Origin of the sequence: Halorubrum salipaludis (assembly GCF_002286985.1) — an archaeon.
Taxonomy (GTDB): domain Archaea; phylum Halobacteriota; class Halobacteria; order Halobacteriales; family Haloferacaceae; genus Halorubrum; species Halorubrum salipaludis.
Window position 1 is genome coordinate 337,058 of the sequence record NZ_NSKC01000002.1, and the last position, 110,665, is coordinate 447,722.

112 protein-coding genes and 1 pseudogene (2 of these 113 cut by a window edge) are annotated in these 110,665 nt (G+C 69.7%); 64 read left to right on the forward strand and 49 right to left on the reverse strand.

What is annotated here, in order from left to right; genetic code table 11:
* The 7 genes and pseudogenes from trkA to CK500_RS04375 all read left to right on the forward strand — a co-directional run.
* Positions 1-547: the final stretch of a Trk system potassium transporter TrkA gene (gene trkA / locus CK500_RS04345; protein WP_095636023.1), read on the forward strand. Its footprint begins 791 nt before the window's first position; only the last 547 of its 1,338 coding nucleotides appear in the window; its start codon lies off the left edge, out of view; its stop codon occupies positions 545-547.
* Between the two features lie 7 nt (positions 548-554).
* Positions 555-2,057, forward strand: coding sequence for a TrkH family potassium uptake protein (locus tag CK500_RS04350; protein ID WP_095636024.1), 1,503 nt, complete (start codon positions 555-557; stop codon positions 2,055-2,057).
* A 73-nt stretch (positions 2,058-2,130) separates the two neighbouring features.
* Entirely contained in the window at positions 2,131-3,699 is a 1,569-nt protein-coding gene (locus CK500_RS04355) for a TrkH family potassium uptake protein (RefSeq protein ID WP_095636025.1), read from the forward strand.
* A gap of 118 nt (positions 3,700-3,817) precedes the next feature.
* The gene (locus CK500_RS04360) at positions 3,818-4,258 is read left to right on the forward strand and encodes a universal stress protein (protein ID WP_095636026.1); all 441 of its coding nucleotides are present in this window, start codon (positions 3,818-3,820) and stop codon (positions 4,256-4,258) included.
* A gap of 19 nt (positions 4,259-4,277) precedes the next feature.
* Positions 4,278-5,159 (forward strand): annotated as a pseudogene (locus CK500_RS04365) (universal stress protein); the annotation flags it as partial.
* 72 nt (positions 5,160-5,231) lie between these two features.
* Positions 5,232-5,915, forward strand: a complete 684-nt coding sequence (locus tag CK500_RS04370) for a potassium channel family protein (protein WP_095636028.1) — start codon at positions 5,232-5,234, stop codon at positions 5,913-5,915.
* 1 nt (position 5,916) lies between these two features.
* Positions 5,917-7,611, forward strand: a complete 1,695-nt coding sequence (locus CK500_RS04375; protein ID WP_095636029.1) for a potassium transporter TrkG — start codon at positions 5,917-5,919, stop codon at positions 7,609-7,611.
* A 60-nt stretch (positions 7,612-7,671) separates the two neighbouring features.
* Here the strand turns inward: CK500_RS04375 and CK500_RS04380 are convergent, their stop codons facing one another.
* On the reverse strand, positions 7,672-8,028 hold the full coding sequence (locus tag CK500_RS04380) for a hypothetical protein (RefSeq protein WP_095636030.1): 357 nt from the start codon (positions 8,026-8,028) through the stop codon (positions 7,672-7,674).
* Between the two features lie 175 nt (positions 8,029-8,203).
* On the opposite strand from CK500_RS04380, the gene CK500_RS04385 reads away from it, so the two are divergent.
* Positions 8,204-9,904, forward strand: coding sequence for an acyl-CoA mutase large subunit family protein (locus CK500_RS04385; RefSeq protein WP_095636031.1), 1,701 nt, complete (start codon positions 8,204-8,206; stop codon positions 9,902-9,904).
* A 141-nt stretch (positions 9,905-10,045) separates the two neighbouring features.
* On the opposite strand, the gene CK500_RS04390 is transcribed toward CK500_RS04385, so the two are convergent.
* Complete coding sequence (locus CK500_RS04390) at positions 10,046-10,282, reverse strand: hypothetical protein (protein ID WP_095636032.1); 237 nt, start codon at positions 10,280-10,282, stop codon at positions 10,046-10,048.
* Positions 10,283-10,395: 113 nt separating this feature from the next.
* On the opposite strand from CK500_RS04390, the gene CK500_RS04395 reads away from it, so the two are divergent.
* The 3 genes from CK500_RS04395 (at position 10,396) to CK500_RS04405 (ending at position 12,934) form a co-directional block, all read left to right on the forward strand.
* Entirely contained in the window at positions 10,396-11,199 is an 804-nt protein-coding gene (locus tag CK500_RS04395) for a 4-phosphopantoate--beta-alanine ligase (RefSeq protein WP_095636033.1), read from the forward strand.
* 57 nt (positions 11,200-11,256) lie between these two features.
* Complete coding sequence (locus CK500_RS04400; RefSeq protein ID WP_095636034.1) at positions 11,257-11,706, forward strand: Lrp/AsnC family transcriptional regulator; 450 nt, start codon at positions 11,257-11,259, stop codon at positions 11,704-11,706.
* Positions 11,707-11,779: 73 nt separating this feature from the next.
* Entirely contained in the window at positions 11,780-12,934 is a 1,155-nt protein-coding gene (locus CK500_RS04405; protein ID WP_095636035.1) for a DUF63 family protein, read from the forward strand.
* Between the two features lie 37 nt (positions 12,935-12,971).
* Here the strand turns inward: CK500_RS04405 and CK500_RS04410 are convergent, their stop codons facing one another.
* Both CK500_RS04410 and CK500_RS04415 read right to left on the reverse strand, forming a co-directional pair.
* Positions 12,972-13,250: a DUF7111 family protein gene (locus tag CK500_RS04410; RefSeq protein ID WP_095636036.1), complete on the reverse strand. Its 279-nt coding sequence runs from the start codon at positions 13,248-13,250 to the stop codon at positions 12,972-12,974.
* Positions 13,251-13,328: 78 nt separating this feature from the next.
* Positions 13,329-13,871, reverse strand: coding sequence for a carboxymuconolactone decarboxylase family protein (locus tag CK500_RS04415; protein ID WP_095636037.1), 543 nt, complete (start codon positions 13,869-13,871; stop codon positions 13,329-13,331).
* A 136-nt stretch (positions 13,872-14,007) separates the two neighbouring features.
* Between CK500_RS04415 and CK500_RS04420 the strand changes: the two genes are divergently transcribed.
* A complete protein-coding gene (locus CK500_RS04420) occupies positions 14,008-14,937 on the forward strand; it encodes a 1,4-dihydroxy-2-naphthoate polyprenyltransferase (RefSeq protein WP_095636038.1) in 930 nt (309 codons plus the stop codon).
* A gap of 3 nt (positions 14,938-14,940) precedes the next feature.
* On the forward strand, positions 14,941-16,023 hold the full coding sequence (locus CK500_RS04425; RefSeq protein ID WP_095636039.1) for a mandelate racemase/muconate lactonizing enzyme family protein: 1,083 nt from the start codon (positions 14,941-14,943) through the stop codon (positions 16,021-16,023).
* 33 nt (positions 16,024-16,056) lie between these two features.
* On the opposite strand, the gene CK500_RS04430 is transcribed toward CK500_RS04425, so the two are convergent.
* Positions 16,057-16,467, reverse strand: a complete 411-nt coding sequence (locus tag CK500_RS04430) for a halocyanin domain-containing protein (RefSeq protein WP_095636040.1) — start codon at positions 16,465-16,467, stop codon at positions 16,057-16,059.
* Between the two features lie 171 nt (positions 16,468-16,638).
* Between CK500_RS04430 and CK500_RS04435 the strand changes: the two genes are divergently transcribed.
* Positions 16,639-17,094, forward strand: coding sequence for a DUF5799 family protein (locus CK500_RS04435; protein WP_095636041.1), 456 nt, complete (start codon positions 16,639-16,641; stop codon positions 17,092-17,094).
* A gap of 49 nt (positions 17,095-17,143) precedes the next feature.
* Here CK500_RS04435 and CK500_RS17315 read toward each other — a convergent pair whose 3' ends face one another.
* Together CK500_RS17315 and CK500_RS04440 are read right to left on the reverse strand one after the other, a co-directional pair.
* On the reverse strand, positions 17,144-17,293 hold the full coding sequence (locus CK500_RS17315) for a DUF7557 family protein (RefSeq protein WP_198951492.1): 150 nt from the start codon (positions 17,291-17,293) through the stop codon (positions 17,144-17,146).
* Positions 17,294-17,364: 71 nt separating this feature from the next.
* Positions 17,365-19,470 (reverse strand): hypothetical protein, encoded by a 2,106-nt coding sequence (locus tag CK500_RS04440; RefSeq protein WP_095636042.1) that lies wholly within the window; start codon positions 19,468-19,470, stop codon positions 17,365-17,367.
* 145 nt (positions 19,471-19,615) lie between these two features.
* Between CK500_RS04440 and CK500_RS04445 the strand changes: the two genes are divergently transcribed.
* A complete protein-coding gene (locus CK500_RS04445; protein ID WP_095636043.1) occupies positions 19,616-20,635 on the forward strand; it encodes a phosphotransferase family protein in 1,020 nt (339 codons plus the stop codon).
* A 15-nt stretch (positions 20,636-20,650) separates the two neighbouring features.
* Here the strand turns inward: CK500_RS04445 and CK500_RS04450 are convergent, their stop codons facing one another.
* Positions 20,651-21,448: an aldo/keto reductase gene (locus tag CK500_RS04450; RefSeq protein ID WP_095636044.1), complete on the reverse strand. Its 798-nt coding sequence runs from the start codon at positions 21,446-21,448 to the stop codon at positions 20,651-20,653.
* A 151-nt stretch (positions 21,449-21,599) separates the two neighbouring features.
* Here CK500_RS04450 and CK500_RS04455 point away from each other — a divergent pair, with 151 nt between their 5' ends.
* The 7 genes from CK500_RS04455 (at position 21,600) to CK500_RS04485 (ending at position 29,030) form a co-directional block, all read left to right on the forward strand.
* Positions 21,600-22,418 (forward strand): helix-turn-helix domain-containing protein, encoded by an 819-nt coding sequence (locus tag CK500_RS04455; protein ID WP_095636045.1) that lies wholly within the window; start codon positions 21,600-21,602, stop codon positions 22,416-22,418.
* A gap of 90 nt (positions 22,419-22,508) precedes the next feature.
* The gene (locus CK500_RS04460; RefSeq protein ID WP_095636046.1) at positions 22,509-22,886 is read left to right on the forward strand and encodes a BlaI/MecI/CopY family transcriptional regulator; all 378 of its coding nucleotides are present in this window, start codon (positions 22,509-22,511) and stop codon (positions 22,884-22,886) included.
* A complete protein-coding gene (gene nosZ / locus CK500_RS04465) occupies positions 22,883-24,973 on the forward strand; it encodes a TAT-dependent nitrous-oxide reductase (protein ID WP_095636047.1) in 2,091 nt (696 codons plus the stop codon). Before CK500_RS04460 ends, nosZ begins: the two co-directional genes overlap by 4 nt.
* A 44-nt stretch (positions 24,974-25,017) precedes the next feature.
* Positions 25,018-25,797 (forward strand): hypothetical protein, encoded by a 780-nt coding sequence (locus tag CK500_RS04470; RefSeq protein ID WP_095636048.1) that lies wholly within the window; start codon positions 25,018-25,020, stop codon positions 25,795-25,797.
* Positions 25,797-27,287 (forward strand): nitrous oxide reductase family maturation protein NosD, encoded by a 1,491-nt coding sequence (nosD, locus tag CK500_RS04475; RefSeq protein ID WP_095636049.1) that lies wholly within the window; start codon positions 25,797-25,799, stop codon positions 27,285-27,287. The genes CK500_RS04470 and nosD overlap by 1 nt, the downstream gene beginning before the upstream one ends.
* Positions 27,288-27,289: 2 nt before the next feature.
* Complete coding sequence (locus CK500_RS04480) at positions 27,290-28,027, forward strand: ABC transporter ATP-binding protein (RefSeq protein WP_095636050.1); 738 nt, start codon at positions 27,290-27,292, stop codon at positions 28,025-28,027.
* Positions 28,020-29,030 carry an ABC transporter permease gene (locus tag CK500_RS04485; RefSeq protein ID WP_095636051.1) on the forward strand — a complete coding sequence of 337 codons (1,011 nt, stop codon included), beginning with the start codon at positions 28,020-28,022 and terminating at the stop codon, positions 29,028-29,030. The genes CK500_RS04480 and CK500_RS04485 overlap by 8 nt, the downstream gene beginning before the upstream one ends.
* A 106-nt stretch (positions 29,031-29,136) precedes the next feature.
* Here the strand turns inward: CK500_RS04485 and CK500_RS04490 are convergent, their stop codons facing one another.
* Together CK500_RS04490 and CK500_RS04495 are read right to left on the reverse strand one after the other, a co-directional pair.
* Positions 29,137-29,316, reverse strand: a complete 180-nt coding sequence (locus tag CK500_RS04490; RefSeq protein ID WP_095636052.1) for a hypothetical protein — start codon at positions 29,314-29,316, stop codon at positions 29,137-29,139.
* Between the two features lie 151 nt (positions 29,317-29,467).
* Positions 29,468-30,898, reverse strand: coding sequence for a heme-copper oxidase family protein (locus tag CK500_RS04495; protein ID WP_095636053.1), 1,431 nt, complete (start codon positions 30,896-30,898; stop codon positions 29,468-29,470).
* A gap of 144 nt (positions 30,899-31,042) precedes the next feature.
* Here CK500_RS04495 and CK500_RS04500 point away from each other — a divergent pair, with 144 nt between their 5' ends.
* The 7 genes from CK500_RS04500 to CK500_RS04530 all read left to right on the forward strand — a co-directional run bounded on the left by CK500_RS04500 (position 31,043) and on the right by CK500_RS04530 (position 35,104).
* On the forward strand, positions 31,043-31,354 hold the full coding sequence (locus tag CK500_RS04500; RefSeq protein WP_095636054.1) for a DUF2249 domain-containing protein: 312 nt from the start codon (positions 31,043-31,045) through the stop codon (positions 31,352-31,354).
* Entirely contained in the window at positions 31,351-31,890 is a 540-nt protein-coding gene (locus CK500_RS04505; RefSeq protein WP_095636055.1) for a hypothetical protein, read from the forward strand. Before CK500_RS04500 ends, CK500_RS04505 begins: the two co-directional genes overlap by 4 nt.
* A 98-nt stretch (positions 31,891-31,988) precedes the next feature.
* Positions 31,989-32,210: a DUF2249 domain-containing protein gene (locus CK500_RS04510; RefSeq protein ID WP_095636056.1), complete on the forward strand. Its 222-nt coding sequence runs from the start codon at positions 31,989-31,991 to the stop codon at positions 32,208-32,210.
* A 156-nt stretch (positions 32,211-32,366) separates the two neighbouring features.
* Positions 32,367-32,897, forward strand: coding sequence for a halocyanin domain-containing protein (locus CK500_RS04515; RefSeq protein ID WP_095636057.1), 531 nt, complete (start codon positions 32,367-32,369; stop codon positions 32,895-32,897).
* A gap of 83 nt (positions 32,898-32,980) precedes the next feature.
* Positions 32,981-33,715 (forward strand): helix-turn-helix domain-containing protein, encoded by a 735-nt coding sequence (locus CK500_RS04520; protein ID WP_095636058.1) that lies wholly within the window; start codon positions 32,981-32,983, stop codon positions 33,713-33,715.
* The gene (locus CK500_RS04525) at positions 33,712-34,023 is read left to right on the forward strand and encodes a CGCGG family putative rSAM-modified RiPP protein (protein WP_095636059.1); all 312 of its coding nucleotides are present in this window, start codon (positions 33,712-33,714) and stop codon (positions 34,021-34,023) included. Before CK500_RS04520 ends, CK500_RS04525 begins: the two co-directional genes overlap by 4 nt.
* Positions 34,024-34,141: 118 nt before the next feature.
* A complete protein-coding gene (locus CK500_RS04530) occupies positions 34,142-35,104 on the forward strand; it encodes a transcriptional regulator TbsP domain-containing protein (RefSeq protein WP_095636060.1) in 963 nt (320 codons plus the stop codon).
* A gap of 23 nt (positions 35,105-35,127) precedes the next feature.
* Here the strand turns inward: CK500_RS04530 and CK500_RS04535 are convergent, their stop codons facing one another.
* Entirely contained in the window at positions 35,128-36,648 is a 1,521-nt protein-coding gene (locus CK500_RS04535) for an aldehyde dehydrogenase family protein (RefSeq protein WP_095636061.1), read from the reverse strand.
* Between the two features lie 89 nt (positions 36,649-36,737).
* Between CK500_RS04535 and CK500_RS04540 the strand changes: the two genes are divergently transcribed.
* Positions 36,738-37,475 carry a helix-turn-helix domain-containing protein gene (locus CK500_RS04540; RefSeq protein ID WP_095636062.1) on the forward strand — a complete coding sequence of 246 codons (738 nt, stop codon included), beginning with the start codon at positions 36,738-36,740 and terminating at the stop codon, positions 37,473-37,475.
* A 115-nt stretch (positions 37,476-37,590) separates the two neighbouring features.
* Here the strand turns inward: CK500_RS04540 and CK500_RS04545 are convergent, their stop codons facing one another.
* The 3 genes from CK500_RS04545 to CK500_RS17320 form a co-directional block, all read right to left on the reverse strand.
* Entirely contained in the window at positions 37,591-37,995 is a 405-nt protein-coding gene (locus CK500_RS04545) for a helix-turn-helix domain-containing protein (protein ID WP_095636063.1), read from the reverse strand.
* Between the two features lie 228 nt (positions 37,996-38,223).
* Positions 38,224-39,282, reverse strand: coding sequence for a sulfite exporter TauE/SafE family protein (locus CK500_RS04550; protein WP_095636064.1), 1,059 nt, complete (start codon positions 39,280-39,282; stop codon positions 38,224-38,226).
* On the reverse strand, positions 39,272-39,436 hold the full coding sequence (locus CK500_RS17320; protein ID WP_198951493.1) for a DUF7512 family protein: 165 nt from the start codon (positions 39,434-39,436) through the stop codon (positions 39,272-39,274). Before CK500_RS17320 ends, CK500_RS04550 begins: the two co-directional genes overlap by 11 nt.
* A gap of 260 nt (positions 39,437-39,696) precedes the next feature.
* On the opposite strand from CK500_RS17320, the gene CK500_RS04555 reads away from it, so the two are divergent.
* Positions 39,697-40,542: a universal stress protein gene (locus tag CK500_RS04555; RefSeq protein ID WP_095636065.1), complete on the forward strand. Its 846-nt coding sequence runs from the start codon at positions 39,697-39,699 to the stop codon at positions 40,540-40,542.
* 4 nt (positions 40,543-40,546) lie between these two features.
* On the opposite strand, the gene CK500_RS04560 is transcribed toward CK500_RS04555, so the two are convergent.
* Genes CK500_RS04560 through CK500_RS04580 form a run of 5 tightly spaced genes read right to left on the reverse strand, consistent with a single transcriptional unit; the run spans position 40,547 to position 45,276 of the window.
* On the reverse strand, positions 40,547-41,836 hold the full coding sequence (locus CK500_RS04560) for an MFS transporter (RefSeq protein WP_095636066.1): 1,290 nt from the start codon (positions 41,834-41,836) through the stop codon (positions 40,547-40,549).
* A gap of 31 nt (positions 41,837-41,867) precedes the next feature.
* Complete coding sequence (locus tag CK500_RS04565; RefSeq protein ID WP_095636067.1) at positions 41,868-43,043, reverse strand: inorganic phosphate transporter; 1,176 nt, start codon at positions 43,041-43,043, stop codon at positions 41,868-41,870.
* Positions 43,044-43,058: 15 nt separating this feature from the next.
* Entirely contained in the window at positions 43,059-43,517 is a 459-nt protein-coding gene (locus CK500_RS04570; protein WP_095636068.1) for a YeeE/YedE family protein, read from the reverse strand.
* On the reverse strand, positions 43,517-44,074 hold the full coding sequence (locus CK500_RS04575) for a YeeE/YedE family protein (protein WP_095636069.1): 558 nt from the start codon (positions 44,072-44,074) through the stop codon (positions 43,517-43,519). The genes CK500_RS04570 and CK500_RS04575 overlap by 1 nt, the downstream gene beginning before the upstream one ends.
* 8 nt (positions 44,075-44,082) lie before the next feature.
* Entirely contained in the window at positions 44,083-45,276 is a 1,194-nt protein-coding gene (locus CK500_RS04580) for an MBL fold metallo-hydrolase (protein ID WP_095636070.1), read from the reverse strand.
* Positions 45,277-45,525: 249 nt separating this feature from the next.
* Here CK500_RS04580 and CK500_RS04585 point away from each other — a divergent pair, with 249 nt between their 5' ends.
* The gene (locus CK500_RS04585; RefSeq protein ID WP_095636071.1) at positions 45,526-45,771 is read left to right on the forward strand and encodes a sulfurtransferase TusA family protein; all 246 of its coding nucleotides are present in this window, start codon (positions 45,526-45,528) and stop codon (positions 45,769-45,771) included.
* Between the two features lie 2 nt (positions 45,772-45,773).
* Complete coding sequence (locus CK500_RS04590; protein WP_095636072.1) at positions 45,774-46,346, forward strand: DsrE/DsrF/DrsH-like family protein; 573 nt, start codon at positions 45,774-45,776, stop codon at positions 46,344-46,346.
* Between the two features lie 83 nt (positions 46,347-46,429).
* Here CK500_RS04590 and CK500_RS04595 read toward each other — a convergent pair whose 3' ends face one another.
* From CK500_RS04595 to trxA, 5 genes are all read right to left on the reverse strand, one after another.
* A complete protein-coding gene (locus CK500_RS04595) occupies positions 46,430-47,059 on the reverse strand; it encodes a DUF1641 domain-containing protein (RefSeq protein ID WP_095636073.1) in 630 nt (209 codons plus the stop codon).
* A gap of 2 nt (positions 47,060-47,061) precedes the next feature.
* Positions 47,062-48,207: an NAD(P)/FAD-dependent oxidoreductase gene (locus CK500_RS04600; RefSeq protein ID WP_095636074.1), complete on the reverse strand. Its 1,146-nt coding sequence runs from the start codon at positions 48,205-48,207 to the stop codon at positions 47,062-47,064.
* Positions 48,204-48,440 (reverse strand): sulfurtransferase TusA family protein, encoded by a 237-nt coding sequence (locus CK500_RS04605; RefSeq protein ID WP_095636075.1) that lies wholly within the window; start codon positions 48,438-48,440, stop codon positions 48,204-48,206. The genes CK500_RS04600 and CK500_RS04605 overlap by 4 nt, the downstream gene beginning before the upstream one ends.
* A gap of 255 nt (positions 48,441-48,695) precedes the next feature.
* Entirely contained in the window at positions 48,696-49,946 is a 1,251-nt protein-coding gene (locus CK500_RS04610; RefSeq protein WP_095636076.1) for a M20 family metallopeptidase, read from the reverse strand.
* Positions 49,947-50,073: 127 nt separating this feature from the next.
* Positions 50,074-50,487 carry a thioredoxin gene (gene trxA, locus CK500_RS04615; protein ID WP_095636077.1) on the reverse strand — a complete coding sequence of 138 codons (414 nt, stop codon included), beginning with the start codon at positions 50,485-50,487 and terminating at the stop codon, positions 50,074-50,076.
* A gap of 159 nt (positions 50,488-50,646) precedes the next feature.
* On the opposite strand from trxA, the gene CK500_RS04620 reads away from it, so the two are divergent.
* Positions 50,647-51,132: a DUF302 domain-containing protein gene (locus CK500_RS04620; protein ID WP_095636078.1), complete on the forward strand. Its 486-nt coding sequence runs from the start codon at positions 50,647-50,649 to the stop codon at positions 51,130-51,132.
* Positions 51,133-51,340: 208 nt separating this feature from the next.
* On the opposite strand, the gene CK500_RS04625 is transcribed toward CK500_RS04620, so the two are convergent.
* Positions 51,341-52,204 (reverse strand): proline dehydrogenase family protein, encoded by an 864-nt coding sequence (locus CK500_RS04625; RefSeq protein WP_095636079.1) that lies wholly within the window; start codon positions 52,202-52,204, stop codon positions 51,341-51,343.
* Positions 52,205-52,398: 194 nt separating this feature from the next.
* On the opposite strand from CK500_RS04625, the gene CK500_RS04630 reads away from it, so the two are divergent.
* From CK500_RS04630 to CK500_RS04655, 6 genes are read left to right on the forward strand one after another with little or no spacing between them, the layout of a single operon-like run.
* Positions 52,399-53,715 (forward strand): ABC transporter substrate-binding protein, encoded by a 1,317-nt coding sequence (locus tag CK500_RS04630; protein ID WP_095636080.1) that lies wholly within the window; start codon positions 52,399-52,401, stop codon positions 53,713-53,715.
* Positions 53,716-53,724: 9 nt separating this feature from the next.
* Entirely contained in the window at positions 53,725-54,684 is a 960-nt protein-coding gene (locus CK500_RS04635; RefSeq protein WP_095636081.1) for a branched-chain amino acid ABC transporter permease, read from the forward strand.
* A complete protein-coding gene (locus CK500_RS04640) occupies positions 54,681-55,859 on the forward strand; it encodes a branched-chain amino acid ABC transporter permease (RefSeq protein ID WP_095636082.1) in 1,179 nt (392 codons plus the stop codon). Before CK500_RS04635 ends, CK500_RS04640 begins: the two co-directional genes overlap by 4 nt.
* A complete protein-coding gene (locus tag CK500_RS04645) occupies positions 55,852-56,640 on the forward strand; it encodes an ABC transporter ATP-binding protein (RefSeq protein WP_095636083.1) in 789 nt (262 codons plus the stop codon). The genes CK500_RS04640 and CK500_RS04645 overlap by 8 nt, the downstream gene beginning before the upstream one ends.
* On the forward strand, positions 56,637-57,395 hold the full coding sequence (locus CK500_RS04650) for an ABC transporter ATP-binding protein (protein WP_095636084.1): 759 nt from the start codon (positions 56,637-56,639) through the stop codon (positions 57,393-57,395). The genes CK500_RS04645 and CK500_RS04650 overlap by 4 nt, the downstream gene beginning before the upstream one ends.
* 53 nt (positions 57,396-57,448) lie before the next feature.
* Positions 57,449-58,390, forward strand: a complete 942-nt coding sequence (locus CK500_RS04655; RefSeq protein WP_095636085.1) for a DMT family transporter — start codon at positions 57,449-57,451, stop codon at positions 58,388-58,390.
* Positions 58,391-58,448: 58 nt separating this feature from the next.
* On the opposite strand, the gene CK500_RS04660 is transcribed toward CK500_RS04655, so the two are convergent.
* Positions 58,449-59,246: an RIO1 family regulatory kinase/ATPase domain-containing protein gene (locus CK500_RS04660; protein WP_095636086.1), complete on the reverse strand. Its 798-nt coding sequence runs from the start codon at positions 59,244-59,246 to the stop codon at positions 58,449-58,451.
* 137 nt (positions 59,247-59,383) lie between these two features.
* On the opposite strand from CK500_RS04660, the gene CK500_RS04665 reads away from it, so the two are divergent.
* Complete coding sequence (locus tag CK500_RS04665; RefSeq protein ID WP_095636087.1) at positions 59,384-60,529, forward strand: acyl-CoA dehydrogenase family protein; 1,146 nt, start codon at positions 59,384-59,386, stop codon at positions 60,527-60,529.
* Between the two features lie 610 nt (positions 60,530-61,139).
* Here the strand turns inward: CK500_RS04665 and CK500_RS04670 are convergent.
* The 4 genes from CK500_RS04670 to glpA all read right to left on the reverse strand — a co-directional run bounded on the left by CK500_RS04670 (position 61,140) and on the right by glpA (position 67,108).
* Positions 61,140-62,237: an ICP22 family protein gene (locus CK500_RS04670; RefSeq protein ID WP_095636088.1), complete on the reverse strand. Its 1,098-nt coding sequence runs from the start codon at positions 62,235-62,237 to the stop codon at positions 61,140-61,142.
* A gap of 103 nt (positions 62,238-62,340) precedes the next feature.
* Positions 62,341-63,891 carry an anaerobic glycerol-3-phosphate dehydrogenase subunit C gene (locus CK500_RS04675; protein WP_095636089.1) on the reverse strand — a complete coding sequence of 517 codons (1,551 nt, stop codon included), beginning with the start codon at positions 63,889-63,891 and terminating at the stop codon, positions 62,341-62,343.
* A complete protein-coding gene (gene glpB / locus CK500_RS04680; RefSeq protein ID WP_095636090.1) occupies positions 63,888-65,267 on the reverse strand; it encodes a glycerol-3-phosphate dehydrogenase subunit GlpB in 1,380 nt (459 codons plus the stop codon). Before glpB ends, CK500_RS04675 begins: the two co-directional genes overlap by 4 nt.
* A complete protein-coding gene (gene glpA / locus CK500_RS04685) occupies positions 65,267-67,108 on the reverse strand; it encodes an anaerobic glycerol-3-phosphate dehydrogenase subunit GlpA (protein WP_095636091.1) in 1,842 nt (613 codons plus the stop codon). The genes glpB and glpA overlap by 1 nt, the downstream gene beginning before the upstream one ends.
* Positions 67,109-67,551: 443 nt before the next feature.
* Here glpA and glpK point away from each other — a divergent pair, with 443 nt between their 5' ends.
* From glpK to CK500_RS04710, 5 genes are all read left to right on the forward strand, one after another.
* Positions 67,552-69,090 (forward strand): glycerol kinase GlpK, encoded by a 1,539-nt coding sequence (gene glpK, locus CK500_RS04690; protein ID WP_095636092.1) that lies wholly within the window; start codon positions 67,552-67,554, stop codon positions 69,088-69,090.
* Entirely contained in the window at positions 69,091-70,227 is a 1,137-nt protein-coding gene (locus CK500_RS04695) for a hypothetical protein (protein WP_095636093.1), read from the forward strand.
* A 231-nt stretch (positions 70,228-70,458) separates the two neighbouring features.
* Entirely contained in the window at positions 70,459-71,631 is a 1,173-nt protein-coding gene (locus tag CK500_RS04700; protein ID WP_095636094.1) for a Cdc6/Cdc18 family protein, read from the forward strand.
* Between the two features lie 88 nt (positions 71,632-71,719).
* A complete protein-coding gene (locus tag CK500_RS04705; RefSeq protein WP_095636095.1) occupies positions 71,720-72,403 on the forward strand; it encodes an HAD hydrolase family protein in 684 nt (227 codons plus the stop codon).
* Positions 72,404-73,295: 892 nt separating this feature from the next.
* On the forward strand, positions 73,296-76,178 hold the full coding sequence (locus tag CK500_RS04710; RefSeq protein WP_095636096.1) for an ATP-dependent helicase: 2,883 nt from the start codon (positions 73,296-73,298) through the stop codon (positions 76,176-76,178).
* A 25-nt stretch (positions 76,179-76,203) separates the two neighbouring features.
* On the opposite strand, the gene CK500_RS04715 is transcribed toward CK500_RS04710, so the two are convergent.
* Together CK500_RS04715 and CK500_RS04720 are read right to left on the reverse strand one after the other, a co-directional pair.
* The gene (locus CK500_RS04715) at positions 76,204-76,401 is read right to left on the reverse strand and encodes a hypothetical protein (RefSeq protein WP_095636097.1); all 198 of its coding nucleotides are present in this window, start codon (positions 76,399-76,401) and stop codon (positions 76,204-76,206) included.
* A 70-nt stretch (positions 76,402-76,471) separates the two neighbouring features.
* Positions 76,472-77,455, reverse strand: coding sequence for a formyltetrahydrofolate deformylase (locus CK500_RS04720; RefSeq protein WP_095636098.1), 984 nt, complete (start codon positions 77,453-77,455; stop codon positions 76,472-76,474).
* A gap of 180 nt (positions 77,456-77,635) precedes the next feature.
* Here CK500_RS04720 and purS point away from each other — a divergent pair, with 180 nt between their 5' ends.
* Both purS and purQ read left to right on the forward strand, forming a co-directional pair.
* Entirely contained in the window at positions 77,636-77,887 is a 252-nt protein-coding gene (gene purS / locus CK500_RS04725; RefSeq protein ID WP_095636099.1) for a phosphoribosylformylglycinamidine synthase subunit PurS, read from the forward strand.
* On the forward strand, positions 77,884-78,561 hold the full coding sequence (purQ, locus tag CK500_RS04730) for a phosphoribosylformylglycinamidine synthase I (RefSeq protein WP_095636100.1): 678 nt from the start codon (positions 77,884-77,886) through the stop codon (positions 78,559-78,561). The genes purS and purQ overlap by 4 nt, the downstream gene beginning before the upstream one ends.
* A gap of 12 nt (positions 78,562-78,573) precedes the next feature.
* Here purQ and CK500_RS04735 read toward each other — a convergent pair whose 3' ends face one another.
* Positions 78,574-78,927, reverse strand: a complete 354-nt coding sequence (locus CK500_RS04735; RefSeq protein WP_233138744.1) for an SHOCT domain-containing protein — start codon at positions 78,925-78,927, stop codon at positions 78,574-78,576.
* 236 nt (positions 78,928-79,163) lie between these two features.
* Between CK500_RS04735 and CK500_RS04740 the strand changes: the two genes are divergently transcribed.
* Positions 79,164-80,255, forward strand: a complete 1,092-nt coding sequence (locus tag CK500_RS04740) for a type I restriction enzyme HsdR N-terminal domain-containing protein (protein ID WP_095636101.1) — start codon at positions 79,164-79,166, stop codon at positions 80,253-80,255.
* Positions 80,256-80,341: 86 nt separating this feature from the next.
* Positions 80,342-82,129 carry a dihydroxy-acid dehydratase gene (gene ilvD, locus CK500_RS04745; protein ID WP_095636102.1) on the forward strand — a complete coding sequence of 596 codons (1,788 nt, stop codon included), beginning with the start codon at positions 80,342-80,344 and terminating at the stop codon, positions 82,127-82,129.
* 67 nt (positions 82,130-82,196) lie between these two features.
* On the opposite strand, the gene CK500_RS04750 is transcribed toward ilvD, so the two are convergent.
* Together CK500_RS04750 and CK500_RS04755 are read right to left on the reverse strand one after the other, a co-directional pair.
* A complete protein-coding gene (locus CK500_RS04750; RefSeq protein ID WP_095636103.1) occupies positions 82,197-82,451 on the reverse strand; it encodes a hypothetical protein in 255 nt (84 codons plus the stop codon).
* A 163-nt stretch (positions 82,452-82,614) separates the two neighbouring features.
* The gene (locus tag CK500_RS04755) at positions 82,615-83,034 is read right to left on the reverse strand and encodes a universal stress protein (RefSeq protein ID WP_095636104.1); all 420 of its coding nucleotides are present in this window, start codon (positions 83,032-83,034) and stop codon (positions 82,615-82,617) included.
* A gap of 103 nt (positions 83,035-83,137) precedes the next feature.
* On the opposite strand from CK500_RS04755, the gene CK500_RS04760 reads away from it, so the two are divergent.
* Positions 83,138-83,626 carry an NYN domain-containing protein gene (locus tag CK500_RS04760; RefSeq protein WP_095636105.1) on the forward strand — a complete coding sequence of 163 codons (489 nt, stop codon included), beginning with the start codon at positions 83,138-83,140 and terminating at the stop codon, positions 83,624-83,626.
* A 1-nt stretch (position 83,627) separates the two neighbouring features.
* Here the strand turns inward: CK500_RS04760 and CK500_RS04765 are convergent, their stop codons facing one another.
* Positions 83,628-84,299 carry a S26 family signal peptidase gene (locus CK500_RS04765; protein ID WP_095636106.1) on the reverse strand — a complete coding sequence of 224 codons (672 nt, stop codon included), beginning with the start codon at positions 84,297-84,299 and terminating at the stop codon, positions 83,628-83,630.
* A 125-nt stretch (positions 84,300-84,424) separates the two neighbouring features.
* Between CK500_RS04765 and gcvT the strand changes: the two genes are divergently transcribed.
* Entirely contained in the window at positions 84,425-85,606 is a 1,182-nt protein-coding gene (gene gcvT, locus CK500_RS04770) for a glycine cleavage system aminomethyltransferase GcvT (protein WP_095636107.1), read from the forward strand.
* Between the two features lie 458 nt (positions 85,607-86,064).
* On the opposite strand, the gene CK500_RS04775 is transcribed toward gcvT, so the two are convergent.
* Positions 86,065-86,688: a hypothetical protein gene (locus tag CK500_RS04775; RefSeq protein WP_095636108.1), complete on the reverse strand. Its 624-nt coding sequence runs from the start codon at positions 86,686-86,688 to the stop codon at positions 86,065-86,067.
* A gap of 153 nt (positions 86,689-86,841) precedes the next feature.
* Here CK500_RS04775 and fdhF point away from each other — a divergent pair, with 153 nt between their 5' ends.
* Positions 86,842-89,007, forward strand: a complete 2,166-nt coding sequence (gene fdhF, locus CK500_RS04780; RefSeq protein ID WP_095636245.1) for a formate dehydrogenase subunit alpha — start codon at positions 86,842-86,844, stop codon at positions 89,005-89,007.
* 80 nt (positions 89,008-89,087) lie between these two features.
* The gene (locus tag CK500_RS04785; protein ID WP_095636109.1) at positions 89,088-90,812 is read left to right on the forward strand and encodes a formate--tetrahydrofolate ligase; all 1,725 of its coding nucleotides are present in this window, start codon (positions 89,088-89,090) and stop codon (positions 90,810-90,812) included.
* 29 nt (positions 90,813-90,841) lie between these two features.
* Here the strand turns inward: CK500_RS04785 and moaC are convergent, their stop codons facing one another.
* Positions 90,842-91,345: a cyclic pyranopterin monophosphate synthase MoaC gene (gene moaC, locus CK500_RS04790; RefSeq protein ID WP_095636110.1), complete on the reverse strand. Its 504-nt coding sequence runs from the start codon at positions 91,343-91,345 to the stop codon at positions 90,842-90,844.
* A complete protein-coding gene (locus tag CK500_RS04795; RefSeq protein WP_095636111.1) occupies positions 91,338-92,786 on the reverse strand; it encodes an NAD(P)H-hydrate dehydratase in 1,449 nt (482 codons plus the stop codon). The genes moaC and CK500_RS04795 overlap by 8 nt, the downstream gene beginning before the upstream one ends.
* 391 nt (positions 92,787-93,177) lie before the next feature.
* On the opposite strand from CK500_RS04795, the gene CK500_RS04800 reads away from it, so the two are divergent.
* Both CK500_RS04800 and CK500_RS04805 read left to right on the forward strand, forming a co-directional pair.
* Complete coding sequence (locus tag CK500_RS04800) at positions 93,178-94,209, forward strand: glycosyltransferase (protein WP_095636246.1); 1,032 nt, start codon at positions 93,178-93,180, stop codon at positions 94,207-94,209.
* Complete coding sequence (locus tag CK500_RS04805; RefSeq protein ID WP_095636112.1) at positions 94,210-95,865, forward strand: DUF2070 family protein; 1,656 nt, start codon at positions 94,210-94,212, stop codon at positions 95,863-95,865.
* Positions 95,866-95,919: 54 nt separating this feature from the next.
* On the opposite strand, the gene CK500_RS04810 is transcribed toward CK500_RS04805, so the two are convergent.
* The 5 genes from CK500_RS04810 to CK500_RS04830 all read right to left on the reverse strand — a co-directional run bounded on the left by CK500_RS04810 (position 95,920) and on the right by CK500_RS04830 (position 100,447).
* Positions 95,920-96,276, reverse strand: coding sequence for a DsrE family protein (locus CK500_RS04810; protein WP_095636113.1), 357 nt, complete (start codon positions 96,274-96,276; stop codon positions 95,920-95,922).
* Positions 96,277-96,504: 228 nt separating this feature from the next.
* Positions 96,505-96,888: a SaoD/DsrE family protein gene (locus CK500_RS04815; RefSeq protein ID WP_095636114.1), complete on the reverse strand. Its 384-nt coding sequence runs from the start codon at positions 96,886-96,888 to the stop codon at positions 96,505-96,507.
* Positions 96,889-96,975: 87 nt separating this feature from the next.
* Positions 96,976-98,016 (reverse strand): YncE family protein, encoded by a 1,041-nt coding sequence (locus CK500_RS04820; RefSeq protein WP_095636115.1) that lies wholly within the window; start codon positions 98,014-98,016, stop codon positions 96,976-96,978.
* The gene (locus CK500_RS04825) at positions 98,013-99,122 is read right to left on the reverse strand and encodes a sulfurtransferase (protein WP_233138756.1); all 1,110 of its coding nucleotides are present in this window, start codon (positions 99,120-99,122) and stop codon (positions 98,013-98,015) included. The genes CK500_RS04820 and CK500_RS04825 overlap by 4 nt, the downstream gene beginning before the upstream one ends.
* Positions 99,092-100,447: a twin-arginine translocation signal domain-containing protein gene (locus CK500_RS04830; RefSeq protein ID WP_095636117.1), complete on the reverse strand. Its 1,356-nt coding sequence runs from the start codon at positions 100,445-100,447 to the stop codon at positions 99,092-99,094. Before CK500_RS04830 ends, CK500_RS04825 begins: the two co-directional genes overlap by 31 nt.
* Before the next feature lie 154 nt (positions 100,448-100,601).
* On the opposite strand from CK500_RS04830, the gene CK500_RS04835 reads away from it, so the two are divergent.
* Complete coding sequence (locus CK500_RS04835; protein ID WP_095636118.1) at positions 100,602-101,810, forward strand: YeeE/YedE family protein; 1,209 nt, start codon at positions 100,602-100,604, stop codon at positions 101,808-101,810.
* Positions 101,811-102,332: 522 nt separating this feature from the next.
* Here the strand turns inward: CK500_RS04835 and CK500_RS04840 are convergent.
* Both CK500_RS04840 and CK500_RS04845 read right to left on the reverse strand, forming a co-directional pair.
* Positions 102,333-102,668 carry a rhodanese-like domain-containing protein gene (locus CK500_RS04840; RefSeq protein ID WP_095636119.1) on the reverse strand — a complete coding sequence of 112 codons (336 nt, stop codon included), beginning with the start codon at positions 102,666-102,668 and terminating at the stop codon, positions 102,333-102,335.
* Between the two features lie 2 nt (positions 102,669-102,670).
* Positions 102,671-102,970 (reverse strand): sulfurtransferase TusA family protein, encoded by a 300-nt coding sequence (locus CK500_RS04845; protein WP_095636120.1) that lies wholly within the window; start codon positions 102,968-102,970, stop codon positions 102,671-102,673.
* 150 nt (positions 102,971-103,120) lie between these two features.
* Between CK500_RS04845 and CK500_RS04850 the strand changes: the two genes are divergently transcribed.
* Complete coding sequence (locus CK500_RS04850; RefSeq protein ID WP_095636121.1) at positions 103,121-104,140, forward strand: pyridoxal-phosphate dependent enzyme; 1,020 nt, start codon at positions 103,121-103,123, stop codon at positions 104,138-104,140.
* A gap of 52 nt (positions 104,141-104,192) precedes the next feature.
* Here CK500_RS04850 and CK500_RS04855 read toward each other — a convergent pair whose 3' ends face one another.
* A complete protein-coding gene (locus CK500_RS04855) occupies positions 104,193-104,456 on the reverse strand; it encodes a MoaD/ThiS family protein (protein ID WP_095636122.1) in 264 nt (87 codons plus the stop codon).
* 242 nt (positions 104,457-104,698) lie between these two features.
* Between CK500_RS04855 and ubaA the strand changes: the two genes are divergently transcribed.
* The 3 genes from ubaA to CK500_RS04870 all read left to right on the forward strand — a co-directional run bounded on the left by ubaA (position 104,699) and on the right by CK500_RS04870 (position 107,898).
* Positions 104,699-105,559: an SAMP-activating enzyme E1 gene (gene ubaA / locus CK500_RS04860; RefSeq protein ID WP_095636123.1), complete on the forward strand. Its 861-nt coding sequence runs from the start codon at positions 104,699-104,701 to the stop codon at positions 105,557-105,559.
* A gap of 75 nt (positions 105,560-105,634) precedes the next feature.
* The gene (locus tag CK500_RS04865; RefSeq protein ID WP_095636124.1) at positions 105,635-107,059 is read left to right on the forward strand and encodes an APC family permease; all 1,425 of its coding nucleotides are present in this window, start codon (positions 105,635-105,637) and stop codon (positions 107,057-107,059) included.
* On the forward strand, positions 107,059-107,898 hold the full coding sequence (locus CK500_RS04870; protein WP_095636125.1) for a universal stress protein: 840 nt from the start codon (positions 107,059-107,061) through the stop codon (positions 107,896-107,898). The genes CK500_RS04865 and CK500_RS04870 overlap by 1 nt, the downstream gene beginning before the upstream one ends.
* A gap of 52 nt (positions 107,899-107,950) precedes the next feature.
* On the opposite strand, the gene CK500_RS04875 is transcribed toward CK500_RS04870, so the two are convergent.
* Entirely contained in the window at positions 107,951-108,379 is a 429-nt protein-coding gene (locus CK500_RS04875; protein WP_095636126.1) for a desampylase, read from the reverse strand.
* A 125-nt stretch (positions 108,380-108,504) separates the two neighbouring features.
* Here CK500_RS04875 and CK500_RS04880 point away from each other — a divergent pair, with 125 nt between their 5' ends.
* Entirely contained in the window at positions 108,505-108,969 is a 465-nt protein-coding gene (locus CK500_RS04880; protein ID WP_095636127.1) for a DUF302 domain-containing protein, read from the forward strand.
* Between the two features lie 17 nt (positions 108,970-108,986).
* Here CK500_RS04880 and CK500_RS04885 read toward each other — a convergent pair whose 3' ends face one another.
* The gene (locus tag CK500_RS04885; protein WP_095636128.1) at positions 108,987-109,451 is read right to left on the reverse strand and encodes an MGMT family protein; all 465 of its coding nucleotides are present in this window, start codon (positions 109,449-109,451) and stop codon (positions 108,987-108,989) included.
* Between the two features lie 150 nt (positions 109,452-109,601).
* Here CK500_RS04885 and trpC point away from each other — a divergent pair, with 150 nt between their 5' ends.
* On the forward strand, positions 109,602-110,444 hold the full coding sequence (trpC, locus tag CK500_RS04890; RefSeq protein ID WP_095636129.1) for an indole-3-glycerol phosphate synthase: 843 nt from the start codon (positions 109,602-109,604) through the stop codon (positions 110,442-110,444).
* Positions 110,441-110,665, forward strand: the 5' end (the start) of a protein-coding gene (gene trpB / locus CK500_RS04895; protein ID WP_095636130.1) for a tryptophan synthase subunit beta. Its footprint extends 1,080 nt past the window's final position; only the first 225 of its 1,305 coding nucleotides appear in the window; its start codon is at positions 110,441-110,443; the stop codon falls past the right edge of the window. The genes trpC and trpB overlap by 4 nt, the downstream gene beginning before the upstream one ends.

Genomic DNA, 110,665 nt, shown 5'->3' on the forward strand with positions numbered 1-110,665 from the left:
GTGGCTCGCGGAGAACCTCCCGAAGACGGTCGTGATGGAACACGACGCGACCGACACCGAGTTCCTCTCCCGCGAACACGTCGACGACGCCGACATCCTCGTCACCGCGCTCCGCTCCGACGAGAAGAATCTGCTCGTCTCGGTGCTCGCAAAGCGGCTCGGCGTCGATCGCGTGATCGCGGTCGTCGACAGCCCGGACTACGTCACCGTCTTCGAGGAGATCGGGATCGACATCGCGATCAACCCGCGCACCGTCACCGCCGAGGAGATCACGCGGTTCACCTACGAGAGCGTCGCCGAGAACATCGCCGTCCTGGAGAACGACCAGGCCGAGGTCCTCGAGCTCGAACTCACCGAGGGCTGCGGGCTCACCGGCCGCCCGATCTCCGAGATCGTCGCCGAGTCTGACGCGCGGTTCGTCATCGGGGCGATCACCCGCAACCACAAGCTGGTCACTCCCCGCGGGGACACCGTGCTTCAGGCCGGCGACCACGTCATCCTGCTCGCGGAGTCGGACGCCATCGGCAAGATCACCTCCATGGCGTGAGCAGTCCGTGACCACTGCGATCCGAGTCGGCTGGCGCGCGAGCGTGGGGCTCACCGGAGACGTCCTCGCGGCGCTCTCCGTCCCTCTGGCCTTTCCGCTGCTCGTCGCCATGTACTACGGCGAGTCGCCGCTGCCGTTCCTCGCGGCGATCGCGGTCTCGCTCGCCCTCGGCGCGGCGTTCCGGTCGGTCCGGGACCCGACGGCGAACCTCGGCCCCCGCGAGGCGTTCCTCGCGGTCGCGATGATCTGGTTCCTCGTCGCCGCGGTCGGCGCGATCCCGTTCGTCGTCGCCGGGGTCGGAACGGTCGCGCACCCCGTCAACGCGATGTTCGAGTCGATGAGCGGGCTGACCACGACCGGGGCGACCGTGCTCGTCGACTTCTCAGTCCACTCCCGATCGGTGTTGATGTGGCGGCAGGTGATCCAGTGGCTCGGCGGGCTCGGAATCTTAATCCTGGCGACCGCGGTGCTCTCCGAGCTCGGGGTCGGCGGCGCACAGCTCATGGAGACGGAGTCACAGACCCAGGACGTCAACAAGCTCACGCCGAAGATCTCGCGGACGGCCCAGCTCATCTGGGGGATCTACGTCGGGCTCACGGCGCTCGCGGTCGTCGTGTACTTCGGGCTCGGGCTCGCCGTCGACCCGCAGATGGACCTGTACAACGCGGTCGCCCACGCGTTCACATCGGTCGCGACGGCCGGCTTCTCGCCGGAGCCGCTCTCCGTCGGCGCGTTCCACCCGCTGATCCAGTGGGCGGTCGTCCCCTTCATGGTGATCGGCTCGACCAGCTTCGTCCTCATCTACTTCGCCATCAACGGCGAGCCGATGCGCCTGTTGAAGAACGAGGAGTTCCACTTCTACCTCGGCGCGATGGGGACGCTCGCGTCGATCGTCGCGCTCGGTCTGTTCCTCGACCCCAACGTCACGTTCGGCGTCGAGGGGACGATCCGGCACGCCGTGTTCAACGTCGCGTCGATCGTGACGACGACCGGGTACGCCAGCACCGACTACGTGCTGTGGGCGCCCGCGGCGAAGCACATGCTGTTCATGGGGATGTTCATCGGCGGGATGGTCGGGTCGACGACCTGTTCGATCAAGTCGCTGCGGTGGCTGGTCGCGCTGAAGTCGTTCCGGCGGAACCTCTTCACCGCGATCCACCCCGAGGCGGTGCGCCCGGTCCGGATCTCGGGGAAACCGGTCGACGAGGCGGCGATCCGCGACATCTACGCGTACCTCCTGTTGAGCATCGTGATATTCTTCCTGCTCGCCGTGGTCATCGTCGTCGACGCCGAGCGCGCCGACCTCCAGGTCACCGAGTTCGAGGCGCTGGGGGCGGCGGCGACCACGTTCCTCAACATCGGCCCGGCCTTCGGCGACGCCGGCCCCTACGGCACCTTCGCGAGCTTCTCGATGAGCACCCGGGCCGTGATGGTCGTCCTGATGTGGATCGGGCGGATCGAGATCATCCCGGTGCTCGTGCTGTTCACGAGGGCGTTCTGGACGTCGTGACGGCGACCGCCTCCGCCACCCCTTCGACAGTTTAATACAGCGAACGGGCGACTCCCATACCGATCGAACAACTATGTCGTGGGGCGTGAACTGGAAGGCGAGCGTGGGGCTTCTCGGGGTCGGGATCAAGTACCTCGCCGTCACGATGCTGGTGCCGCTCGTCGTGGCGCTGGCGTACGGCGAAGACATCTGGGTGTTCCTCGTCTCGATGGCGCTCGTCGCAGCGGTCGGGTTCGCAGTCGAGCGGGTCGATCCGGACCCGGACCTCGGCCCCAGAGAGGCGCTGCTGTTCGTCTCGCTCGCGTGGCTCGCCGCCGCGGTGATCGGCACCGTCCCGTACCTGCTCGCCGGGTACGGAACGGCGTCGACGGTCGGACTGCACACCGGGTCGTTCGGCGCGCTCGCCGGCGGGATCGTCAACGCGCTGTTCGAGTCCATGAGCGGGTTCACCACCACGGGCGCCACGGTCCTTGGCGAGATCAGCACGGACCGTCACTCCCACGCCCTGATGATGTGGCGCCAGCTCACCCAGTGGCTCGGCGGGATGGGGATCATCGTCCTGATGATCGCCATCCTCCCGGAGGTCGCCGTCAACGGCGCACAGCTGATGGAGTCGGAGGCGCCCGGTCCGGAGCTCCAGAAGCTCACGCCCAAGATCGCCGAGACGGCCCGGGCGCTCTGGCTGATCTACTTCGGGTTCACCGTCCTCTACATCGCGATCCTCTACGGGCTCCACCTCGTCGGAATGGCGCCGAACATGGACCTGTTCAACGCCGTCGCGCACGGCTTCACAACCCTTCCGACGGGCGGGTTCTCGCCCGAGGCCGACAGCATTGCCGCGTTCTCCGCGGCGGTTCAGTGGGTTGTGATCCCCTTCATGGTGGTCGCCGGCGTCAACTTCGCGCTGTTCTGGCACGTGTTACGCGGCGAGGCGGAGGTCATGCTTAAGAACGCCGAGTTCCGCGCCTACGCCGGCGCGCTGGCGGTCGTGACGGCCCTCCTTGCGGTGGTCCTGTTCCGCGGTGCGGCGCCCGCGATCGAACTCGGCGGGGCGACGCAGGGCGTCGCCGAGAACTCGCTCCGGCAGGCCGCGTTCCAGATCGGCTCGCTGTTGAACTCGACCGGGTACGCGACCGCCGACTTCGCGCAGTGGGACACGCACGCGCAGGTGATCCTCTTGTTCGCGATGTTCATCGGGGGCTCCGCCGGGTCGACGGGCGGTGGCGTCAAGATCGTCAGGTGGCTCATCGTGGGGAAGGCGATCCGCCGGGAGCTGTTCACCTCGGCGCACCCGGACGTCGTCCAACCGATCCGACTCAGCGGGAGCGTCGTCGACGAAGACGCGATCCGGGGAATCATGGCCTTCACGCTCCTGTACGTCGTGTTGTTCGCGCTGTCGGCGGTGTTCATCTCCCTCGACACGGCCCGGATCGGCGAGCAGCTGACGGTGCTCGAAGCGATCAGCGCCTCGCTGGCGACGATCGGGAACATCGGACCCGGGTTCGGCCGGCTCGGCCCGTTCGGGAACTACGAGTTCTTCTCGAACGCGTCGAAACTGCTGATGATCTTCCTGATGTGGGTCGGGCGGCTGGAGATCGTCCCGGTGCTCGCGGTATTCATCTCGGCGATCGACACTCGGTAACTGCGGTTCCGGAGCCCGATTCGGCGGCCGTGAGTGGCCGAGGACGCTTCTCGAACCCGCCACGCCACTGAACTGGTAGAGCGCATATTCTTAACCGGTCGGGGGGATACTGATCGGTATGACGAGCATCGACGAGACCGACGGTCAGGACCTGCTCGGCCACGTGCTCCTCCCGGTCGCTCACGAGGAGGACGCCCTGGAGACGGCGATGGCGCTCGAACCCTACGGCCCGGAGCGCGTGACCGCGCTCCACGTGGTCGAGAAGGGCGGCGGCGTCCCGGACAAGACGCCCGTCGAGCAGTCCGAGGAGCTGGCGACGGAGTCGTACGCCGCGGTTCGGCGGGTGTTTCCCGACGCCGACGAACACACCGCGTATGCCCGAGACGTGGTCGGCGCGATCCTCGACGCCGCCGAGGAGGTCGACGCCAGCGCGATCGCCTATCGGTCCCGCGGCGGGAACCGGCTCATGCAGTTCCTCTCCGGCGACCTGTCGGCGAAGCTCGTGACGAACGCGACCGTCCCGGTCGTGGCCCTCCCCCGCGCGGAGGCGGACGAATGAGCGACCGGCGACCGGGCGAGTCTCTGCCGCCCGAGCGCTGACGAGGCGGGGAATGACCGAGACCGACGCCGGTCCGACGGTTCTCGTCGCGCTCTCGAACCCGCGGACCGAGGGCGCGCTTATCACGCTCGCCGGCGCGATCGCGCAACAGAAGGGCGGACGCGTGCTCGCGATCCACGTCGTCACCGTCCCCGACCAGACCTCGCTTGAGAGGGCGGCCGAGGATCGGGAGAAACTCGACGCCTCCTCCGAGCAGCTGCTCGCAGCCGCCGCGTCCGACGCGGAGGCGTTCGACGTGCCGATCGAGACGAAGACGATCCTCTCGCACCGCGGGATCGAGGAGGTGTTCGACGCCGCGCGAACGAACGACGCCGACACCGTCGTGATGGGCTACGGCGGGACCCGGTTCGCCGGCGGGCGCGTCGAGGGCTCGCTCGACGAGCTCACCCACGACCTCCCGTGCGACTTCCTCGTCTTGGACGGCCAGCGGCTGGACCTGTCGGACGTGCTCGTGCCGACCGCCGGCGGCCCGTCCTCCGACCTCTCCGCAGAGGTCGCGACGGCCCTCCGGGACACGGCCGGCGTGGACGTGTCGCTGCTGTACGTCGCCGACGCGGGAGAAGCGGAGGCCGGCCGGGAGTTCCTCTCTGGCTGGGCCGAGGGTCACGGGCTGGGCGACGCGACGCTCCGGATCGAGACCGGCGACGTCGAGCGGACGATCGGCCGGCTCGGATCGGAGTACGACCTCGTGATCGTCGGCGCGACCGAACGGGGGCTCCTGTCCCGGATCGTCCGGGGGTCGCTCGCGTTCTCCACGATAGAGCGCCTCGACACGCCGGTGCTGCTCTCGGAGCGGCCGTCCTCGCGGTCGCTCCGCGAACGCCTGTTCGGCGGGCGCTGACGGGGAGGTCGCTCTCCCGCGCCGAGGGACACAGCGGTAGGCTTTCGGTGGTCGATTTTGAATGGCCGACAAATGTATCTGATCGTCGTCGGCGCGGGCGACATCGGCACGCCGCTCGTCGAGCTCGCGACCGCGGGCGGCAACGAGGTCGTCGTCATCGAGCGCGACGAGGAGCGGGCCGAGCGGGCCTCGCGGCAGTACGACTGTCTGGTCATCAACGACGACGCGACCTCGAAGGAGACCCTGCAGGACGCCGGCTCCGACCGCGCCGACGCGCTCATCTCGACGACCGACCAGGACGCGGCGAACATCATGGTCTGTCTGCTCGCACAGGAGCTGTCGATCCCGAACGTCGTCTCGGTCGTCCACAACCCCGAGCACATGAGCGTGTTCGAGCAGATCGGCGTCAACACGATGCAGAACCCCCAGAGCCTGATCGCGGAGTACCTCTACCGGGCGGTGAGCCGGCCGTCGATCGTCGACTTCATGCACATCGGCGAGGAGGCAGAGGTGTTCGAGATCACCGTGGGTCCCGACGCCCCGATCGCGAACATGACCCTGCGCGAGGCGGACGAGGCGGACCTCCTCGGGGGGCAGACCCTGATCGTCGCGATCGAGCGCAACGGGGAAGGCGAGCCGATCACGCCGCGGGGGAACACGCGCATCGAACCGGGCGACCTCCTCACGGTCTACTCCGGTATCGGCGCGGTCCCCGACGTGACGGACGTGTTCGGTCACGCCGAGGACGCCGACTGAGATGTCCGATCGAAACGCCGGTCGGATTCCCTCGGATCTGGCGGTCATCGCGCGCGACGTCGGGTCGCTGCTGCTGATGGAGGCCGGGCTGATGACGATCACGACCCTCGTCGCGCTCGGCTTCCGGGAGTTTCACGCCGCGGCGGCGTTCTTCCTCGCGGGCGGCATTACCGCCGCGGTCGGCGGCGTCGCCACCCGGCGGTTCGCCGACGCGCCGGAGCCGAAGATGAAACACGGGATGGTCATCGCGGCGGGCGGCTGGCTCATGGTCGCCGTGTTCGGGGCGATCCCGCTGTTCCTGACCGCGTGGCTGACCCCGCCGGCCGCGATGGACGCGTTCGTCCCGGCGGCGGCGGACGCGGGGTCGTGGGAGGCGATCGAGGTCGGCGGCACGACGACGCTGTCCAGCCTGGCGTACTTCCGGAACCCCTTGCACGCCGTCTTCGAGAGCATGAGCGGCTGGACGGGGAGCGGCCTGACGATGGCGATTCACGAGCCGTCGCTCCCGCGGGCGGTCCAGTGGTGGCGCTCGTTCATCCAGTGGGTCGGCGGCGTCGGCGTCATCGTGTTGACCGTCTCGATCCTCTCTCGCCCCGGCAGCGGGAGCTACGCGCTGTACCGGAGCGAGGCCCGCGAACAGAAGATCCACCCGAGCGTCGTCTCGACGGTGCGGACGGTCTGGAAGCTCGTCGTGGCGTACACGCTGTTGGCGTTCGGCCTGTTGTTCGCCGCGATCCGCGGCAGCGAGAGCGAGTACGCCGCGTCGCTGTCGGTCGGCGAGACCGCGTGGCAGGCGCTTAACCACGCCATGACGGGGCTGACGACGGGGGGGTTCTCCGTCACGGACAACTCGATCGCGACGTACAACTCGCCGCTGGTCGAGACCGCGCTGCTCCCGATCATGGTCCTCGGCGCGATCGCCTTCCCGATCCACTACGTCGTGCTCCGCGACCGGCGGGTCCGGGAACTGGTGGCCGACCTCCAGACCCGGTGGCTGTTCGCGCTGCTCGCCGTCGGCGTCGCGGTGTTGTCGATCCAGAACGCGGCGTCGGTCCCTGCGACGACCGACGCGTTCTCGACCGAGCCGTTCCTCCCGCTGTCGGCGTCGCTCCTCGACGCGGCCCAGCTCGACGCGGTCCGGGACTCGACGTTCCAGTGGATCAGCGCGCTGACGTGTACCGGGTTCCAGTCGGCACCGATCGGTCGCTGGGTCGCGGGCGGCAAGGTCATGCTCGTGGGGGCGATGGTGGTCGGCGGCGCCGCCGGGTCGACGGTGGGCGGGATCAAGATAATTCGCGCGTATACGGTCGCACGCGGGATCGCGTGGCAGTTCTCTCGCGTGTTCCTCCCGAAGAACGCGGTCGTCACCGCGCGGCTCGGCGACCGCACTCTGGACCGGACGGCGATGGAACGCGAGTTCGGGGAGGCCGCGATCGTCACCCTGCTGTGGATCGTCGCGCTGGGAATCAGTAGCGTCGTCCTCGTCAACCTCGCCGGACCGGGGTTCGGCTACGCCGACGCGCTGTTCGAGGTCGCGAGCGCGCAGGGGAACGTCGGGCTCTCGACCGGGATCACCGGCCCGTCGATGCCGCCGCTGGCCGAGGGAATGTTCGTCCTCAACATGTGGATCGGGCGGTTGGAGATCATCCCGGTGCTCGTGTTCGCCCGAGCGGCGATATACGGGCTGAACCCGTGAACTCACCGTAACGACGGGTCTCGGCCTAAGACCCGGCGGCGGCGCGGCCGGTCGCCGCGCTCAGTCGTCGTCGACGTTCACCCGGCCGATGAACGACCAGTGCGTCTCGCGGGTCGCGTCGGGGAGGGTCTCCTCGGTGACGTGGTAGAGATACGGTCCGTGCGGACAGTCGTCGCAGCCCTCCTCGCAGTGGTGCTGTTTCACGACCTCGGTGTACCCCTCGTGTTCGACGACGCGGAGAACGTCGTCGCTGGGCTCGGGGTCGATCGGGAACTCCGTCGCCTCATGCGACTGGAGCAGTTCCCGGGCGAAGACGATCGCGTTCCGCAGCTCGTCCGGCGACAGATCCTCTAACTCGGCGGCGACGCCGTCGGGGAGCGCCTCCGGCGGATCGCGGCTCCGTGAGGTGTCGGTCATGAGTCCGCGTTCGCTCCGGAGGCAATTAATAACTCCGCGGGCCGCGGAGCGCCGTCGGAGGCGAGGCGGATCGGAACCGATCGATATCGATGAGGCGCGGGGAGTCAACGAGGAATCGGGCGGATCCTCCAAAATATAATGAATATTTATACAGTACCGACGGGTACTCGGAGCCATGTACGACGACGACGACCTCGCCGCGATCCGCGAGGCCAAGGAGTCGTGGGAGGCGGAGACGCTCGACCCGACCCTCGACCGGCACGGCGAGCGGAACGAGCGGTTCGCGACGGTGTCGAACCGCGAGGTCGACCGCTTATATACGCCCGCCGACGTGGCCGACGTCGACTACGAGGAGGATCTGGGGTTCCCGGGCGAGGAGCCGTACACGCGCGGCGTCTACCCGACGATGCACCGCGGGCGGACGTGGACGATGCGGCAGTTCGCGGGGTTCGGCACCGCCGAGGAGACGAACGAGCGGTTCCACTACCTGATCGACGAGGGCCAGACCGGGCTCTCGACCGCCTTCGATATGCCCTCGCTGATGGGGCTCGACTCCGACGACCCGATGTCGCTCGGCGAGGTCGGCAAGGAGGGCGTCGCCGTCGACACCCTCCGGGACATGGAGGTGCTGTTCGACGGCATCGACGTGGGCGAGGTGTCGACCTCGTTCACGATCAACCCGAGCGCGCCCGTGATCTACGCGATGTACGTCGCCATCGCGGACCAGCAGGGCGTCCCGCGCGAGGAGCTCCGGGGGACCCTGCAGAACGACATGCTCAAGGAGTTCATCGCGCAGAAGGAGTGGGTGATCCCGCCGGAGCCCTCCCTCGATCTCGTGACGGACACGATCGAGTTCGCGGTCGACGAGACGCCGAAGTTCAAACCGATCTCGGTGTCGGGCTACCACATCCGCGAGGCCGGCTCGACCGCGGTCCAGGAGCTCGCCTTTACCCTCGCCGACGGGTTCGCGTACGTCGAGGACTGCCTCGACCGGGGGCTCGACGTCGACGCGTTCGCCCCGCAGCTCTCCTTCTTCTTCAACTCGCACAACTCCATCTTCGAGGAGGTGGCGAAGTTCCGCGCCGCCCGCCGGATCTACGCCCGGATCATGGACGAGTGGTACGACGCGGAGGCAGACGCCTCGAAGCGACTGAAGTTCCACACCCAGACCGCGGGCCAGTCGCTGACGGCCCAGCAACCCCTCAACAACGTCGTCCGCGTCACGATCCAGGCGCTTGCGGGCGTGCTCGGCGGCACCCAGAGCCTCCACACTAACTCCTTCGACGAGGCGCTGGCGCTCCCCTCCGAGCAGGCGGTGCGGGTCGCGCTCCGGACCCAGCAGATCATCGCCGAGGAGTCGGGCGCGGCCGACATCGTCGATCCTCTCGGCGGCTCGTTCGCGGTTGAGGCGCTCACCGACGAGGTCGAAGAAGAGGCGGTGGCGTACATCGAGGAGATCCGAGAGATGGGCGACGGCTCGGTCCGCGACGGGGTGCTCCGCGGGATCGAGGAGGGGTACTTCCACCGCGAGATCCAGGAGGCCTCCTACGAGTACCAGGAGCGCGTCGACGACGGCGAGGAGACCGTCGTCGGCGTCAACGCCTACCAGATCGACAAGGAGACGGAGCCCGACCTGCTCCGCGTCGACGAGACCACCCGGGAGCGCCAGCTCGACCGGCTGGAGTCGGTGAAGGCGGAGCGCGACGACGACGCGGTCGAGGCGGCCCTCGACGACCTCCGCGACGCGGTCGACGCCGACGAGAACGTGATGCCGGCGATCGTCGCGGCGGTGAAGGAGTACGCCACGATGGGCGAGATCATGGCGGTGTTCGAAACGGAGTACGGCACCTACCGCGAGCGGATCGGGGTCGCGTGATCCGAAGGACGGGAGCGGAAACCGAGGAAACCGAAGAACCCGGACGAACCGAGGGACCCGGGCGAACCGAGCCAACCGCCGACCGACGCGCCGACCCCGTTTCGGGCGGTCGAACCCGCCGGGCGAGACGAGACGGCCGCCTCAGACGCCGTCGACCGCCCGCGCCGACTCCGCGCACCACGCGTTACCACGGCGACCGGTCGATCGGAGCTCGAGCTCGACGATCGAACCGCTGTCGAGGTCCGAGAGCTCCGCCTCCACGTCCGGGTCGTCGTACTCGACGACGTGCAGCGTCTCGTTTCGGGGATATTCACGGAGCGTGACCGCCCCGTGGTCGTTGCACGGTTTGACGACGGTGTACTTCCCGGTTCGATTCATCACGTCGTGACAATACGTGTCGGTATGATATAATATTTATGTGGGTTGCTAACACGGCTGTCTGCGGCGCGCGCAAGCGGGGATTTTTAACCCGACCGTCGCCAGGTACGGCCATGACGGAGACGGAGATCCCGGAGGACCACCCGCGTTACGCGTCGCTCGTGACGCGCCACCGGATCGAGGCGGGCGTCGAGAAGGGGATCACCTCGAAGCAGGGGCTCATCGCGCAGGGTCGCGGCGAGGCGTTCGACTACCTCCTCGGCGAGCGGACGCTCCCGAGCGCGGACCGCGCCGCGCGCGCGGCCGCCGCCGCCCTCCTGCTCGCCGACCGCCCGGTGCTTTCGGTGAACGGCAACGTCGCGGCGCTCGCCCCCGGGGAGACCGTCGAGCTCGCCGAGGCGGTCGACGCCGACGTCGAGGTGAACCTCTTCAACCACACCGACGAGCGGGTCCGCCGGATCGCCGACCACCTCCGCGAGCACGGCGCCGACGAGGTGAAGGGGTTCGCGGGCGACGGCGAAATCCCCGGGTTGGACCACGCCCGCGGGACCGTCGACGCCGACGGGATCGAGGCGGCCGACGTGGTCGTCGTCCCCTTAGAGGACGGCGACCGCGCCGAGGCGCTCGACGCGATGGGGAAGACGGAGGTCGTGATCGATCTGAACCCCGGCAGCCGGTCGCCGCGCACCGCCGACATCCCGATCATCGACAACCTGATCCGAGCCGTGCCGAACGTCACGGCCCACGCGCGCGACCTCGCCGACGCGTCCGCCGCGGCGCGTCGCGAAGCGATCGACTCGTTCGACGCCGCCGAGGCGCTCGCCGAGGCGGAGGCCGCCATCCGGGAGGGCTCCTTCGAGCTGCCCGACGATTCGGTCCCGGACGACGGGATCCCCGGAGACACGTCTGCTCGCTGACGGATTCCGGGGTGTCGGCGGCGGAAGTGCAAAGTTGGCTGGCAGCGTATAGCGCACATGGAACTCGACGAGACGGACCGCGCGATCCTCCGGATCCTCCAAGAGGACGCCAGAACCCCCTTCTCCGAGGTCGCGCGCCGCATCGACATGTCCAGCGCGACCGTCCACGACCGGGTGAACCGTATGGAGGAGGCCGGCGTCATCGAGGGGTATCACGCGTCGGTCGACCCCAAGGCGGTCGGCTACGGGGTCAGCGCATTCGTCGGCCTCCGGGTCGAGCAGGGGCGCGAGGAGGACGCCTTAGAGCGGCTCCGAGAGATCGACGGCGTCTGCGAGATCCACCTGACCACGGGCGAGTGGGACGTGATCCTCAAGGTCGTCGCGGCGGACACGGACAGCCTCCGCGAGCTGATGTTCGAGAGCGTCGCGGAGATGGAGGGGTTCTCCCGGTCGCAGACGATGATCATCCTCGGCACCGACTACGAGGCCGACGGGCCCCCGGTGTGACCGCCCCGGACCGAGCGCGGCGCGACGGCGCGGGACCGGAACCCTCAATTCGGGGACCCTCCCAACGGAGACCATGAGCACACGGGTCGAAGGGCGGTTCGGACTGTCGCCGGAGCGCGCGTGGGCGGCGGTCGTCGGCGCGGTCACGGCGCTTCTCGCGGTCGGGTCCGTCGTCTTCCCGCGGATCGTGTACGACCGGTTCCTGTGGCGGTACTTCTGGGGGCCGGTCGCGGCCGACGGACAGGGCGCGCAGTGCGCCGTCCGCGACGCGAGCGGGACCGAGCTGCTCGGGAGCTCGTCGGCGTGTTCGGCGGCCCTCGAGGCCGGCGAGGTCGTCGCCGAGCCGGGGTACACCACGGTCTCGACCGTGAGCTACGTCGTGATCCTGCTGGCGATGCTGATCGGCGTGGTCTTCCTCCTCCGCCGGCTGGAGATCGGCACCGAGCTGCGGTTCTTCTACGCGCTGTTCCCGTTCATGCTGCTCGGCGGCGCCCTCCGCACCGTCGAGGACGCGGGGATCGCCGCGATGCGGGCCGGCGTGGAACCGCTGATCCCCTTCCCGGCGAGCGCGCTGCTTATCAGCCCGTTCATCTACTTCACCGTCTTCGGCGTGACGCTCGCCTGCGTCCTCGCGGCGTACGCGCTCGCGGACCGAGGCGTGACCGACGACTACGCCCGTCCCCTGTTCGCGATGGGCGCCGTCGCGCTCGCCGTCGCGTTCGGCTACCTCTCGTACCTCTCGGCGGCGACCGACTACGTGCAGTTCTACCCGATCGTCCTCGCCCTGACGCTGGGTATCGCGACCGCGGCGACCGCGGTCACGTGGAAGCTCGCGACCGCGTCCGTCCCCGAGGTCCGACAGGGGACCGGCGCCGCGGGGATCGTCATCATCTGGGGCCACGCGATCGACGGGGTCGCCAACGTCATCGGGCTCAACTGGATGCCGGCGCTGACGGGGACGGCGAACCTCGTCCCGAAGCACGTCGTCAACGCGCTGATCGTCGACTGGACGGCGCGGCTACTCCCGGGGTCGATCGTCTCGGTCACGGGGGACGCGTGGCCGTTCCTGCTGGTGAAGCTCGCCGCGGCGACGTTCGTCGTCTGGGTGTTCAACGGCGAGATGTTCGACGAGTCGCCGCGCTACACGCTGCTGTTGCTCATCACGGTGCTCGCGGTCGGGCTCGGTCCGGGGACCCGAGACATGCTGCGCGCGACCTTCGGGATCTGACGGGCCGGACGACTCGCGGCTCAGGTCCGCGCGGCTGTCACATCCCCATGTCGGCCGCGGCCTCGGGAACCGGGAGGTCGCCGACGGCGACGCCGAGCAGCTCCGCGGCGTGGTCGAGCGCCATGTCGAAGCCGTAGTACCGCTCTAGCTCGTCGCCGGTCGGTCCCGGGCGGACCTTCAACATCGCGTAGCCGTCGACGTTCTGGGCGACCGTCGCCTCCCGGCCGTCGACCGAAAACGTCAGGCGTCGCTCGCCGTCGGTCTCCTCGTAGCGCGCGTCGATCGCGTTCCCCTCGCCTCCCGCCGTGTCGCTCATACGCACGCTATGCGCCGGCCCCTGTCGAATCTGTCGGTCGGTGGGAGCGCCGTCGACCGGCCGGTCGACTTCGCCTCCCTACCGGGGGTCCCACCCGTGGAACTCGGTCCCCGGCTCCAGTTCGAGGTCGAACGCGTCGATGATCCCGCCGAGCGCCTCGTACCCGCTCGCGGCCGCGGCGATCCCGACGAGCGTCTCGTCGTCGTACCGCGCGGCGGCCTCGTCGTGGACGACCGCGTCGACCTCGCCGCGGACGACCGCGAGCGCGTACTCGACGAGGGCCGTCTCGTCGCCGTCGAGGGGACCGCGGTCGTCGGCCCCGAGCGCGGCGATGACCTCGTCGTCGATTCCGACCCCGCGGGCGATGTTGACGTGCTGGTGCCACTCGTAGCGGTTCGTCGTCTCGCGGGCGACCGCGAGGATCACCAGCTCCCGCTCGCGGTCCGAGAGCCCGCTGTCGGTCCACAGCGAGCCGAGGAACGAGCGCAGCCCCGCGAGCACTGCGGGGTTGTTGCCGATCGACTGGTAGACGTGCAGTGGCTTGCCCTGCAGCGACGACTCCAGTAGCTCCTCGTACTCGTCCGGCACGTCCGACGCCTCGACGTAGGGAACGCGGGCCATGGTCGAGAGTCTCCGCCCGCGGCCATAGGCTTGTGTGACTCGGTAGCGTTCGCCGCGACCGGCCGGGACGGGTCCGCCGCGGCGTGGCGTCGCGCAGATGGCAAGCTTAAGGGACGGCACGTCCCTACCGGCGACAATGAGTACCGACGTGTCGCGACGACGGGCGTGGCTGATCGCGGCGCGCCCGCAGACGCTCCCCGCGGCGGCGGCGCCGGTGATCGTCGGCGTCGGCCTCGCGGTTCGAAACGGGGTGTTCGCCCCGCTTCCGGCGCTCGCGGCGCTCGTCGGCGCGGCGCTGATCCAGGTCGGCACCAACTTCGCGAACGACTACTACGACGCGATCCAAGGCGCGGACACCGACGACCGCGAGGGGTTCACCCGCGTCGTCGCCAGCGGGCTCATCGAGCCGGGAGAGGTGAAGCGAGCGATGTGGCTCACCTTCGCGGCCGCGATCCTCGTTGGGACCTCCCTCGTGTACGTGGGCGGCGTCCCGATCCTCGTGATCGGACTCGCCTCGGTCGCGGCCGGGATCGCGTACACCGGAGGCCCCTACCCGCTCGGCTACCACGGGCTCGGCGACCTGTTCGTCTTCGTCTTCTTCGGCGTGATCGCCGTCACGGGCACTTACTACGTGCAGGCCGCCGCGCTCGCGAGCGGGGCGTTCCCCCTGTGGATTCCGGCGGGGACCGTCACCCTCTCGGCCGTCGTCGCGAGCCTCCCGATCGCGGCGCTGTCGACGAACATCCTCGTCGTCAACAACGTCCGCGACTTAGAGGAGGACGCGCAGACGGGGAAACGCACCCTCGCGGTCCGGTTCGGCTACCGGTTCTCGCGGATCCAGTTCCTCGCGCTACTCGCGCTCGCGTACCTCACCCCCCTCTGGTTTTTCGCCCGGGGGGACGGGCCGGCCGTGCTCCTCCCGCTCGTGACACTCCCGCTCGCGGCCGGCGTGACGCGCACCGTACTGACCGAGACCGCCGGCGACGCCCTCAACCCGGCGCTCGAATCGACCGGGAAGCTGCTCGCGGCGTACGCGGTCGCGTTCGCCGTCGGCCTCGCGGTGTGACCCGTGCGGCTCAGCCCCTTCTCGCTCGGACTGACGAGCCCCCTCGAAACCGCCCGGGGCCCCATCGAGCGGCGCGAGGGGTTCCTCGTCGCCGTCGGCCCCGACTCCGACGCCGGATCGGTCCCCGCCCGCGGCCTCGGCGAGGCCACGCCGCTCCCCGGCTGGACCGAGTCCCGGGCGGCCTGCGAGGCGGCGCTCCGCGGGGTCGGCGGCGGAGGCGACGACCGCGAGCCGATCGCGCCGGACGCGCTCGACCGGCTCGATCCCGTCGACACGCCCGCCGCGCGCCACGGGCTCGCGCTCGCGCTCGCGGACGCGACTGCCCGCGACGCCGGAGACGCGCTCGCCGAACGGCTCGCCCGGGCCGAGGGGCTCCCGGCGCCCGCCGAGACGGTTCCGGTCAACGCGACGATCGGTGACGGCGACCCGGAAGCCGCCGTCGACGCGGCCGAGCGCGCGGTCGAGGGGGGGTTCGACTGCCTGAAGGTGAAGGTGGGCGCGCGCGACCTCGACGACGACATCGAGCGCCTCTGGGCGGTCCGCCGGGCGGTCGGCGGCGGGGTCGCGCTGCGGGCCGACGCCAACGGCGCGTGGGACCGGGAGACTGCCCGGTCGGCGGTCGAGCGACTGGCGTCGCTCGATCTGGCGTACCTCGAACAGCCCCTCCCGGCCGACGACCTCGACGGGGCGGCCGCGCTCCGAGAACGGCAGACCGAGGTGCCGATCGCCCTCGACGAGTCGCTCGCGAGCCGCGGGCTCGACGCGGCCCTCGACGCCGGCGCGGCCGACGCCGTCGTCCTGAAGCCGATGGCGCTGGGGGGCCCGGACCGGGCGCTGGCGGCGGCGCGGCGAGCGCGGGAGGCCGGCGTCGAGCCGGTGATCACCACCACGATCGACGCCGTCGTCGCGCGCACCGCGGCGGTCCACGTCGCCGCCGCGGTCCCCGAGATCGCGCCCTGCGGTCTCGCGACCGGGTCGCTGCTCGACGCCGACCTCGCTCCGGACCCCTGTCCGGTCTCGGCGGGGAGCGTGACGGTGCCTGACGGTCCCGGCCTGGCCGGCGACGCGTTCGGGGACCTGCCGTAGCTCAGGAGCGGCGGGGTACGGGGTCCACCCGGCTCACTCGACGACCTCGATCCGACCCTCCATCCCGCGCGTCTGATGCGGCGTGCAGACGTACTCGAAGACCCCGGACTCGGCGAACGCGTGCTTGAAGACGTGGCCCTCCTCGCCGGTGAGTTCGGACTCGAAGGCGCCGCCCTTGTCGACGACGTTGTGCGCGCCGCCCGCGCCCGTCCACTCCCAGCGGACCGTCGTTCCGGCGTCGACGACGAGGTTCGCGGGCGCGAAGGCGAACCCCGCGTCGGCGCCGACGGCGACGGTCACTCGCTCCTCGCCCGTCCGGTCGATCGGGTCCGGCTCTCCCTCCTCGTCGCCGCCGGGGACGACGGCGTCGGCACAGCCCGCGAGCGCCGCGGCGGCGACGGTCCCCACCCCTGCGAGCGCCTCGCGGCGCGTTCGGTCGATCATACCGGATCGAGGCGGCGGGCGGTATAAATCCCCTCGCGAACGGCGGCGGGGGGAACGGGTACAGAGCCGGACCGGCCGTCGTGCGGGTGGACCGTCGGCGGGCGGACCGTCGTCCAACCGGACCGACGTACGAGGGAAGGTGCTTTTACCGCCACCGCCGAAGGTGGGCGTATGAGCGAATGGACCGACGCGATCGTCGGCGAGCGCATGACCGTCGACAACCAGTTCAACGACCGAGTGTCGGCCTCGCGGTTCTCCAGCCAGGAGTGGGGGCTGATCATGACCGCGACCGAGTTCGAGATCGAGGACGCCGGCGACCCCGAAGAGGCGCGGATCGTCGCCGACACCTCCAACCTTCCCGCGATCATGCCGGAGCTCGAGAACGTCCGGTCACAGGTCGCGGCGATGGGGGGCGCTTCCGGCGGCGACGGCGGGAAGGGGGGATCCGGCGGCGGGCTCGTCGACTCGATCAAGGGCGCGCTCGGCCTCGGCGGCGGAAACGACGGTCCCTCGGACGAGGAGCTCGACGCGGCCGAGCGGCTCGTCCAGGAGTACGCCGACGAGCTGCAGGCGCACTTAGAGGAGGTCGGCAAGTGGGAACAGGTGCGGGTCGCGTATCAGGAGTGAGGCGGGTCTGCGGGGCGACGGGTGCGGCGCTCGACGCCGATCCGACGCCTCACTCGACGTCGCTCCCGCGGAACAGCGTCAGCTCCTCGGCCTCGTAGATGTTGATGAGCTCGCTGACGATCTCGTCGTACTCCTCGTCGTCGAGCCGGAGCGCGTCCAGCCGCTCGACCGTCTCCTCGTCGAGGTGTATCTGGGGCATAGAAGGGGGTTCGTCGGCGGGGGAAATAAAAGCCCGCTGTCGTTTTTAAGTACGACGCGATAACGGCCGTGCTACTCGAACCGATGCTTCTCGACGGTATCGATCGACCTGTCGTCTCGGGAGAGGTATTCGCGAGCCATCCGTTCGATGTCGGCCTCGCTATCGACATCCTCCGGTAACAGGAGGCGGCCGTTGAGCTGGACGATCGAGTCGCCCTGATTGAGGAGTTCGAGAAGGGACGAAGAGTCGAGGACTGCCTCTCCCGTATGCAGTGTTCCGGATAGTTCCTCCTTTGACTGAAACTCGTCAAACAACTGCTTTAGTTCGCCCCCGATCCGTCCCGATAGCGAGAGAACAGATCCGTATGTGATATTGTGTCGGTTGGCCGATCGCGACCACGTTCGATACACCGGCATCGCAGGATGACTATGCGAGGCTATCTCGATGCCCGGATCGCCCACCATCCGCGTTTGAGTCGCGGCACTAACACCCGACAAGGCGACGCTCGGACCTATCGAGACACCGGACGACAACAGCCCGATTAGCGATCGAAATAGCTCCGGATCGAGCGGCGTCTCGGTGAGAACTGACGACAGTCCCCCGTTCTCGACGACGGAGATTCCGAATTCCTGATCCTCGACTCCCTCGAAGACGACGAGCGCTGGTGCTCCACCGAGCCCGTCGAGCGAGACCGTTCCGTCCGCAGCGACGATCCGACCGTCTTCGACCGGCAGGCCGCAGTACGCGATGTCGACCTCCGGATCGGTGAGGTTTGCCAGAAGGGTATTCGCGTCGGGGTTGGCTATCAGCTCCCACGAGCCGATTTTGTCCGGGACCGCCGGATCGGAGAGCGCACGGCGCAGACTCTCTGAACGCTCCGCGGAACCGGTTACGGCGATGACGCGGATTTCACCACGGGCCGTCGTCGTTCTCGTGAGTCGGTTCTCGTAGCCGTCAGGGACCAGCACCGCCGTTCCGGCCGGAGACGGAACCTCGTCCGGTGAGGGAACTGCCTCGGAGGTCGAGCCATCGTCGTTCCGGCTGATCCACGGTGACGTACCGAGCGCGACGGGTGCGTCCACTATCGGATCGCCCGATCCCCGGATACGAACCGGAGCGAGCACGTGCGCGAGATGCGGGAGGAGATCCGCGGCCTCGCGAACCGGTTGGAGCACCGCCTCGGTCGGCCACGCGGGCGCGTACGGAGCGACGGTCTCAGGATCGACTTCGAGGTACTCCATCAACCGCTCGCTCATCGACCTGTCGGCCAGGTTCGGCGGGTAAAACGGGAGCTTCGCCCCCATCAGTTCGTACTCGTATCGGTCGGACTTGACGTACCCGTCCGTCCGCGCCAGCGTGTCGAGGAAGAACCACGTCCGGAGTAGTTCCTCGACGCGCTCTTCGAGCGCGACGCCCTCACTCGGAAGCGACTCGACGTAGCCGGTGTCGAGTCGGATCGCCGGCGAGTCGCCGACGACCACCTCTGCGCCGAGGTAGTACGCGAGCGTAGAGAGCCGGTACACGTCGGCGTACGTGGGGCGCACGACTACCTCAATGCCGGTGTCAGGACCGACGAGCGGGCTCGGAATGTCGAGTTCTTCTCCGAGCCGGATCCGGGGCGGATACCCGCGGAGCGTCGGCCACGAGCGCTCGGGGGTGAACTCCTTGATCGAGGAGCCGAACACCGACACCGCCTCGGCGAGCGCGGCCGGATCGTCGGGGACCGTGATCGTCGCCTCCGGGCGAGTGTGCAGCGATCGCGCACCGACCGTGACGGTGGTCGGGCGATCGAAGGTCAGCTCGCCGAACTCCGACTCGGTTATTCCCGTCGCGGAGATCGCCGCGTCTTGTATCCGCACGACGACCTTCACCGGTCCGTTAACGTCGAAGTAGTACGTTTCCCGGTGGAACTCCATCGAATCGTCGAGCTGGGCGAAGAACTCACCCTCAGCATCCCGAACGGTCACTGTGTTCTGTTCCAGAATGGACATTCCTCCGGCCTCGAAGCTAACCGCGCGATCGACGGGGACGTGAAACAGCTCCGGCAGCGCCGGCCGCGGCTCCGGCTCCCGGTCGAAACGGAGCGGAAACTCCTCGCCCTCCAAGGCGTCGCGGATGCACAGCGTCCGCCCGTCCGTCTCGAACCCGATTCGGCCGTCGATCGCGTCGTCAGTCACGGCCTTCTGATAATCCGACAACAGTTATGAGGTTGTCGGTCATTCCCGAGATTCGCCGATTCTGCCGCCGTACGACCGGATTTCATCGCCTCGTGTTAACAAGCGTGACAGCAACTTTAACATGCGACACACGTGACACGCGGACATGGATCAGCGGGTCGAAACCGCTCTCGGCGAGGCGTTTCCGGACCGCTCCGTCGACCGGACGTTCGGGGTCGGCCCCTCGTGGAACGGCGCCAACGAGACGGTCGGCGTCGCCTTCGCCGACGGGGGGCGCGCGTTCTGTAAGGTCGCCGCCGACGGCGACGGGAGCCGGATCGCCCGCGAGCTGGCCGTGCTCCGGTACCTCGGCGCGGAGCGGTCGGTCGCGGGGCCGGCGGTGCTCGCCGGCGACCCGGACGCGTCGGTGCCGTACCTCGTCACCGCGCCCGTGCCAGGCCGCGAGCTGCTCGGCGTCTGGGAGGACGCGGGGGATGAACGGCGCGAGGCGCTGCTCCGACGCGTCGGCGCGACGCTCGCGGCCCTCCACGCGGAGCGCTTCGACCGCCACGCGGAGATCGTCGGGGGCCGCGTGGGCGAGGACGGCGCGCCGTCTCTCGCCCTCGACCCGGCCCCGTGGCCGGACGTGCTCCGCGCGACGATCGAGCGCACCCGCGAGATCGGCACCTCGGAGCGGCTGGCTGACCACTACGACGCCGCGTTCGACTGCGTCGAGGCGAACCGCGACCGGCTGGAGGGCGCCCCAGCCGCGCTGCTTCACGGGGACGTGGCCAAGCCGAACCTGTTCGTGGCCGACGAGGGCGAGGCGGGGGGCTCCCACGGCCGCGGCGACGACGCCGGCCCCGACGGGATCGTCCCGATCGACTGGGAGCTCGCGCACGTCGGCGACCCCGCCCGCGATCTGGTCCGCGCGGAGGACCAGCTGTTAAACGGGTTCGACAGCAGGGGGCCGGAGCGGTACGCGGACGCCCTCTATCGGGGGTACCGCGACCGCGCCGGCGGGCTTCCGCCGGGGTTCGCGGAGCGGCGTCCGGTGTACGAGGTCGTCCGGATGCTGGGGCGCTCGGGCTTTATCGACCAGTGGACGACGTACCTCGACGAGCCGCTGGAGTCGCTCGTCGATCGGGCCGACGCCGAACTTCGAGCCCGGCTGGACGCGGTCTGATCGGCGACACGTCGGTCACCGGTTCCACGCCGCGTCGTCCGGGTCGATCCGGCGCTCGCCGGGCTCCAGCGCGTCGACCGCGTCGAGGGCGGCGTCGGGAACCTCGGCGTCGACCGCGCGCAGGTTCTCGGTCACGTGGTCGCCGGTCGCCTTCGGGATCGGCGTCACGTCGCGAGCGAGCGCCCACCCGAGCGCGAGGACCGCCGGCGAGAGGCCGTGGCGGTCGGCGATCGCAGTGAGTTCGTCGTCGCCGAACAGGTCGCCGCGGGCCAGCGGGGAGTAGCCGACGAGCCGGTGGTCGAGCTCGGCCGCGAGCTCGCGGAGCGCCGGCTGCCGGAACCGCGGGTGGCACTCGACCTGGTGGGCGGCGATCGGCGCGTCGAGGATCCGGTCGGCCTCGCGCACCAGTTCCGGCGTGAAGTTCGAGACGCCGACGTGGTCGGTGACCCCGGCCTCCCTGAGCGCGTCGAACGCCGGGAGCGTCGTCGACGGGTCGTACGCCCTCGTCGGCCAGTGGACGTACAGCAGGTCGACGCGGTCGAGCCCCAGCCGGTCGAGGCTCTCGCGGGCCGTCTCGCGGACGTCCTCGGGCGCGAGGTTGTCGGGGTGGACCTTCGTGGCCACGGTCACCTCGTCGCGGTCGACGGCGGCCGCGGCGATCCCCTCGCCGACGGCGGTCTCGTTGTCGTACATCTGCGCGGTGTCGACGTGGCGGTACCCCGCTTCGAGGGCGGCGGTCACCGTGTCGCGACACTCCGCGGGGTCGTCGAGCCCGGACGTGCCGAGGCCGAGCGGGAGTTCGAGCGGCGGCATGGCTCCCGGTTCCGGCCCGGACGACAAAAGGGCGTGCCCACCGGAACGGCTCGCGCGGACCGCCGGAATCGGTGTCGGCCTCCGGGAAGCGTTTTCACCGCGCTGGAAACCCCTCGCCGTTATATGGCCCGTTGCGTCCCTACGTGCAGCCATGACCAACGGGATCCACGTCGAGCTCGCCGTCTCCGCCTGTGAGGGCTGTCCCGTGGCCGCGCTCTCCTCGGACACGCCGGTCGAGGAGTTCCGCGTCGACGCCGACGACGCCCGCGTCGAGTTCGTCGCGCCCGATCCGCCCGAGGACCCGCCGAGCGGCCTCGACCTCGTCGAGTTCGCCGGCGAGGCGCACGGCCGCTACGAGATCGCCTGCGAGCGCCCAGCCACCGACGGCGGCGTCGCGATGGACGCCCCGGAGGCCGAGGTGGGTACCGACGCGGACGCGGGGGCCCCCGCCGGTCCGTCGCCGACCCCGGCCGCGGAGCCGTCCGCGTCGGCGACGCCCGAGTCGGCTTCGCCTCCCCCCGCCGACGGAGTCCCCTGCGAGGGCTGCTCGTGCGGCGGGCTCCCGTCGGCGTTCGCGAACTTCCCGGTGTCGCCGCGCCGGACCGAGATGGCGGACGGGGAGCTGCTCGTCTCGTTCGTGCTGACCGGCCACGAGGAGCTGCAGGCGATCGTCGACGAGTGCGAGGCCGCCGGGCTCGGCGTGGAGCTCCGCCGGCTGTGCGTCGACCGGGGGAACCGGAGCGCGGCGGACGACTCCCGCCGCGACGTGGTCCCGGTCGACCTCGCGGGCGTGACGGACCGACAGGCAGAGGTCGCCGCGGTCGCGGCCGAGAAGGGATACTTCGACGGCGACGGCGCCTCCGCCGCGGAGATCGCCGCGGACCTCGACCTCGCGAAGTCCACGGTCTCGGAGCACCTCCGGGCCGTGACTGACACGCTCTTCTCGCAGGCGTTCGGGGACGGTACTTAAACCCCCGAACAGTTCGCCGCCAGCTATCCGGGGAGTTCGACCGTAGTGATCAGTAGCGGGGTCGAACCCATCGGTTCGGCTCCGGAACCCATGACCCAGTGGACACAGCTCGGACCGCGGGAACGCGAGCTCCTCGCCGTCCTGCGGCGCGCGGACGACCCCCTCACGGCGCGCGACCTGCTCGACGCGGTCGCTAGCCGGGGCGACGACGACGTCGCGTACACGACGGTCAAGCGGACCGTCGACCGGCTCGTCGAGAAGGGGTTCGTCGAGCGCGAGTCGGAGCGGTACCGCGGCGGAACGCGGCACCGCTACCGGTTCGACGTCGAGGCCGCCCGCGAGCGGCTGATCCCGGAGTTCGCCGAGGAACTCCGGACGGTGCTCGGCGAGCCGGCGGTCGAGCGGCTCGCTCGAACGGTCCGAACGGAACGCGACGGCGACGAGGCCGACGCCACCACTCAACAATGACTACAGATCCGAACGCGAGCGACGAGCGGTCGACACGGACGGACGAACACGACGAGCGGTCGGCGGACGCGACCCCGGACGACGGGACGGGGACGCCCGCGGACGACGCGGGTCCCGCCGACGACGAGCCGGAGATCGTCGACGGGCGGACGATCGAACACCTGCTGACCGACCACGAGCGCGACATCGCCTCGACCGCGGAGGGAACCGACGCGACCGCGGCGAAGCGACCGACCCTCGACCTCCCGCGCTTGGAGCTCGGGCGGCGCGACTTCATGAAGGCCGGCGCCGCCGTCGGCGCCATGAGCGGCCTCGCCGGCTGTACGAGCATCCTCGCCGACGAGGAGGGCGACGACTCCGGCAGCGCGGCCGCCAGCGGCGAACACAAGGTCGCGCCCGGTGAGCACGACGAGTACTACGGGTTCCTCTCCGGCGGCCACACCGGCGAGATCCGCGTCGTCGGGATCCCGTCGATGCGGGAGCTGATGCGGATCCCCGTCTTCCAGGCGGAGAGCGCGCGCGGCTACGGCCACGACGCGAAGACGAGCCAGATGCTCGAGGAGGAGGGCGACGGCCACGTGTGGGGCGACACCCACCACCCGCGCGTCTCCCAGACCGACAACGACTACGACGGGCGCTGGCTGTTCGTCAACGACAAGGCGAACGGGCGGATGGCCCGCGTCGACTTAGAGTACTTCGAGACGGACGCGATCACGAACGTCCCGAACTGTCAGGGCGTCCACGGCGCGTGTATGCAGCTGCCGGACACCCAGCTCGTCTTCGGCGTCGGCGAGTTCCGCGTGCCGATGCCGAACGACGGGCGCGACGTCGACGACCCCGACGAGTACGGCTCCGTCCTCACCGCCATCGACCCCGAGACGATGGACATCGAGTGGCAGGTCGAGGTCGACGGCAACATGGACAACGGGGACGGCGGCAAGGAGGGCCGCTGGTTCTTCGCGACCGGCTACAACAGCGAGGAGGGCGTCACGGAGTCGGAGATGACGCAGGCGGACCGCGACTACGTGAAGGCGTTCGACATCCCCGCCATCTGGGACGCCGTCGAGAACGGCGAGTACGAGGAGATCAGCGGCGTGCCCGTCGTCGACGGGACGATGGACAGCTCGCTGAACGAGGGCGACCGCCCGATCGTCCGGTACGTGGCGACGCCGAAGAGCCCGCACGGAGTCAGCGTGACGCCCGACGGGAACTACGCGATCGCCTCCGGAAAGCTCGACCCGAGCTGTACGGTGATCGACATCGAGGCCATCGCCGAGGTCGACGACCCGCAGGAGGCGATCGTCGGGCAGCCCCGGATCGGGATGGGGCCGCTCCACACCGCCTATGACGGGCGGGGCCACGCGTACACGACGACGTTCATCGACAGCGAGGTCGTCAAGTGGGACTACGAGGCCGCCGTCGAGGCCGAGGCCGGCTCCGAGGAGCCGGTCGTCGACCGCCACGACGTGCACTACAACCCCGGCCACCTCATCGCCGCGGAGTCGTACACGGCGTCGCCGCAGGGCGACTACCTGATCTCGCTGAACAAGCTCTCGAAGGACCGGTTCCTCCCGGTCGGCCCGATCCACCCGGAGAACGATCAGCTGTTCCACATCGGCGACGACGACGCCGGGTTAGAGCTGATCAAGGACAAGCCGTCGTACCCCGAGCCGCACGACGCCAGCGTGGTCCACAAAGACAAGATCGACCCAGCGAAGACGTGGGACACCGACGACTACGAGATCGACTACGTCGCCGAGGGCGAGGAGTCCTTCGAGCGGATCGACGACAGCACCGTCGAGATCGAGATGTGGGCGCGCCGCAACGAGTTCTCCTTCCCCGAGGTGACGCTGCAGGAGGGCGACGAGGTGACGCTCCGGATCTCCAACGTCGAGACCACGAGCGACGTGATCCACTCGATCGCGATCCCGGAGTACGACATCAACCTCGCGCTGGCGCCGCAGGACACCCGGGAGGTGACGTTCACCGCGGACGAGCCCGGCGTGTTCTGGGCGTACTGCGCGTACTTCTGTAGCGCGCTCCACCTGGAGATGCGCTCGCGGATCCTCGTCGAGCCGGACGAATAGAGCGCGAACCGCCTCACCCCCATTCCACCCCCACCCCACACGACATGACCGCCTCACTCGACCGACTGACGGAGCTCAGACGAGCGCTTCCGGTAACGGCGGCGGCGACCTTCGTCGTCGCCCTGCTGGTGCCCGTCTGGAAGATCGCGTTCGAAGCGCCCCAGTACCCCGACGGGCTGCTCGTCGAGCTGTACGCGTACCCGCGGCTCGGCGGCGACTACGCCGAGGTGCAGGCGCTGAACCACTACGTCGGGTTCTACTACCCGGACCCGGTGTTCGTCGACCCGAACTACGCGGTCCACCCGGACGCGATCGCCGCGCCGGAGTGGATCCTCGGGCCGGTCGTCTTCCTCGCGGTGGCCGCCGCGGGCGTGTTCGTCGCGCTCGCGCCGACCGACCGGAAGCTCCGGCTGGGCCTGCTCGGCCAGCTGATCGGGGCGACCGTGGCGTTCGTGGGGACCTTCGCGATCGTCCAGTACCGGCTGTACCAGGCGGGCCACGCGCTCGGCGAGGACGCGCCGGTCGTCGGCGTCGAGGAGTTCACCCCGCCGCTTTTAGGCGGCTACGAGATCGCCAACATCAGCGGGGTGGCGTGGTTCGGTCCCGGCGGCTACCTCGCCGGGGCCGGCTTCCTGCTGCTGGTCGTCGCGTTCCTGCTCCGCGACTCCCGAGTGACGATCGGCGAGGCCGCCGGCGCGGTCCGCGACCGGCTCTCGGGGAGCCGGGATGAGGACGGCGACGGGGACGCCGAGGAGATCGGGCCGACCGCCGAGGAGGCGGTCGAGACCCGGACCGGCGACGGATCCGACGCGGGGGTGCACTGATGTCCCGGCTCCCGTCGGTCGAGGGGCTCGTCTCGGCGCGCGCGGCCTTCCTGGCCGCTGCCGTCGTGCTCGCGGTCGTCCTCGGCGGCGTCGTCGCGGCGGCCGGCGCGGGGGGCGCCGGGGGCGACGACGTCGGGACCGACGGCGAGCCGGTCGTCGACCCGCCGACGTACGACCCGGACCGACCGACCGAGTCGGGGACGGCGAGGGTCCTGCGCGACGGGAGCGAGATCGGGACCTACGACGACCTGTCCGCCGCCGTCGACGCGGCGGGGCCGGGCGACGCGGTCGAACTGTCGGGCGTCTTCGAGGCCGATCGGGAGGTCGTCGTCGACGAGCCGGGGGTGACGATCCGCGCCGCGTCGACCCACGGCGCCCTGATCGACGGGGGCGGAGCGGGCACGGTGATCGACGTGCGCGCGCCGAACGCGACGGTCGAGGGCGTCTGGATCGACGACACCGGCGAGAACCTCGAATCGCGCGACTCCGCGGTGTACCTCACGGAGAACGCCTCGGGGACGACCCTCTCGGAGCTGTACCTCACCGACGCCGCGTTCGGCGTCTGGGTCAACGGCGCCGATCGGGTGACGATCGCGGACTCGCGGATCGAGGGGACGAAGGCCCCGCGGTTCGCGAACCGCGGCAACGGGATCAACCTTTGGGAGACGACCGGCACCGAGGTCCGCGACACTGAGATCACCGACGTGCGCGACGGGATCTACTACTCGTGGGCCTCGAACGTCGAGGCGACGGGGAACACGATGTGGGACCTGCGGTACGGGGTCCACTACATGTACTCCGACGACAACCGCCTCGCCGACAACGTCGCCTTCGAGAACGACGTGGGGTACGCGCTGATGGTCAGCGAGTCGATCGAGCTGGTCAACAACACCGCGGTCGCGAACCGGGGCGAGAGCGGGCACGGGATCCTGCTCAAGGAGATCGATCACACCGTGGTCCGCGACAACGACCTCGTCGCCAACGACAACGGCGTCTACCTGTACAACGCGCAGGACAACGAGGTGCGCGGGAACCTCCTGTACGCGAACGGCGTGGGGGTCCACCACTCCGCGGGCACCGAGGGGACCGCGGTCGCCGGCAACGGGTTCGTGAACAACGACGAGCAGGTGTTGACGACGACCCGCGAGCTGGTGGCGTGGAACGGCACCGACCGCGGGAACTACTGGTCGGACGCCCGCGTCGCCGACACCGACGGCGACGGGGTGAGCGACGCGCGACACCGCCCCGCCGGCGCGGCCGAGCGGCTGGTCCAGGAGCACCCGGCCGCGGCCGTGTTCGCCGACAGCCCGGCGTTCGACGCGATCCGACTGGTCGAGAGCCGGTTCCCGGCGGTCGAGAGCGCCGGGGTCATCGACCACCGCCCGCTCGCGAGCCCCGCCCACGACGTCGAGCCGTATCGCCCGTACGCGGCGGCCGTCGACACGGCGGCCGAGTACGACGACGAGCCCGGAGACGAGCACCACCAGTAACCATGCGCATCGACATCACCGACGTTCACAGACAGTACGGCGACGTGGCGGCGCTCGACGGGGTCGACCTCACGGTCGAGTCCGGCGACGCGTACGGCCTCGTGGGAACCAACGGCGCCGGCAAGTCCACCCTGTTCGGACTGATCGCGGGCCACGACCGCCCCGACGAGGGAGAGATCAGGGTCGGCGACCGCGACGTGGGAGAGTTGGGGTGGCGCATCCGCGAGGCGATCGGTGTCCTCCCCGAGGACCCCGGCTTCCCCCCGGGCGAGACGGGCCGCGAGACGCTGCGGTTCCACGCCGACGTCCGGGGGATCGGTGCGGACTCCGAGGCCGCCGCCGAGCGGATCGCGGGCGCCGCGGCGACGGTCGGGCTCGCGGACGCGATCGACCGCCCCATCGACGGCTACTCGAAGGGGATGCGGCGCCGGCTGGGGCTCGCGGCCGCGCTGCTCGCGAACCCGTCCGTGCTCCTGCTCGACGAGCCGACCGCCGGGCTCGACCCCAACGGGGTCGCCGCGCTCCGGGACGTGCTCACCCGTGTCCGCGAGGAGACCGGCGTGACGATCCTGATGGCGACCCACGCGCTCCGGGAGGCCGAGCGCGTCTGCGACCGCGTCGGCGTCCTCGACGACGGCCGCTTGGTCGCCGAGGGGACGCCCGACGAGCTGGGCGGAGAGCACGAGGACGGGCTCGAAGGCGCGTTCGTCTCGCTCACCGGAGGTGGTCGCGATGCCTAACGGCGGAACCGATCCGGCCGACCGTGCGGGCGAGGCGCCCGACCCGATCGAGCCGGCCCCGGACGGCGGAGTCGCCCTCGACGGGGCGGCCGCGGCGTCCGGAGCGAGCGGGACGAGCGAGACGGGAGCCTCCGCCGAGGTCACTTCAGACGCCGACGAGACCGCCCACGCGACCGACGCCGACGCGGTCTCGATCGCGCTCCCGCGGCCCGGGATCGTCGCGCGGATCGCGCGGCGCGAGACCCGACTCACGACCCGGCGCGGGTGGACGGTCGGCCTGACCGTCGTCTTCGCGGCGTTCGGGCTCCTGCTGGCGACGTTCAGCGGCTCCGGGGTCGCGCCGACCGGCTACGAGCCGGTGGTCGCGAGCTACGTCGAGCTGGCGACGTTCCTCGTCCCGCTGGCCGCGCTGGCGTTCGGCCACGGCGCGGTCGTCGGGGCGGCCGAGCGGGGACGCCTCGGGGTCGTGCTGACGCTCCCCGTCTCGCGCGCCGAGACCGCGATCGGGGTGTACGTCGGCCGCGCGGCCGTCCTCGGCGCCGCGGTCGTGCTCGGCTTCGGCGTCCCCGGCCTGCTGCTGCTCCGCGAGTTCGGGCTCGCCGGCTGGCCGACGTTCGCGTGGTTCCTGTTCGCGACCCTCGCCCTCGCCGTCGCGCTGCTCGGGATCGGGGTGGCGATCTCCGCGGTCGCGCCCACGTCGACGATGGCGCTCGCGGGCGCGCTCCTCGTGTGGGCGTGGGTCGCCTTGGTCCACGACCTGCTCGCGATGGGCGTGCTCGCCGCGCTCGACGGCGCGGGCGGGTTCGTCGCCGCCGCGGTCGCGGCCAACCCGGTCTCGACCTACCGGCTGCTCGCGCTCGCGCCGACCGAGGCCGGCGGCGCCGGGATCGCGGCCGCGCTCGACGGCGGGCTCTCCGTCGGCGTCCTGCTCGGCGTCCTGCTCGGCTGGGTCGCGCTCGGCGTCGTCGTCGCCGCCGTCGCGATGCGCGCGAAGCGGGTTTAAGAAGGGCCGATCGCGGAGGGCGGGGTCCGCCTTTTCAGTCGTGCCTGTCGTCCGGTGTCGCTGAGTCGCCTGTGCTGAAGACATGTGTCCGATCATCCGGGCGCAGTCACGCTTTCCGAGCGTCACGTACCACGTAGAGACCGATCGTCACCGATAGTGCGAGCAGAAGCGATCCCCGTACCACGTCCATGGTCCAGAAGTTCACGACGGCCAACAGCAGAACGAATCCGGCCAAGAAGCCGAACAGAGAGCGATGTGTGCCCGTCGCTTGGGGATCGCGTTGCATTACGTAGCACGGGACAGGCGGGGTAATGAATCACTAGGTCGATCGCCCACGCTGTCGACGAACAGTTGAACGGTTCGGCGTGCCTGCGCTCGGCGCTTGTTATTTATGTGTTATCGGTTGCTGTCATCAGCGGTTCCGATCACCCCACTCCTCACCGTCCCGAGGCGTCTGACCCCTCCGAGGGATCCGCCGTCGCTCCCGACGCTGACTCCCGCCCTGACTCCGGCCCGGATCGCCGGACCATCTCGACCCCGCCGTGCCGGATCACGGTGCCGACCATGTTGCCGGCGAACAGCAGCGCGCCGCCGACGACGAGCGCGCCGCCGACCGTGTGGACGAGGCCGCTGGTACCGGCGGCGAGGGGCCAGTCGGTTCCGAGCGCCGCGACCGCGGGCGAGAGCGCGGCGGCGAGCACCAGAGCGGTCCCCCCGAGGGTCGCGGCGAAGTCGACCGTCGCGACCCGGGCGTCGTAGAGGTCGTCGATCGCGGGCACGCGCTCCAGTCCGACCCGGTCGGCGTACCGGTCGAGCCAGACGATGAAGGGGACGACGTGGTAGAGGCTCCCGACCACGACGAAGCCGATCAGCGCGCCGAGCAGGACGGGGCCGACCGCGGGGTGCCCGAACCGAACGTCCGGGCCGAGAGGGGCCCGGATCCACGTCGCGAGCGCGGTCGCGCTCCACGCGAGGGCCGCGACGGCGACGACCGCGTACCGCGAGAGCATCGGGGTGGCCGCCCCGGTCGCGTCACGGACCCGGCGGAGGAGAATCGCGCCCGCGACCGCCGCGCCGCCGGCGACGAGGACGCCGCCGACCGCGGCGACGGGCGAGGCCTCGACCAGCCGGCCGGCCCCGAGCGCGAGGACGCCGACCGGGTACGCCGCGGTCTCGACCCGCGTCGCGCGCGTCTCGACCGCGAGCTCGTCCGTCTGCGTGAACATGGGCCCGAGCTGGTAGAGGGCGCCGATCACGGTCGTCACCACGGCGCCGAGGACCGCCAGCGTGACGTGGGCGTCGACGACCGCGGGCCGCGAGAGCCCGGACCCGGCGAGCACGCCCCACCGGTAGTCCGCGGCGAGGGTCCCGCCGAGGACGGCGGCGAGCGCGAGGAAGCCGACCGCTAGCGCGAAGTGCGCCTCGGTGGTGTCGAACGGACGCGCGCGCCACAAGGTTCGGGAGATGTTGTACGCGAACGCGCCGATCCCGAGGACCATGACGCCCGCCATGAGGGCGGCGTCCGCCGGCCGCCCGAGCCAGAGCCCGGCGGCGAGCCCGGTCACCCCGACCGCGACGGCGACGAGCTGGAGCGTCGCCAGCCGCTCGGAGTGGATCTCGACGCCCGACCAGACCGGGACGAACTGCGTCATCGCGCCGAGGATCGTGAGACACACCCAGCCGACGAGCAGCAGGTGCGCGACAGCGATCCCGTCGAGGCCGGGGGCCGTTCCCGCCAGCCCCGCGGCGCGGAGCAGCGCGAGCCCTCCGCCCGCGACGAGGAACGCCAGCGCGACGAGGAAGTGGCGAAGCGGGATCGTGGTCGGCGGGCGCGTCGAGGTCGTGAGGTCGCCGGGAACGCCTCGCATGTGAGCGGGTACGTCCCGCTCGGCCCTGTGGTTGTGTCCGAACGTGTTCGGGGATTGTTGTTCCCCGTCGGGGACGACGGACGACCACTACCCCCGAACACGTTCGGAACAAACTACGCGGGGGTGAGGGCCCGATCGGTACGTATGGAACTGAAAACGACCGCGCTCGAACGGACCGACGCGCCCGCCGACCGACCCGTCGAGACGCTCGACGTCCGGGAGCTCGGGCCGCCGGAGCCGCTCCGGCGGACGCTCGAGCTGCTTGCCGACCTCCCGGACGAGACCGTCCTCGTCCAGCGCAACGACCGCGCGCCGCAGTTCCTCTATCCCAAGCTCGACGACCGCGGCTACGCCCACGAGACCGTCGAGGCCGACGACGCGGTCGTCACGGCGATCTGGGCGGGGGAGGGGGACGGGGTCGGCGGCACAGGAGGGACCGAGGGGGGCGACCGATGAGCTTCCTCGGCGGCTCCGAGCCCCAGTACGATCCGGCCGACGCGTTCGTCCCCGAACACGTCCCTGAGCCCGGCGCCTTCCTCGCGGACCACGACGTGCTCGCCGGGCGCGAGCACGTCGCGCTCCACCGGACGGTCGCGGACGCCTTCGAGGAGTACGGGGTGTACGACGCCACGTTCGGCTACAACCTCGCCCGGCTCAACCGGGACCCGCGGCACACCGACGCCGGCTTCCGGTACGCCGAGGAGGCCGACGATCCGACGACGCTCCGGGCCGAGTTCACGCCGACGACCGCCTTCTGCCCGCAGGCCGAGCCGCTCGCGGTCGGGGCGTTCCGCGCGCTCGACGCGGTCGACACCCACGGGTACGACCTGGTCCGCGTCCGCGTCGACGCCACGCTCGACGGGAGCGACGACGTCAACGAGCGGCTCGCGAAGCTGGAGTCCGGCGAACTCGACCCGAACCCGGCGTCGTCGGTCGGCCCCAAACTCACCGAGCGCGGCGGCTCGGGCTCCGGTTCGTCACCGCCCTTCTGACGCGCCCGCCGTCCGCGTCGCTCCAGCCGAGTTCCCGCCCACCCGGGCGAACATGTTCCCGCTAACGACCATGCGCGGTCCGATCGTACGGTCGGCCGATGACGGAGACAGACACCGTCCTCGACGTGCGCGACCGAGACGACCCGCCGTTCCCGGTCATCAGCGACGCGCTCGACGACCTCGGTCCGAACGAGACCCTACTCCTCGTCAACAGCTTCGAGCCGGAGCCCCTCTACGACGTGCTGGCCGACCGCGGGTTCGACCACGAGACCGAGCGGGTCGACGACGACGAGTGGCGCGTCACGATCGAACGGGAGTAGCGACGAGGAAACGCGAGCGACCGCCGGCTCGGAGCCGGTCGATGTGACCGTGCGCCGTCCCCTTTTATACTCCGGGCCGAACAGTTCGGCCGGTTCCCCTACGATCCGGGAATCCTCGCCGAATGTATTCCCCCTACACTCCTACGTCGAACTGCAATGACCCGACGCACACTCGACCGGCGTACGTTCGTTCAGACGACTGCTGCGGTCGGCGCCACGGTCGCGCTGGCCGGCTGTGGCGGCGGAAGCGGCGGCGACGGTGGCGACGGCTCCGACGGATCGGACGGTTCCGACGGTTCGGACTCTGACGGTTCGGACGGCGGCAGCGGCGGCGAGACCCTCTCCGAGGAGCCGAACTACGACGGGTTCCTCGACGACGTGAGCAACTACGACGGCACCGTCGACATGCGGGACGCGGACGAGGTGACCGTCGAGGTCGGCGCCAACGACGGGCTCACCTTCGGGCCGGCCGCGGTGGCGGTCTCGTCCGGCACGACCGTCGTCTGGGAGTGGACCGGCCAGGGCGGCGACCACAACGTCGCGGCCTCCGACGGCGCGTTCGAGAGCGATACCGTCGGCGAGGAGGGCCACACCTTCGAGCACACCTTCGAGGAGGCCGGCACGTACACCTACGTCTGCACGCCCCACGAAGCGGTCGGCATGAAGGGCGCCGTCTACGTGGAGTAACGCCTCGCACAGCAGCGCCGATCGGATCGAATCCGACTGACCGAACGCCGCCGACGACCCCCGACCCCACCCACTGATCACCCATGCCACAGGCACGCTTGCTTGTCGACCTGCCCGACGGACCGTGGATAGCCGACGTGTCGCGCGATTTCCCGGACGCCGGGTTCCGCGTACTCACCGCGGTGCCGGACGATAGCGCCGGCTTCGCGCTCATCAGACTGACGGCCCGCGACGTCGACGACGTGCTCGCGGCGATGCGCGACCACGACGTGCTCTCGAAGGTGTCGGTGATGGCGCGGGGCGACGGGGTCGCGACCGTCCGGATCGAGACGACCGCGCCGCTACTTCTGGTCGCCGCGAAGCGCTCGGGGCTCCCGATCGAGATGCCGCTCGACATCGAGAACGGGGTGGCCGAGGTCGAGGTCACGGGCGAACACGAGCGCGTCGCGGCGCTCGGCAAGCGGTTCGACGAGATGGGACTGGAGTACGAGGTCGAGCGCGTCCGCCAGCGCGTCGACCCGGTCCGGCTGCTGACGGACCGCCAGCAGGAGCTCCTGCTCGCGGCCGTGGAGCTGGGGTACTACGACGTGCCGCGCCAGTCCACGCTGACCGAGGTCGCCGACCACGTCGGAATCGCGAAGTCGACGTGCAGCGAGACGCTCCAGCGGGTCGAGCGGACAGTGGTGCGGGAGTTCGTCGACGACCTCCCGACCCGACCGCTCGGCGACGACGCGGACGCGGCCGGCGCGGCCAACGAAGGCGCCGACGCCGAGGCCGACGCGGAACCGGCTCCGAGCCGTCCGACGTACCACTCATGAGCGAAACAGACCACCACGACCACGACGAGACCGCCGAACCGATCACCGACGAGGTCCACGACAACTCCTGGTCGGCGAACCTCGAGAAGCCGAAGTACGCGGACGACGCCGAGCTGGCGGTCCGCGACGCGCTGGTCGCCGTCGACCACACGACGGCGGGCAACCACGTCAACCTCGTCACGCACGGCGACTTGGGGCACCCGGAGGAGTTCCTCTACGAGGCGATCGAACGGGAGTACGGATTCGAGCCCGAGTACGTCGAGCAGTGCGGCTGCGGCGGCCACGTCACGCGCGTACAGGTGGCCTGACTCGCGGCCGACGGACCGACTCACGGCCCGCCGCCTGACGGACCGCCGCGGAGAGACGCCTCGGGACCGCCGCCGCTCGCCGCCACGCTTATTCCGACCGCGACAGTGACACCGAGCAGTGACGTCTCCCCCGTCTCCGACCCTTCCGCTTGCCGACGGGGAGATTTCGATCGGCTCGTTCGCGGACCCGGTCGTCGTCGATCCCGATCCGGCGCTCTTGGCGGCGCTCCTCCGGGCCTACCGGGACGCCGCGCCGGCGGCGATCGACCCCGACCTCGACGCGCTGCGGAGCGGAGCGGAGGCCGGGGGGGACCCCCTCGCGCCGGTCACCGATCTCCCGGCGCTCACGGTGTTCGCGAGCGGTCGGGCGGTCGACGCGATCGCCGACCGGTTCCGGCCGGCCACCAGGCTGGCGGCGCTCGTCGAAGCGGGCGTCTGGGACCTGCGGACCCTCGGGGAGCCCCAGCCGAACGCGGTCCTCGCGGGGCGGTCCGACGGCTGCGTGCTCGTCGCGGCAGCGGGCGACGGAGGCGATGGCGGCGCAGACGCGACGCCGGCCGGCCCCGGACCGTGGTGCCGGATCGGCGACGATCCGACGCTCCGCGGCCGCTACGACGCACCCCTCGCGGACGCGGAGGGGGTGAGGATTCGGACGCCGAGCCGTCACCGGCTGTACGGCGCCCTTCGAGACCGGTGCGGGGACGGGGTCGCGGACGAGGCCGTCCGACTGCTCGACGCCGAGCGCGAGGTGGACGCGGCCCGGGGCGATTCGGCTGCCAGCGGCGGGGACGAGTCTGATCCCCTCGACCGCGGCGGGGCGCGGGTCCGGACGTACGCCGCCGGCGCGCGGCGCGGCGCGCTCGACCGCGACCTGCGGCGCGCCTGCGAGGACGCGGGGCTCGGGAGCTCGGCGACGTTCACGCGGATAAAACGCGATCTCGTCGAGGCCGGTCTCCTCGGGACGGAGCCGGTCTCGCAGCCCGTGGGGCGCCCACGGAAGCGGCTCGTCGCGCGCGGCGCGCTGGCGAACGCGTCGTCGCCGGCGGCGGCGCTCGAAGCGCTTCGCGAAAACGGGTTATAAGGGACCGCCGGGAGCGGCGTCGCTCAGTCGTCCTTCGTCTTGATGTCCGCGGAGAGCCCCTGCGCCATCTCGATCTCCTTCGAGTTGTTCAGGGTCCACGCGGTGCGGTCGGTGACCGCTTCGATCGCCTCACGGGCCGAGGGGTAGCCGTTCCCGGACTTCTTGACGCCGCCGAAGGGGAGCTGGACCTCGGCACCGATACAGGGGAGGTTGCCGTACGCCAGCCCGAGCTCGGCGTGGTCGCGGTAGTAGTTGATCTGTCGGTAGTCCTCGGAGACGATCGCGCCGGCGAGCCCGTACTCGGTGTCGTTCTGGATCTCGACCGCGCGCTCGATGTCGCCGTCGTACTCCAAGAGCGCGACGTGCGGCCCGAACACCTCCTCGTGGGTACACCGGAGGTCGGCGTCGGGGTCGGCCTCGTAGACGAACGGGCCGATCCAGTGGCCGTCCTCGTGGCCGTCGGGGATCTCGTCGGCGTCGAGCTCGGTCCGGTCGACGAGGACGTTCACGTCCTCCTCGCGGGCGAGCTGGTTGTACTCGGAGACCTTCTCGAAGTGTTCGCCCTCGATGAGCGGGCCCATGAACGTGTCCTCCTGAAGGGGGTCGCCGACCGCGACGTCCGCCGCGACCTCGACGAACCGCTCTTTGAACTCGTCGTACACGTCGGTGTGGACGATCAGGCGCTCGGAGGAGACGCAGCGCTGGCCGGTCGTCTTAAACGAGGACATCACGGCCGAGTGGACCGCGACGTCGAGGTCCGCCTCCTCGGTGACGACGATCGCGTTCTTGCCGCCCATCTCGCAGGCGACGCGCTTGCCGGGGACGCCGCCGAGCTTGTCCTGGATGTGGTGGCCCACCTCGGCGGAGCCGGTGAAGAGGACGGTCTCGACGTCGTCGTGCTCGACGATCGCGTTGCCGGCGTCGCCGAACCCCTGGACCATGTTGAACACGCCGTCGGGGATCCCGGCGTCGTCGAACATCTCCGCGATGATCTGCGCGCACCACGGGGTCTGCTCGGCGGGCTTGAACACGACGGTGTTGCCCTCGACCAGCGCGATGGCCATGTGCCAGTACGGGATCGCGACGGGGAAGTTCCACGGCGTGATACAGCCGGTGACGCCGCGCGGCTTCCGGCGCATGTACGCGTCCTTCGCGGGGATCTCCGAGGGGACGATGTCGCCCTTCGGGTGGCGGGCGTCGCCCGCGGCCCACTCGACCATGTGGGCGGCCTCGACCACGTCGGCTTTCCCCTCCGAGATCTCCTTGCCGCACTCCTTCGTGACGACTTCGCCGAGCTCGTCGGTCCGCTCGCGCAGCTCGTGGTACACGTCCCAGAGGTACTCCGCGCGCTGGATCCGGGAGAGCTCGCGCCATTCCTCGAACGCCTCGTCGGCGGCGTCGACCGCCGCCTCGACGTCGTCCGGCGTCCCGCGCTCGAACGTTCCGAGCGTCTCGCCGGTCGCAGGGTTCTCGCTCTCGAAGGTCTCCGAGCCCGTGCCCGAGACCCACTCGCCGTCGATGTAGTGCTGATACGGGTCCGACATGGGCGGAGCTTTCCGCCGCCACGCCCAAATATCCCACCCGACCATGGTCGGCAGAGTCTTTGTGATGCGGTGCCAATGACGGGGTAACGATGGCTATCACCGACCCGAGCGGGGGCGAGGAGTGGTCCGGGACCCGACTCACGCTCGACCTGTGGCATCCGAACTGCTGGGCGATCGAGGCGACGGGCCGGACCGACGGCGGCGTCCTCGCCCACGCGATCTACAACTCGCCGCGGACCGACGCGGACGCGCCCAACTCGGTGAACGGGCTGTTCACCGCCTTCGCGGACACGAACGAGGAGGTCGAGGAGCTGCTGGACGCAATCCGGGAATCGGATCGCGCCGGGGAACTCCTCGAATTACAGGAGCGGTTCGGGCGGGCGCGAGACGCCCCCGGCAACGTCGTCCGAGAGTTCTTCCTGGAGTACGACCCCGCGGACATGATGTGTCCGACGCTCTTAGAGCACGGCTTCGTTCACAGCGCGCCGGTCCGGATCGAGGACGGCCGCGAGGAGTGGCAGGTGTGTTTCGTCGGCGAGCGCACCGAGATCCGGGAGTCGCTCGACGCGGTCCAGGAGGAGGCGGGCGCGGAGGTGACCGTGCAGTCGATGTCGTCGTCCGGGCAGCCGGGGCGGTCGCCCCGCGGCCAGCGGCTCGACACGCTGACGACGACCCAGCGCGAGGTGTACGAGCACGCCCGCGAGGCCGGGTACTACGAGTGGCCCCGGGAGACCTCTACCCGAGAGCTCGCGGACGACCTCGACGTGTCGAAGACGACGCTGCTCGAACACCTCCGGAAGGCGGAGTCGAAGCTGTTGGACCCGTGAACCTCGATCGCTGATCACCGGTCGTTGATCACCGATCGCTGATCGCCGCTCCCTGGATCCCGGCCCGTTGATCGCGCCGGATATGCTTGTCGAAGTGGAGACAGAAGGATGTACGTTAGCTTTCGGCGGCCGTGGCTGCGGTGTCGGACTGTTCGTACTTGGTCTCGAACTCCTGAATGAGCTGTCCCATCTTCGCGTACCAGTCGTTGAGCAGACGCTGCATGTCGTCGGCGATCTTAGAGGGATCGGTCGGCGAGTAGACGTGGTAGTAGCCACCCTGGTCGTAGTTGATCTGGTCTTTCTCGATGAAACCGGTCTGTAGGAGCCGCTGCACGGCGCGGTAGGCGGTCGAGCGTTCGCGGTCGACCGCGTCGGCGATCTCGTCGACGGTCAGGGGATCTTCGGCTTCGACGAGCGCCCGGAAACACTCCTTGTCGAGCTCTTTGAGGCCGTGGAAGCACTCCAGCAGCCCCTCGCACTCCATGTCCCGGCGGAGCTGTTCGGACATCGAATCTGGCATTGTTATCGGTAGTACGTAGGTATCCGGCTATTAAAAGACTTTTGTACAGATTGCACAATTTCGCGATGGATTACGGCGGGCGAGACGGCAACACCGCGCGAGTAACCCGGCGGTGCCCTGAACACGTCTCCGGGTCGACGGACAGAGCCTCTCGGGGTCGACGGACAGAGCCTCTCGGGGTCGACGGACAGCTGCCATCGACGGGAACCGGATCGACGTTAAAACGGATTAGTCTGCAGCCGTGGTCGCCCGGCGACGCGTCTCACGGAGCGAAGCGATCGTCGTGTAGAGGATCGCGAAGGCGACGACGACTGCCGCGCCGATGACGAGCACCAGCCCGAGCAGTTCGAGCGTCGGGTTGCCGAGGTAGGACCCGACCTCACCGATGCCCACCGCGACGGCACCGATCAACAGCATTCCGCCGAAGTAGATCTTGATGCCGTCAGCGTCGACGACGGCGGTCGCAGCGGACCCGATCCGCGCACCGAGTGCGCTCCCGAACAGCAGGGGGGCGACAATACCGAGGTTCACGCCGCCGCCCTGTCCGTAGAGGTAGCTCCCGAGGCCACCGGAGAAGACGATCTCGAAGAGGTCAGTACCGACGGCGACGGGCACCGGGACGCCGATCGCGTAGATCATCGCCGGCATCCGGATGAAGCCGCCACCGACGCCGAGGAAGCCCGACAGGAGGCCGGTCGCGAAGGCGACGGCCGTGATGACCCAAGCGGAGACACGGACGTCGCCGCGAAGCGTCACCATCGGCGGAATCCGAACGGTCCGCTGGATCCGCTTCGCGATGTCGGGAATCTCGTACTCGCTGAGGTCTTGGTCGGCCGCTTCGTGGTCGACGCTGCCACCGCCGTCGCCCTTCAGGGCGTCGCGGGTGACCATCGCGCCGACGCCGCCGAGGAGGACGACGTAGGCGACGCTGATGATGCCACCGGCGAGCCCCAGCGACTCGAGGTAGTAGACGCTGGCGCGGCCGGCCTCGATACCGATAGTCGTCCCGGTGATCATGATGACGCCGAGCTTGTAGTCGACCTGCCCGAGGTCGTGGTGTTTCAGGGTCGCGATGACGGCGGTCCCGAAGACGAACGCCATCCCGCTGCCGACCGCGACGGGCGCCGGATAGTCCAGCATCAGCAAAGCCGGAGTGACGAGGAACGACCCGCCCATGCCGAAGAATCCGAACAGGACCCCGACGACGAGGCCGAACCCGACGAACAGCGCCAACATCTCCGGGCTCGTCCCCAGAATTCCGAGCCCGTCGAGTAGACTACTGAGCACTCGCTTCACCTCCGACGAGGATCCTCATCAGATAGGGACCGAAGAGCCGTTCGAGACCACCGTAGCCCACGTACAGCACGATCGCTTCCAGTAGGATCGTACCGATGAGCACGGCCGTCTCCGGGTCCCACGTGGGAACCTCTAGTCCCGGCATCGATTCTCCCCCCGACGTTCGAAATTGGTAATTCGCTGTTGGCACATTTCTGCTCAACCCTCTCTACCTGTCTTGTGCCTATAACGGTTTTGGGTTTACCATACAATACTATATTCCGGTAACCTCGGTCGGAGTACCGATAACTTTCAGGGAACGTATGGCGTTCATCGACGCCGAAACGGATCGGAGTACGTCCTGAGAGCGGACGGCCACGCCAGATCCCCACAACTGTGTTATCCGTGCTCAGCGAAGGTGTCGATATGAGGGCCCTGTGTGCGACCGACCTATCGGCTGCCAGTGAGGCCGCAATCGAGAACGAGACCTGTCTCGAGTGTCTGGGCCGTATCGGCGTCGACACGATTCATCTCGTGACAGTCGTACCGGCGAACGTCCACTCCGGAATGCCCGGCGTGAATTTCGAGGAGCGACGCCGACAGGGACTAGACCAGTATCAAACGGTGATCGAGGCGGCCGGGTTCGACGTCGAGACACACGTCGTCCGCGGAACTCCGTATCGACGAATCAACGGCATCGCCGAGACCGTCCACGCGGATCTGTCTGTCGTCGGGTCACGCGGGCAGAGTCCGCTGGAGAACCGCATTATCGGTTCGACCGCACGCAACCTCGCACGGACGACCGTCGTGCCGTTAGTGGTCAATCGCGTCGAGCGGGGGACGGACGACCCCGATGTCCTCCGGGAACATCTCTTTCGGCGGATTCTCTTCGCGACGGACTTTTCGGAGAACGCCGATCGAGCGTTCGATGCCTTCTCATACCTCCGTCACGCGACCGAAGAGGTAACGCTCGTTCACGTCCGATCGCCGAAAGACGAGGGTGTTGACGCCGACGTTGGGCCACGAGAGCGGCTGGCCGAGCACGCGAGCACGCTCGAAAAGTGGGGTATCGACACGCAGCTCGAGGTTCGGCACGGCGATCCCGCCGACGAAATCCTCGCCGTCGAAGCGGAAGTAACGCCGTCAACGGTTCTCGTCGGGTCGAAGGGCCGGAGCCGCATTCGCCGACTCCTGTTGGGTAGCGTCTCCGAGGAGATCGTCGCACAGGCGACGGGAAACGTCTTCCTCGTTCCGCCGCCCCGAGCGGTCTGAGCGATCAGTCTTCCGTAGCGACCGCTTTGGATCCCGGCGTCGCAGGCGCAGGCGGCTCGTGGGTCCCGAACTCCGGATGCGTTTCTTCCATCCAGAGGTACACGACCGCGGCGGAGACGAACATCAGGCCTGCGGTCACGTAGAATGCGGCTTCTGCGTTCAGGAACTCCATTGACAGCCCGATCACGATGGCACCGACACCGTATCCGGCGTCACGCCACATCCGATAGACGCCCATCCCCGCCGAGCGCCAGGTCGGGTGCGCGGCGTCGCCCGGCACGGTCATGAGGTTCGGATACAACAGCGCCATCCCGAGCCCAGAGACCGCGGCCAGCGCAGTCCACGCGAGATACCCCTCGACGAGCACCATCCCGAGGACGCCCGCACCGGCGAGGAACATCCCCCAGACCACGGGCGGGCGGCGTCCGATACGGTCGGCGAGACCGCCGGTCGCGATCTGAGCGAAGTACATCGCGCTGTGGATCCCGACGACGAGGCCGACGGCGTCGATGGGGAGCCCTCGGCTTGTCAGGTACAGCGGGACGGCGATCCAGAACAGCGTGTCCACGAAATTCTCGATGTGCCCGGCCTGAGCCGCGGCGAACAGCGTTCTGTCGCCGTAGGTCGCCCGCTTCAGAACCTCGTTGAACGGGAGGTTCGCGTCGTGGTGGTCGTCGTCGCCCTCGGCCTGGGCGTACTGGACGGTCTCCTTGATGAGGAAGATCGAGATCAGGAACGCCAGCACGACGACGACCGCGAGGAAGTAGAACGGCTCCGGACGGAGGCCCGTCTGGGCCGCGGTGACGCCGGTAATCCACGCCCCGGCGGCGACGCCCGTGTAGCCGAACGCCTCGTCGATGCCGACCGCGAGCCCGCGCTGATCCGGGCCGGCGAGGTCGATCTTCGCGTTGATGGCCATGCTCCAGGTCAGCGCCTGATTGATGCCGAGTAGGATGTTCCCGGCGGTGATCCAGCCCCAGTTGGGCGCAAAGATGAGGATCACCGGGAGCGGCAGTGCCGTTACCCACCCGAGGATGAGCACCGGCTTCCGGCCGTACGCTTCGCCCCACTTCCCGGCGTAGAGGTTGAGCAGGGCCTTCACGAATCCGAAGGAGACGACGAACGAGCCGATGACCAGGAACGACTCGACGCCGAGCACGTCCTCGCCCAGCACCGGCACGACGGCGCGTTCGGACCCGATTGTCAGTCCGGTCGCGAACACCAAGAGGACGTGCAGCGAGAACTGTCCGAGGTGTTCGCGGATTCCCTGCTTCAGTTCTGGTGTCGTAGTCATGGATGTTCGACTTGATTGACTTAGTGTTCAGTTACAGGAAGACGGCTCCAGCAGCGTATGCGAGAGCGAACGAGAGGACGAACGAACCGGCCCACGCTCCGAGTGTCATGCCGATTTTCCGGGCGTCGACGGCGCCCCACCCGCCGACGGCCGCGCCACTTCCGATGATCGCACTGACGACGATTTCGTTGAACGAGACTGGCACGCCCAGCAGGACGGCAAGCTGTGCGATCAGAAACGACGGGACGAGCGCGGAGATAGCGCGCCGCGGCCCGAGCGACGAGTAGTCCTGTGCGAGCGACTTGATCATCCTGGGAGCGCCCGTCCACGAACCCACAAGCATCCCCAAGCCACCGCCGACCAGCACCACGACCGTCGACACCATCTCGATCTCCCCGAGAAGCGGAATCAGGGGCCCGACCGCGAGTCCGACCTGGCTGCCGCCCGCGGAGAACGCGACAAGCGAGCCGAGGGTGAGCAGCACGCGCTGGAGACCCCCGCGTTGGTCGCGGCCGACGTCCCACCAGACCACGGCGGCGACTGCCCCGGCCGCACCGACGGTAACGAGCACAGCCGACGCGAGCCCGTCGACAGCCAGGGCTCGCTGTCCGGCTTCTCTGACGGTCCCCGCCGATTTCGTCTCACCGAGGAACCCGAACTCGACGTTCACGAGGACCGCCGTGACGAGGCCGACGAGGACGGGGATACTGTACCGTTCAGGGACATCAGGCCGCGGGAGGACGCTCGCGCTGGCGTAGGCGATCCCACCACCCACGAACGGCGTCAGCACCCAGACGGCCGCGATCTGCTGATACTTCGCCCAGACCGGCGTCCCGCCGAGAGCGAGGCCGACGCCGATGACGGCGCCGGTCACGGTGAACGCGGTCGCGATCGGGTACCCGGTGACGATGCCGACCGCCATCAGGCCAGCCCCCAGCACTAACACGAGGATAACGCCAGCCACGGGCATGCTCATCCCGCCCACCAGACCGCTCCCGACGGCCTCCGAGACGTTCCCGCCCTGTGTAACGGCGCCGACGAACCCGAAGATGCCGACGAGGAAGGCGGCTCGCATCGTCCCGATCGCGTTGGCGCCGACAGCGGGTGCAAACGGAGTGGCACCGCTCGATCCGGCACCGATGACCCACGCCATAAACAGGCTGGCGAGCGCTGCACCGACGAAGAGGGCGACGAGAGCGGGATCCATTGAAAGGGGGAGACGTTAGTCTGCGCCCGCTGGGGCGGTGTCACGGGCCTGACTGCGACTACGCCAGTAGCCCTGCGCGTACGCGCCGAGGAACATCCCGGCGAGCGCCCAGAGGATGGTGACGTTGCCGACGCCGAGGCTCGCGTACGCCGCGCCCGGACAGATGCCCGAGAGCCCCCAGCCGACGCCGAAGACGGCGCCGCCGACGAGGACGTTCCGGTCGAAGGGCTTCAGGCGGCGTTCGTAGGGGTTGCCGGTGAGCGGCGCGGCGTCTCGGATCCGGGGGAGCAGCGCGAACGCGATCCCGGAGACGATGGCGGCGCCGAACATCACGAACGGCAGGCCGAGGTCGTCGAACTGGAGGAAGTTCAGCACCACTTCCGGGCGCGCCATGTGGCTGAACCCGAGCCCGAACCCGAAGATCAGGCCGCCGACGAAGATCAGCGGCTTGAACAACGGATGCCTGTCCGCCATTACGGGCTCACCCCCAGTGCGGCGACGACCTGTGCCGTCCCGATCGCCACCGTCAGGAACGTCAGCACGCCGACGAGCGACGTCTTCGACGCCGAGCCGACGCCGCAGACGCCGTGGCCGGACGTACAGCCCTTGCCGACGCGGGTCCCGATGCCGACGAGAATGCCGCCGAGGAACAGCCGCCACGGCTGGACGTCGGTCGTCCAGAGCGTGACGCCGGCGACCTCGTACAGCTGGCCGGTCGTTCCGGGTTCGTACAGGGAGCTCGTGACCACTCCGGACTGGAACGTCGCGGCGAAGGCCAGTCCGCCGAGGATGATGCCGGCCGTGAACACGAGCCGCCAGTCCCGCGAAGCGACGTACCGCTGGAACCGCGACTGGCCGGACACGTACGACAGCGTCGACTCGAGGAACGTGCTCGCTCCGGCGGGGATGCCCGTTCCGAGGTAGATGACGACGGTCCCGAGGCCGACGAGCAGGCCGCCGACGGCGTATCGGCCGATCCCGTTGGGGAACAGCTCGGCGGCCGCCTGGAGCAGTGCTGGGTCAGCAACCATCGGCGTCGTCAGTCACCCGCGAGCGACTCCTGGCTCGCCGCGCAGTTGTTGGGGCCGAGTTCGAGCGTGAACGCTTCCTCGTCGTCGACGGCGTTCTGGCCGAGGTTCGTCGCGATGATGTCCTCGTAGTTGGCCGGCCGCGGCGGCATGTCCGAGAGGATCAGGTCGACGAACTCCTGTTCGTCCATCGTGAGCGCGTCCATCTCCGCGACGAGCTCGCCGATGGGGGCCGTGTAGGTCCCGTCCGCGGCTGGCTCGGCGGCGTCGCTGAAGTGCGCACCCCCGATCAGCGTGTCGTCGGGCAGCGTCAGCACGCGCTCCTGCAGCGACTCGTAGAGCATGCGGGCCGCGTCCGGTGCGCCGTCGTCGCCCTCCTCGAGGTCGGGGCGAGCGACGCTCTCGATGAACAGCCCGTCGCCGGTCGCGAGCAGGCTTCCGTCGACGAGGTAGGAGGTCATCCCGGTCGTGTGACCGGGCGTGTAGACGGCCTCGATGGTGGCGTCGCCGACCTGGAAGATGTCGCCGTCCGCGGCCGTGGTCAGCTCGTCCGCGTACGTGACGCCGCGGTCGACGGCGGCCTCGGGAATGACGCCCTCGACGCCTTCCGCGTCGAGATCGCGAACCCCGGAGATGTGGTCGGCGTGGACGTGGGTGTCCAGGGCGTACCGGAGGTCGACGCCGAGGTCGTCGGCGTCCTCTAAGTAGCGGTCGGTGAACGCCCGCAGCGGGTCGATGATCGCGGCTTCGCCGTCGTCGTAGAGGAGGTAGCCGAGACAGCCCGAGGACGGGCGCTGGTACTGGAGGAGCGTTCCCGCGCCGTCGTAGTCGGTGACTTCGACGGTCTCGTAGATGCTCGCCCAGCCGTTCATGCCGTCCTCGAGGTGATCGACGTCGTACCCGCGTTCCGCGAGCGTGCCCGCGACGTACTCGCTGGCGCCGCCCTTCGCGCACAGGACGGTCACCTCGCGGTCGTCGGGGATCCGATCGAGGACATCCTCGTCGATGTCGTCCTCGAGGAACTCGAAGTACGGGACGTTGATCGACGTGACGTTCTCGCCGTCGATGCGCCACTCCTCGTAATCGGATTGCATGCGCGCGTCGAGGAGGGTAATGTCCTCGCCGGCGTCGATGCGGTCCTTCAGCGTTTCCGGCTCGACCGACGCGACTTCGACGTCAGGAGTCGGGAAGTCATCAGCGTTCATCTTGTGCAATCGTTTCTACCGGCCGGATGTACAAAAGGATTCTCATAGTATTCCCTAAATCAAACAATACTACTCGGAGTCTACAACACCACGAATCCCTAATCACCGCGCATATGCGTTGTTAGAGCTAATTTACAGCGTCTCTGGCCGGATTAGTAGTTTGTAGTAAGCACAAGAATCGACAATCTTTTAGTCGGGAGGGGGGTATTGTGCGATAGCTCCAATACAGACGAACGGAGCAGATACCCAATGAGTGCAGAATACGACATCGCGGAGACGCTTGACGTGAAGGGTGCATCGTGTCCCATGCCTGTGGTGAAGACGAAAGGCGCAATCGACGACCTCGCCCCCGGTGAGATCCTCGAAGTGCTGGCGACGGACGCCGGCAGCATGAGCGACATCGACGGCTGGGCGGCCGGCACTGAGGGCGTCGAGCTCGTCGCCCAGGAGGAAGGCGACGACGTGTACAAACACTACGTGCGCAAGACGGAGTAAGGATGAGCACGGATACGCCCGACGCGCCGACCGACGACCCGCCCTCGCGTGCGGAGCTGGCCGCACGCGTCGACGAACTCGAGGAGGCGCTCGCCGAAGCCACGGCCGACGACGGGGACAAGAAGATGAGCATCATCGCGACGAAGGGCACGCTGGACATGGCGTACCCCCCGCTCATTCTCGCCAGCACCGCGGCCGCGTTCGGCTACGACGTGACCGTCTTCCACACGTTCTGGGGGCTGGAAATCCTTCACGAGGAGCGCTCGAAGAACCTCAAGCTCAGCTCCGTCGGCAACCCCAACATGCCCGTGCCGAACGCCGTCGCGGCGCTCCCGGGAATGGACCGCGTGACGACGAAGATGATGGAGAAGAAGATCGCGGACAACGACACCGCCACCATCGAGGAGCTCATCGAGACGAGCCTCGAGATGGGCGTCGAGTTCCAGGCCTGCCAGATGACCATCGACCTGATGGGCTACGACGAAGACGAGTTCTACGACGGCGTCACCACAGGCGTCGGCGCCGCCACCGCCCTTCAGGACATGGCCGACGCCGACATCCAGCTCCTCGTCTAACCCTCGATGACGCGTTCGAGGGTCCGATCCCCCGAAACCGACGACGCAACCGAACCAACGCTCCCTCCCTCGAAGGGATTCGGTTACGAATCCGACTCCCTCGTGGCACGCTCGCGCCCGATAGCGCCCGCGAGCGTCAGCAAGTAGCCGAGCCCGTACCGGACGTCCGGGTCCCGTACCCCGCGAAGTAAGCCGACGGCCCCGACCTGCTCCGGCGGTTCACGCTCCGCCTCACCGACACTCTCCAGCAGCGTCTCCATGCCGTCACGGGTGTCGTCGTCCGCCGCCGTCTGCGCCACCTCGCCGAGCGCGGCGCCGGTTCCGGCGAGCGATCTGACCATCTCGTCGTCGAGCGCCGCCGTCGCCAGCGACCCGACCTCCGCGAGTTCGGCCAGTTCGTCGAGCGTCCCGCTCCGCTGGAGCGCGAGCAACGTGTCGAGCGCCTCGCGCAGGTCGTCGCCGCTCTCTCCGACCGCCTCGGCCAGCGCCACGGTTTCGTCGGTCGCCAGTCCGTCGGCGGACTCGGCGAGCGTCGATCCCGTGGCCGAGAGCTCGCGGACCATCTCGTCGTCGAGCGCGCTCTCGCCCAGCGAGATCACGTCCAGCAGCTCGTTGACGGCGTCGAGGTGTTCCACAAACTCGGCGACCGCCTCGGGGTTCCGTTCGATCGCCGCCTCCAACTCGGAGTGCTCGGGACCCTGCCGCTCGGCCATGGTCAGAGCAGCCCCCGCGCAGTCAGCCAGTAGGCCTCGTTGTACGCCAGTTTCGACCAGTGGAGTTTCTCCGAGGGCGGCGCCGGCGACGGCGGGTTCTCGTAGTCGAACTCGACGAACGACGCCGCGTCCATCCCCGTCTCGATGAAGCACAGCGTCTTCCCGTCGTAGGTCGCCGTCGCCGGGCGGCCGCGGATCTCGCTGGCGAGGCGCCGCCCGACGACGCCGGCCTGGTAGTGCGCGACGCTGCCCGCGTTCGGGACGCCGGTGTCGGCGGTGTCACCGAGCGCGTACACGTTCTCGGCGGCCTCGGCTTCGAGCGTGTGCTTGTCGACGTCGACCCAGCCGTCGTCGCCGAGGCCAGCCTCTTCGATCAGCTCGACGCCGGTGTGAGGCGGGATCGTCACGAGGAGGTCGTAGTCGAGCTCGGTTTCTTCCATCGACGTGACGGTCTCCGCCTCCGGGTCGACCGACTCGGCGTTGAAGAACGTCTCCACGTGGATGTCTCGTTTCTCCATGATAGGCCGAGCCCACTCGGCGATGTGTGGGTTGCCGTGGACGCGCTGGATCGGGTACGTGTAGGTGATGTCGACGTCCTCCCGCAGCCCCCGCTCGCGGAGCCAGTCGTCAGCCATGAAGACGAACTCCAAGGGGGCGGCCGGACACATGTGTGGCGTTCCGACGACGCTCAACACGAGGTCGCCCTCGGTGAACGCCAGCAGTTCGTCGCGCAGGTCGGTGGCCCCCGACTCGCTGTAGTAGTCGTGGCCGCCCTCCGCGAGGCCGGGGATCCGGTCGGGCTCCAGCGTCGACCCAGTCGCCAACACGAGGTGATCGTAGCTGACTGGCGGAGCACCCCCGTCGAACCGGAGCCGCTGGGCCTCGGTGTCGATCTCGGTCACGCGGTCGATCCGGAGGTCGACGGCGTCGTCGACGAGCTCGTCGAGCGCGCGCCGACCGTCCGCCGGTTCGCGCTGGCCGAACGGCACGTACAGCCAGACCGGCTTGTAGACGTGGTCGGGGTCGTCGTTGATCAGCGTGACGCGGACCTCGCCGGCGTCGAGTTCGGGTTCGAGCCGGTCGGCGAGGTCGTTCGCGAGCACCGATCCGCCGGTCCCGCCGCCCACGATGACGACGTGCTCGGTCATGCTTTCTCCACGTAGAACGCGTCGTGGTCGTCGAGCTTTTCGACCGCGAGTAGTTCGTTTCCGGCCTCCTCGGCCCACTCGGGAACGTCGGTGAGCGACTGGTCGTTGTCGCTCAGCAGTCGGATCACGTCGCCCGACTCGGCGTCCCGAATCCTTCCGATGAGGTCCATCAGCGGACCGGGACAGGCCGCGCCTCTGGCGTCGACCGTGTCGTCTGGCTCGATGTCAGTCATGGCTCTCTCACAGGCGGCAGTTGGAACCGCCCCATATTAGTATTGTGCTTGATTTCCAAGACCATGAAAAACTAAGCGGACAGGCAACCGAGAGTCGCTCTCAGAGCCGCAAAGCTGGGATTCACGGGTGAGTCAAAGCGGAGAATCCGAGATCGATGTTACGTACTGAACACGCTGTGCCGGTAGTTACGTCTCACCCGACGACATCCGCCCGCCGGCCGAGCGATCCGGCCCGACCGGCACGTCCATCGACTGCTACCGGTCGATCCGGGACCGCCACCTCGCTGGAAGCCGAGCGTAGACGACCGCGTTGTCGACGAGTGCGTCCACCGGAACGTACTCATCCGGCGCGTGGGCGGTGTCAGTCCCCAGCGCGAACTCGACGGTCGGGACACCCGCGTTCCGGAGCTTCTTGGCGTCACCGCCACCCGTCGCGCTCCGCCGAAAGACGCGAGCGCCCGTGACGTCCTCCGCCGTCGACGCGACAGCTTCGACGAGCGGGCTGCCGGGAGCTTCGGCGGTGCCGACGCTCCGGGATACAGCAGCAATCGTTATGCCGTCACAGTCGGCGACGCACTCCCGTATCTCCGCGAGCACGTCGGGCGTGTGGACGCCCGCCGTCAGCCGCACGTCGACCTCGGCGCGGGCGGACTGCGGGACGCTGTTGATGGCGTCGCCGCCGTCGAAGACGCCGAGATTGATCGAGGGGTACTCGAACAACTCACGAGCGACGTCCTCCCCCATCGAGGGGGCGTAGTACTCGACCGACTCCTCGACGATCGGCGCCACGTCGGCGTCGATCTCGAGCCGCCGGGTGCCGAACCGTTCGCGCATCGTCTCGACCGCGTCGTAGAGTCGGTCGATGGCGTTGACGCCGAGCACCGGCCGGGAGCCGTGGGCCCCCTCACCGGTGGCTTCGAGCGTCAGCCAGATGCTGCCACGGTCCGCGACCGTGACGGAGTGACGGCCGCCCTCGCAGGTCGGCTCGCCGATCACGCACGCGTCCGCATCGAGCCGTCCGGCGTCCAGCAGCGCCGGCAGCCCGGCGTCACCGCCCACCTCCTCGTCGCTCACGAAGGCGAACAGGAGGTCGACGGGCGGGTCGGTGTCGGTGGCCGCGACGGCCCGAATCGCGAACAGCATCGACGCGACGGCCCCTTTCATGTCGGTCGCGCCGCGACCGTATATCCGGTCGTCGACGCGCTCGCCGAGCGGATCGCGGGACCAGGTGTCTGCGTCGAAGGGCACCGTATCGAGGTGGCCGTTGTAGAGCAGCGTCTCGTCGGACTCGCCAGGGATTCGAACGAGGAGGTTCGGCTTCGCCGGGTCGACCGCGAACCGCTCGGCGTCGACCGGAAGCGGGTCGAGGAATCGCTCGATCTCGGAGACGATCGCACGCGTGTCGCCGGGCGGGTTCGACGTGTCGATCGCGAGGAGATCGAGGGCGAGCGCGACCAGCTCATCGCGGTGGGCTCGAACGTACTCGTGAGGGGTACCGTCGGTCATGAGCGGTCGCGTTCCGGCTGCGGTTCCGGTCCGCACTGACGGTCGCGTCCGCACTGACGGTCGCGTGCGCTCGGTCGTCCGAACGACGACCCGCGTCCCGAGCGTCGCCCGTCAGGGCGCGGCCGAGTCACAGATGCTTCGCGATCACGGAGCGGAGCCGTGCTTCGTCCTGCATACCGACGAGTCGTTCGGCCGGCTGGCCGTCGGCGAAGAGAACGAGCGTCGGGACGCCCCTGACACCGTGCTCGGCCGCGAGCTGTTGGTTCGCGTCGACGTCGATCTTCGCTACGGTCGCATCAGTCTCAGCGGCGATCGTGTCGACGACCGGTTCGAGCATCTGGCACGGGCCACACCAGTCAGCGTAGAAATCGGCCAGCACGACGTCGCGTTCGGCGAGCAGTTCTGACAGCTCACCGGTTCCGGTCACCGGAACCGGTTCGGAGGGACTCTGCGGTTCTGACGCCTCGTCACCGGCTGTTCGGCCCTTGTTCTGGAGATCCTCCAGCTTCCGCCGCCGTATCTCCTCGATATCGTCCGTCATTACCGTTCTGTTCGTACCGGACTCGCTTATGTGTTTTGCATTTTGAGTACAATACTGTAGTAGCACAGATGTAGAGATATCGGACAAAGAACATTGAAAACAGGTATTGGGAAACGTATCCGAAGAGATTTTGTCTTATCAACCCAAGACAGTACACGAATGTCGCTCCCTATCGACCCGAGTCAGATCGATCCTGCGGACATCGGCGAAGAAGAGGCAACCCTCGAAATGAGCCACGAAGACGCCATCGAACACGTCCGCGACGCGTTCACCGACGCCGGCTTCGGCGTCCCCGTGGAGTTCTCGCCGTCCGAGATGCTCAACGAGAAGCTCGACAGAGGGGCGCAAAGCGGCTCTGGCAGTCGGGCGGGGTCCGACGACGAGGGCCGCGATCCCTACTACGTGCTCGGCGCGTGTAACCCCGAAGTCGCCGATCGCGCGCTCGACGCGACCGACAACAAACTCGGGGGTCTCATGGCCTGTAACGTCGTTATCTGGGAATCGGAACCCGGAACGCAGGTCGTCTATCACGTCTCCATCATGCGCATCGCACGGCTGGTCGGAATGGCGCCCGATAACGAAGCAATGGCGGACATCGTCGCCGACACCGGCGAACTCGTCGACGAAGCCTTCGGGAACCTCTAACGGGAACTGTCACGCTCAACGGGCGTGATACCGATTCGATGACCGAGACTCGGCGTCAGCATCCCGCCGTCGTCGGATCGCGTTTCAATATACCCATCCGGAGTCGTCTTCCTATATCTTTCCGTACCGTTTCGACGACGTTGCGATCTCCGTCCCGGACGGTTCGAACCCCCGCTGATACCGCTCAGCGCCCGACGGCCGCGCCCGCTCAGCGCCCGACGATCGCCCGCAACGCGAACAACGCGTTCGACTTGCGCTCCCGCACCCGCCGGTAGAAGTAGGAGAACCACTTGGAGCCGTACGGGATGTACTGGTACACCTCGGCGTCGACCTCCGGGTCGGCCGCGAGGTCGAACTGCTCTGCCTCGCGGACGCCCATCAGCATCTGGACCTCGTAGGGCGTCCCGTGCTCGGCGTACAGCTCCGTCGCGTACTCGATCATCGCGGGGTCGTGGCTCCCGACCGCGACGCCGTCGTCGAACGCCTCGAACATGTACGCGAGGCAGTCGCGGTACGACTCGTCGACGCGGGCCTTCTTCTTGTACGCCAGTTCGCCGGGCTCGTCGTACGCTCCCTTGACCAGCCGGACCTTGCCGGGGAGGTCGGCGAGCCGTTCGAGATCCTCGCGCGTGCGCTTCAGGTTCGCCTGCACGCAGACGCCGACGTTGCCGTCGGTCGCGGTCGCGTGGCGCTCGAACGCGTCGAGCGTCACGTCGGTGGTCTCGTGGTCCTCCATGTCGATCCAGACGAAGGTGTCCGAGGCGGCCGGCGACCCCTCGTTCGCCGCCTCCACGATCCGCGCGAGGTTCTCCTCGAACGCGTCGTCGCCGATGTCGAGCCCGATCTGGCTCGGCTTGACGGAGACGCAGGCGTCGAGGTCGCGGTCGGCGATCGCCTCGACGAGGTCGACGTACGCGTCGGCGTCGGCGTCGGCGTCGGGTCGCTCCTCGTAGTGCTCGCCGAGGAGGTTCAGGATGCCGGCCACGCCCCGGCCGTTGAGGCCCTCGACGTGGTCGAGCGCCGCCTCGGCGGTCTCCCCGGCGACGAAGTTGCTCGCGATGGGCGGTATCATACGATCACCGGGGCGCCCGACGGGGATATAAGGGCACCCGACCAATTATTTCACACCACGTGAGAGAATTAAACCGTCTCGGTAATGGTGGGCCGCGTGAGAGGTGCGATACGTCCCAACCGACCATGGACGGGTAGGGTTTCAGATACCCGTACACCAACGAGAACTACAGGTAAGCTATGCCACGAAATAACATGGACCTGACCGACCGGAGAACGCTGCTGAAGCTGACGGGCGGGGCGGGCGTCGCCGCGCTCGCGGGCTGTCTCAGCACGACCGACGACGGTGAGGACGGGTCCGACGGGAGCGACGGGAGCGATGGAAGCGACGGATCCGACGGGTCCGACGGTGAGGACGGATCCGACGGCGAAGACGGGAGCGACGGCGGCGACGCCGGCCCGTACGAGATCGGGATGGTCGACTCGCTGACCGGGTCGCTGTCGGCGTTCGGCGAGCGGAACCAGCGCGGCGTCGAGCTCGCCTTACAGCGGGTCAACGACGTCGGGATAAACGGGCGCGAGCTCGACCTCATCGTCGAGGACTCCGAGAGCGAGAACCAGGGCGGGATCGCGGCCGCCCAGAAGCTCGTCAACCAGGACGGGGTCCCGTTCCTCATCGGCGCGGTCGGCTCCGGCGTCTCGCTCGCGATCTACGAGAGCGTCGTCCAGGACACGGACGTGGTCCAGCTGAGCCAGAACTCCACGGGCCTCGACCTCACGAACTTCCCCGGACTCCTCCGGATGTCGCCGTCGGGGCGCAGCCAGTCGCTCGCGCTCGCGGACATCATCGCCGACGACGGCTACGACGAGGTCGCGATCACCTACGTCAACAACGACTACGGACAGAGCCTCACGGACGCGTTCGTGAACGCGTGGGACGGCGACATCGCGTACAACAACCCGCACGACCAGGAGCAGCAGTCGTACTCCAGCGTCGTCTCCGAGATGAACAGCTCCGGCGCGGACGCGTGGCTCTTCATCACCTACCAGGCGGAGTTCGCGACGATGGTCAACGAGGTGTACTCGTCGGGCTACGAGGCGCAGTTCTACGGCGCCGACTCCGTCTCCGGCGACAACGTGATCGAGAACACGCCGGAGGGGAGCATGGAGGGGATGAAGATCGTCGTCCCCTCCGCGCCGGTCGAAGAGGAGAACTACCAGGCGTTCGCGGACGCCTTCGAGTCGGAGTACGGCCAGCAGCCGACCTCGTGGGCGGCGTACGCCTACGACTGCGTCATCAACGCCGCGCTCGCGGTCCAGGCGGCCGACGAGTTCACCGGGTCGGCGCTCCAGGACACCGTCCGACGCGTCTCCGGCCCCGACGGCGAGGAGGTGACTTCCTTCGAGGCCGCCAGCCAGATCCTCGCCGACGGCGGCGGCCCGGACGACGTCGACTACCAGGGCGTCAGCGGCCCCATCGACTTCGACGAGAACGGCGACCCGGTCGGGTTCCTTCAGGTCCTTGAAGTGCAGGATCACGACTACGAAGGCATCGACTTCGTCGAAGGCTAATCCCGACCGATGACCGTCCTCGGATACCTGGCGAACGGGCTGGTCTTCAGCAGCATCATCGTCCTCGGCAGCATCGGGCTGTCGCTCGTGTACAGCATCGCCGACTTCGCGAACTTCGCGCACGGCGACACGATGACCGTCGGCGCGTACGCGGCGCTCGTGACCTTCGGCGCCGTCGGCGGGCTCGGCGGGGCGGTGCTCGGGCTCCCGTACGGGTTCTTCCTCGCCTTGGTCGTCGGCATCGCAGTCGCGGCGGTCGTCGCGGTCGGCACGGAGAAGCTCGTCTACGAGCCGCTCGACATCGACTCGATCGGCCTGCTGATCACGTCGATCGGGATCGCCTTCATCTACCGCGCGGTGATCCAGATCCGGTTCGGCTCCGACTTCACCCGGTACGGGATCCAGCCGCTGCGGCCGATCGAGGCGCTCGTCCCGTACGGCGTCCGCGTGACGCTCCACGACGTGGCGATCGTCGGCTCGGCGGTCGTCCTCGTCGCGGGGCTGCACGTCCTGTTGCAGTACACCGACCTCGGTCGGAAGATGCGCGCGATGGCGGACAACCCGGACTTGGCCCGCGTGAGCGGGATCCGCACGAAGCGGGTCAAGCTGTGGACGTGGGTCATCGGCGCCGGGCTCGCCGGCGCCGGCGGCGTGTTCCTCGGACTGTTCAACCAGCTCTCGCCGCGGATGGGCTTTAACCTCCTCCTGGTCATCTTCGCTGCGGTGATCCTCGGGGGGATCGGCTCCGTCTACGGCGCGATGGCGGGCGGCTTCCTCATCGGCATGATCAACCAGCTAACGCCGTTCTTCTCCGGTGTCGTCGACTCGCTACCGATCTGGCCGGGGTGGCTCAACGCCGCCCTCGAGAGCCTGGTCAGCATCGAGTACGCGAACGCGATCGCGTTCGTGATCATGGTCGCCGTGCTGTTGGTCCGGCCCAACGGGATCGCCGGGGAGGGCGCGACATGAGCCTCCTCTCGGATCCGGAGGCGGCGATCGCCGACCTCAGCCGCCCCGAGAAGTGGGTGCTCGGCGTCAGCGCCGCGTTCGCGCTGTTCCTGCTCGCCGCGCTGCTCACCGGCGCGCTCGGCCCGACGTACTTCCTGTTCCTCGTCGGGCTCGCGGGGATGTACGCGCTGTTGTCCTTCGGGCTGAACGCCCAGTGGGGATACACCGGGCTGATCAACTTCAGCGTCGCCGCGTTCTTCGGGATCGGCGCGTACGGCTCCGCGCTGATGACCGCCGACAGCTCGCCGATCGCGGGCGGGTTCAACCCGCTCGTCGGGCTCGTCGTCGCGCTCGTCCTCGCGTTCGTGCTGGCGCTGCTCATCGGCATCCCGACGCTCCGGCTCCGCGCCGACTACCTCGCGATCGCCTCGCTCGGGCTGGCGGAAGTCGTCCGACTGATCGTCCTCAACGAGCGCTGGCTGACCAACGGGAGCGCGGGGGTGCGCGGCATCCCGAGCTTCTTCGAGGGGTGGCCGGTGCTCTCGACGTTCCCGGAGACGATGCCGGGGCTCCGGCTCGTGGTGATCCCCGGATCGCCGATACTCCTCGAGACGTCGTTCTGGCGGGCGTCGCTGAACGTCCTGCTCGTGCTCGCGTTCGCGGGCGCGACGTTCCTCGTCTTACGGCGCGCGCATCAGTCCCCGTGGGGCCGCGTCCTGCGGACGATCCGCTCGGACGAGGACCTCGCGCGGGCGCTGGGGAAGAACACCTACTCGTTCAAGATGCAGTCGTTCGTGCTCGGCAGCCTGATCATGGCGCTGGCGGGCGTGTTCTACACCCACCTGAACCTCTACGTCGGGCCGGGCGACCTCGACCCGATCACGACGTTCTACGCGTGGGTCGCCGTGATATTGGGCGGCAGCGGCTCCAACCGCGGGGCGCTGTTCGGCGGCATCGTCATCGTCACCATCCGCGAGGGGACACGCTTCCTCAACGACGTGGCGCTGCCGATCGACCCCGCGCCGCTCAGGCTGCTTTTGATCGGCGTCGTGATCGTCGCGGTCATGCGCTACCGGCCGCAGGGTATCCTCCCGCCGCAGCGGGAGCTGATCTGGCCGAGCGCCGTCGACGACGCGGGGTCGGATCCGCCCGCCTCGGGCGTCCGCGAGCAGAAGGGAGGTGGTGACGATGAGTGAGGGCGCGCTGCCCAAGGAGGATGCGGTCCTCCGCGTCGACGACCTCCAGAAGTCGTTCGGCGGGCTCGCCGCGACCGACCACGCGACGTTCGCGGTGGAGCGCGGCACGATCACCGGACTCATCGGGCCGAACGGCGCCGGGAAGTCGACGCTGTTCAACCTCATCTCCGGCTTCTACGAGCCGGACGGCGGGACCGTCGAGGTGAACGGGACCGACGTGACCGGGTTGGAGCCGTACGAGGTCGCCGACCACGGGCTCATCCGGACGTTCCAGACCCCCCGCAAGCTGGAGGGGATGACGGTCCGCGAGGCAATGTTAGTCGGGCCGCGGAACCAGCCCGGCGAGTCGTTCGTCAAGCTGTTCGCCACTCCGGGGGCGGTCGCCGAGAGCGAGTCGACGAACCTGGCCGAGGCGGAGCGCATCTTAGAAGAGTTCGAGATCGACCACCTCGCGGCCCAGCCCGCGACCGACATCTCCGGCGGCCAGATGAAGCTCGTCGAGCTCGCGCGGGCGATGCTCGCCGAGCCGGAGGTGCTCCTGTTGGACGAGCCGGTCGCGGGGGTGAACCCCACACTCGCGAAGAAGCTCAAAGACCAGATCCGGCGGCTCAACGAGCAGGGGACGACGTTCCTGCTGATCGAACACGACATGGAGTTCGTGATGGACTTAGCCGACCCGATCGTCGTCTTGGACCAGGGGAGCGTCCTGACGGAGGGCACCCCGGAGGGAGTCCGCAGCGACGATCGCGTCATCGACGCGTACCTCGGAGGCGGCACATGAGCGACGACACCACTCGGCCCGCGGGGGCCGCCGACGGAACCGACGGCGTCGATCCCGTGCTCTCGCTGTCGAACGTCGACAGCGGGTACGGCGAGGTGCAGGTGCTCGACGACTGCTCGATCCGGCTCGATCCGGGCGAGATCGTCTGTCTCGTCGGCCCGAACGGCGCCGGGAAGTCGACCGTCCTCAAGACGGCGTTCGGCATGCTGACGCCGTGGACGGGGACCGTGGAGTACCACGGCCGCGACATCGGCGGGATGGCGCCCGAAGAGATCGTCCGCGAGGGGATCGGCTACGTCCCCCAGACCGACAACGTGTTCGGCTCGTTAACGATCGACGAGAACCTCCGGATGGGCGGCGTCGCCCGCGACGGCGGCCTCGACGAGGTGATCGAGACGCTGTACGACCGGTTCCCGATCATCGACCGGAAGCGGACCGCGAAGGCGCGGACGCTCTCGGGCGGTCAGCGGCAGGTGCTCGCGTTCGCGCGGGCCCTGGTGATGGAGCCCGACGTGCTGCTCATCGACGAGCCGTCCGCCGGGCTCGCGCCCAACACCGCCGACGAGGTGTTCGAGGACGTCCGGGAGGTCAACGACATGGACACCGCGATCCTGATGGTCGAGCAGAACGTGACGAAGGGGCTCGGCATCTCCGACCGCGGGTACGTCCTCGACCAGGGAACGGTCAGGTTCGAGGGCACGCCGGAGGAACTCCTCAACGACGAGGAGGTCTCCCAGCTGTACCTCGGGGGCTGACCCGGGCGCTCCGCGAACCGTTCGACCCTCCGCCCACCGCGATTCGAAACCGCATGTCCGCCAGCATCGGCCGATACGCGTTCGCCCTCGCCCCCCTCGTAGCCGCGGCGCTGTGGGGCGGCATGTACGTCGTCAGCAAGTGGGGGTTCGAGCTGATCCCGCCGGTGACGCTCGGCTTCCTTCGGGTCGCGGTCGGCGGCGGCGCGCTCTGGCTCGTCGTCGCCGGGCGCGGCGGATCCACGCCCTCGCGCGACGAGTGGCCCGCGTTCGTCGCGCTCGGGGGGTGGGTGACGCTGACGGTCGCGACCCAGTTCGTCGGCACGGAGCTGACCAACGCCAGCCAGGGGTCGCTCCTGACGGTCCTCACGCCCGTGTTCACGGTGCTGCTCGGCGCGGCCGTGCTCGGCGAGCGCGTCACGGCGGCGAAGGCGGGCGGGATGACCGTCGCCGGCGCCGGGACCGCCGTCGTCATCGCCGGGCAGTACGACCTCGCGTCGATGGCCGCGGGCAACGCGGCCGGCGTTGCCCTGCTTTTGGTCGGCAGCGGGGCGTGGGCCGGCTACACCGTCTGGGGGCTGCCGGCGGTCAGGCGGCACGGGGCGCTGCGCGCGGCGACGTACTCCTCGCTGGCGAGCGTCCCGATGCTCGGCGCGCTCGCCGCCGTCGAGCTGTGGTACCTCGGGCTCTCGCCGGCCGAAGTCCCGCTGACGGCGGAGTCGGTCGCCGCCGTGCTGTACCTCGGGCTGGCGTCGACCGCGGCCGCGTGGTACCTCTGGTACAAGGGACTGGAGTTCGTGCCCGCGGGGACCGTCGCGGTCTTCTTCTTCGCGCAGCCGGCGGTCGGGGCGGCGCTCGGGGCCGCGCTGCTCGGCGAGGCGCTCGGACCGGGGTACCTGATCGGCGGCGCGCTGATGACCGCGGGAATCTGGGCCGTGAGCCGGGAGCGCGCGGCGTCGACGGACGGGGACGAAGCACACGACGCGGCGGCGGAGTGAGCCGGCGGCGTGGGCGTCGACGGCAGAAAGTCGGCGCGCACGTCACCGCCCGCGTCGCTCACGCGGCCCGCTTGTCCAGTTCCCCGGTGAGCTCGGCGGCGTCGAACTCGTGGTCGGGCCGGATCGCGACGAAGTCGAGGAACCGCCGTGCAGCCAGTATCTCGTCGGTCGAGTAGCTGTCGAGCGCGGCGTCGACGGCGTCGGCCGCGCCGATCAACGGCTCCAGCGCGGCGAGCGCGCTCGCGAGGTCGTACGACCGCGCAGACTCGCGGCCCGCCTCGCTCACGCTCGTCGCGTCGATGACGTAGAGGTCCCCGTCGCGCACCAAGACGTTCTCCGCGCGGAGGTCGCCGTGGGCGAGGCCGGCGTCGTGGACCGTCCGGAGCGTGTCGAACAGCGCCGGGGCGAGCGCGGCCACGTCGGCGGCGGTCAGCTCGTCGAGCGTCCGGAACTCGGGAAGGTACTCCAGCACGACGACGCCGAGGTCGCCGACCTCCAGCGCCTCGATCGGCTCCGGGGCGTTGACGCCGATCTCGCGGACCCGCCGGGTCGCCTCCAGCTCGTGGCGGGCCATCTCGTAGGGGGTCTCGTAGCGCTCGAAAAAGCCCTCGGTGCCCGCGGAGAAGGCGCCGAGGTTCCGCCCGGTGGTGAACAGCGCGTGGACGAGCGTGTTCTGGCGGGTGATCACCTTCACGAACAGGTCGTCGTCGACGACCATCGGGGTCGACAGCCAGTTGTCGGCGTCGAGGAACCGCACCCGCATCTCCTCGCGGTCGTACCGGTCCGCCAGCTCGCGGACGACCCGCTCGATGTCGGGCCAGTCCACGCGACCGCGCACGATCCGGCGGAGCTCCATGGACGCTCCGAGGCGACCGCGGGTGATAAATGATCACGTCGAGAGCGAGGCGACGGCGCGTCTGCCGTCTCGACGCCCGGCCGAAATCGATCACGGTCGTTCGTATCGTTTATGCCACCGCGTCGCAATTCTTGCCCATGGACTTCGAGCTGCCGGCGGAACACCGGATGATCCGCGACACCGTGCGGGAGTTTTGCGAGGAGGAGATCCGGCCGATCGCCCAGGAGATCGAGGACGAACACCGGTTCCCCGAGGAGGTGTTCGCCGACCTGAACGACCTCGATATGATGGGGGTGCCGGTCTCGGAGGAGTACGGCGGGCTCGGCGGCGACCAGCTCATGTACGCCGTCGTCACCGAGGAGCTGGGCCGCGTCTCCGGCGGGATCGGGCTCTCGTACGCCGCCCACACCTCGCTGGGCGCGAAGCCGATCGAGCTGTTCGGGACGCCGGAACAGAAGGAGGAGTGGCTCCGGCCGCTCGCCGAGGGCGGCGAGCTCGGCGCCTGGGCGCTCACGGAGCCCGGCAGCGGCTCCGACGCCTCGGACATGGACACGACCGCCGAGTACGACGCCGACGCGGGCGAGTACGTGCTGAACGGGACGAAGCAGTTCATCACGAACGCGAGCGTCGCGAACTCGGTGCTGGTGAAGGCGGTCACCGACCCCGAGGCGGGCTACGACGGGATCTCCACGTTCATCGTCTCTCCCGACGACGACGGGTTCGAGGTGACGACGGTCTGGGACAAGATGGGCCTCAACTGCTCGCCCACCTGCGAGATCGCGCTGGACGACGTGCGGATCCCGGAGGACCGGCTGCTCGGCGAGGAGGGCGAGGGATGGACGCAGACGATGAAGACGCTCGACGGCGGGCGGATCTCCATCGCCGCGCTCTCGGTGGGGCTCGCGCAGGGCGCCTACGAGGCCGCCAAGGAGTACGCCGGCGAGCGCGAGCAGTTCGGCAAGCCGATCGCGAAGTTCGACGCGATCCGCGACAAGGTGGTCCACATGCACCGCCAGACGGAGCGCGCGCGCCTGCTCACGCACAAGGCGGCGACGACATACGACGCCGGCGAGTCGGTCACGCGGGAGTCGGCGCTGGCGAAGCTCGACGCCAGCGAGGCCGCCCGCGAGGTGGCCGAGGAGGCGGTCCAGACGCTCGGCGGCTACGGCTACACGACCGACTTCGCGCCCCAGCGGTTCTACCGCGACGCGAAGCTGATGGAGATCGGCGAGGGGACGAGCGAGATCCAACACGTCGTGTTGGGGCGCGAGCTCGGGCTGTAGGCGGACGGATATTTAGGGACGAGCCGGGTATCCCGGCGCTTGCAGATGTCTCCCGTGGCCGAATATTCGCTTCTTGATCGATAGCGGGAGTGGGTATAGCAAATTGGCTGTTCGGTTGTTTATAAGTTGGATCTGGGTGTTGCTGACGAGTGTTTATAAGTGAGCGACGATGCTGCGGTGAAGACCTGCAAAGCCCCACCTGCGAGGACTCGCGCGGCTCGCTGTGCGCTTCAGTCGCTCGCTTCGCTCGCTCCTTCCAGTGCTTGCGTCGCCGTGCTTCGTCCTCGCGGCAGCGAGGCGCTTCGCGCCTCTGGCAGCCGGCGGCTCCGCCGCCGGCGACTGCCCCTTTGAGTCCCACCCACACCGCAACCGCAGCCTCACGCCTCCCCAGCCTCGTCGGCCGGCGCTTATAAGCGCCGGCCGACTCCCTCGCGCGTGCTCCTCGGCCGCGAAGCGGCCTCGGAGGCACGCGCCACCGCGTCGTCATTTATAAGTGATCGTCGCCGTCGCTCACAGTTCTTTTAAATATCCTCTCGCATCCACTACTCTGCAATACCCACTCCCGCCGTCGTTCACCGGCACTTCGGGGGAACGCAAATATCTCGCAGCCTTACAGATTCCGCTCGATGTAGCGGTTCACCGACTGTACCCTGTCCGGGTCGAACGTCCAGAGTCCGCGCCAGGTCCGCGGTTCGATCTCGACGGCGAGCAGCCCCACGCCGCCCTCGATCCCGCGTTTGAGATCGGTTCCGGGGTCGACGTCGATCGACTGGGGTCCTTCCGGCGGACGGTACACCACGAACCAGCTGTCGGTGAAGTCCCGCGTGTCGCCGCCGTGGATCACCGCGTCGAGGTCGCGCGGGAAGTCGTCCGGGATCCCGTAGAGGTGCGTGTCGACGCCCGCCGAGGAGACGCGCTCGTACACCCGTCGTGTCCCGACCTCGTCGTCGAGCCGCGAGAGGCGCTGGAACGACGACCGGAGCGTCCCGTCGCCCGCCATCCACGCGGCCCGTTCGATGAACCGCGAGATGGTGATCAACAGGAGCTTCTGTCGGTTCGACTCGGGGTACCCGCGCAGCGAGAACGTCGTGTCGGCGAGCCCGCTGATCACCGACGGGAGGTCGATGTCGTCGAGGGTCCGGCTCCCGGTGATGTACAGGTCAGAGTTCACGAACAGCACCGCGTTACCGAGCTCGCCGAGCGTCGATCCGGCGACCACCTCGTCGTCTTCGACGAGGAGCGCGAGGTTCTCCAACTCGTCGGCGTCGCCGTCGAAGGGCACGTCCTCGTGGCGCCGGAGGGCGTCGACGTCGATCACCGGCCCCGGATCGCCGGGCTCCGGCGTCTCGGATCCGGCGGGGCCGACGCCCTCCCCGTTCCGGTCGACGATCCGGTCCGTCGTGAACTCCCGGGTGGTGAGCCCGCCGCGGGAGTCGGGGCGGTTCGCGTCGCCGTTTCGGTCCCGGTCGCTTCCGGGCTGTCGGTCGCCTCCGGAATCCCGGTCGCTTCCGGGCTGTCGGTCGCCTCCGGAATCCCGGTCGCTTCCGGAGCGCCCGCTCGTCTCGACCGCTCCGTCGACCACGTTCACCGCGCCCTCGCCGAACGTGTCGACCAACATGTTCAGCACGGGGTCCGGGTCGCTGCGATTGACGACGACGATGGACCGATCGGCGCCGTCGAATCGGTCGAGGAACTGTGCGAGCGTCACGTTCGCTGACTCGTCGCGTTCCGCAGATAAACGTTCCTTCGCGGTTATCTCGCGTGAAAAACGGAGAGCGACGACACAGAGGCGGCCGTCGAGTCGTGCGGTTTTACGCGCCGACCGCGTCCTCGAGCAGCTGGAGCGGGTGCTCGACCTCGTAGCCGGTGCCGTGTTCCATCTGCATCGCGCAGGTCGGGCACTCGGTCATCCCCACGTCGCCCTCGGCGTCCTCCATGTGCTCGAACATCTCGGCGCCGATCTCCATCGACTTCTCGTACTTCTCCTCCTTCCAGCCGTAGGTGCCGGAGATCCCCGAACAGGAGTCGCCGACGTCCTCTAACTCGACGCCGTCGACATCGCGGAATGTCTCGACGGCCTGCCGGTCGAGTCCCTGATTGCGGGCGTGACACGGGGCGTGGTAGGCGAACGACTGCTCGTCGGCCAGCTCGGTCCCGGCGAGCTCCGCCTCTAAGTCCTCGTTGATCCGGAGGTACTCCAGCGCCTCGTAGGTGTGCTCGGAGACGTCCTCGATCCCGTGGATGTCGAACAGCTCGGGGTATTCCTGGCGCAGCGACAGCGAACAGGAGGTACAGGAGGCGATCACGTCCGCCCCCTCGCCGATCGCTTCGACGAGGTTCTCGACGTTCGTCTCCGCGTGCCGGCGCGCGTCCTTCAGCATGCCGTTCGCGAACATCGGCGTCCCGGAGCACTTCTGGGGCGGGACCATCACCTCGTAGCCGAAGTGCTCGTACACCCGGACCATCGCCTTGCCGACCTCGGGCGTGTTGTAGTTGGAGTAGCAGCCGTGGAAGTACGCGACGCGCTTGTCGGGGTTCTCCACCTGCGCGCCGCCGCGGGCCTTCCACCACTCGCGGAACGTCTGGGTGGCGAAGTCGGGGAACTCGCGGTCGCCCGCGATCCCGAGCAGCTTCTCGCCGACCTTCATCGCGCCCGGGATCTTCGTCGCGGCGTTCGCCAGCCGCGGCACCTTGCTCGCGATGGAGGCGAAGAAGCGGTAGTTCGAGAGGATCCGGTTGCGGATGTACTCCCGCGAGAGCTTCTCCATCTGCGACTCGACGAACTGCCCGCGCGCCTCGTTGTGCATCTGCGAGAGCGGCACCGAGGAGGGGCAGGCGTCGTCACAGCGCATGCAGTTCGAACAGGAGGTGATCGACTCGTCGATATCGTGGTCGTCCTTGCGCTTGAGCCGCCACTGCTCCGGCCCCTGGAACTTCGGCCCCGGGAACTCGTCGTCGACCTCGGCGACCGGACAGGAGGTGTCACAGCTCGTGCACTTGTAACAGGAGTCGGCGCCCTCCCGGAGGTCCAAGTCGCCGCCCGGGAACACGTCGACCGGGTCGTACGCGTCCGGGTCGAGGTCTGCCGAGTCGCTCCCGCCGGCCGCGCTCTCGACGCCCCCGTCGGTGGCCGGGCGCTCCGACGGAGTCCCTTCAGGCACCTCCCCGTCGTCCGGGACGAAGATCGACGGCTGCTCGTCGCGCCCCGCCTCGGGGACGCCGGGGGCTGGCGACGACGGAGCCGCGCCGGTCGTCGAACCGTCCGCGTCCTCCCGCTTTTCGTCCGGTCCGTCGACGCCCTCCCGCTTTTCGTCCGGTCCGTTCGCCTCCTCCGTCTCTCCGTCGTCCGTGTGTCGTGTCATTGGGTTGCCTCCGTCGCCGCTTCTCGTCCGGCCACGATCCCCGTCGCGAGCGACACCCCGCTCGCGGACTTCTCTCGCGCCGCGTCCGCGCCGCCGACGACCCCGCCGGCTGCGAAGACGTTGTCGTACTCCGGTTCGCCCTCCGCGTTCAGCGCGCGGCCGTCCCCGCCGATCCGGACGCCGAACCGCGCGTACGGCTGGTCGCCGAACGCGTCGTCGACGAACCACTCGTAGCGGTCCGCCGGCTGCGGGACGTGCAGGTCGAAGACGGGCTCCCGGACGCCCTCGCGGTCCGAGTCGAGCCCCTTCCCGACGAGCCCGCCGGTCGCGAGCACGAACGCGTCGGCGCCGTAGGGCGTCTCTCTCCCTTTTTTATCGACCGCGACCGCCTCGACCCGGCCGTCCGCTGCGGTCTCGACCCCGACGACCGGGTTGCCGGTCTCGAACCGGACGCCCGCGTCGTCGAGCGCGTCGTACAGCCGGTCCTCCAGCCTGAGCCCCGGGAGGCTCGGCGGGCCCATCGGGATCTCGAAGACGTCGGCGCCGAGCCGGTCGGCGAGCTCGGCGCGGACCTCGTCGCCCTCCTGATCGCCGAGGAACGCCGGGAAGCCGACGCGCTCCACGCGCTCCACGCCGCCCGCCTCGTCGACGGCGTCGTGGAGGTGCGGCGCGACCGCCTTCGCCAGCGCCTCGCGGGCGGGGACCCCGTCGATCGCCTCGTCGTGGTCGAGCGCCTTCGCGAGCCGGGTGACCTTCGCGTCCGCCCGGAACGCCTCGGCGAACTCGACCTCCGCGCCGGCGACGTCGAAGGGGACGCCCGCGGCCTCCAGCCGGCCGGCGAAGGCGCGCGCGTCGTACTCGGTGAGCGACCGGAACCCGACGATCAGCGCCGGGCGGTCGTCGCTCGCGAGCCCCGCCTCGGCGGCCGCGGGGTAGCGCGCGGTCGGCTTCACGCTCCCCCCGAACGTCGGGAGGAGGGCGTTGCGGTCGGTGTGGCCCCCGCGGTACGCGTCGCCCGCGAGGTCGTCGAACAGGGCCAGCCCCTCGCGGAGCGCGTCGGCGCCGAGGATCCGGTAGGGATGCGACTCGGGAAGCCCGTCGATCGCCTCGAAGGGGTCGGCGAGCGGTCCCTCCGGGTCGGGCCACTCGTCGCGGTCGAGCTCGCGGCCCGCCGTGGGCGGCCCGTCGCGAAGCGGCGTCGCGGGCTCCGTCGCGGGCACGTAGCCGAGCGCGTCGATCAGCCCGGAGGCCTGCCGGAGCGTGCTCGCCTTGTGGGAGACGAGCCGCACGTCGGCGCCCTCGCGGGCCGCCGCGACCGCCGAGGTGACCGCCGCCAGCCCGCCGCCGACGACGAGCACGTCGCTGTCGATCGCCATCAGGCCCCTCCGTCCGCGGCCGCGTCGTCAGCTTCGCGGTCACCGTCGATGGCCGCGTCGTCAGCTGCGCGGCCACCGTCGATGGCCGCGTCGTCAGCTGCGCAGCCACCGTCGGTCGCAGCGGTTCCGGCATCGCTGTCCCCGGCAGCGTCGGAGCCGGCCGACCCGGCTTCCGAGCCGGCGTCGAAGGCGCCGAAGTCGACCTCGGCGTCGAGGGTCGCCGGGTCGCCGTCGCGGTTCATCGTCGTCGCGTGCAGCAGGTGGTTCAACATCGCCTGCGAGAGCTGCCGGCCCCACAGGGCGTGGCGCTGGCCCTTCCAGCGCTCCTGATACAGCTCGTCTTCCGCGTCGCGGACGACCGGCTCCGGGTACTCCCGCGCCAGCTCCGCGGCGATCCGGTGCGAGCAGAAGCCGCCCTGGCAGTTCCCCATCGAGGCGCGGGTGCGCAGCCGGACCGCGTTGAGGTCGCTGCCGGCCTCGCCGATCGCGTCCTGAATCTCCGCGCGGGTGACGCCCTCGCACTCGCAGACCACGGGGTTCGGGTCCCACTCGTCGAGCACGTCGTCGGCCCGCGAGCCGAGGCGTTGGCCCGAGCGCCGCGCGACGGGCGACCGGAGCCCGAACTCGTTCATCAGCTCGTCCATGCGTGCGGGGTTTTCGGAGCCGGGGAGCGGCGCCTCCGCGGTGTCGCAGGTCGCCTCGTGGTCGAGCGCCTCGCAGACGTGGTCGGAGATGGACTCCGCCATCATGCGGTAGGTGGTGAGCTTCCCGCCGACGATGGTCGTCATCCCGGGCAGGTCGTCGCGCTCGCCGTGGTCCAAGAGGAAGTAGTCGCGCGTAATGTCCGTCGGGTCCTCGGTGCCGGTTCCGGGCGGCTCGTAGAGGGGGCGGACGCCCCAGAAGGAGCGCAGCGTCCGCGCGTCCTTCAGGGCGGGGACGAGCTCCGAGAGCGTCTCGATCATCAGGTCGACCTCCCAGTCCTCCTCGGGGTAGTCCTCGGGGTCGTCGACCTCCTCGTCGGTGGTGCCGAGGATGCAGGCGGTCTCGTGGGGCACGATGATGTCGGCGTCGCCCTTCGGCCGACAGCGGTTGATCACGGTGTCGACCTGCCGCGTGTTCATCACGGTCATCACGCCCTTCGAGGGGCGCACCTCCACGTCGACGCCGGCCATCTCGCCGACGTTGCCCGCCCACGCCCCGGTGGCGTTGACGACGTGGCGCGCGCGGATCTCCTCGGTCGTGCCGGGCTCGCGGTGGACCCGCTTGCCGGGGCCGGTCTCGTGTTCGACCTCGACGCCGACGACCGCGCCGTCCTCGACGAGCACGTCGGTCACCGGGGCGTGCGTCTCGATCCGGGCGCCGTGCTCGCGGGCGTCGGCCGCGTTGGCGACGCAGAGCCGGAAGGGGTCGACCGCGCCGTCCGGCAGCGCGATCGCTTTCTCCACATCGCGCGCGAGGTACGGCTCGCGGCGGCGGGCCTCCTCGCCGTCGATCACCTCGACCGGGATGTCGCACGCGCGGCACCCCTCCAGCTTCTCCTGGAAGTACTCCTCGGAGTCCTCGGGCCGCTTGACGAACAGCCCGCCGGTCTCCTCGACGCAGTGGCCCGCGATGTCGCGCAACACCATGTTCTCCTCGATGCACTCGCGCGCGCTCTTCCGGTCGGAGACCGCGTACCGTCCCCCGCTGTGTAAGAGCCCGTGCATCCGCCCCGTCGTCCCGTGCGTCAGGTTCCCCTTCTCGACGAGCACCGCGTCGAGCCCCCGCCGCGCGAGGTCCCTGACGACGCCGCACCCCGTCGACCCCCCGCCGACGACGACGACGTCCACCTGTTGGTCCATGTCGGTCCGGTCGGACTCCGCCCACTTTACTTTACCTCCTACTGAGGGCCACCCATAACAATCAGAGACGTTCAAGTAGTACAATCGTTGTCGGCGCCGATTTATTTATATACTAGATTTTTCATTCGCCCGCTAATCCGGATTTTAACAGTTAGATTATTATGGTAGTACATTATGTTCATGACTGGCGTGGTAGCTTCCGTGAAGATATGTCGCGGCGGCGGCGACACCGGCTCACCGGTCGAGACGCGGACGGTGGCTCGACCGGCGGGAGAGCCGACGGGGCGACGCGAATGCCGGTCCGGGGGACGAACCGGTCTCCCGGCCGTCGGTCGCCGCGCGGGCAACGGTGGCCGCGAAGCTGACGACGCGGCCGCCGATGGTGGCCGCGCGCCCGGCGTCGACGCCGCGAGCGGACCAGCGCCACAGGAGGGATCCAACACATGACACAGTATGTCGGTGCGATAGACCAAGGCACGACCGGTACCCGATTCATGGTGTTCGACCACGAGGGGCAGGTCGTCGCGAACGCGTACGAACAGCACGAACAGATCTACCCCAACCCGGGGTGGGTCGAACACGACCCGATCGAGATCTGGGAGAACACCCAACAGGTCGTCCTCGACGGGCTCGCCGACGCGGGCCTGGAGGCGGACCAGCTCGACGCGATCGGGATCACGAACCAGCGCGAGACGACGATCGTCTGGGACAAAGACTCCGGGAAGCCGGTCCACAACGCCCTCGTGTGGCAGGACCGCCGGACCACGGACCGCGTCGAGGAGCTGCAGGAGGCGGACAAAGTCGAAGAGATCAGACAGAAGACCGGCCTCGAGGCCGACGCGTACTTCTCCGCGACCAAGACCGAGTGGATCCTCGACAACGCCGAACCGCTCAAGATGCAGAGCTCTCGGGGCGGCGACCTCCGCGACCGCGCCCGCGAGGGCGAGCTCGTCATGGGGACGATCGACTCGTGGCTCATCTACAACCTGACGGGCAACCACATCACCGACGTCACCAACGCCTCCCGGACGATGCTGTACAACATCCGGGAGATGGAGTGGGACGACGAGCTGCTCGATGAGTTCGACGTGCCGAGGGAGATGGTGCCCGAGGTGCGCCCGTCCTCCGACGAGGACTACTACGGCCACACGGACGCCGACGGCTTCCTCGGCGAGGAGGTCCCGGTCGCGGGCGCGCTGGGCGACCAGCAGGCGGCGCTGTTCGGCCAGACGTGCTTCGACGAGGGCGACGCGAAGAACACCTACGGCACGGGGTCGTTCTACCTGATGAACACGGGGACCGAGGCCGTCGAGTCCGACCACGGACTGCTGACGACCATCGGCTTCCAGATGTCCGGCGAGCCGGTCCAGTACGCGCTGGAGGGGTCGATCTTCATCACCGGCGCCGCCATCGAGTGGCTCGAGGACGTCGACCTGATCAACAACGCGGCCCAGACCGCCGAGCTCGCGCGGTCGGTCGACTCGACCGACGGCGTCTACATGGTCCCGGCGTTCACGGGCCTCGGCGCACCCCACTGGGACGGTCGCGCCCGCGGCACCATCGTCGGGATGACCCGCGGGACCAGCAAGGAGCACATCGTGCGGGCGACGCTCGAGAGCATCGCGTACCAGACCCGCGACATCGCCGAGGCCATGGAGGCCGACTCCGGCGTGGAGACGACGACGCTCCGCGTCGACGGCGGCGCGGTCAAGAACAACTTCCTCTGTCAGCTCCAGTCGGACATCATCCAGACCGACATCGCGCGGCCGGAGGTCGACGAGACCACCGCGCTCGGTAGCGCCTACGCCGCCGGGCTCGCGGTCGGCTACTGGGACACCGTCGACGAGCTCCGCGACAACTGGCAGGTCGACCGCGAGTTCACCCCCGAGAAGGACCAGGCCGAGGTCGACAAGCTGTACAGCCGGTGGGACGACGCGGTCGAGCGCTCGAAGAACTGGGCGATCGACGAGGAGGACGAGTAGATGAACGAGCTCCTCCTTCAGGTCCCGGTCATCGGCGTCGAGATCAAGCTGTTCCTGCTGCTCGTCATCACCGCGCTGGCGGGCGGCGCGTTCGGGGCCGCGATCGGCGCGCTCCCGGCGTTCATCTTCACCGGGTTCGTCGTCTTCCTCGGCGAGGGGATCGGCGTTCTCCAGCGCCAGATCGGCGCCGTCGAGGGGATCCCCGCCGGCGAGCTCGCCGCCGGGATCACCGGCGTCATCGGCTTCGGCGCGATCACCGGCCCGCACATCGCGTTCGCGGGCGGCGTGGCCGCGTCGGCGTACGCGGGCAAGAAGTACCCCGAGATGGAGCCCGCCGGCTGGGACTACCACTTCGGGAAGAACATCCTGTACGCGTTCGGCACCAAGCCGGACATCCTCGCGGTCGGCGCGATCTTCGGCCTGGTCGGCATGCTGATCACCCAGGTCGCGAACGGCGTCTTCATCAACGTCTTGGGGACGACCCCGCCGACCGACTTCATCGCGGTGTCCGTGTTCGCGACGGCGTTCCTCGCCCGGCCGGTGTTCGGCTACCCGATCGTCGGGAAACCGGCCGGCGACGGGTTCCTCGACATGTCGCCGTTCGAGCGCGAGGAGTCGCACCCGGAGGCCGAAGGCGGCCCTGAAGAACACGCCGGACGGCTGGCGACCGAGCCGTGGCTCCCCCACCAGTACAAGTGGGCGAACGTGGCCACCATCGGTCTCGTCGGCGGCGTCCTCGGGGGGTACATCTACCTCCAGACCGGGAGCATCTTCATGGGGTACGGCATCTCCGCGATCAGCCTGCTGTTCCTCAACCTCGGCGTCGAGAAGATCCCGGTGACCCACCACATCACGCTTCTCGGCTCGACCGGCGCCGTGATCGCCGTGGGCGCGTACGGTGACATCGGTGCGGTGACGCCGCTCGCGTCGGTCGGCACGACGGGCGCGCTCGTCGCGATCGTCGCCGCCGGCGTGTTCGGCGCCGCCAGCGGGCTCCTCGGAGAGCTCACCCAGCGGCTGTTCTACTCGCACTCCGGGACCCACGTCGACCCGCCGGCAATGGCCATCGCGATCATGATGCTCATCGTCGGGATCCTCGCGATCCTCGGCGTGTTGCCAAACGCCGGATACCTCTGAGGCCGTGGGGGGATCGGCCCCGAAAGGGCGGGGAACGCCCCCGAACCGATTCGTCCGCGCGGCGCCCGCCGCGCGGTCGCAGCGCGCCAACCGTCCCGACACGCCCTCGACCGAGACCGAGACGCCGGAGACACCAATGGAACGCCACACGAGACGCGAGCCACGATCGGACCGAACCGGGAGCGACCGCGCTTCGCACCGGTTTTACCGGAGCACCGCGGAGGGCCGCCCGTGAACATCGACGACCGGATCGAGCGGCGGCTCGGCTACGACGTGGAGGCCGGCGTCGTCGTGGACCTCGACGCCGTCTCGCCGGTGTCGCACACCGAGTCGCCGGTCGGCCGCGGACCGGCGATCGAGCGGCTCCTGGACGCGTTCGAACCGGCCTTCTCCGGATCGCTCCCGCCGAGCGCCTACGTTCACGGGCCGAAGGGGAGCGGGAAGTCGGCGATCGTCTCCGCGCTGTTCCGCCGCCTCGCGGACCACAGCGGCCCCCGACGAGCGATCCAGACGTCGACGCGGGCGGTCGAGCCGACGCTCCCCGGGTTCGTCTACGTGGACGCGCGGCGGGCGTCGACGCGGTTCCGGCTCTGTCACGCCGCGCTCGACGCGGTCAGCGACGACGCCGTCCCCGAGCACGGGGTCGGTACGGACGAGGTGGTCGAGTCGCTGCGGGACGCCGTCGGCACCGGTCCCGACCTGGTCGTCGCGGTCGATCACGTCGACGAGCCGGAGACGCCGGGCGCGACGGCGGTCGTCGAGTGGCTCACGGACGTCAGCGACCGGGTCGTTCCGGTGTGTCTCGGCCGCGACGAGCCGGCGGAGATCGAGTGGACGCCCGACGAGACGGTGGCGTTCGAGCCGTACCGGCGGCACGTGCTCGTCGAACTGCTGACGAGCCGGTGTTCCACCGGGCTCGGACGCGACGCGCTCACCCACGACCAGATCCGCGAGATCAGCGAGTGGGCCGACGGCGACGCGCACGACGCGCTCGCGGCGATCGCCGGCGCGGCCATCACCGCGGAGCGCGCGGGCGCCTCGACGGTGCGGCCGGAGGACCTCGATACGGGGATCGAGTCGGTCCCGCGTCCGGGCGTCGCGCTCGGACGGGTCCTCGCGCTCTCGGAGAGCCGACGGCGGCTCCTCTACGAGCTCGTGAGCCTGCCCGACGACGACCGGGCCTCGGTGAGCGCCGCGACCGAGACGATCGCCTCGCGCGAGGCGGTGGACCTGTCGCCCTCGACCGTGCGGCGCGTGCTCTACGAGCTCGCGGACGCCGGCCTGCTCGACCGGGTGACGGCTCGCCAGAGCGGAGGGAAGGGACGACCCCCGAGCCGGCTCGTCCCGCGGTTCCCGACGCTCGTGTTCCGCGAGCTGTTCGACCGGCCCTCGTGGTCGGTCTGACCCGACGCCGCCGTCTCTTCCCCTCGCGTTCCCGCTTCCGTCGGCCGCGAACGCAAGACAGTTGCGCGTCGCGGGCCGCACGTCCGGTATGGTTCCGCCCCTCGCGTTAGACATCGACGGGACGCTGACGACGGCGAGCGGCCGGATCGACCCCCGCGTCTTCGATCTGTTGCCGGAGTGGGACGCCCCGGTGGTGCTCGCGACCGGGAAGGCGTTCCCGTATCCGGTCGCGCTCGCGCACTTCCTCGGGCGCGCGGAGACCGTCATCGCCGAGAACGGCGGCGTCGTGCACGTCGACGGCGAGACGACGGTCCTCGGCGACCCCGAGGCCCCCAGAGCCGTCGTGGAGGCGTTCCGCGAGCGCGGCGGCGACCCCGGCTGGGGCGCCCGCGACACGGTGAACCGCTGGCGCGAGACGGAGGTGGCGCTGTCGCTCGACGCGGACGAGACCCTGCTGCGCGAGGTCGCCGCGGCCGCCGGCGGCGACGTAGAGGTGGTCGACACCGGCTACGCGTACCACGTCAAGTCGACGGGCGTGAGCAAGGGCCGCGGGCTCGAACGCGTCGCCGACGCGCTGGGGATCGAGCCCGCCGCGTTCGTCGCGGTCGGCGACAGCGAGAACGACGTGTCCACCTTCGCGCTCGCCGGCGAGTCGTACGCGGTCGCCAACGCCGACGTCGCCGCCCGGAACGCGGCCGACACCGTCCTCGAAGAGTCGTACATGGACGGCACCGCCGGCGTGCTCGCCGACCTCCGGGCGCGGAGCGAATAACGCCAAAGCGAGCGGTTACTGTGGATATCGAGACGATTGATCCCGGGAGTGGGTATTGCATACCAGTAGCGGCGAGACAGTATTTGAACAGCCGTGAGCGACGGCGCCGATCGCTTATAAGGGACGGCGCGGTGGCGTCGCCGGCGGCGAAGCCGCCGGCTGTCACCGGGCGAAGCCCGGTTGCCCGAGGGACTCCGTCCCTCGCTGCCAGAGGGACCTTCGGTCCCTCGCTGGAGTCGCTGGCGCCGATGGCGCCAGCGACGAGGTTGGGGAGGTGTGAGGCTGCGGTCCCGCGAGCGACCGACGGGAGCGAGCGGGAGCACGGAACTCGCAGCCCGCGCAGCGAACGGTGCGAGGTGCGAGCGAAGCGAGCACCTCGACTGGCGAGCGGCGAAGCCGCGAGCCGCGAGCGAGCAGGACCGTCTTCCGGCGGTGCTGTGCAGGGTAGGACTCAAAGGGGCAGCCGCGAGGCGGGCAGAGGCGTTCACGAGAGAGGAGCTCTCGTGAGCCAATCAGAACGCTTCGCGTTCTGATGACGACGCAAGCACCGCAGGAACGAGCACCGCGAGTGACGAGGAGCGTGGTTCGAAACGGCGGAGCCGTTTCGTCATCACGAGACGCCTTCGGCGTCTCGAACGACAGCGAGCGTGCGCCGTCCTCACGGCTGGGGCTTTGCAGGTCTTCACCACAGACACATCGATCACTTATAAATAGCCACCAGCACCACCACAATCTGACTTATAAACAACCGACCCACGGAAATAATTCACAGACTCCCAAAATCGCAGACCATCGCGTCTGTGCTGAACGATCGCGTGTGTCAGACGGCCAACTGCTGGGGATTCAACGAATCGACGTAACCGCTTTCCCGCGCGGCGCCCAGCATCGGACAGTGAGCGAACTCACGGACAGCGGCTCGGACGGGGGCCGAGCCGAGCCGTCGGCGCGAGCGCTCCTCCGCGAGGCGCTCGCGGGTGACAGCGAGGCGCTCGGCGTCGAGTTCGACCCGGAGACCGTCCCGCTCCCCGACGCCGACGTGCTCGACCGGCTCTCGCCGCCGGTCCGCCGCTGGTGGGTCTCGGAGTTCGCGGCGCACGTCGGCGAGAACGGCGGGCTGTTCACCCCGCCGCAGCGCGGCGCGATCCCCCGCGTCGACGCCGGCGAGAACTGCCTCGTCGCCGCGCCGACGGGGAGCGGGAAGACGCTCGCCGCCTTCACCGCGGTCCTCGACGACCTCTTCGCGCGCGACCGCGCCGGCGACCTCGACGACTCCGTCTACTGCCTGTACGTCTCCCCGCTGAAGTCGCTCGCGAACGATGTCGAGCGCAACCTCGAGGCCCCGCTCGCGGGGATCGCGGCGGAGATGGCGGCGGCGGACGGCGCAGAGGGAGGCGAAGGTGACGTGGGGGTGGCCGAAGGTGACGTGGAGGGGGCCGAAGGAGACGAAGGGGACGGCCCCGACCCCGGCGTCCGCCAGGCGATCCGCCACGGCGACACGAGCGAGGCGGACCGGCGGGCCATGCTGGAGGAGCCGCCCCACGTGCTCAACACCACGCCGGAGACGCTCGCGATCCTGCTCAACTCGCCGGAGTTCAAGGAGAAGCTCCGCACCGTCGAGTACGTCGTCGTCGACGAGATCCACGCGCTGGCGGGGAACAAGCGCGGCACCCACCTCTCGGTGTCGCTGGAGCGGCTGACCGAGCTCGCCGACGGCTCCCCGACCCGGATCGGCTGTTCCGCGACGGTCGAGCCCCTCGACGAGGTCGCCGACTTTCTCGTCGGCCGCGAGCGCGTCGCCGGCGAGGTCGGCGAGGCGGACGGCTTCGCTCCCCGCGACTGCGAGGTCGTGGACGCCCGGTTCGGCCGCGAGTTCGACCTGCGGCTCCGGACCCCGGCGGCCGACCTCATTCACACGCCCGACTCGGTCGTCACCGACCGCTTCTACGACGCGCTCCACGACCTGATCGCCGACCACGAGAACACGCTGGTGTTCGCGAACTCGCGGTCGGGCGCCGAGCGCACCCTCCGCGAGCTCCGCGAGCGGTTCGGCTACGACGAGACGGACTCGGGCTGTCACCACGGGAGCCTCGGCGAGACGCAGCGCCGCCGGATCGAGGAGGGGCTGAAGGCGGGGACGCTGGACGTGGTGACCACGTCGACGAGCCTCGAGCTCGGCATCGACATGCCGCATCTCGATCTGGTCGTGCAGGTGGGGTCGCCGAAGTCGGTCGCGGCGCTGCTCCAGCGCGTCGGGCGCGCGGGCCACAGCCCCGGCGAGACCGTGGAAGGGCGGGTGTTCGCGCTCGACCGCGACGAGCTCGCGGAGTGCGCGGCGATGCTCGCCCGCGCCGAGGAGGGGTTCGTCGACGGCGTGTCGCCGCCCGAGGGCGCCGCCGACGTGGCAGCCCAACACGTCTACGGGATGGCGATCAACCGGGTCCGGCCCGACCGTGAGATCCGCGAGGTGCTCAGGCGCGCGCACCCGTACCGCGAGTTCGGGACCCGCGAGTACGAGCGGCTCATGCGGTACCTCACCGGTGACCACGAGGGGCTGGCGGAGCGCAACGTCTATCCGAAGGTGTGGCGCGACGCGAACGACCCGCCGGGGGGCGAACACCATCACGAGGAGCATCCGGTCGGCGAGACGCTCGTCGGGAAGCGCGGCCGGCTCGCGCGGGTCATCTACATGACGAACGTCGGGACGATCCCCGACTCGTTCGGCTGCGACGTGGTCACCCGCGACGGCGACGCGGTCGGGACGCTCGACGAGAACTACCTCGACACGCTCGCGCCGGGCGACGTGTTCGCGCTGGGCGGCGAGCGGTTCGCGTTCCGCTACCGCCGCGGGTCGAAGGTGTACGTCGACCGGACGGACGAGCGCCCGACCGTGCCCACGTGGTACGCCGAGCGGCTCCCGCTGTCAGCCGATCTGGCGGCCGAGGTGCTCGCGTTCCAGGCCGACCTGCTCGACCGACTGGAGGACGGCGGCCCCCCCGCGGTCCGCGCGCGGCTGCGGGAGCTCCCGATCGACGGCAACTCGGTGCGGGCGATCGCCCGGACCTACGCCGAGCAGGTCGCGTACGCGGGCGCGGAAAGCGTGTCGACCCCGTCGCGGCTCGCCGTCGAGGAGGTGCTCGACCGCGACGCGTACAAGCGCCGGTTCCACGTCCATTCGACGTACGGCCGGCGGTTCAACGAGGGGGTCTCGCGGCTGGTCGCCGCCGAGTGCGCGGCCCGGACCGACGCCGAGCCGACGGTCGCGGTCGCCGACCGGGGGTTCAGCCTCGCGCTCCCGCTGAACCGCAAGGTCGACGTGGCCGGCGTCCTCCGCGATCTGGACCCCGAGACGGTCCGGGCGGACCTCCGGGCGGCGCTGCGGGGGACCGACCTCCTCCAGCGCTACTTCCGGATCAACGCGACGCGCTCGCTCATGATCCTCAAGCGGTACAAGGGACACGAGAAGTCGGCCGCCGAACAGCAGGTCTCCGCCGAGACGCTGCTCTCTCTGGCCGAGGGGCTCGACGACTTCGCGGTGATCGAGGAGACGTACCGCGAGCTGTTGAACGACCGGCTCGACGCCCCCCGGATCCGCGCGGTCGCCGAGCGGATCAGCGAGGGGGACCTCGCGGTCGTCGACCGGACGGTCGACTCTCCGACCCCGCTCGCGTTCGGGCTGGCGACGCTCGTCGACTCGGACGCGGTGCTCGCGGGCGACGAGTCGGCGGCGCTCCGGGCGTTCCACGACCGGGTGCGGGCGGCGATCGACGACTCCTAACCGCGCGGGCGGCGATCGACGACTCCTAAGGGCTCCCCGGCCGCGGCGGCTCCGGCGGGATCACCTCGGGGAGCCCATCGAGGAGCGACACCGTGTAGTGGAGGAACACGGCGAGCGCGACGACCGACAGGAGCAGTAAGAACAGCAGGATCATGCGCTCGTCGCTGCGCACGACCGCGCTAGCGTCGCCGGCGAAACGCCGAGCGTCCCCGAGCCGCTGCATGCGAACGGGTACGGCGCGCGCGGCATAAAATGGCGGGGCGAGGTGGAAAAGCGGAATGAGGCGGGACGGCTCAGTCGCTCTCGGCGGTCGGGGCCTGCGAGCGCGTCAGCGGCTCCCCGTCGACCGGCTCGTCCGGGTTCGCGTCGACCGCGGCCTCGCTGAGCCCCAGCTGGGCGTCGACGTCGGCGTCCTCGCGCACGTGGACGGTGCCGCGGTGGATCGCGATGGCGTCGGCGAGGTGGAGCCGGACCGCGTCGAGCAGCACGTCGGCCTCGAGGGGCTGCCCGCGGCGCTTGATCTCGTCGACGTCGGCGCTCGGAGGCACGTCGAAGGCGCGCTGGGCGATCACCGGCCCCTGGTCGAGGTCGGTGGTCACGTAGTGGGCGGTGACGCCGGCGATGCGGACGCCCGCGTCCTTCGCCTGCCGGTACGCCTCCGCGCCGGGGAACGCCGGCAGCAGCGAGGGGTGGACGTTGATGATCCGGCCCTCGTAGCGGAAGACGACCTCCGGCGAGAGGATGCGCATGTAGCGGGCCAACGCGATCAGGTCCACGTCGTACTCGGCCAGCAGATCGAGCAGGCGCCCCTCGTCGGTGTTGCCGTTGCCGTCGCCCACGTCGTAGAAGGGCTTGTCGTAGCGCTCCGCGAGCGACCGGAGGTCGCCGCGGTTGCCGATCACGACGGGGATCTCGGCCTCCTCGCCGTCGTCGGCGAGGTCGCCGTTGGCCTCGGCCTCTAGGAGGGCCTCGGGCGCGTGGGTCTCCTTGGTGACCAACAGCGCGATCCGGCGCGCGTCGCGGTCGCTCGGGAACCGGACCTGGATGTCCACGTCGAGCTCGCGGCCGAGCTCGGCGAGCGCGCGGCGGAGCTCGCCCCGCGAGGTCTCCAGCTCGGAGGCGTCCACGCGGGTTGTCATCCGGAAGACGCCCTCGCGGACCGCCTGGTCTAAGTCCTCGATGTTGATTCCCCGCTCGAACAGCAGGGAGGTGACCCGCGCGATGAGTCCGGTCTTGTCTCCTCCGACGACCGTGATCTCGGTCAGTTCGCGGGTCATGCGACGATCACCTCCGCGGGTTCGAACGGCTGCATACACCCCACCCAGAACGCGGAGGGGTTTGCCCCTTTCGCTCCGGGCCGACGCTGCCGCCCGCACGATCGACCGGTATATATCCACGAATGTGGATATAAAACGCGTTCCAAAACGGTTTTTACACACGACTCCGCACTACCGGACATGACGGCATACACCGCGACGGTGACGGTCCGCCTGAAGCGGGGCGTCCTCGATCCGGAGGCCGAGACGACCCAGCAGGCCCTCGAACGGCTCGGCTTCGAGCTCGAGGACCTCCGGTCGGCCGACCGGTTCGAGGTCGACCTCGACGCCGCCGACGCCGACGAGGCCGCCGACCGCGCCGACGAGATGGCCGAGCGGCTGCTCGCGAACCCGACGATCCACGACTACGAGGTCGCGGTCGCGGAGCGATGACGGTCTCTGTTATCCAATTTGGCGGGTCGAACTGCGACCGCGACGCGGTGCGCGCGCTCGACCACATCGGCGTCGACGCCGAGCGCGTCTGGCACGAGGACGGGCTCCCCGCCGACACCGAGGGGATCGTGATTCCGGGCGGGTTCTCCTACGGCGACTACCTGCGCGCCGGCGCGATGGCCGCCAGGTCCCCGATCATGGACGAAGTCCGAGACGCGGCCGACGACGGCGTCCCCGTGATCGGCGTCTGCAACGGCGCCCAGATCGGCTCGGAGTCCGGGCTCACCCCGGGCGCGTTCACCACCAACGCCTCCGCGCGCTTCCAGTGCGAGCCGGTCCACCTGCGCGTCGAGCGCGCGGACACCCCGTGGACCGCCGCCTACGACGAGGGCGACGTGATCGAGGTCCCCATCGCGCACGGCGAGGGGCGCTTCGAGATCAGCGAGGCCGCCCACGCCGACCTCGTCGCCGACGATCGCGTGCTCTTCCGCTACTGCGACGCCGACGGGAACGTCACCGACGCGGCCAACCCCAACGGCTCCACCGACAACGTCGCCGGCGTCCTCGGCGAGCGCGAGTCGGTCGCCGTGCTGATGCCACACCCCGAGCGCGCCACGCTCCCCGACCTCGGTCGGAGCACGGACGGGGCGGGGATCCTCGAAGCGTTCGCTTAGGCCCCGGCTCCGTCAGTCTCGTCCAGCTCGCTCCGCCTCGCGGGTTCGGTCCGGGTCGCCGCTTACCCTCGCGTTGACCCCCTCCCCGCTCTCGCGCTCCAGCTCTCGCTCCAGTTCCCGCTCGAACTCCGCCTCGGTGAGTTCGCCCTCGGCGTACCGACGCTGGAGGAGCTCGACCGGGCTCTCGTCGGGTTCGGCGTCCGCGCTCCCGTCGTCGCCCTGCGACGCGAGCGCGCGGATCCCGAGGACGCCGACCGCGGCCAGGGCCGCGACGGTAACGAGCATGAGGAGGGGGAAAACGAACATCCAGACCCCCATTCCGCCCATCATCCCGGCACCGCCCGTCATCGCCGAGCTCCCGATCATCGTCGGATCCCCCCGTCTCTGGGAACGGTCATGTGTGTCCGTTACACTGCTCCACATAAATACTCGCGGCGCGTTCGTGCGCCGCGAGAGACCGCCGCTCCGCGCGGGCGGCGAGTCGCGTCCGGTGTATGTCCGGGATCCGGTCGGGTACCGGGTGGTGATCGAAGCGCGGGAGTAGCGGAGACAGCGCTGACGTTTGTACTTTTAAGAGGACACGCATCCGACGTATCGGGAAGATGGACGAGGAGACGGTGTCGGACTACGTCGAACGCTCTCGGTCGCTCGTCGACTCGTCCCCGCAGATGGACGAGCAGAACACCCGAGCGCGGCTGATAGATCCGTTTATAAGGGACGTTCTCGGTTGGGACTTCTACTCGACGTCGATCGAGATGGAGTACTCGGTCCAGATGGGGTCGACGAAGAAGAAGGTCGACTACGCGCTGTTCGCCGACGGGTCGCCGGCGGTGTTCGTCGAAGCCAAGGGCTGTGACACGACCGTTTCCGAGTCGCACGCCGACCAGCTCCGGAGCTACATGCGCCAGGAGTGGGTCGACTGGGGGCTGCTCACGAACGGGAAGTCGTTCCACGTCTACCGACTCAAAAAGGACGGCGACAAGCCCGACGTGGAACTCCTCCGCCGTATCGAACTGGCCGATCTCACCGCGAACGACTGGCTCCTCGCGGCGCTGTCCGAGGAGTCGATCCGGTCTGGCGCGTCGACGGAGATCTACCAGCGCGTCGAGCGCCGCCGGAAGGCGATCGAGGCGCTCTCCGACGGGAAGTCGGAGATCGCCGAGGCGATCCGCGAAACCGTCGTCGACCGCGTCGGCGAGGTCGTCTCGCAGCCGGCGGAGTCGCTCTCGAAGACCTTCGTCGACGACCTGATCGCGGAGCTAGAAAGCGATCAGAACGACGGGCCCTCCGGCGCCGACGAACCCAGCCAACCGAATCCGTCGTCAGACCCCGCCAAAAGGACCGAAACTGACGATCAGTCCGGCACATACGTGGTTGAAATTGCTGATCACGGGGAGTCCGCCTCGTTCAGCGACGACAGCCAAGCCGATCTCATGGCGACCGTCGTGGATCACCTCATCAGGGAACACGGCTTGATCGACGCGTATGCCCCGCTTCCGTACGTCCCCGGGAAGAAAATCGCGATACTAAACGACGAACCGACCCACCCGTCGGGCGAAGAGATGCGACTGTACCGCGCGGTCGGCGGCGACTACTACCTGTACACCTCGCTGAACAAGGGGGACAAGAAGCGCCATCTCACCGACTTCGCCGACGCCTGCGGCGTCGACATCACCTTCGACGGCGAGTGGTGACGGGTCTGTCCCCGAACCGGTTCGCCACACCGAGCAACCCTCGCCCCGACGGCGCCGTTTAAGACCCCCGAGCGACAGGTGCGAGTATGAGCGAACAGCAGCCGCGGTCGGAGGGAGGATCCCCCCGAAACCGCGACGACGCGGACCGGTTCGCGGGCGAGAAGGACGAGGACTTACGGAGCAGAGACGTGACGGAGGGGGCCGACAAGGCCCCGCACCGCGCGATGTTCCGGGCGATGGGGTTCGACGACGAGGACCTCTCGTCGCCGATCATCGGCGTGCCGAACCCGGCGGCCGACATCACGCCGTGTAACGTCCACCTCGACGACGTGGCGGACGCGGCGATCGACGGGATCGACACCGCGGGCGGGATGCCGATCGAGTTCGGGACGATCACCATCTCCGACGCCATCTCGATGGGGACCGAGGGGATGAAGGCCTCCCTCATCTCTCGGGAGGTCATCGCGGACTCCGTCGAGCTCGTCTCCTTCGGCGAGCGGATGGACGCGCTGGTGACGGTCGCCGGCTGCGACAAGAACCTCCCCGGCATGCTGATGGCGTCGATCCGCACCGACCTCCCCTCCGTCTTCCTCTACGGCGGCTCGATCATGCCCGGCCAGCACGACGGCCGCGACGTGACCATCGTGCAGGTGTTCGAGGGCGTCGGCGCCTACGCCGAGGGCGACATGAGCGGCGAGGAGCTCGACGATCTGGAGCGCCACGCCTGTCCCGGCGCGGGCTCCTGCGGCGGGATGTTCACGGCGAACACGATGGCGTCCATCTCCGAGGCGCTCGGGATGGCGCCGCTCGGCTCCGCCTCCGCGCCCGCGGAAGACGAGGAGCGCTACGAGGTCGCCGAGCGCGCGGGCGAGCTCGCCTTGGAGTGCATCGAGCAGGACCGCCGCCCCTCCGACATCCTCTCGCGGAAGTCCTTCGAGAACGCGATCGCCCTACAGACCGCCATCGGCGGCTCCACGAACGGCGTGCTCCACCTGCTCGCGCTGGCCGCCGAGGCCGACGTGGACCTCTCGATCGAGGACTTCGACGAGATCTCGCGACGCACGCCGAAGATCGCGGACCTGCAGCCCGGCGGCAACAGCGTGATGAACGACCTCCACGAGGTCGGCGGCGTGCCGGTCGTGCTCCGCCGCCTGCTGGAGGCCGACCTGCTCCACGGCGACGCGATGACCGTGACGGGGCGGACACTCGAAGAGGAGATCGCTGAGCTGGAAGACTCGGGCGAACTCCCGGACGATTCGGAGATCGAGGCGGACTTCCTCTACACCGTCGACGACCCCAAGGAGGAAGAGGGAGCCATCAAGATCCTCAAGGGGAACCTCGCGCCCAACGGCTCGGTGCTGAAGGTGACCGGCGACGACGAGTTCTACCACGAGGGGCCGGCCCGCGTGTTCGAGAACGAGGAGGACGCGATGGAGTACGTCCAGTCCGGCGCGGTCGACTCCGGCGACGTGATCGTGATCCGCAACGAGGGGCCGACCGGCGGCCCCGGCATGCGCGAGATGCTCGGCGTCACCGCCGCCGTCGTCGGCGCGGGCCACGAGGACGACGTGGCGCTCCTGACGGACGGCCGCTTCTCCGGGGCGACCCGCGGCCCGATGATCGGCCACGTCGCGCCCGAGGCGGCCGACGGCGGCCCGATCGGCCTCATCGAGGACGGCGATCACGTCACCGTGGACATCCCCGAGCGCGACCTCGCGGTCGACCTCTCCGAGGAGGAGATCGCGGAGCGCCGCGAGGAGTGGGAGGCGCCGGAACCGCAGTACGAAGGCGGCATCCTCGCGAAGTACGCCCGCGACTTCGCCGGCGCGTCCGACGGTGCCGTGACGAATCCGCGGCTGACCCGCGATCTGTAAGAGACTGGAAGGACCGCCTCCGAGCGGTTATAAGCTGCGCGCCGTTTTCGACCCTCTCCGTCGCTCCTTACTCACCGGCCACCCCGCCGTCGGTGTGGGCCGTCCGGACCGATTCGGCGCGCCAGACGTTGCTCCGGCGGCCGGCGCGCGACAGTTCCATTTTGACCACCGACCCGACCGGGAGGTCCGCGACGCGCTCGCGCGCGTCCTCGTCGGCGTACTCGACGACGTGGTACGTCTCGTTGCGCGGATGTGCACGTACCGTGGTGCAATCGTGATCGTTCTGCTCGGAAATCACCGTGTATGCGTTTGGTCCCGACATCTTATCTCGTTATTCTTGGACATCCTACTTCAATACTCCGTATATTCACTACGGTCGTCGATCAGGTGGTAATACGAATATAAGGTGTTCACAAGCCGAACCGACGGCGGCGTTCGGTCTCGCGTTCGCGCCCGTCGACGCGGTCGCGTCAGCGTGACGACCGTCAGCGGACGACCGTCACCGGAGACGCCGACCCCCGGACGATCTTCTCGGCGATGTTGCCGACGAGGAGCCGGTCCGCGAGGCTCCCGCTGTGGCTGCCGATGACGACGACGTCGAACTCCTCGCTCGCGTCGACGACCGACCGCGCGGGGTGGCCGGCCATCACGTCCGTTTCGATCTCGATCCCGCTCTCCGCGGCGATCTCGCGGGCGCGTTCGAGCAGGTCGCTCGCCTGTTCCCGCGCCGCCTCCTCGGTGTCGTCGGCGAGCGCGAGCCCGGCCGCGCCGCCCATCATGGAGGAAGGCTGCCCCACCACGTGGAGCACGACGATCTCCGCGTCCGGGTGCGCCTCCAGCGCGAACCGGAGCGCGCGCTCCGCCATCTCCGACTCGTCCATCGGAACCAGCACGCGGGATATCATGGTCGCCCTTCGCCCGACGCACGGATAAGTGGTGTGTTCGCACGGATCAAACGTGCCCCGCCAGACCAGCACGCATATCTCCGCGGGTCACGCACCGTGAGGCATGGAATCCAGCCGGTCGGACGACGACCCCGTCGGCGTGGCGCTGTTCGTCGACGGGCCGAACGTGTTGCGGGAGGAGTTCGACGTCGACCTCGACGACGTGCGGGTCGCGGCGGAGGCGGAGGGGCAGCTCGTGACGACGCGGCTCTACCTCGACGAGCACGCGACGCCGGGCCTGATTCAGGCCGCGGAGGCCCGCGGCTTCGAAGTCGTCGTCACGAGCGGCGACGTCGATGTGAAGCTCGCGGTCGACGCCGCGCGCTTCGCGGCGGAGGGGCGGATGTCGACGCTCGCGATCGCCTCGCGAGACACCGACTTCAAGCCGGTCGTCGAGACCGCAAACGGCTACGGGATCCGGACGCTCGCGATCGCGCCCGGCGAGTTCGGCCGGTCCGACGCCCTCCGCAACGCCACGAACGACTCGGTGACGCTCGACGGCGACAGGGGCGGCGACGCGGACGGCGAGGGGAACGGCGCAGACGGGTCGTGATTTAACGCTCGCGGTCGTCTCGGACCGTTCGACGCGCCGCGATCCGTCCGAAGAGGAGCGCGCCGACCCCGCCGGTGGCGGCGGCGAGGCCGCCGAACCCCACGGCGGTCGGGAGGAGCCCCACCCGCGCGATCGCGGCGTCGACGCCGACGCGGACCCAGCCGAGGTTCGGGACGGCGAACAGCGCCTTGGCGGTGATCCAGTCCTCGCGGACGATCGGGGCGATCCCGGCGCTCTGGTCGTACTCGCCGTTGGCGTCACCGTAGGTGATGTACCCGTCGTAGGGGGCCGGACACCCCGCGATCGTCGCGCAGTCGCCGTCGAGCAGCGCGGGATCGGCCCGGTCGGTCCAGTCTTCGCCGGCGCTCACCGGGAAGGCGATCCGGTGGAGTATCGGCTTCTGGCCGTCGCTCGGCGGGTCGAACACGACCACGTCGCCGGCGCTCCCGAATCTGGTCGGCGCGCCCGGCTCCGCGGCGCCGACGAGCCCGCCCCACGGGAACCGGTCGGTGGACGTGACGATGACGAGGTCGCCGCGTTCGACCTCCGGAGCCATGCTCCCGCTCTCGACGGCGACGAACGGGGGCCACGCGCCCGCGACCGCGGCGACGACGACCGCGACCAGCAGCACCGCGGCGGCGGGCGCGAGCAGGCCGGAGAGGTTCCGCGTCACGTGCGGTACCGGGGGAGGAAACGGCTTGAGCCTGTCGGCGGGCGAGGGCGGACGAGGGCGTCGCGACCCCGCCCGAGAGGTGTCCGATGACAAGACCTTAGGTCGGGCCAAGCGACGGTTGGTCCATGACGGACCGACGCACCCCTCTCCACGAGATCCACGAGGAACGCGGCGCGAAATTCACCGACTTCGGCGGCTGGCAGATGCCGGTCGAGTTCGACTCGATCAGCGAGGAGCACGCGGCGGTCCGCGACTCGCTCGGCGTCTTCGACGTGTCGCACATGGGCGAGATCGAGGTGTCCGGGCCGGACGCGACGACGCTGATGAACCGCCTCACGACCAACGACGTGACCGCGCTCGACCCGGGCGACTCCCAGTACGCCGCGATCACGAACGCGGACGGCGTCATGCTCGACGACACCGTCGTCTACCGCCTTCCCGACGGGATCGAGGCGGGCGACGGCGCCGCCGCGCTCTCCGGGCTCGACCGCGACCTCGACGCCGGCGACGGCGACCCGGCGTACCTCTTCGTCCCCAACGCCGGCCACGACGAGCAGATGTACGACCGGTGGATCGACTACCGAGACGAGCAGGGGCTCGACGCCGCGGTCGAGAACGCGACCGACGACTGGGCGATGCTCGCGGTGCAGGGGCCGGACGCGGTCGACGCGGTCGACGACGCGACGCCCGCTGACCGGGTCGTCGGCCTCTCGAAGTTCGAGGCGACGGTCGCCGCCGTCGCCGGGGCCGACAGCTGGGTCGCCCGGACCGGCTACACCGGCGAGGACGGGTTCGAGGTGATGTGTCCCGCGGGCGACGCCGAGGCCGTCTGGGCGGCGTTCGTCGGCGAGGACGCCGGTGGACCGACCGCCCAGCCCTGCGGGCTCGGCGCGCGCGACACCCTCCGCACGGAGATGGGGTACCTCCTCTCCGGACAGGACTTCGACCCCGAGAGCGAGCCGCGGACCCCCTACGAGGCGCGGATCGGCTTCGTCGTGAAGCTCGACACGGAGTTCGTCGGCCGCGACGCCCTCGAGGCCCAGAAGGAGGAGGGCGTCGACGAGAAGTTCGTCGGCGTCCGCCTGCTCGAACGCGGCGTCCCCCGAAACGGCTACGCCGTCACCGACGGCGACCTCACGCGGGTCGGCCAGCTCACCTCCGGCACGATGAGCCCCACGCTCGACGAGCCGATCGGGTTGGGGTACCTCCACGAGCACTACACCGAGCCGGGCACCGAGGTGAGCGTCGTCGTGCGCGGCGACGAGAAGCGCGCCGAGGTCGTGATCCCGCCGTTCGTGGACCGGTAGGACCGGGGTCGGGAGTGGGTGATCGGATCGTCGGTGGCGATACAGTGTTTAAACCGGCCGTGAGCGACGGCAACGATCGCTTATAAAGAACGCGCGAGGGACGCCGCGAGCGCTTTTAATCGCGAGCGGCAGCGAGGCGCGAAGCGCCTCTGGAAGCCGGACGTAGTCCGGCGACGAGGCTGGGGAGGGGTGAGGTGCGGCCGCCGTGCGGGGTGGGACTCAAAGGGGCAGCCGCGAGGCGGGCGCAGGTGACGTAAGCACCGCAGCGAAAGAGCGAAAGCGACTGAGCGAGGAGCGCAACAAGCGTGCGCCCGCCTCGTGGCTGGGGCTTTGGAGATCTTCACCACAGACACATCGATCACGTATAAACACCCGACAGCAACACCTTTCGATCCCGTATAAATAGCTGATCAGCCAACGTACAATACTTACTCCCGCCGTCGATCGGGAAGCACTGTTCATCGATCGGTGGCCTCCGCGTGAACGCTCCGGAGCGCCATGTAGAGGTGCCAGTGGTCGACGTCGAGCAGGTCGGCGAGCGCTCGCACCGCGTCGAGGTATCGGTCGTACGCGTCGACCGTCATCGGCTCGGGGTACTGTTCGTCGAGGTCAACACCGATGTCTGCGTCGTCGGTCAGCGCGGCGACGACCGCCCACTCGCGCTCGCCGACGACGAGGTACTCGTCCGGGTCGAGGAACCACAGCAGCGCGGAGGCGACCTCGAGGTCGACGCCCGGAATCCCCGTGAGAGCGTCGAGCGCGCGGTGGTGGGGCGGAGAGCCCGCCTCCTCGTCCAGCGCGTCGACCGCGTCCCAGATCGCCCCCCGAAGCTCCCGGGGCTCCGCGTCGGACACCGCCGACTCGACCGCGCGGCGCGCCCCGTGGTCGATGTCGGTCACCGCCCGACGGAAGTACCAGCGGACGACCCACTCCACGTCGCGCTTGCCGTACTCGCCGCTCCGGAACGCCTCCGGGAGGGACTCGATCGCCTCCGCCTCGACCGGGTGGAAGGGGGCCGACTCCCGGTACGCCTCGACGCGGTCGGCGACCCGACCCTCGATATCGGCGAGCGAGCGGTCCATACCGGTCGAAGGGCACGAGTCGGCAAAACGGTTCGGCGGCCGCCTCGGGCCCCCTTCGGCGGGAGCTTTCGTCCCCTTCGACGGGAACCACCGACACACTCATGCGAGTGGATCACGGATCGTGACACATGATCGCACGTCATGGTGAGCGCCATGTCCGCTGAGGGCGACGAGCCGGTGAAGACCATCTGCCCGTACTGCGGCGTCGGGTGCGGGATCAAGGTGAACCAGGGCGACGACCCCGGCGACGTGAACTTCATGCCGTGGGGCGAGGCGCCGGTCAACGAGGGGCGCGTCTGCATCAAGGGCGGGGCGGCGACGCAGGTCGTCGACCACGAGGACCGGCTGACGGAACCGCTGATCAAGGAGGACGGCGAGTTCCGCGAGGCGACGTGGGAGGAGGCCTACTCGCGGATCGTCTCGGAGATGGAGTCGATCCGCGACGAGCACGGCCCCGACGCGATGGGATTCTTCGGCTCCTCGAAGACGATGAACGAGGAGAACTACCTCCTCCAGAAGATCGCGCGCCGGTACGGCACCAACAACGTCGACAACTGCACGCGGATGTGCCACGCCTCGACGGTGTGGGCGCTCCGGACCAGCCTCGGCGCGGGCGCGATGACGAACAGCATGGTCGACTTGGAGGAGTCGGCCGACGTGCTCTGGATACAGGGCGCGAACCCCGGCGAGCAACACCCGATCGCCAACAGCCAGTACTTCCGGCAGGCCGTGCTGGAGGGCGCCACCGTCATCCAGGTCGACCCGCACGCCAACAAGACCACCCGGTCGTTCGAGATCGAGGAGACCGAGCGGCACATGCACCTCCAGTTGAACCCGGGCGCCGACATTCCCCTCCTCAACGTCGTCCTGAAGACGATCCTCGAACGCCACGAGGCGGAGCCCGAGGCGGGCTGGATCGACGAGGAGTTCGTCGAGGAGCGCACCGAGGGGTTCGAGCATCTCAAGGAGACGCTCGCGGACTTCGACAAGGAGGCGGCCGCCGAGGAGGCCGGCGTCCCCCTCGAAGACATCGAGCTCGCCGCGGAGAAGTACGCGATGGCGAACAACGCCGCCATCTTCACCGGGATGGGGATGAGCCAGCACACCTGCGGCGTCGACAACGTGCAAAACGAGATCAACCTCGCGCTGATCACGGGGAACCTCGGGAAGCCCGGCACGGGCGTCAACCCCCTCCGCGGGCAGAACAACGTCCAGGGGACGAGCGACGTGGGCGCGATGCCGAACGTGCTCCCCGGCTACCAGCTCGTCGACGACGACGAGGCGCGCGAGAGCGTCGAGGACGTGTGGGGGTTCGAGGTCCCCGACGAGCCCGGGCTCACCAACGTGGAGATCTCCCACGAGGCCGGCCGCTCGGTGAAGGGGCTGTACGTGATGGGCGAGAACCCCGTGATGAGCGAGCCCGACGGCAACGAGGTCGAGAAGCGCCTCGAGTCGCTCGAGTTCATGGTCGCGCAGGACATCTTCATGACCGAGACCGCGGAGCTCGCGGACGTGGTCCTCCCGGCGACGACGTGGGCGGAGCGCGGCGGCACCGTCACCAACACCGACCGGCGGGTCCAGCGCATGCGCGGCGCCGAGGCGGTCCACGAGAACACGAAACACGACCTCGATATCCTGATGGAGGTCGGCAGCCGCCTCTTCAGCGACGACGAGTTCCGGTTCGACGACGTGGAAGCGGTCTTCGAGGAGCTCCGGGAGGTCTGTCCGATCTACCACGGGATGACCTACGACGCGCTGGGCGAGACCGGGCTCCAGTGGCCCTGCTACGAGGAGGGCGACGAGGGCGACCAGTACCTCTACGAGGACTCCTTCGACACGGAGAACGGGCTCGGGCAGATCGAGGGCGTCCGCCACCAGCCCCCGGCCGAGGTGCCCGACGAGGAGTACCCGCTGATCCTCACCACCGCCCGGCTGGAGGAGCACTACAACACGGGGACGATGAGCCGGCGGTCGCCGACGCTCTCGCGTCAGCACCCGGAGAACTTCGTCGACGTGCACCCGAACGACGCGGAGGCCTACGGGATCGAGGACGGCGACACCGTCACGCTCCGGTCGCGGCGCGGCGAGATTGAGGTGAAAGCACAGGTGACCGAGGACATCAAGGAGGGGGTCGTTTGGACGACGCCGCACTTCGCGGCCGCCTCCGCGAACCGCCTCACGAACGACGTGCTCGACGAGCGGGCGAAGATCCCCGAGTACAAGGCCGCGGCGGCGGACATCGCGGTCACCGTCGCCGACGGCGGGGAGAGCGCGAGCGACGGGGCGGCCTCGGACGACGCGGAACCGGCGGACGACTGATCGCGCCGGCAGCGGACGGCCTTTTTCGCTGCCCGAGAACGCGTCCAACACTGATTACGCCCCCGAGAGAAGGCTCCGGTATGGTACACCAGAACCCCGCAGCCGACGGGACCGACGCGAGTGAGGTACCGGCGTCCGACCTCGCGGTCGCGCGCGCCGCGACGCCCCGGCCCGTCGAGGCGGTCGCCGGCGACCTCGGGCTGGGCCCCGACGCGATCGAACCACGGGGCGACGGGGTCGCGAAGCTCACGCGGTCGGCGGTCCGGTCGGCGACCGCGGGCGAGCCCGACGGGACAACGGTGCTCGTCACCGGGATGACCCCGACGCCGAAGGGGGAGGGGAAGACCGTGACGACGGTGGGGCTCGGGCAGGCGCTCGCGGGGCTGGGGGAGTCGGCCGCGGTGGCCGTCCGAGAGCCCTCGCTCGGTCCCGTCTTCGGGGTCAAGGGCGGCGCCGCGGGCGGCGGGTACTCGCAGGTCCTCCCGATGGAAGCGATCAACCTCCACTTCACCGGCGACATGCACGCGCTCACGGCCGCGCACAACCTGCTGTCCGCGGCGCTCGACAACCACCTCCACCAGGGGAACGAGGCGGAGGTCGACGCCCGCCGGGTCGACTGGCCGCGCGCGCTCGACGTCAACGACCGCGCGCTCCGCGAGGTCGTCGCGGGGCTCGGCGGGCCCGCGAGCGGCGTGCCGCGGGAAGACGAGTTCGTCATCACCGCCGCCTCGGAGCTGACGGCCGTCCTCGGGCTCGCGGACGACCTGTCGGACCTCAAGGAGCGAATCGGGCGGATCGTGCTCGCCGAGGACGCCGACGGCGACCCGGTCACGCCCGCGGACCTCGGCGTCACGGGCGCCGCGACGGCCCTCCTGCGCGACGCGTTCCGCCCGAACCTCGTCCAGACGGTCGAGGGGGTCCCCGCCTTCGTCCACGGCGGCCCCTTCGCCAACATCGCGCACGGGACCAACACGCTCGTCGCCGACCGCGTCGGCGCCTCGCTCGCCGACTACCTCGTCACCGAGGCCGGCTTCGGCGCGGACCTCGGCGCCGAGAAGTTCGCGCACATCGTCGCCCGTCAGGGGGTCGTTCCCGACGTGGCGGTCGTGGTCGCGACGGTCCGCGGCGCGAAGCGCCACGGACTGGAGATGTGGCCGACCGACTTCGATGCGCTGGCCGCGACCGATCCCGAGGCGGTCCGAGCCGGCGCCGACAACGTGAAACGCCACGTCGAGATCGCGGAGTCGTTCGGGATCCCCGCGGTCGTCGCGATCAACGTCTTCGCCGACGACGCCGCGTCGGAGCTCCGAGCCCTGGAGTCCGAGCTCGCCGAGGACGGGATCCCGGTCGCGCGCTCGACCGCTTACCGCGACGGCGGCGAAGGGGCGATCGGACTCGCCGAGCTGGTCCGCGAGCGCGCCGGAACTGGGGAGTTCGCTCCCCTGTACGACCTCGACGCCCCGCTGCGCGAGAAGATCGAGACCGTCGCCCGGGAGGTGTACGGCGCCGACGGGGTGGAGTACGTCGACGGCGCCGCCGCCGACCTCGACCGCATCGAGGCGTGGGGGTACGGCGACCTCCCGGTCTGCCTCTCGAAGACGCCGTACTCCTTCGCGGACGACCCCTCGCTGACCGGCGTCCCGGAGGGGTGGACGCTCACCGTCCGCGAGGCGTCGCCGTCGGCGGGCGCCGGCTTCGTCGTCGTCAAGACCGCGGACGTGATGACGATGCCCGGCCTCCCGGCCGAACCCGCCGCGGAGGAGATCGACGTGGACGCCGACGGGAACCTGAGCGGGCTGTTCTGAGCCCGACCGCGGTTCGGACTCGGGGGGCTCTACTCGAGCGCCCGCTTCTCCTTCTCGACGACCTCGACCCCGGAGATGCCGGTGTCCGGATAGCCGCCGTCGCCGTCCTTCTCCGCGGCCTTCACCATGTCCCAGACCACGTTGAGCCCGGTCGTCACGCCCTCTAGCGCCTCCATCTCGCAGCCGGTCTTCCCGGTCGTCTCCACGGCGACCGTCAGTTCGATCCGGTCGTCGCCGACGGCGAAGTCGGTGTCGACGTTCGTGATCGGGATCTGGTGGCACATCGGGATCGTCTCCCACGTGTGTTTGACGGCCTGCACCGCGCCCACCCGCGCGGTCGCGAGCACGTCGCCCTTGCCGACCTCGTCGGCCTCGACCGCCGCGATCGTCGAGGGCGTCAGCCGGATCTCGCCGCGCGCGACCGCGCGGCGGCTCGTGTCGGGCTTGTCGCCCACGTCGACCATCCGGACCTCGCCGGACGCGTCGGTGTGGGTCAGGTCGCCGGTGGGATCGTCGGTGGACTCCTCACTCATCACGCATCGCCTCGGGAAGCCGATCGATTAAGTCCGTCGCCACGAGGCCGTTCCCCAGGTCCGCGGCCGCCGCGTCGCCGGCCAGTCCGTTGACGTACGTCCCGGCCGCGGCCGCCTCGAAGGGGTCGGTCACGGCCGCGAGCGCGCCGACCGCGCCCGCGAGCACGTCGCCGGTCCCGCCGACGGTCATCCCCGGGTTCCCCGTGCGGTTCAGCCGGACCGCGTCGCCGTCAGTGACCACGTCGGTCGCGCCCTTCACGAGCAGGGTGTGGCCGACCTCGTCGGCGAACGACCGCACGAGCGCCGCGCGCTCGTGCGGATCGTCGGCCGTCTCGCCGCCCATGCCGACCAACTCGCCCTGGTGCGGCGTGCAGATCAGCTCGGCGTCCGTGTCGACATCGGGGACGACCCGCAGGGCGTCGGCGTCGACGACAGCGCGCCCGCCGTACCGCGACAGGAACCGCCGGACGAACTCGCGGGTCCCGTCGCCGCCGCCGAGCCCCGGGCCGAGCACGACCACGTCGTTGCCGGCGGCGAGCTCCAGCGCGCGGTCGACGTGGGCCGGCCCCACGCGGTCGCCCGGGAGGCCGCGGACGATCAGGTCCGCGGAGTACCCCTGGACCGTCCGCGCCACCGTCTCCGGGCAGGCCACGCGCACGAGGTCGGCGCCGGTCCGGAGGGCCGACCGGGCCGAGAGCGACGGCGCGCCGGTGTACGGGCCGCCCCCGATCACGAGCACCTCGCCGTTCTCCCCCTTGTGCGAGGCCGGATCGCGCGCGATCCCGAGCAGGTCGCCGGGGCCGGTGAACCGCTCCGCGGCCGCGGGGATGCCGATGTCCGCGACGGTCACGGCCGCGTCGAGCGCGGCCAGCCCGGGCTTCTCGTCGTGGAAGGTGACGACGCGGTCGGCCTCGACGCGAACCTCGTCGCCGGAGCCCTCTCCGGTCGGCTCGCCGGTGTCGGCGTCGATCCCGGAGGGCACGTCGACGGCGACGACCGCGGCGTCGGTCTCGTTCGCCAGCCGCGCCGCGGTCCGCTCCGGCTCCCGGAGCGCGCCCGTCACCCCGGTCCCGAGCATCGCGTCGACGATCACGTCCGGGTCGTCGAGCGCGAGGTCCGCGGCGTCGGCTACCGACTCGGTCGGAACTCCGGCGGCGCCGAGCGCGTCCCAGTTCTCGCGGGCGATCTCGGTCCGGATCGACTCGGGGCGTCCGAGCAGGCGGACGGTGACGTCGTACGCGGAGAGGAACCGCGCCGCGACGAACCCGTCCCCGCCGTTGTTCCCGCGCCCGCAGAGCAGCTCGACCGTCGCGCCGGGGTCGGCGATCGCCCGGACCTCGCGGGCGACCGCGTTGCCGGACGACTCCATCAGCTGCTTCCGCGGGACGCCGAGGGCGGCGGCGTTGGCGTCGACCGCCGCCATCCGATCGCTTGTGATCATGGGCGGGACTTCGCGCGCCGCGTGATTAATGGTGTGGCCGCGGGGGACGGTGGGGCCCCGGAACGGGGTGGGCCGCGGGTCGGCGGCGCGTCCGCGTTCCCGGAGCCGCGGTGCCGGGGCCGCGCCGGTCGTGAAATGAAAATGTTGATGCACGTCCGAAGAAAATCCGCGACGTAACAACCGTGGCACAGTCAGGACGCAACGACGGCGCTACGAGACGATGGTCTCGCGCCCGGGACGAGACGGGGACGGCGCTCCCCCGACCGACAGCGGCCCCGTATGCGGCGGCGTCCCCGACCGCGGGCCGCGGCGGAACGGCGCAGCTCCCCGCCTCCGGAACGCGCTCCGGCTGCGACGCGCGACAGACGACGCGACGACGGTCAGCCCTCGCATGAACATCGGATTCTTCACGGACAGCTACTTCCCCGGCGTCGACGGTGTCACGTACACGATCCGCGCGTGGCGGAACCGGCTCGAGGACCGGGGCCACGAGGTGTACGTCGTCTACCCGGCGAGCAGCCACGACCCCGACGAGCGCGAACTCCCCGTGCCGTCGCTGCCGAACCCCTTCTACCGCCAGTACCGCGTTCCGCTGTACCGACGCCTCTCGACGCTCCCCGACCTGGACGTGGTCCACTGCCACGGCCCGGCCTCGACCGGCCTGATGGGCCGCCGATACGCGAAGCAGCGCGGCGTGAAATCCGTGTACACCCACCACACCCCCGTGGAGGACTACTTCGTCCAGGGGCTGAAACTGGAGGCGCTGGCCGGGGTCGCCGGGCGGGCCTACGTGGCCTACGAGAACCGGTTCCTCCGATCGTTCGACTGCGTCACCGCGTCGACCTCGCGGATCCGGCGGGACGTGACGCCGCGGAAGCTCCCGGTCGGCATCGAGACGGACACGTTCCGGCCGGTGGCCGACTCGAAGTTCGCGAGCGACGAGCCGACCGTGGGGTACAGCGGGCGGATGACTCGAAAGAAGCACGTCGACGAGATCCTCCGGTTGGCGGAGCGCCGGCCGGACCTGCGGTTCGAGCTCGTCGGCGAGGGGCCGGTCCGGGACGACCTCGAAGCGGACGCGCCGGAGAACGCGCGGTTCCGAGATTTCCTCCCGCGGGAGGACCTCCCGGCCTTTTACTCCGCGCTCGATGTCTTCGTCACCGCCTCGACCTGCGACACCCTCGGGCTCTCGACGCTGGAGGCGAACGCCTGCGGGACCCCGGTCGCCGCCGCGGACGTGCCCCCCTTCGACCGGACCATCGGCCCGGACAACGGCGCCCGGTTCGAGCACGGCGACCTCGACGACATGGAGCGCGCCGTCGTCGACTGCCTCGACGGCGACAGGCCGACCCGCGCGGCGGTCGAGACGTTCTCTGTCGAGCGAACGATAGACGAGTTAGAGGAGATATACGGGGTGTCGTAGATGGGCGCGGACAACGTCGACGTGTTCCAGCGGCTGGTGTTCAGCGTGCCGCCGCTCTCGCGGCAGCTCCCCGCCATGGCGGTCCTCTCGGTCGTCTACAGCGTCGTCGCGTTCGCCGCCTTCTCGGCGTTCACGCCGTTCTCGCCGGAGCCGTCGACGCTCCTCCCGGTCGCGGTGCTGCTCTTCCTGCTCCCCTTCCTGTTCGCCGGGGAGCTGTTCCACCGCGTCCTCCCGGAGTACCCGCGGTCGTGGAGCTTCTTCCTCGCCGCGACCAACCAGTTCGTCACGTTCGTCTACGCGCTGGTCCTCTCCGGGGCGAACGACGTGGGGAGCGCGTGGAGCATCGTCTGGCTCCTCTTCATCACGGTCTACCTGATCAACATCCTCGCGCTCGTCGTCTCGACGGGGATCGACCGCTACAAGCGGATCCTCCTCGTCGCGCTCGCGGAGCCGGCGGCGCTGATCGCCGCCTTCTACGCGTTCGCCGGCGGGGACCTGGGGTTCTCGACGTATCGCCACGTGTTCGCGTTCGCCTCGCTGCTCATCGCGGCGGCGTTTCTCGTGTTGGTGCTCGCGATCGTCGACTACCTCATCCGGAGCAACACCGACGTCTCCGCGTTCGAGCTCACCTCCGGCATCCTCCAGAACGACCGCGCCTCGCTCGATCTGGGGATCGAGGCCGAGCCCGCCGTCGAGACGCTCGCGATCGACAACGGCGACCGGCTGACGCTCGTCGCGCCCTGGGTCCACCCCGGGCCCCTCGGCGGGTTCGGCGGCGGCCAGCTGAGCGGGAACGTCATCGACGCCCTGAACGACGGCGACGAGGGCGAGAGCGGCTTCTTCCTCCACGTCCCCTGCACGCACAAGGAGGACCTCTCGAACCCGGACGACGCCGCGAAGATCCTCGACGCCGTCGCCGACCCGAACCGCGTCGACCGCGCGTCGCGGCTGGTGAGTCACGACTACGGCGAGATCCAGTTTCACGGGCGACAGATTGGCGACAAGCAGGTGATATTCCTCCACGGCGAGGGGATCGACGACTACGACACGGGGGTGTTCATGGGCGACGTCGACGAGTCCGAGGTGTTGCTCGTGGACCTCCACAAACACGACCTACAGAACGGACCGGAGAAGGAGGTGCTGTACGGCTCCGCGGAGGCGGACCGGCTGAAGCGTCACTTCGACGACTTCCGCGACCGGCTCGCCGACGCGCCCCTGCGCGACTACGCGGCGGGGTTCGCGGTCCGCCGCGCGGACCAGGACGTGGCGGCGGTCGTCGAGGCGGTCGACGGTCAGGAGGTGCTGTGGATGGGGATCGACACCAACGGGGTCACGCCCGACGTGCGCGAGCTGGCGGCCGACTACCGCGGGGAGTTCGACGAGGTCCTGATCTTCTCGACGGACACCCACGCCTCCATCCACGAGCTCGCGAACACGACGCGATCCGACACCGACGCGCTTCGCGAGGCGGTCGAGCGCGCCGCCGCCGAGGTGGCCCCCGCGACGATCGGCCTGACCAGTCGGCGGACCCGCCCCCTCAAGCTCCTGAAAAACGACTACAACGGACTCGTCTTCAGCGTCAACATCCTGATCCGGCTGACGATCATCGCGCTCGTGATCTTGTACGGACTGCTCGTCGTCTGGCTGTTCTTCTGACCGGCCGCGGTCCGCTCCGCGAGAAGACGAGGGGATTCCGGAGAACGCTCCGACTCAGAACGTGATGATCTCGTAGTCGTCGTCGACGAGCGACCGGATGCTCGGGTGGCCGTCGTAGTCGTCGAGGGTGACGAGGCCGGCGTCGGCGACGGCCTCGTCGACGCCGAACGCGCCGGAACAGTAGTCACAGACTGCGGCGTCGTCGCGGACCGCCTGATACAGCTCGTGGTAGTCGCTGTCCTCGTCTTCCAGTTCGGGAATCCACTGGGTCCCCGCGCCGTCGAAGATGAGTTCGAGCTCGTCGGCGTCGTTCTCCGCGAACTCCTTGGCCGCCTCCAGCGCGTTCGCCATGCGACCGTAGTCGGCGTGCGACTCGTTGCCGGCGAGAATCACGATTGCTGCTTTTGCCATCGTGGGTCACGGTAGCGGCCATCGACGCATAACCCCCCGGCGGCTGTGTGTCCGAAACGCCGACTCGTCACGTGATCGCATGCCAATCGGCTTCCCGGCTGAGCCCGATCCGGATCACTCGTGGCAGTGGTGGTGGCGTCTGTCTCGGCCGAATCGGCCGGGTTGGGCGCGGTCGACGACCGTCAGGACCTCGACGTGGTACGGCGGCCGGTCGTCGTTCCGGAAGGCTCAGAGCGTGATGACCTGGTCGACGCCGACCTCGCCGAGCGCCGCGTAGAGGTCCGGGAAGCAGCCGACGGTCGCGCCCTCGACGGTGTCCGTCGGCTCGTAGTGGTCGCGGCCGTGCTCGTCAGTGTGGTCGAACTCGGCGAGCCCCCGACGGCTCGCGCACTGGTCGCACAGCATGAGCAGGATCTCCTGTTCGGCCGCCACGTCCGCGAGCCGCCGGCCCAGCGGGTCGTCCTCGCGGAGCGCGTAGGTGTTGTCGTGGAAGAAGAACATCCCGACCACGTCGGCGCCGTGCGCGCCCGCCTCCAACTGCGGGAGGATCATGTCGCCGAGCACGTAGTCGATCGTCTGTCCCGCCGTCGCGAACACGTATGCGACCTTCATACGCCGGTCACAGGCGGTGACGGCTTGGCTCCGCGTTCGTCGGCAGGAATCTCCGGGGTCGGTGACGCGGGGCTCGGGATCCGGCCGTCAGACCACGACCGACCCGAACGGGTACGCCGGCGAGTCCGCGGTCCAGACGGTCCCAGAGTCGACGTCGACGAGGGAGACGCGGTCGTCGTCGTAGTGCGAGACGGCGAGCCGCCCGTCGCCGGCCGGGGTCGCGACCAGCCCGGGCGCCGCCGTCTCGACGCGCTCGCCGTCGAGCGACCGGAGGCCGGACGCCTCGGCGTCGAGCACCCACCAGCGCCCGGCGAGCCGGAACACGTCGACCGGTCTGGAGAACCCCTCGTGGACCGCGATCGGCTCCAAGCCGAGGTCGAACTCGTGGACGACGCCGTCGCCGCGGCCGGGGACGAACACGCGGCCCTCGGTGACGACGAGGTCGTAGGGATCGGCGCCGACCGCGGCCTCGGCGGCGGTCGGCTCGACGAGGGAGAGCGAACCGGACTCGGCACCGGTCTCGAAGGAGACGACGCGCGCGCCGCGTTGGTCGACCGCGTACCCGCGAGTTCCGTCGGACGAGACCGCGATGCCCTGCACGCGCGCGTCGTCGCCGGCGTCGATCGCGGCGAGCCGATCGCGGGTCTCGGTGTCGACGACGTCCACGACGCCCTCGCGTCGGCTCCCCGAGTAGAGTCGCGTTCCGTCCGGCGAGACGGCGAGCTCGTGCGGCTCGGCGCCGACGGCGACCCGATCGACGAGGGTCAGGCGCTCGGGGTCGATGACGGCGAGGGCGTCGCCGGCGGAACAGGAGACGTACAGCTCGCCGTTCGCGGCCGCGAAGTGCGACGGCCCCAACACGCCGGTCTCGACCCGGGTCACCTCGCCGCTCGGGTCGACCGCGGTGACGGCGCGCTCGCCCATGGTCGCGACGACGGTCCGCCCGCGACACGTCGTCGCGTGGACCGGATGGCTCCCCACCGGGACCTCGCCGAGGCGCTCGCCCGTGTCGAGCGCGAACAGCGCGAGGCTGTCGGCGCCCTCGCAGGGGACCGCGAGGACGCGATCGCCGGAGATGCCGTCTCCGGCGTCGGTCGACGCGTCGTCCCGCTCGACCTCCTCGGTCATCCCGTACAGGAGAAGTCGCCGCCGTCGTCGTCGCCGCCGACGCTCCCGTCGGTCTCGACGACGACGTTCGTCGCCGTCTCGACCGGGTATCGCCCCCGATCGCCGTCGACGTTCGCCCACTCGCCGAAGCCGCCGTCGTACAGCCGCACGTCCGCGAAGCCGATCGCCTTCAGCGTCAGCCAGGTCGAGGTGGGGTCGACGTTGTCGTCGCCGTAGACGACGACCGGCTCGCCGCGGTCGAGCTCCGCCTCGCTCTCGTACAGCTGGACGAGCCGGGTGGGTTCGGTCATCCGGCGCCCGGAGACGTTTCCGACCCAGTGGACGTCGACCGCGCCCGGGAGGTGGCCGTGCCGGTCGTGGTCGCCGTTCAGGGCGTCCGAGCCCGCGGCGGCGAGATATGCCTCCGGGACGCGCACGTCGACGAGGCCGGGCCCGTCGGCGTTGAACGTCCCGACCCGATCTGCGATCCACTCGCGGGTGACCCACGCCGAGTCGTCCGGCTCCGGCTCGTACTCGGTCGGCGAGACGCGGTCCCGCGACCCCGTTCCGAGCCGGCCGTTCCAGGCGGAGAGCCCGCCGTTGAGGACGCGGATCGACCCCTCGTGACCGACCGCGGCGAGCGCGAACGCGACGCGGGTGACGCGCGACCCGACGCTCGCGCCGTAGACGAGCACGTCGTCGTCCGGGGACACGCCGACCTCGCCGAACGCGGACGCGATCGCGTCGGCGTCGGGCACGTCGCCCTCCTCGGTCGACTCGCGGGCCGTGACCGCGTCGAACGGCACGCGTCGAGCGCGGTAGATGCGCTCCTCGCGGAACCGCTCCGGGTCGCGGGCGTCGAGGACGACGGTGTCCTCGCGGTTGTCGGCGAGCCAGCTCGGCCCGACGAAGTGGCCGACGTTGCCCGACACCTCGTTCTGCGCCGCCACGTCCGCGGGGGTCGTCACGCCCAGACAGCCGGCGGTGCTCGCCGCGCCCGCGACGGTCGCCCCCGCCGCCGCCCGCAACAGGCCGCGGCGGGTCGCGTTCTCGGCGGGATCGGAGTCGCCGCCGTCGCCGGTCGAGTGCTCCCCCGTCATCCGCAGTAGCAGTGGTCGTCCATGCACCACGACGCCTCCATCTCGCCGAACGTGATCCCGAGCGACGCGAGCGACGCCTGGAGGCTCGCCACGGCGTCGCTCTCCGGACGGACGGTGCCGGCGGCGGCCCCCGTGGGCGCCTCGCCGACCTCGATCGTCTCCGTGACCTCGCGGCTCGCGTGGTCGATCACGGCGACCTGGTTGGCGTCCTGCACGGGGACGTACAGCTTCTCGCGGTTCGGTCCCCACGACGCGGAGATGCTGCTCCCGCCCACGTCGAGGGTCGTCTCGTACTCGAAGCTCTCTAAGTCGATCACGCCGACGCCCTCGCCGGGGATGAGGAGATAGGCGGCCTCGTTGTCCGGCGACACCTCGCTCGTGATCGGCGCGCCGGGCAGGCCGTCGTCGCGGGTGATCTTCCCGACCTCCTCGGGGTTCTCGGGGTCGGAGATGTCCCACAGGCTCTCGGAGCCCTCGCGGGGCACCTCGGGCTCGCCGCCGAGCGTCCCCTCGCCGTTCTCGACGAGGAGGTACTCCCCGTCGAACGCGGCGGTACACATGAACGGGAGGACGTTCCCCTCGGTGACCGGTTCGCCCGCATCGACGCGCGCGACCGTCTCGAACGGGTCGACGCTCAGCACGCGGATCGCCTCGTCGGCCACGTCGACGACGAACGCGTAGTCGCCGTCGGGGCCGAGCGTCATGTCGCAGGGACCGACGTAGCCGGTCTCGATCTCCGCGGTCACCTCGCCGAAGGTCTCGCTGTCGCGGTCGGCGTCGACGCGGAAGATGGCGTGGTTCTCGTCGCCCTCGGGCTCCATCCCGGTCGTCCCGCCCGAGGCGATCAGCAGGTGATTCCCGTCGGGGGTCACGTTCGGGTAGTTCGGGCCGTACCCGGTCTCGACGAAGGCGACCTCCTCGAGCGTTCGTTGGTCGATTCCCCGGACGCCGCCGGAGACGTTGAGCCAGAGCACGTCGTGGTCGTCGTCGATGCCGGTCGAGTACTGGTTGGCCGGGAACGAGGCGGTCGTCCCGAGGAACGCGGAGGTGAGCAGCTCGTCCGACTCGGTGTCGATCACGCTGACGGTCCGGTCCCCGTTGTTGAACACGAACATCGTCGGCTCGGACTCGTCGCCGCCCTCGCCGTCCCCGCCGGAACAGCCCGCGAGGGCCGCGGTCGCGCCGACGGCGCCGGAGCTCTTGAGGAGGCGCCGTCGGTCGACCCCCTCCGCGAAGGGGTTCCGTCGGTCGTCGTTCGCCAGATCGCTCCCCTTCGCGGGGCGGGGATCCGCGGCCCCCTCGGAGGGGCGCGAGTCCGCGTCGGTCGTCCCGCAGCCGCAGTCGTCGCTCATACCCCACCGACGGGTCTCACGGCTAAAGACTCCCCGGACCTCCCGCTCGTTGCCCCGTGTGCCACGTACCGGCGATTATTGCGCCGGCCTCCGACACGAGGGAGCCGTTACCGTCTCCAGCGACGCTTTACGTGCGGGAGCGTTTGGTTCGACAATGCTGCTGTCTCCCGTCGCCTACATCGGCGTCTCTATCGCGGTCGGGCTGTCGTTCGGGGTCCTGTTACAGAAGGCGCGGTTCTGCTTCGTCAGCGCCTTCCGCGACTTCGTCGCGTTCAAGGACACCCGCGTGCTGAAAGGGCTGCTCGCCGGAATCGCCGTGATGACCGTGTTCTGGAGCGTCCAGGCCACGTTCGGCTACTTCCGCGGCTTCTGGACGCCCGCGTGGGGGCTCGGATCGCTGTTCGGCGGGTTCGTCTTCGGGCTCGGGATGACCCTCGCCGGCGGCTGCGCGTCCGGCACCCTCTACCGCGCCGGACAGGGGTACCTCCAGTTCTGGCTCGTACTCTTCTTCATGTTCGTCGGCTACGTCCTCTTCGCGTTCGCGTTCCCCGTCGCGGAGACGTACTACTTCCAGACGCTGAACCCGTTCGAGGGCCAGACGCTGTACCTCTCGCTGCCGTTCTCGCCGGCGGTCACCGGGGCCGCCGCGGTCGCGCTCGGCACCCTCGCGTACGCGTTCGTGAAGGGCCGGAGCCAACTCCCCGACGACCCCTCCGGCGGGACCGGCGTGGGCGCGGACACCCGCGCGCAGGCCGCGATCGGCGCCTCCCGAACCCTTTCGGCCGTCTCGGTCGGGCTGCGCGGCATCGCCGACGGCACGGTCGCGTACGTCCGCGCGCTCCGCGACGACGACCGGCCCCTGAAAGCCCGGCTCCGCGACTCGTGGGACGCCCGGACCGCCGGCGTCGCGATGGCGCTCGTCGCCAGCCTCTGGTTCTACGTGCACGGGCACTGGGCGATCACCGGGAGCGAGGCGCGCTGGGCGGGCTACCTGCTGGCGGGCGCCGGGTTCGACGTGGCGAGCGTCGAGTACTGGGGGTCGATCCTGTTCCGCGACGGGAACATCTCGCTGACCATCGATATGGTGATGATCGCGTCGCTGATCGTCGGCTCCTTCCTCGCCGCGTACGCCTCCGGCGACTTCCGGGTCCGGAAGCCGAAGCTGAACCGCGTCCCGAACTACGCGGTCGGCGGGCTCCTGATGGGCGTCGGCTCACGGCTCGCCGCGGGCTGCAACATCGCGAACCTCTTCTCCGGGGTCGCGCTGCTGTCGGTCCACTCCTTCTTGGCCGGCGCGGGGATCATCCTCGGCGTCTACGTGATGACCCACTACATGTACCGCGAGGTCGGCTGCGCGATTTAAACGAAATTCCCGATCGTCTTCGGCGGTCGGTACCGCTGAAAACACGTTTTCGTGGTTCTCCGATTCTTCGAGCCCTCAGCCATTCTCCGGTACCCGGCCGCAGTAGCGAACGCCTCCAAAGCCCCAGCCGCGAGGCGACCAGAGACTCGCTGTCGTTCGAAAGGCGCAAAGCGCCTTTCGTGATGACGAGACGCCTCCGGTGTCTCGAACCACGCTCCTCACTCGTTCGCTCCGCTCACTCGTTGCGGTGCTTGGCGTCGTCTCTGGCCGCCTCGCGACTGCCCCTTTGAGTCCCGCCCCGCACCGCACAGCGACCGCAGCCTCACGCCTCCCCAGCCTCGTCGGCCGGCGCTTATAAGCGCCGGCCGCCTCCCTCGCGCGGTGCTCCTCGCGGCGCAAAGCGCCGCTCGGAGGCACGCGCCACCACATCGCATTTTACCGACAGGCACTCGACTCTCGATGACTCTCCCCGCCGAAGTGCGGATCTAGAACAGAACCGACTACGAAAAACTCGACCGCCGTTCAGGCGTCTGCGGCCGGGCCGGTCTCTAGGTCAAAGTCCCACTCCTCGTAGCCGCCGGACATGCTGGCGACGAGCACGCCGTCCTCGACGCCCTCGTAGCTCTGGATCAGCATGGCGGCCTGCTTCGACGACTGGCCGACCGGACACGCGCAGACCACGTCGGTGTCGTCCCAGTCGATGTCGGGGACGCGGGCGGGGAGATCGCCCAGCGGGACGTTGATCGCGCCGGGGATGTGACCCTGTTCGTACTGTGCGGGCGGTCGCGTGTCGATGACGCGGATGTCGCCCTTCTCGACGCGCTCGTTGACTTCCTCGGGGGTGAGTTCTTCGACCATGGTTACTCCTTCCGCAGGAAGATGCGGTAGCGACCGTCGCCCGACTTCCACACCTTGGCGGTCGCGTCGTCGCCGACCGCCTTCGGGACGTTCTCCGTGCTCGGGACGTGGTCGGTCTTCTGGACCAGCACGTCGCCGGGCGAGAGCCCCGCGATGGCCTTCTTCGCCTCGACCTGCGGGTACGGGCAGACCTCGCCGGTCATGTCCTGTACCTCGGTCGCGTCTTCGAGGAGCGCCTCGGCGGTCTCGTCGTCGAGCTCGTCGGGCATCTCGACGACGTCGTCCCACGATGGTTGACTCATGGCGTGCTGTACGCGTCTGTCCCGGTAACCCCTTTCGTGACCGGCAGGCTTCTCCCGTATCTCTGACGGGCGACCGCCGCGCACGACCGCGGTAGCCGTCGAGAACGCCGTTTCCGTCGGACTCTTATTGAGGAGCGATCTACGGGACCCATGAGCGAGTACGCCGTCGACGAGTCGACGATCTTCGAGACGCCGCTGCTGGAGCTCGATCTCGACCTCGAGTCGGACGCGGACGTGTACGCCAAAGCCGAGTGGTTCAACCTCTACGACGCTCCGCACGGCGGCGGCTCGGTCAAGTCGCGCATCGCGAAGGGGATGTTGGACGGCGCAGAGGAGCGCGGCGACCTCGACTCCGGCGTCACCGTGATCGAGCCGACCTCCGGCAACACCGGCAGCGAGGTCGCGCGCCTCGCGAACGCCCGCGGCTACGACGTGGAGATCGTCATGCCGGACAACGCCGCGGGCGGGAAGGTGGAGGCGGTCCGGGACGCGGGCGCGGAGATCCACTTCGTCGACGCCAACCTCGGCTACGACGCGGTGATCGAGCGCTGCGAGGCGATCATCGCCGAGGACCCCGACGCCTACTACCGGCCGAACCAGTACGAGAACCCGGACAACCCCGGCACCCACAAGCGCACGACCGCCCGCGAGATCTACGAGGCGACCAACGGCGACGTGACCCGGTTCGTCGCCGGGGTCGGTACCGGGGGGACGATCACCGGGACGGGACGCGGCCTGACCGACCTGACCGACGGGAGGGCCGAGATCGTGGGCTTCGAACCGGACGAGCAGCTCCACGCCATCGACGGGCTGAAATACCTCAAGTCGGGCGACCACTACCACCCCGACACGTACGACGAGTCGGTGCTCGACCGGACGGAGTACGCCACGACCTCGGACGCCTACGACCAGGCGCGGGCGCTCCGCGAGCGCTACCAGGACCGCGAGATCGCGATCGCGGACCCCGGCCAACACGACGAGGCGACGGTCCGGGACCACCTCCGCGTCGACGACCAGTTCGTCATCGGCACGTCCGCCGGCGCGGGCGCCGCCGTGGTGGCGAACCTCGACGCGGCAGGCGACCTCGACGACGACGATGTCGTCGTGTTCATGCTGTGCGACCGCGGCGACAAGTACGCGGACATCCCGCTCTGGGAAGACTACTTATAAGCGAGACGTCGAACGGGCGGAGGACTGACCGGTAACGACCGGAGAAGGACGGTTACCGACCGCCGCTGGCGGCCGGGATGACGCGGACCTGCGCGTCCGCCGGGACCTCGGCGTCGAGGCCGTCGACGGGCGTTCCCTCGACGTAGACGTTGATGAACTCCTTGATCTCGCCGTCCTCGATGACGCTGTCTCTGAGCTCCGGTCCGTGTTCGTCCGCGTGGTTCTCGAACAGTTCGCGGACCGTCTCGCCGGCGACCTCGACCTCCGAGGTCGAGGATCCCCCGACCAGCACGGCCGGCAGTTTGATCGTTGCCATACCTCCGGTTCGCCGTCCTCACCAAAAAGGGGTCCGTCGACGGCAAGCTACACCCCGGCCTAACACGACCGGGTGACCGAGGAGTACCGGCCCTTTCCGCCGATCGGAGGCGATACACGGGCGGCTCGGCTGGCGGCAGAGGGGCCCGCCGAGCGGTCGTGCGCCCCGAGCGCACCTCCGAGAAGGCGGCAGTACCTCCGGTGGGCGGCTGGCTTATGAGTTTCCGGTGCGTACCGTCGTCAATGAGCGATCTCGACCTCGATCCCACTCAGCTCGATCGGTACTCCAGACACATCATCATGGACGACGTGGGCCCCGAGGGCCAGAAGGACCTGCTCGACGCCGAAGTGCTCGTGCTCGGCGCGGGCGGGCTCGGCGCGCCGATCATCCAGTACCTCGCCGCGGCCGGCGTCGGCACCCTCGGGATCGCCGACGACGACGAGGTGGAGCTGTCGAACCTCCAGCGCCAGGTGATCCACGGGAACGACGACGTGGGGCGCAAGAAGGTCGACTCCGCCGCCGACTTCGTCGAACAGCTCAACCCCGACATCGACGTACGGAAACACGAGCTCCGCGTCCGCCCCGACAACATCGAGGAGCTCATCGACGGCTACGACTTCGTCGTCGACGGCACGGACAACTTCGCGACGCGGTACCTCGTCAACGACGCCTGCACGCTCGCCGGGATCCCCTTCTCGCACGGCTCCATCTTCAAGTTCGAGGGGCAGGTGACGACGTTCGCGGGCGACGACGACTCGCCGTGTTACCGCTGTCTGTTCCCCGAGGCGCCGCCGGCCGGGATGGTCCCGAACTGCGCGACCGCCGGCGTCCTCGGCGTCCTCCCCGGCACCGTCGGCTGCCTGCAGGCGACGGAGACGGTCAAACACATCATCGGCGAAGGGGAGACCCTCGACGGCTCCATGCTCTTCTTCGACGCGCTCGACATGGAGTTCGACAAGGTGGAGATCCCCAAGCGCGACGACTGCCCCGTCTGCGGCGACGACCCCGCCATCGAGTCGGTCCACGACGTGGAGTACTCCGCGTCCTGCGCCATCGACGTCGGCGGCGACGAGGCGGAGCCGGAGATCGAAGCGAGCGACTGACCGCCTTGGCTCCCGCGCGGTGAGCGCGGGCCCGCCGCACCACACTTATCCGACGGTCCGACGAACCGTCGCCACATGACCGACGAGCCGAGCGGCCGCAACCTCGACGGCGACGCGCCGGTCGCGGAGGCCGTCGTCGAGACGGAGGAAGCGACGATCACCGAGGACGCCGAGCTCGAGCGCACCATCGGCCTGACGGGCGGCCTCGCCATCGGGATCGGGACGATGATCGGGGCCGGGATCTTCGTGTTCCCCGGCCTCGCCGGCGGCGAGATCGGGACGGCCGCGAGCGCCTCGTTCGCGGTCGGCGGGGTGATCGCGCTTCTCGTCGCGCTCCCGACCTCGGAGCTGGCGACCGCGATGCCGCGGAGCGGCGGCGGCTACTACTTCATCTCGCGCGGGCTCGGGACGCTCGCCGGGACCGTCATCGGGCTGTCGCTGTGGCTCGGGCTGGTGTTCGCCACCGCCTTCTACCTCGTCGGGCTCGGGTACTACGCGCTCGACGCGCTCGCGCAGGTCGGGGTCACGGTCGGTGCGAGCTCGGAGGCCATCGTCTCCGCCATCGCCGTCCTCGCCGGCGTCGCGTTCACCGTCCTGAACGTCACCGGCACCGAGAACGCCGCGAAGCTCCAGAACGGCATCGTCGCGCTGCTGCTCTCGATGCTGACCGCCTTCCTCGGGTTCGGACTCTTAGAGGCGTTCGGGGTCATCGCCGTCGACACCCCGCCCGGGCAGGCCGCGGACGTCTGGGAGGCCGTGCCGATCCTCTCGGTCGCCGCGCTCGTGTTCACCTCCTACCTCGGGTTCGCGCAGGTCGCGACGGTGGCTGGAGAGATGAAGGACCCCGGACGGAACCTCCCGCTGGCGATGGTCGGCTCCGTGGTGATCGTCACGGTCATGTACGTGTTGACCATCTTCGTCGCGACGAACATCTTCACGCGGGACACGCTGTTGGCGTCCGGCGAGACCGCCATGGTCGAGGTCGGCCGGGCGCTCCTCGGGCCGGCCGGGGCGCTGGTGATAATCGTCGGCGGCCTGCTCGCGACGATGTCGTCGGCGAACGCGTCGATCCTCAGCACCTCGCGGGCGATCTACGGGGTCTCGAAGGACGCGCTCCTCCCGCGGTGGGCGAGCCGGATCAACCTGCGGTACGGCACGCCGCACGTGGCGCTCGGCATGGCCGGCGGCCCGGTGGTCGTGCTGGCGGCGACCGGCCAGGTGCAGCTGCTCGCCGAGGTCGCCTCCTTCCTCCACCTCATCATGTACGGGCTGATGTGCGTCGCGCTCGTCGCCATCCGCCGAGACCGGCCCGAGTGGTACGACCCCGACTTCGTCGTTCCCGGGGGACCGGTCATCCCCGTCCTCGGCGCGCTCGCCAGCTTCGGCCTGATCGCCTTCATGGACCGGCTCTCGATCGGCGTGGGGGCCGCGGTCATCGCCGTCACGGCCGGATGGTATTTCTACTACGCCCGCGACGTGGAACTCAAGGGGGCCCTGTAATGACACGAGTGCTCGTTCCCGTCGCGGTACTGGAGGGCGAAACGGTCTCGCCCGGCCTGATGTCGCTGCTCGGCACCGTCGACGTGACGGTGCTCGGCCACCACGTCCTGCCGGAACAGACGCCGCCGGATCAGGCGCGGCTCCAGTTCGAGGAGCGCGCCACGGCCGCACTGGAGGACCTGAGCGAGGAGTTCCGGGCCGCCGGCGGCGCCGCCGACCACCGGCTCGTGTTCACGCACGACCGCGAGCAGACGGTCCAGCGGGTCGCCGACGAGGTCGGGGCGAACGCGCTCGCCGTCTCCAGGCCGACCGGCGACGTCGAACGGGTCCTCGTGTCGCTCTCGGGCGACGTCGACGCCGACCGGATCCTCTCGTTCGTCGAGACGCTGGTCGGCGACCGCGACGTCGGGGTCACGCTGTTCCTCGCGGCGGGGGCGGAGATGCCCGACGAGGCCGCGACGGACGACGCCGCGACCGACGACGCCGACCCGACCGATGCGACCGACCCCGGAGTGGCGGACGAGCAGAACGGCGCGGCCGACGGGAGCGACGGAGACGAAGCGCGACTGGAGGCCGCGGCCGATCGGCTCCGCGAGGCGGGGATCGACGCGACCACGGAGCGAGCGACGGAGGGGTCGGCGTTCGACGCGCTGATCGACGCGGCCGCCGGCCACGACGCCGTCGTGATGGGGGAGCGCGCGCCCTCGTTCCGCTCCTTCTTCTTCGGCGACGAGAGCGGTCGGGTCGCGGCCGCCTCGGTCGGGCCCGTCCTCGTGGTCCGGAACCGACCGGAGCCCGCCGAGGGCGACGCCGACGCGACGCCCGACGGCGAGGAGTAGCGCGGCGGGACGCGGCGTTATTTAAAAGAGGTCTACCGCTCGTTTAAAACACCTACCGTTTGCTTCGCACAGAGACCGTCTCCTGCTCGAACCCGTCGTCGTCGCCGCGCCAGCGCCACGAGCCGACGAACGGGTAGCCGTCGAGCGCGCAGATGACGTACGAGTGGTCGGGCCACGTGGCCCGCGCGGCGTCCGTCTCGCTCGGGTGCGTCGGCCCGGTCGGGTGCGAGTGGTAGAAGCCGACCACGTCGAGCCCGTCGTCCTCGACCGTCTCGATGAGCTCGAACTGCTCCTCGGGGTCGATCAGGTAGCGGATCTCCGGCGTCTCGGCGACGTTCTCCGCCTCGTAGGTGCGCTCGACGACGCTCGGCTCGCCGTCGTCGCCGTGCCTCCCCGCGAGGACGCCGCAGATCTCGGCCTCGCCGCCCTCGTACGCGTGGTACACGATGTCGTCGTAGACCGCCCGCGAGAGTTCGATCATGGGTGGTGTGAGGGGGCTCCGACCGATAAGTCCGTCCCGTCCGGCAAGCGACGCGCCGCGTCAGAGGTAGCGGCAGGGGTTGGCCGGCGCGGAGCCTTTTTACCGTCCCCTCCGGAAGCGCCCGTATGAGCGACACCGCGGCGGAATCGCCCGCGCCAACCGCCGACGAGGCGCTGCACACGACGCTCGACATGCCGTTCGACGACGCGGTCCCGTTCGTGCAGATCGAACACGAGCTCGCCGACTTCGAGACGGTCCGCGTCACCCGCCTCGACGAGATGATCGAGGGAATGTTGGGCCACGACGACGTGGAGCGCACCGCCCTGATCGTCGTCTGTCACCCGGAGATCGCGTACGACGCGCTCTCGATCGACCCGACGCTCGCCGGGATGTTACCGTGTACCACCCTCGTGTACGAACGCGAGGGCGACGACCGCGTGCACGTCCACCACGTGTCGGCGACGAAGGCGATCCGGGACCTGGGCTGCGCGCCGGGCGACTGCGACGACGCCGTCGACGACCTCGTGGAAAAGACCGGCGATCTGATGACGGTCGTCTGGGAGAACATCGAGGAGCACGGCAAGGAGTAGCGCGGTTGAGGGTATTTTTAAATTCCTTCGACGCGCCTGAGCTTCTCGCGCACGTCCCCCGGCGTGGCGTACGGGCCGCCCTGCACGCGGTGGTCCGGAAAGAGGATCGGGATCGGGTTCTCGCGGAGCGCGTCGGTCACCAGCTCTAAGTCCTCCGGGTCGTCGGCGTCGAGCGCGGCCAGCCGCGTCAGGCGGCTGACCGAGACCTCCTCGCCGTAGGGGATCGTTTCGAGCGCCTCGAGGACCCCGCGGCGGTCGGTCGGCACCGTGAGCCCGGTTTCGACGTCGTCGAACGCGTCGCGCTCGCCGCCGACGTACGCCTCGATCCGGTCGAGCAGGTCGTGGTCGGCCGAGGCGTCGTCCGGCGCCGCCGCCGGGAACGACACCGAGATGACGCGACCGCCGGCGAAGCCGACCTCGACGGCCCGTTCGATCCCCTCGACGTCGCGGGCGAAGACGCCCGACGTTCCCGTCGTGTCCATACCCGCGATCCGTGACCGCGACGGTTAAATCGACGGGAGACGCCGGCGTCGCGGGCCGCGATCGCGGGGGGATCGCCGGACGGGGCCCGTCGCGCAGGGACAACCGCGCCCGCAAGCCTTATGAACAGATACGTGCATTAGTGTACACTAATGGAGGATCAATCCGAGCTGGCCCCGGCGGTCAGATCGATCCTGTCGGCGACCCGCGACCGGGCGGCCGAGGGCCGATCCGGCGAGGTCGCCGTCGATCCGCGCGGCCTGCGGGCGGCGTTCGACCGCGCGGAGGCGGACGGGCGCGTTCCCGTGATCGCCGAGGTCAAGCCCACGAGCCCGACGACGGAGGGGACCCGCGAAGACGACCCAGTCGCGCTCGCGGAGGGGATGGTCGCCGGCGGCGCGGCCGCGCTGAGCGTGCTCACCGAGCCGGAGCACTTCGGCGGGAGCACCGACACGCTCGAACGCGTGCGCGAGGCGGTCGACGTGCCGGTCCTCCGGAAGGACTTCGTCGTCGCGGAGTCGCAGCTCGACGCGGTCGAGAGCGACGTGGTCCTGCTCATCGCCCGGTTCGTGGGCGACGACCTCCCCGACCTGCTCGCCGCCGCCCGCGACCGCGGCTTCCAGGTCCTCGTCGAGGTCCACGACCGCGACGAGCTGGAGCGCGCCCTCGACGCGGGCGCCACGACGATCGGCGTGAACAACCGCGACCTCGCGGAGCTGGTCGTCGATCTCGGAACCTTCGAGTCGGTGGCGCCCCACGCCCCCGACGACGTGACGCTGATCGCCGAGAGCGGGATCGGCTCGCCCGCCGACGTTCGGCGGATGCGCGCCGCGGGCGCCGACGCCCTCCTCGTCGGCAGCGCGATCATGGACGGCGACGTGACGGCGAACACGCGGGAGCTGGTGCGGGCGGAGGCCGACGCGGAGGCGTCGGATCCGGCCGAGACGGACGCGGCGGACGCGGAGCGGACGGAGACAACGGAGCACACCACATGAGCGAGACCGACACGCGGACGACGGACGAGGCGGAGAGCGCGCGACGGCCGGGACGCGAGCGCGGCCGAGAGGACGGGAAGTTCGGCCGCTACGGGGGCCAGTACGTCCCCGAGGCGCTGATGCCCGCGATCGAGGAGCTGACCGACGCCTACGAGCGCTACGTCCTCGACAACGAGGACGGTTTCATGGACGAGTTCCGCGAGCGGCTCGCGGACTTCGGC

What these genes read in the sequence shown, in the direction of transcription:
- CK500_RS04580 (WP_095636070.1), bottom strand. Translation starts at nt 45,276, where the DNA reads ATGAACGCTGATGACTTCCCGACTCCTGACGTCGAAGTCGCGTCGGTC.
- CK500_RS04600 (WP_095636074.1), bottom strand. Translation starts at nt 48,207, where the DNA reads ATGACCGAGCACGTCGTCATCGTGGGCGGCGGGACCGGCGGATCGGTG.
- CK500_RS04535 (WP_095636061.1), bottom strand. Translation starts at nt 36,648, where the DNA reads ATGTCGGACCCGTATCAGCACTACATCGACGGCGAGTGGGTCTCGGGC.
- CK500_RS04650 (WP_095636084.1), top strand. Translation starts at nt 56,637, where the DNA reads ATGAGCGACGACACCACTCGGCCCGCGGGGGCCGCCGACGGAACCGAC.
- CK500_RS04505 (WP_095636055.1), top strand. Translation starts at nt 31,351, where the DNA reads ATGAGCTTCCTCGGCGGCTCCGAGCCCCAGTACGATCCGGCCGACGCG.
- CK500_RS04415 (WP_095636037.1), bottom strand. Translation starts at nt 13,871, where the DNA reads ATGGCCCGCGTTCCCTACGTCGAGGCGTCGGACGTGCCGGACGAGTAC.
- CK500_RS04775 (WP_095636108.1), bottom strand. Translation starts at nt 86,688, where the DNA reads ATGGACCGCTCGCTCGCCGATATCGAGGGTCGGGTCGCCGACCGCGTC.
- CK500_RS04450 (WP_095636044.1), bottom strand. Translation starts at nt 21,448, where the DNA reads ATGCCGCCGCTCGAACTCCCGCTCGGCCTCGGCACGTCCGGGCTCGAC.
- CK500_RS04520 (WP_095636058.1), top strand. Translation starts at nt 32,981, where the DNA reads ATGCCACAGGCACGCTTGCTTGTCGACCTGCCCGACGGACCGTGGATA.
- CK500_RS04620 (WP_095636078.1), top strand. Translation starts at nt 50,647, where the DNA reads ATGTCGCTCCCTATCGACCCGAGTCAGATCGATCCTGCGGACATCGGC.
- CK500_RS04645 (WP_095636083.1), top strand. Translation starts at nt 55,852, where the DNA reads ATGAGTGAGGGCGCGCTGCCCAAGGAGGATGCGGTCCTCCGCGTCGAC.
- CK500_RS04665 (WP_095636087.1), top strand. Translation starts at nt 59,384, where the DNA reads ATGGACTTCGAGCTGCCGGCGGAACACCGGATGATCCGCGACACCGTG.
- CK500_RS17320 (WP_198951493.1), bottom strand. Translation starts at nt 39,436, where the DNA reads ATGCCGGGACTAGAGGTTCCCACGTGGGACCCGGAGACGGCCGTGCTC.
- CK500_RS04845 (WP_095636120.1), bottom strand. Translation starts at nt 102,970, where the DNA reads ATGAGTCAACCATCGTGGGACGACGTCGTCGAGATGCCCGACGAGCTC.
- CK500_RS04675 (WP_095636089.1), bottom strand. Translation starts at nt 63,891, where the DNA reads ATGACACGACACACGGACGACGGAGAGACGGAGGAGGCGAACGGACCG.
- CK500_RS17315 (WP_198951492.1), bottom strand. Translation starts at nt 17,293, where the DNA reads ATGCCCCAGATACACCTCGACGAGGAGACGGTCGAGCGGCTGGACGCG.
- CK500_RS04595 (WP_095636073.1), bottom strand. Translation starts at nt 47,059, where the DNA reads ATGGCCGAGCGGCAGGGTCCCGAGCACTCCGAGTTGGAGGCGGCGATC.
- CK500_RS04470 (WP_095636048.1), top strand. Translation starts at nt 25,018, where the DNA reads ATGACCGCCTCACTCGACCGACTGACGGAGCTCAGACGAGCGCTTCCG.
- CK500_RS04635 (WP_095636081.1), top strand. Translation starts at nt 53,725, where the DNA reads ATGACCGTCCTCGGATACCTGGCGAACGGGCTGGTCTTCAGCAGCATC.
- purQ (WP_095636100.1), top strand. Translation starts at nt 77,884, where the DNA reads ATGACGGTCTCTGTTATCCAATTTGGCGGGTCGAACTGCGACCGCGAC.
- CK500_RS04815 (WP_095636114.1), bottom strand. Translation starts at nt 96,888, where the DNA reads ATGAAGGTCGCATACGTGTTCGCGACGGCGGGACAGACGATCGACTAC.
- CK500_RS04575 (WP_095636069.1), bottom strand. Translation starts at nt 44,074, where the DNA reads ATGGTTGCTGACCCAGCACTGCTCCAGGCGGCCGCCGAGCTGTTCCCC.
- CK500_RS04800 (WP_095636246.1), top strand. Translation starts at nt 93,178, where the DNA reads ATGAACATCGGATTCTTCACGGACAGCTACTTCCCCGGCGTCGACGGT.
- CK500_RS04525 (WP_095636059.1), top strand. Translation starts at nt 33,712, where the DNA reads ATGAGCGAAACAGACCACCACGACCACGACGAGACCGCCGAACCGATC.
- CK500_RS04830 (WP_095636117.1), bottom strand. Translation starts at nt 100,447, where the DNA reads ATGAGCGACGACTGCGGCTGCGGGACGACCGACGCGGACTCGCGCCCC.
- CK500_RS04835 (WP_095636118.1), top strand. Translation starts at nt 100,602, where the DNA reads ATGCTGCTGTCTCCCGTCGCCTACATCGGCGTCTCTATCGCGGTCGGG.
- CK500_RS04500 (WP_095636054.1), top strand. Translation starts at nt 31,043, where the DNA reads ATGGAACTGAAAACGACCGCGCTCGAACGGACCGACGCGCCCGCCGAC.
- CK500_RS04885 (WP_095636128.1), bottom strand. Translation starts at nt 109,451, where the DNA reads ATGGACACGACGGGAACGTCGGGCGTCTTCGCCCGCGACGTCGAGGGG.
- glpA (WP_095636091.1), bottom strand. Translation starts at nt 67,108, where the DNA reads ATGGACCAACAGGTGGACGTCGTCGTCGTCGGCGGGGGGTCGACGGGG.
- CK500_RS04760 (WP_095636105.1), top strand. Translation starts at nt 83,138, where the DNA reads ATGGAATCCAGCCGGTCGGACGACGACCCCGTCGGCGTGGCGCTGTTC.
- glpK (WP_095636092.1), top strand. Translation starts at nt 67,552, where the DNA reads ATGACACAGTATGTCGGTGCGATAGACCAAGGCACGACCGGTACCCGA.
- CK500_RS04445 (WP_095636043.1), top strand. Translation starts at nt 19,616, where the DNA reads ATGGATCAGCGGGTCGAAACCGCTCTCGGCGAGGCGTTTCCGGACCGC.
- CK500_RS04850 (WP_095636121.1), top strand. Translation starts at nt 103,121, where the DNA reads ATGAGCGAGTACGCCGTCGACGAGTCGACGATCTTCGAGACGCCGCTG.
- CK500_RS04605 (WP_095636075.1), bottom strand. Translation starts at nt 48,440, where the DNA reads ATGACTGACATCGAGCCAGACGACACGGTCGACGCCAGAGGCGCGGCC.
- CK500_RS04820 (WP_095636115.1), bottom strand. Translation starts at nt 98,016, where the DNA reads ATGACCGAGGAGGTCGAGCGGGACGACGCGTCGACCGACGCCGGAGAC.
- CK500_RS04750 (WP_095636103.1), bottom strand. Translation starts at nt 82,451, where the DNA reads ATGTCGGGACCAAACGCATACACGGTGATTTCCGAGCAGAACGATCAC.
- CK500_RS04455 (WP_095636045.1), top strand. Translation starts at nt 21,600, where the DNA reads ATGACCAACGGGATCCACGTCGAGCTCGCCGTCTCCGCCTGTGAGGGC.
- CK500_RS04565 (WP_095636067.1), bottom strand. Translation starts at nt 43,043, where the DNA reads ATGGATCCCGCTCTCGTCGCCCTCTTCGTCGGTGCAGCGCTCGCCAGC.
- CK500_RS04735 (WP_233138744.1), bottom strand. Translation starts at nt 78,927, where the DNA reads ATGATCGGGAGCTCGGCGATGACGGGCGGTGCCGGGATGATGGGCGGA.
- CK500_RS04630 (WP_095636080.1), top strand. Translation starts at nt 52,399, where the DNA reads ATGGACCTGACCGACCGGAGAACGCTGCTGAAGCTGACGGGCGGGGCG.
- CK500_RS04485 (WP_095636051.1), top strand. Translation starts at nt 28,020, where the DNA reads ATGCCTAACGGCGGAACCGATCCGGCCGACCGTGCGGGCGAGGCGCCC.
- fdhF (WP_095636245.1), top strand. Translation starts at nt 86,842, where the DNA reads ATGTCCGCTGAGGGCGACGAGCCGGTGAAGACCATCTGCCCGTACTGC.
- CK500_RS04355 (WP_095636025.1), top strand. Translation starts at nt 2,131, where the DNA reads ATGTCGTGGGGCGTGAACTGGAAGGCGAGCGTGGGGCTTCTCGGGGTC.
- CK500_RS04875 (WP_095636126.1), bottom strand. Translation starts at nt 108,379, where the DNA reads ATGATCGAACTCTCGCGGGCGGTCTACGACGACATCGTGTACCACGCG.
- CK500_RS04880 (WP_095636127.1), top strand. Translation starts at nt 108,505, where the DNA reads ATGAGCGACACCGCGGCGGAATCGCCCGCGCCAACCGCCGACGAGGCG.
- CK500_RS04640 (WP_095636082.1), top strand. Translation starts at nt 54,681, where the DNA reads ATGAGCCTCCTCTCGGATCCGGAGGCGGCGATCGCCGACCTCAGCCGC.
- CK500_RS04555 (WP_095636065.1), top strand. Translation starts at nt 39,697, where the DNA reads ATGAGGGCCCTGTGTGCGACCGACCTATCGGCTGCCAGTGAGGCCGCA.
- CK500_RS04870 (WP_095636125.1), top strand. Translation starts at nt 107,059, where the DNA reads ATGACACGAGTGCTCGTTCCCGTCGCGGTACTGGAGGGCGAAACGGTC.
- ubaA (WP_095636123.1), top strand. Translation starts at nt 104,699, where the DNA reads ATGAGCGATCTCGACCTCGATCCCACTCAGCTCGATCGGTACTCCAGA.
- CK500_RS04570 (WP_095636068.1), bottom strand. Translation starts at nt 43,517, where the DNA reads ATGGCGGACAGGCATCCGTTGTTCAAGCCGCTGATCTTCGTCGGCGGC.
- CK500_RS04720 (WP_095636098.1), bottom strand. Translation starts at nt 77,455, where the DNA reads ATGACCCGCGAACTGACCGAGATCACGGTCGTCGGAGGAGACAAGACC.
- CK500_RS04585 (WP_095636071.1), top strand. Translation starts at nt 45,526, where the DNA reads ATGAGTGCAGAATACGACATCGCGGAGACGCTTGACGTGAAGGGTGCA.
- CK500_RS04865 (WP_095636124.1), top strand. Translation starts at nt 105,635, where the DNA reads ATGACCGACGAGCCGAGCGGCCGCAACCTCGACGGCGACGCGCCGGTC.
- CK500_RS04435 (WP_095636041.1), top strand. Translation starts at nt 16,639, where the DNA reads ATGAGCGAATGGACCGACGCGATCGTCGGCGAGCGCATGACCGTCGAC.
- CK500_RS04375 (WP_095636029.1), top strand. Translation starts at nt 5,917, where the DNA reads ATGTCCGATCGAAACGCCGGTCGGATTCCCTCGGATCTGGCGGTCATC.
- moaC (WP_095636110.1), bottom strand. Translation starts at nt 91,345, where the DNA reads ATGAGTGAGGAGTCCACCGACGATCCCACCGGCGACCTGACCCACACC.
- CK500_RS04540 (WP_095636062.1), top strand. Translation starts at nt 36,738, where the DNA reads ATGGCTATCACCGACCCGAGCGGGGGCGAGGAGTGGTCCGGGACCCGA.
- CK500_RS04625 (WP_095636079.1), bottom strand. Translation starts at nt 52,204, where the DNA reads ATGATACCGCCCATCGCGAGCAACTTCGTCGCCGGGGAGACCGCCGAG.
- CK500_RS04655 (WP_095636085.1), top strand. Translation starts at nt 57,449, where the DNA reads ATGTCCGCCAGCATCGGCCGATACGCGTTCGCCCTCGCCCCCCTCGTA.
- trxA (WP_095636077.1), bottom strand. Translation starts at nt 50,487, where the DNA reads ATGACGGACGATATCGAGGAGATACGGCGGCGGAAGCTGGAGGATCTC.
- CK500_RS04495 (WP_095636053.1), bottom strand. Translation starts at nt 30,898, where the DNA reads ATGCGAGGCGTTCCCGGCGACCTCACGACCTCGACGCGCCCGCCGACC.
- CK500_RS04590 (WP_095636072.1), top strand. Translation starts at nt 45,774, where the DNA reads ATGAGCACGGATACGCCCGACGCGCCGACCGACGACCCGCCCTCGCGT.
- CK500_RS04705 (WP_095636095.1), top strand. Translation starts at nt 71,720, where the DNA reads ATGGTTCCGCCCCTCGCGTTAGACATCGACGGGACGCTGACGACGGCG.
- CK500_RS04385 (WP_095636031.1), top strand. Translation starts at nt 8,204, where the DNA reads ATGTACGACGACGACGACCTCGCCGCGATCCGCGAGGCCAAGGAGTCG.
- CK500_RS04420 (WP_095636038.1), top strand. Translation starts at nt 14,008, where the DNA reads ATGAGTACCGACGTGTCGCGACGACGGGCGTGGCTGATCGCGGCGCGC.
- CK500_RS04755 (WP_095636104.1), bottom strand. Translation starts at nt 83,034, where the DNA reads ATGATATCCCGCGTGCTGGTTCCGATGGACGAGTCGGAGATGGCGGAG.
- CK500_RS04480 (WP_095636050.1), top strand. Translation starts at nt 27,290, where the DNA reads ATGCGCATCGACATCACCGACGTTCACAGACAGTACGGCGACGTGGCG.
- glpB (WP_095636090.1), bottom strand. Translation starts at nt 65,267, where the DNA reads ATGGCGATCGACAGCGACGTGCTCGTCGTCGGCGGCGGGCTGGCGGCG.
- CK500_RS04545 (WP_095636063.1), bottom strand. Translation starts at nt 37,995, where the DNA reads ATGCCAGATTCGATGTCCGAACAGCTCCGCCGGGACATGGAGTGCGAG.
- CK500_RS04660 (WP_095636086.1), bottom strand. Translation starts at nt 59,246, where the DNA reads ATGGAGCTCCGCCGGATCGTGCGCGGTCGCGTGGACTGGCCCGACATC.
- CK500_RS04400 (WP_095636034.1), top strand. Translation starts at nt 11,257, where the DNA reads ATGGAACTCGACGAGACGGACCGCGCGATCCTCCGGATCCTCCAAGAG.
- CK500_RS04855 (WP_095636122.1), bottom strand. Translation starts at nt 104,456, where the DNA reads ATGGCAACGATCAAACTGCCGGCCGTGCTGGTCGGGGGATCCTCGACC.
- CK500_RS04390 (WP_095636032.1), bottom strand. Translation starts at nt 10,282, where the DNA reads ATGAATCGAACCGGGAAGTACACCGTCGTCAAACCGTGCAACGACCAC.
- CK500_RS04740 (WP_095636101.1), top strand. Translation starts at nt 79,164, where the DNA reads ATGGACGAGGAGACGGTGTCGGACTACGTCGAACGCTCTCGGTCGCTC.
- CK500_RS04380 (WP_095636030.1), bottom strand. Translation starts at nt 8,028, where the DNA reads ATGACCGACACCTCACGGAGCCGCGATCCGCCGGAGGCGCTCCCCGAC.
- CK500_RS04810 (WP_095636113.1), bottom strand. Translation starts at nt 96,276, where the DNA reads ATGGCAAAAGCAGCAATCGTGATTCTCGCCGGCAACGAGTCGCACGCC.
- CK500_RS04370 (WP_095636028.1), top strand. Translation starts at nt 5,232, where the DNA reads ATGTATCTGATCGTCGTCGGCGCGGGCGACATCGGCACGCCGCTCGTC.
- CK500_RS04795 (WP_095636111.1), bottom strand. Translation starts at nt 92,786, where the DNA reads ATGATCACAAGCGATCGGATGGCGGCGGTCGACGCCAACGCCGCCGCC.
- CK500_RS04515 (WP_095636057.1), top strand. Translation starts at nt 32,367, where the DNA reads ATGACCCGACGCACACTCGACCGGCGTACGTTCGTTCAGACGACTGCT.
- CK500_RS04695 (WP_095636093.1), top strand. Translation starts at nt 69,091, where the DNA reads ATGAACGAGCTCCTCCTTCAGGTCCCGGTCATCGGCGTCGAGATCAAG.
- CK500_RS04430 (WP_095636040.1), bottom strand. Translation starts at nt 16,467, where the DNA reads ATGATCGACCGAACGCGCCGCGAGGCGCTCGCAGGGGTGGGGACCGTC.
- CK500_RS04490 (WP_095636052.1), bottom strand. Translation starts at nt 29,316, where the DNA reads ATGCAACGCGATCCCCAAGCGACGGGCACACATCGCTCTCTGTTCGGC.
- CK500_RS04405 (WP_095636035.1), top strand. Translation starts at nt 11,780, where the DNA reads ATGAGCACACGGGTCGAAGGGCGGTTCGGACTGTCGCCGGAGCGCGCG.
- CK500_RS04410 (WP_095636036.1), bottom strand. Translation starts at nt 13,250, where the DNA reads ATGAGCGACACGGCGGGAGGCGAGGGGAACGCGATCGACGCGCGCTAC.
- CK500_RS04395 (WP_095636033.1), top strand. Translation starts at nt 10,396, where the DNA reads ATGACGGAGACGGAGATCCCGGAGGACCACCCGCGTTACGCGTCGCTC.
- nosZ (WP_095636047.1), top strand. Translation starts at nt 22,883, where the DNA reads ATGACTACAGATCCGAACGCGAGCGACGAGCGGTCGACACGGACGGAC.
- CK500_RS04360 (WP_095636026.1), top strand. Translation starts at nt 3,818, where the DNA reads ATGACGAGCATCGACGAGACCGACGGTCAGGACCTGCTCGGCCACGTG.
- CK500_RS04610 (WP_095636076.1), bottom strand. Translation starts at nt 49,946, where the DNA reads ATGACCGACGGTACCCCTCACGAGTACGTTCGAGCCCACCGCGATGAG.
- CK500_RS04560 (WP_095636066.1), bottom strand. Translation starts at nt 41,836, where the DNA reads ATGACTACGACACCAGAACTGAAGCAGGGAATCCGCGAACACCTCGGA.
- purS (WP_095636099.1), top strand. Translation starts at nt 77,636, where the DNA reads ATGACGGCATACACCGCGACGGTGACGGTCCGCCTGAAGCGGGGCGTC.
- CK500_RS04840 (WP_095636119.1), bottom strand. Translation starts at nt 102,668, where the DNA reads ATGGTCGAAGAACTCACCCCCGAGGAAGTCAACGAGCGCGTCGAGAAG.
- gcvT (WP_095636107.1), top strand. Translation starts at nt 84,425, where the DNA reads ATGACGGACCGACGCACCCCTCTCCACGAGATCCACGAGGAACGCGGC.
- CK500_RS04805 (WP_095636112.1), top strand. Translation starts at nt 94,210, where the DNA reads ATGGGCGCGGACAACGTCGACGTGTTCCAGCGGCTGGTGTTCAGCGTG.
- CK500_RS04460 (WP_095636046.1), top strand. Translation starts at nt 22,509, where the DNA reads ATGACCCAGTGGACACAGCTCGGACCGCGGGAACGCGAGCTCCTCGCC.
- trpC (WP_095636129.1), top strand. Translation starts at nt 109,602, where the DNA reads ATGGAGGATCAATCCGAGCTGGCCCCGGCGGTCAGATCGATCCTGTCG.
- CK500_RS04715 (WP_095636097.1), bottom strand. Translation starts at nt 76,401, where the DNA reads ATGCAGCGGCTCGGGGACGCTCGGCGTTTCGCCGGCGACGCTAGCGCG.
- CK500_RS04510 (WP_095636056.1), top strand. Translation starts at nt 31,989, where the DNA reads ATGACGGAGACAGACACCGTCCTCGACGTGCGCGACCGAGACGACCCG.
- CK500_RS04785 (WP_095636109.1), top strand. Translation starts at nt 89,088, where the DNA reads ATGGTACACCAGAACCCCGCAGCCGACGGGACCGACGCGAGTGAGGTA.
- ilvD (WP_095636102.1), top strand. Translation starts at nt 80,342, where the DNA reads ATGAGCGAACAGCAGCCGCGGTCGGAGGGAGGATCCCCCCGAAACCGC.
- nosD (WP_095636049.1), top strand. Translation starts at nt 25,797, where the DNA reads ATGTCCCGGCTCCCGTCGGTCGAGGGGCTCGTCTCGGCGCGCGCGGCC.